The sequence below is a fragment of the Enterobacter cloacae complex sp. 309I3 genome, assembly GCF_050031595.1.
Lineage (GTDB): Bacteria > Pseudomonadota > Gammaproteobacteria > Enterobacterales > Enterobacteriaceae > Enterobacter > Enterobacter cloacae.
On sequence record NZ_JBLGWI010000001.1, the window covers coordinates 402,401 to 515,596 of the forward strand.

111 protein-coding genes and 4 tRNA genes (2 of these 115 only partly in view) are annotated in these 113,196 nt (G+C 55.0%); 66 read left to right on the plus strand and 49 right to left on the minus strand.

The annotated features are described in order from the left end of the window. The 6 genes in view from ACQG22_RS01880 to ACQG22_RS01905 are tightly spaced (at most 1 nt apart) and all read left to right on the plus strand, a layout consistent with a single transcriptional unit that may run on beyond the window. On the plus strand, positions 1 to 1,326 hold the 3' portion of the coding sequence (locus tag ACQG22_RS01880; protein ID WP_369706801.1) for an ABC transporter permease. It extends 606 nt beyond the left edge of the window; only the last 1,326 of its 1,932 coding nucleotides appear in the window; its start codon lies beyond the left edge, outside the window; it ends in the stop codon at positions 1,324 to 1,326. Continuing rightward, a complete protein-coding gene (locus tag ACQG22_RS01885) occupies positions 1,323 to 2,705 on the plus strand; it encodes a TolC family protein (protein ID WP_336340381.1) in 1,383 nt (460 codons plus the stop codon). The genes ACQG22_RS01880 and ACQG22_RS01885 overlap by 4 nt, the downstream gene beginning before the upstream one ends. Then, complete coding sequence (locus tag ACQG22_RS01890; protein WP_262812762.1) at positions 2,683 to 3,936, plus strand: beta-ketoacyl-[acyl-carrier-protein] synthase family protein; 1,254 nt, start codon at positions 2,683 to 2,685, stop codon at positions 3,934 to 3,936. Before ACQG22_RS01885 ends, ACQG22_RS01890 begins: the two co-directional genes overlap by 23 nt. Then, entirely contained in the window at positions 3,933 to 4,736 is an 804-nt protein-coding gene (locus ACQG22_RS01895; protein ID WP_013095135.1) for a MaoC/PaaZ C-terminal domain-containing protein, read from the plus strand. Before ACQG22_RS01890 ends, ACQG22_RS01895 begins: the two co-directional genes overlap by 4 nt. Further along, positions 4,723 to 4,974 (plus strand): acyl carrier protein, encoded by a 252-nt coding sequence (locus ACQG22_RS01900; protein WP_013095136.1) that lies wholly within the window; start codon positions 4,723 to 4,725, stop codon positions 4,972 to 4,974. Before ACQG22_RS01895 ends, ACQG22_RS01900 begins: the two co-directional genes overlap by 14 nt. Position 4,975: 1 nt before the next feature. Then, positions 4,976 to 5,713, plus strand: a complete 738-nt coding sequence (locus ACQG22_RS01905; RefSeq protein ID WP_028028078.1) for an SDR family oxidoreductase — start codon at positions 4,976 to 4,978, stop codon at positions 5,711 to 5,713. 36 nt (positions 5,714 to 5,749) lie between these two features. Here ACQG22_RS01905 and ACQG22_RS01910 read toward each other — a convergent pair whose 3' ends face one another. Genes ACQG22_RS01910 through ACQG22_RS01920 form a run of 3 tightly spaced genes read right to left on the minus strand, consistent with a single transcriptional unit; the run spans position 5,750 to position 8,162 of the window. Beyond that, on the minus strand, positions 5,750 to 6,922 hold the full coding sequence (locus tag ACQG22_RS01910; protein WP_369706800.1) for an HD domain-containing protein: 1,173 nt from the start codon (positions 6,920 to 6,922) through the stop codon (positions 5,750 to 5,752). Positions 6,923 to 6,973: 51 nt separating this feature from the next. Continuing rightward, positions 6,974 to 7,441 (minus strand): hypothetical protein, encoded by a 468-nt coding sequence (locus ACQG22_RS01915; RefSeq protein ID WP_369706799.1) that lies wholly within the window; start codon positions 7,439 to 7,441, stop codon positions 6,974 to 6,976. Continuing rightward, on the minus strand, positions 7,434 to 8,162 hold the full coding sequence (locus ACQG22_RS01920) for a winged helix-turn-helix domain-containing protein (protein ID WP_014830350.1): 729 nt from the start codon (positions 8,160 to 8,162) through the stop codon (positions 7,434 to 7,436). Before ACQG22_RS01920 ends, ACQG22_RS01915 begins: the two co-directional genes overlap by 8 nt. Before the next feature lie 168 nt (positions 8,163 to 8,330). Between ACQG22_RS01920 and ACQG22_RS01925 the strand changes: the two genes are divergently transcribed. Beyond that, complete coding sequence (locus tag ACQG22_RS01925) at positions 8,331 to 8,651, plus strand: FaeA/PapI family transcriptional regulator (RefSeq protein WP_014830351.1); 321 nt, start codon at positions 8,331 to 8,333, stop codon at positions 8,649 to 8,651. A 365-nt stretch (positions 8,652 to 9,016) separates the two neighbouring features. On the opposite strand, the gene ACQG22_RS01930 is transcribed toward ACQG22_RS01925, so the two are convergent. From ACQG22_RS01930 to aspA, 6 genes are all read right to left on the minus strand, one after another. Further along, a tRNA-Phe gene (locus ACQG22_RS01930) sits at positions 9,017 to 9,092 on the minus strand. Positions 9,093 to 9,211: 119 nt separating this feature from the next. Continuing rightward, a complete protein-coding gene (locus tag ACQG22_RS01935) occupies positions 9,212 to 9,787 on the minus strand; it encodes a transcriptional regulator (protein WP_013095254.1) in 576 nt (191 codons plus the stop codon). Positions 9,788 to 9,835: 48 nt separating this feature from the next. Further along, entirely contained in the window at positions 9,836 to 11,536 is a 1,701-nt protein-coding gene (locus ACQG22_RS01940) for a protein-disulfide reductase DsbD (RefSeq protein ID WP_369706798.1), read from the minus strand. Beyond that, complete coding sequence (gene cutA, locus ACQG22_RS01945) at positions 11,512 to 11,835, minus strand: divalent cation tolerance protein CutA (protein WP_038985610.1); 324 nt, start codon at positions 11,833 to 11,835, stop codon at positions 11,512 to 11,514. Before cutA ends, ACQG22_RS01940 begins: the two co-directional genes overlap by 25 nt. Positions 11,836 to 11,948: 113 nt before the next feature. Further along, the gene (locus tag ACQG22_RS01950; protein ID WP_013095257.1) at positions 11,949 to 13,250 is read right to left on the minus strand and encodes an anaerobic C4-dicarboxylate transporter; all 1,302 of its coding nucleotides are present in this window, start codon (positions 13,248 to 13,250) and stop codon (positions 11,949 to 11,951) included. Positions 13,251 to 13,366: 116 nt separating this feature from the next. Further along, positions 13,367 to 14,803 carry an aspartate ammonia-lyase gene (aspA, locus tag ACQG22_RS01955; RefSeq protein WP_003855923.1) on the minus strand — a complete coding sequence of 479 codons (1,437 nt, stop codon included), beginning with the start codon at positions 14,801 to 14,803 and terminating at the stop codon, positions 13,367 to 13,369. 335 nt (positions 14,804 to 15,138) lie between these two features. Between aspA and ACQG22_RS01960 the strand changes: the two genes are divergently transcribed. Continuing rightward, on the plus strand, positions 15,139 to 15,603 hold the full coding sequence (locus ACQG22_RS01960; RefSeq protein ID WP_013095258.1) for an FxsA family protein: 465 nt from the start codon (positions 15,139 to 15,141) through the stop codon (positions 15,601 to 15,603). 37 nt (positions 15,604 to 15,640) lie between these two features. Here ACQG22_RS01960 and yjeH read toward each other — a convergent pair whose 3' ends face one another. Beyond that, positions 15,641 to 16,861 carry an L-methionine/branched-chain amino acid transporter gene (gene yjeH, locus ACQG22_RS01965; RefSeq protein WP_248031821.1) on the minus strand — a complete coding sequence of 407 codons (1,221 nt, stop codon included), beginning with the start codon at positions 16,859 to 16,861 and terminating at the stop codon, positions 15,641 to 15,643. 179 nt (positions 16,862 to 17,040) lie between these two features. Here yjeH and ACQG22_RS01970 point away from each other — a divergent pair, with 179 nt between their 5' ends. Both ACQG22_RS01970 and groL read left to right on the plus strand, forming a co-directional pair. Then, a complete protein-coding gene (locus ACQG22_RS01970) occupies positions 17,041 to 17,334 on the plus strand; it encodes a co-chaperone GroES (protein ID WP_003855929.1) in 294 nt (97 codons plus the stop codon). 39 nt (positions 17,335 to 17,373) lie between these two features. Next, positions 17,374 to 19,020, plus strand: a complete 1,647-nt coding sequence (groL, locus tag ACQG22_RS01975; protein ID WP_013095260.1) for a chaperonin GroEL — start codon at positions 17,374 to 17,376, stop codon at positions 19,018 to 19,020. A gap of 89 nt (positions 19,021 to 19,109) precedes the next feature. Here groL and ACQG22_RS01980 read toward each other — a convergent pair whose 3' ends face one another. Both ACQG22_RS01980 and ACQG22_RS01985 read right to left on the minus strand, forming a co-directional pair. Continuing rightward, on the minus strand, positions 19,110 to 19,571 hold the full coding sequence (locus tag ACQG22_RS01980; protein WP_369706797.1) for a YjiG family protein: 462 nt from the start codon (positions 19,569 to 19,571) through the stop codon (positions 19,110 to 19,112). After that, positions 19,552 to 20,229, minus strand: coding sequence for a nucleoside recognition domain-containing protein (locus ACQG22_RS01985; protein WP_013095262.1), 678 nt, complete (start codon positions 20,227 to 20,229; stop codon positions 19,552 to 19,554). The genes ACQG22_RS01980 and ACQG22_RS01985 overlap by 20 nt, the downstream gene beginning before the upstream one ends. Before the next feature lie 254 nt (positions 20,230 to 20,483). Between ACQG22_RS01985 and ACQG22_RS01990 the strand changes: the two genes are divergently transcribed. Further along, entirely contained in the window at positions 20,484 to 20,837 is a 354-nt protein-coding gene (locus ACQG22_RS01990; protein ID WP_013095263.1) for a DUF4156 domain-containing protein, read from the plus strand. A 47-nt stretch (positions 20,838 to 20,884) separates the two neighbouring features. Here the strand turns inward: ACQG22_RS01990 and epmB are convergent, their stop codons facing one another. Then, positions 20,885 to 21,913 (minus strand): EF-P beta-lysylation protein EpmB, encoded by a 1,029-nt coding sequence (epmB, locus tag ACQG22_RS01995; RefSeq protein WP_369706796.1) that lies wholly within the window; start codon positions 21,911 to 21,913, stop codon positions 20,885 to 20,887. 40 nt (positions 21,914 to 21,953) lie between these two features. On the opposite strand from epmB, the gene efp reads away from it, so the two are divergent. The 3 genes from efp to ecnB all read left to right on the plus strand — a co-directional run bounded on the left by efp (position 21,954) and on the right by ecnB (position 22,954). Beyond that, positions 21,954 to 22,520, plus strand: coding sequence for an elongation factor P (gene efp / locus ACQG22_RS02000; protein ID WP_014830362.1), 567 nt, complete (start codon positions 21,954 to 21,956; stop codon positions 22,518 to 22,520). A 47-nt stretch (positions 22,521 to 22,567) separates the two neighbouring features. Further along, entirely contained in the window at positions 22,568 to 22,699 is a 132-nt protein-coding gene (locus tag ACQG22_RS02005) for an entericidin A/B family lipoprotein (protein ID WP_013095266.1), read from the plus strand. 108 nt (positions 22,700 to 22,807) lie between these two features. Beyond that, complete coding sequence (gene ecnB, locus ACQG22_RS02010) at positions 22,808 to 22,954, plus strand: lipoprotein toxin entericidin B (RefSeq protein ID WP_003025482.1); 147 nt, start codon at positions 22,808 to 22,810, stop codon at positions 22,952 to 22,954. Positions 22,955 to 22,991: 37 nt separating this feature from the next. Here ecnB and ACQG22_RS02015 read toward each other — a convergent pair whose 3' ends face one another. Then, positions 22,992 to 23,591, minus strand: coding sequence for a response regulator transcription factor (locus ACQG22_RS02015; protein ID WP_045295574.1), 600 nt, complete (start codon positions 23,589 to 23,591; stop codon positions 22,992 to 22,994). 262 nt (positions 23,592 to 23,853) lie between these two features. Here ACQG22_RS02015 and sugE point away from each other — a divergent pair, with 262 nt between their 5' ends. Then, the gene (gene sugE / locus ACQG22_RS02020; protein WP_013095268.1) at positions 23,854 to 24,171 is read left to right on the plus strand and encodes a quaternary ammonium compound efflux SMR transporter SugE; all 318 of its coding nucleotides are present in this window, start codon (positions 23,854 to 23,856) and stop codon (positions 24,169 to 24,171) included. Here sugE and ACQG22_RS02025 read toward each other — a convergent pair. Together ACQG22_RS02025 and blaCMH are read right to left on the minus strand one after the other, a co-directional pair. Then, positions 24,168 to 24,698 (minus strand): lipocalin family protein, encoded by a 531-nt coding sequence (locus ACQG22_RS02025; protein ID WP_013095269.1) that lies wholly within the window; start codon positions 24,696 to 24,698, stop codon positions 24,168 to 24,170. The two genes, sugE and ACQG22_RS02025, sit on opposite strands and share 4 nt — an antisense overlap. A gap of 158 nt (positions 24,699 to 24,856) precedes the next feature. Further along, positions 24,857 to 26,002 (minus strand): CMH family class C beta-lactamase, encoded by a 1,146-nt coding sequence (blaCMH, locus tag ACQG22_RS02030; protein WP_369706795.1) that lies wholly within the window; start codon positions 26,000 to 26,002, stop codon positions 24,857 to 24,859. Between the two features lie 132 nt (positions 26,003 to 26,134). Between blaCMH and ampR the strand changes: the two genes are divergently transcribed. After that, on the plus strand, positions 26,135 to 27,010 hold the full coding sequence (gene ampR / locus ACQG22_RS02035; protein WP_163281814.1) for a LysR family transcriptional regulator AmpR: 876 nt from the start codon (positions 26,135 to 26,137) through the stop codon (positions 27,008 to 27,010). A gap of 29 nt (positions 27,011 to 27,039) precedes the next feature. Here the strand turns inward: ampR and frdD are convergent, their stop codons facing one another. Genes frdD through frdA form a run of 4 tightly spaced genes read right to left on the minus strand, consistent with a single transcriptional unit; the run spans position 27,040 to position 30,333 of the window. After that, a complete protein-coding gene (gene frdD / locus ACQG22_RS02040) occupies positions 27,040 to 27,399 on the minus strand; it encodes a fumarate reductase subunit FrdD (protein ID WP_013095272.1) in 360 nt (119 codons plus the stop codon). Between the two features lie 10 nt (positions 27,400 to 27,409). Then, positions 27,410 to 27,805 (minus strand): fumarate reductase subunit FrdC, encoded by a 396-nt coding sequence (gene frdC, locus ACQG22_RS02045; protein WP_013095273.1) that lies wholly within the window; start codon positions 27,803 to 27,805, stop codon positions 27,410 to 27,412. A gap of 10 nt (positions 27,806 to 27,815) precedes the next feature. Next, on the minus strand, positions 27,816 to 28,550 hold the full coding sequence (gene frdB / locus ACQG22_RS02050; RefSeq protein ID WP_013095274.1) for a fumarate reductase iron-sulfur protein: 735 nt from the start codon (positions 28,548 to 28,550) through the stop codon (positions 27,816 to 27,818). Then, entirely contained in the window at positions 28,543 to 30,333 is a 1,791-nt protein-coding gene (gene frdA / locus ACQG22_RS02055; RefSeq protein ID WP_013095275.1) for a fumarate reductase (quinol) flavoprotein subunit, read from the minus strand. The genes frdB and frdA overlap by 8 nt, the downstream gene beginning before the upstream one ends. Before the next feature lie 309 nt (positions 30,334 to 30,642). On the opposite strand from frdA, the gene epmA reads away from it, so the two are divergent. After that, a complete protein-coding gene (gene epmA, locus ACQG22_RS02060; protein WP_014830371.1) occupies positions 30,643 to 31,620 on the plus strand; it encodes an elongation factor P--(R)-beta-lysine ligase in 978 nt (325 codons plus the stop codon). A 43-nt stretch (positions 31,621 to 31,663) separates the two neighbouring features. Here epmA and mscM read toward each other — a convergent pair whose 3' ends face one another. From mscM to rsgA, 3 genes are all read right to left on the minus strand, one after another. Next, positions 31,664 to 34,987 carry a miniconductance mechanosensitive channel MscM gene (gene mscM / locus ACQG22_RS02065; protein WP_029883866.1) on the minus strand — a complete coding sequence of 1,108 codons (3,324 nt, stop codon included), beginning with the start codon at positions 34,985 to 34,987 and terminating at the stop codon, positions 31,664 to 31,666. A gap of 19 nt (positions 34,988 to 35,006) precedes the next feature. After that, entirely contained in the window at positions 35,007 to 35,975 is a 969-nt protein-coding gene (asd, locus tag ACQG22_RS02070; RefSeq protein ID WP_038984051.1) for an archaetidylserine decarboxylase, read from the minus strand. A gap of 96 nt (positions 35,976 to 36,071) precedes the next feature. Then, positions 36,072 to 37,124 carry a small ribosomal subunit biogenesis GTPase RsgA gene (gene rsgA, locus ACQG22_RS02075; RefSeq protein WP_013095279.1) on the minus strand — a complete coding sequence of 351 codons (1,053 nt, stop codon included), beginning with the start codon at positions 37,122 to 37,124 and terminating at the stop codon, positions 36,072 to 36,074. 107 nt (positions 37,125 to 37,231) lie between these two features. On the opposite strand from rsgA, the gene orn reads away from it, so the two are divergent. From orn to ACQG22_RS02095, 4 genes are all read left to right on the plus strand, one after another. After that, positions 37,232 to 37,777: an oligoribonuclease gene (gene orn / locus ACQG22_RS02080; RefSeq protein ID WP_013095280.1), complete on the plus strand. Its 546-nt coding sequence runs from the start codon at positions 37,232 to 37,234 to the stop codon at positions 37,775 to 37,777. Positions 37,778 to 37,973: 196 nt separating this feature from the next. After that, positions 37,974 to 38,049, plus strand: a tRNA-Gly gene (locus tag ACQG22_RS02085). A gap of 45 nt (positions 38,050 to 38,094) precedes the next feature. Further along, positions 38,095 to 38,170: transfer RNA gene (locus ACQG22_RS02090), tRNA-Gly, on the plus strand. A gap of 45 nt (positions 38,171 to 38,215) precedes the next feature. Continuing rightward, positions 38,216 to 38,291, plus strand: a tRNA-Gly gene (locus ACQG22_RS02095). A 270-nt stretch (positions 38,292 to 38,561) separates the two neighbouring features. On the opposite strand, the gene queG is transcribed toward ACQG22_RS02095, so the two are convergent. Further along, the gene (gene queG / locus ACQG22_RS02100; RefSeq protein WP_013095281.1) at positions 38,562 to 39,701 is read right to left on the minus strand and encodes a tRNA epoxyqueuosine(34) reductase QueG; all 1,140 of its coding nucleotides are present in this window, start codon (positions 39,699 to 39,701) and stop codon (positions 38,562 to 38,564) included. Between queG and nnr the strand changes: the two genes are divergently transcribed. The 14 genes from nnr (at position 39,700) to rlmB (ending at position 55,476) form a co-directional block, all read left to right on the plus strand. Further along, entirely contained in the window at positions 39,700 to 41,223 is a 1,524-nt protein-coding gene (gene nnr / locus ACQG22_RS02105) for a bifunctional ADP-dependent NAD(P)H-hydrate dehydratase/NAD(P)H-hydrate epimerase (RefSeq protein WP_095453754.1), read from the plus strand. The two genes, queG and nnr, sit on opposite strands and share 2 nt — an antisense overlap. Further along, positions 41,216 to 41,677 (plus strand): tRNA (adenosine(37)-N6)-threonylcarbamoyltransferase complex ATPase subunit type 1 TsaE, encoded by a 462-nt coding sequence (tsaE, locus tag ACQG22_RS02110; protein WP_013095283.1) that lies wholly within the window; start codon positions 41,216 to 41,218, stop codon positions 41,675 to 41,677. Before nnr ends, tsaE begins: the two co-directional genes overlap by 8 nt. A 16-nt stretch (positions 41,678 to 41,693) precedes the next feature. Beyond that, complete coding sequence (amiB, locus tag ACQG22_RS02115; protein ID WP_023619489.1) at positions 41,694 to 43,031, plus strand: N-acetylmuramoyl-L-alanine amidase AmiB; 1,338 nt, start codon at positions 41,694 to 41,696, stop codon at positions 43,029 to 43,031. Between the two features lie 9 nt (positions 43,032 to 43,040). Beyond that, positions 43,041 to 44,885: a DNA mismatch repair endonuclease MutL gene (mutL, locus tag ACQG22_RS02120; protein WP_369706794.1), complete on the plus strand. Its 1,845-nt coding sequence runs from the start codon at positions 43,041 to 43,043 to the stop codon at positions 44,883 to 44,885. Next, entirely contained in the window at positions 44,878 to 45,828 is a 951-nt protein-coding gene (miaA, locus tag ACQG22_RS02125; protein ID WP_020688973.1) for a tRNA (adenosine(37)-N6)-dimethylallyltransferase MiaA, read from the plus strand. The genes mutL and miaA overlap by 8 nt, the downstream gene beginning before the upstream one ends. 85 nt (positions 45,829 to 45,913) lie before the next feature. After that, the gene (gene hfq / locus ACQG22_RS02130; protein ID WP_013095287.1) at positions 45,914 to 46,225 is read left to right on the plus strand and encodes an RNA chaperone Hfq; all 312 of its coding nucleotides are present in this window, start codon (positions 45,914 to 45,916) and stop codon (positions 46,223 to 46,225) included. A gap of 74 nt (positions 46,226 to 46,299) precedes the next feature. Continuing rightward, a complete protein-coding gene (hflX, locus tag ACQG22_RS02135) occupies positions 46,300 to 47,580 on the plus strand; it encodes a ribosome rescue GTPase HflX (protein ID WP_013095288.1) in 1,281 nt (426 codons plus the stop codon). 56 nt (positions 47,581 to 47,636) lie between these two features. Continuing rightward, the gene (hflK, locus tag ACQG22_RS02140; RefSeq protein ID WP_013095289.1) at positions 47,637 to 48,896 is read left to right on the plus strand and encodes an FtsH protease activity modulator HflK; all 1,260 of its coding nucleotides are present in this window, start codon (positions 47,637 to 47,639) and stop codon (positions 48,894 to 48,896) included. Positions 48,897 to 48,898: 2 nt separating this feature from the next. Continuing rightward, the gene (gene hflC / locus ACQG22_RS02145; RefSeq protein WP_013095290.1) at positions 48,899 to 49,903 is read left to right on the plus strand and encodes a protease modulator HflC; all 1,005 of its coding nucleotides are present in this window, start codon (positions 48,899 to 48,901) and stop codon (positions 49,901 to 49,903) included. 71 nt (positions 49,904 to 49,974) lie between these two features. Continuing rightward, positions 49,975 to 50,172, plus strand: a complete 198-nt coding sequence (locus ACQG22_RS02150; protein WP_013095291.1) for a DUF2065 domain-containing protein — start codon at positions 49,975 to 49,977, stop codon at positions 50,170 to 50,172. Between the two features lie 104 nt (positions 50,173 to 50,276). Continuing rightward, positions 50,277 to 51,575: an adenylosuccinate synthase gene (locus ACQG22_RS02155; protein ID WP_006178975.1), complete on the plus strand. Its 1,299-nt coding sequence runs from the start codon at positions 50,277 to 50,279 to the stop codon at positions 51,573 to 51,575. Between the two features lie 193 nt (positions 51,576 to 51,768). Beyond that, the gene (nsrR, locus tag ACQG22_RS02160) at positions 51,769 to 52,194 is read left to right on the plus strand and encodes a nitric oxide-sensing transcriptional repressor NsrR (protein WP_014830384.1); all 426 of its coding nucleotides are present in this window, start codon (positions 51,769 to 51,771) and stop codon (positions 52,192 to 52,194) included. Positions 52,195 to 52,232: 38 nt separating this feature from the next. Then, a complete protein-coding gene (rnr, locus tag ACQG22_RS02165; RefSeq protein WP_013095293.1) occupies positions 52,233 to 54,674 on the plus strand; it encodes a ribonuclease R in 2,442 nt (813 codons plus the stop codon). 67 nt (positions 54,675 to 54,741) lie between these two features. Further along, complete coding sequence (rlmB, locus tag ACQG22_RS02170) at positions 54,742 to 55,476, plus strand: 23S rRNA (guanosine(2251)-2'-O)-methyltransferase RlmB (RefSeq protein ID WP_013095294.1); 735 nt, start codon at positions 54,742 to 54,744, stop codon at positions 55,474 to 55,476. A gap of 78 nt (positions 55,477 to 55,554) precedes the next feature. Here the strand turns inward: rlmB and ACQG22_RS02175 are convergent, their stop codons facing one another. Continuing rightward, complete coding sequence (locus ACQG22_RS02175) at positions 55,555 to 56,829, minus strand: MFS transporter (protein WP_369706793.1); 1,275 nt, start codon at positions 56,827 to 56,829, stop codon at positions 55,555 to 55,557. 193 nt (positions 56,830 to 57,022) lie between these two features. On the opposite strand from ACQG22_RS02175, the gene ACQG22_RS02180 reads away from it, so the two are divergent. Continuing rightward, positions 57,023 to 58,645, plus strand: coding sequence for an isovaleryl-CoA dehydrogenase (locus ACQG22_RS02180; RefSeq protein WP_148790399.1), 1,623 nt, complete (start codon positions 57,023 to 57,025; stop codon positions 58,643 to 58,645). On the opposite strand, the gene ACQG22_RS02185 is transcribed toward ACQG22_RS02180, so the two are convergent. The 3 genes from ACQG22_RS02185 to bsmA all read right to left on the minus strand — a co-directional run bounded on the left by ACQG22_RS02185 (position 58,642) and on the right by bsmA (position 61,497). Next, the gene (locus ACQG22_RS02185) at positions 58,642 to 60,573 is read right to left on the minus strand and encodes a methyl-accepting chemotaxis protein (RefSeq protein ID WP_369706792.1); all 1,932 of its coding nucleotides are present in this window, start codon (positions 60,571 to 60,573) and stop codon (positions 58,642 to 58,644) included. The genes ACQG22_RS02180 and ACQG22_RS02185 overlap by 4 nt on opposite strands. A 170-nt stretch (positions 60,574 to 60,743) precedes the next feature. Continuing rightward, positions 60,744 to 61,031: a DUF1471 family protease activator YjfN gene (yjfN, locus tag ACQG22_RS02190; protein WP_013095298.1), complete on the minus strand. Its 288-nt coding sequence runs from the start codon at positions 61,029 to 61,031 to the stop codon at positions 60,744 to 60,746. Positions 61,032 to 61,167: 136 nt separating this feature from the next. Further along, positions 61,168 to 61,497: a biofilm peroxide resistance protein BsmA gene (gene bsmA, locus ACQG22_RS02195; protein ID WP_071830088.1), complete on the minus strand. Its 330-nt coding sequence runs from the start codon at positions 61,495 to 61,497 to the stop codon at positions 61,168 to 61,170. A gap of 137 nt (positions 61,498 to 61,634) precedes the next feature. Here bsmA and yjfP point away from each other — a divergent pair, with 137 nt between their 5' ends. Continuing rightward, on the plus strand, positions 61,635 to 62,357 hold the full coding sequence (gene yjfP, locus ACQG22_RS02200) for an esterase (protein ID WP_102751789.1): 723 nt from the start codon (positions 61,635 to 61,637) through the stop codon (positions 62,355 to 62,357). On the opposite strand, the gene ulaR is transcribed toward yjfP, so the two are convergent. Together ulaR and ulaG are read right to left on the minus strand one after the other, a co-directional pair. After that, positions 62,354 to 63,109 (minus strand): HTH-type transcriptional regulator UlaR, encoded by a 756-nt coding sequence (gene ulaR, locus ACQG22_RS02205; RefSeq protein ID WP_013095301.1) that lies wholly within the window; start codon positions 63,107 to 63,109, stop codon positions 62,354 to 62,356. The two genes, yjfP and ulaR, sit on opposite strands and share 4 nt — an antisense overlap. Before the next feature lie 110 nt (positions 63,110 to 63,219). Beyond that, the gene (gene ulaG / locus ACQG22_RS02210; RefSeq protein WP_010427455.1) at positions 63,220 to 64,284 is read right to left on the minus strand and encodes an L-ascorbate 6-phosphate lactonase; all 1,065 of its coding nucleotides are present in this window, start codon (positions 64,282 to 64,284) and stop codon (positions 63,220 to 63,222) included. A gap of 359 nt (positions 64,285 to 64,643) precedes the next feature. Between ulaG and ulaA the strand changes: the two genes are divergently transcribed. The 6 genes from ulaA to ACQG22_RS02240 are packed head-to-tail and all read left to right on the plus strand — an operon-like array spanning position 64,644 to position 69,052. Beyond that, a complete protein-coding gene (gene ulaA, locus ACQG22_RS02215; RefSeq protein WP_013095302.1) occupies positions 64,644 to 66,044 on the plus strand; it encodes a PTS ascorbate transporter subunit IIC in 1,401 nt (466 codons plus the stop codon). 12 nt (positions 66,045 to 66,056) lie between these two features. Then, on the plus strand, positions 66,057 to 66,362 hold the full coding sequence (ulaB, locus tag ACQG22_RS02220; RefSeq protein ID WP_004109091.1) for a PTS ascorbate transporter subunit IIB: 306 nt from the start codon (positions 66,057 to 66,059) through the stop codon (positions 66,360 to 66,362). A 9-nt stretch (positions 66,363 to 66,371) separates the two neighbouring features. Beyond that, positions 66,372 to 66,839, plus strand: a complete 468-nt coding sequence (ulaC, locus tag ACQG22_RS02225; protein WP_013095304.1) for a PTS ascorbate transporter subunit IIA — start codon at positions 66,372 to 66,374, stop codon at positions 66,837 to 66,839. 13 nt (positions 66,840 to 66,852) lie between these two features. Further along, the gene (gene ulaD, locus ACQG22_RS02230) at positions 66,853 to 67,503 is read left to right on the plus strand and encodes a 3-keto-L-gulonate-6-phosphate decarboxylase UlaD (protein WP_013095305.1); all 651 of its coding nucleotides are present in this window, start codon (positions 66,853 to 66,855) and stop codon (positions 67,501 to 67,503) included. A gap of 9 nt (positions 67,504 to 67,512) precedes the next feature. Then, positions 67,513 to 68,373: an L-ribulose-5-phosphate 3-epimerase gene (locus ACQG22_RS02235; protein ID WP_013095306.1), complete on the plus strand. Its 861-nt coding sequence runs from the start codon at positions 67,513 to 67,515 to the stop codon at positions 68,371 to 68,373. Then, the gene (locus ACQG22_RS02240) at positions 68,366 to 69,052 is read left to right on the plus strand and encodes an L-ribulose-5-phosphate 4-epimerase (RefSeq protein ID WP_062729371.1); all 687 of its coding nucleotides are present in this window, start codon (positions 68,366 to 68,368) and stop codon (positions 69,050 to 69,052) included. Before ACQG22_RS02235 ends, ACQG22_RS02240 begins: the two co-directional genes overlap by 8 nt. Positions 69,053 to 69,192: 140 nt before the next feature. Here ACQG22_RS02240 and yjfY read toward each other — a convergent pair whose 3' ends face one another. Beyond that, on the minus strand, positions 69,193 to 69,468 hold the full coding sequence (gene yjfY / locus ACQG22_RS02245) for a DUF1471 family protein YjfY (protein WP_013095308.1): 276 nt from the start codon (positions 69,466 to 69,468) through the stop codon (positions 69,193 to 69,195). 343 nt (positions 69,469 to 69,811) lie between these two features. Between yjfY and rpsF the strand changes: the two genes are divergently transcribed. From rpsF to ACQG22_RS02270, 5 genes are all read left to right on the plus strand, one after another. After that, on the plus strand, positions 69,812 to 70,207 hold the full coding sequence (gene rpsF / locus ACQG22_RS02250) for a 30S ribosomal protein S6 (RefSeq protein WP_003856034.1): 396 nt from the start codon (positions 69,812 to 69,814) through the stop codon (positions 70,205 to 70,207). Positions 70,208 to 70,213: 6 nt separating this feature from the next. Continuing rightward, the gene (gene priB, locus ACQG22_RS02255; RefSeq protein WP_008502895.1) at positions 70,214 to 70,528 is read left to right on the plus strand and encodes a primosomal replication protein N; all 315 of its coding nucleotides are present in this window, start codon (positions 70,214 to 70,216) and stop codon (positions 70,526 to 70,528) included. Positions 70,529 to 70,532: 4 nt separating this feature from the next. After that, entirely contained in the window at positions 70,533 to 70,760 is a 228-nt protein-coding gene (gene rpsR, locus ACQG22_RS02260; RefSeq protein ID WP_000135199.1) for a 30S ribosomal protein S18, read from the plus strand. A gap of 41 nt (positions 70,761 to 70,801) precedes the next feature. After that, positions 70,802 to 71,251 carry a 50S ribosomal protein L9 gene (rplI, locus tag ACQG22_RS02265; protein WP_008502894.1) on the plus strand — a complete coding sequence of 150 codons (450 nt, stop codon included), beginning with the start codon at positions 70,802 to 70,804 and terminating at the stop codon, positions 71,249 to 71,251. Between the two features lie 151 nt (positions 71,252 to 71,402). After that, a complete protein-coding gene (locus tag ACQG22_RS02270; protein ID WP_102751787.1) occupies positions 71,403 to 72,332 on the plus strand; it encodes a DMT family transporter in 930 nt (309 codons plus the stop codon). Positions 72,333 to 72,378: 46 nt separating this feature from the next. Here ACQG22_RS02270 and ACQG22_RS02275 read toward each other — a convergent pair whose 3' ends face one another. Continuing rightward, positions 72,379 to 73,023 (minus strand): LysM-like peptidoglycan-binding domain-containing protein, encoded by a 645-nt coding sequence (locus tag ACQG22_RS02275; RefSeq protein WP_369706791.1) that lies wholly within the window; start codon positions 73,021 to 73,023, stop codon positions 72,379 to 72,381. A 233-nt stretch (positions 73,024 to 73,256) separates the two neighbouring features. On the opposite strand from ACQG22_RS02275, the gene fklB reads away from it, so the two are divergent. After that, positions 73,257 to 73,877 (plus strand): FKBP-type peptidyl-prolyl cis-trans isomerase, encoded by a 621-nt coding sequence (gene fklB / locus ACQG22_RS02280; RefSeq protein WP_008502892.1) that lies wholly within the window; start codon positions 73,257 to 73,259, stop codon positions 73,875 to 73,877. 311 nt (positions 73,878 to 74,188) lie between these two features. Continuing rightward, positions 74,189 to 75,598 (plus strand): D-serine/D-alanine/glycine transporter, encoded by a 1,410-nt coding sequence (cycA, locus tag ACQG22_RS02285; protein ID WP_023619712.1) that lies wholly within the window; start codon positions 74,189 to 74,191, stop codon positions 75,596 to 75,598. 512 nt (positions 75,599 to 76,110) lie between these two features. Here cycA and ACQG22_RS02290 read toward each other — a convergent pair. Together ACQG22_RS02290 and ytfE are read right to left on the minus strand one after the other, a co-directional pair. Then, on the minus strand, positions 76,111 to 77,286 hold the full coding sequence (locus ACQG22_RS02290) for an IS4 family transposase (RefSeq protein WP_038418736.1): 1,176 nt from the start codon (positions 77,284 to 77,286) through the stop codon (positions 76,111 to 76,113). Positions 77,287 to 77,414: 128 nt separating this feature from the next. Further along, positions 77,415 to 78,077 carry an iron-sulfur cluster repair protein YtfE gene (gene ytfE, locus ACQG22_RS02295; protein WP_320702426.1) on the minus strand — a complete coding sequence of 221 codons (663 nt, stop codon included), beginning with the start codon at positions 78,075 to 78,077 and terminating at the stop codon, positions 77,415 to 77,417. A gap of 244 nt (positions 78,078 to 78,321) precedes the next feature. Between ytfE and ACQG22_RS02300 the strand changes: the two genes are divergently transcribed. Next, a complete protein-coding gene (locus tag ACQG22_RS02300) occupies positions 78,322 to 79,971 on the plus strand; it encodes a methyl-accepting chemotaxis protein (RefSeq protein ID WP_129327033.1) in 1,650 nt (549 codons plus the stop codon). A 62-nt stretch (positions 79,972 to 80,033) separates the two neighbouring features. On the opposite strand, the gene ACQG22_RS02305 is transcribed toward ACQG22_RS02300, so the two are convergent. The 3 genes from ACQG22_RS02305 to ACQG22_RS02315 all read right to left on the minus strand — a co-directional run bounded on the left by ACQG22_RS02305 (position 80,034) and on the right by ACQG22_RS02315 (position 82,829). Then, positions 80,034 to 80,999 (minus strand): DMT family transporter, encoded by a 966-nt coding sequence (locus ACQG22_RS02305; RefSeq protein WP_023619710.1) that lies wholly within the window; start codon positions 80,997 to 80,999, stop codon positions 80,034 to 80,036. Positions 81,000 to 81,074: 75 nt separating this feature from the next. Then, on the minus strand, positions 81,075 to 81,899 hold the full coding sequence (locus ACQG22_RS02310; protein ID WP_013095315.1) for an AraC family transcriptional regulator: 825 nt from the start codon (positions 81,897 to 81,899) through the stop codon (positions 81,075 to 81,077). Between the two features lie 81 nt (positions 81,900 to 81,980). Continuing rightward, positions 81,981 to 82,829 carry an SDR family oxidoreductase gene (locus tag ACQG22_RS02315; protein ID WP_047352276.1) on the minus strand — a complete coding sequence of 283 codons (849 nt, stop codon included), beginning with the start codon at positions 82,827 to 82,829 and terminating at the stop codon, positions 81,981 to 81,983. A gap of 89 nt (positions 82,830 to 82,918) precedes the next feature. On the opposite strand from ACQG22_RS02315, the gene ACQG22_RS02320 reads away from it, so the two are divergent. After that, complete coding sequence (locus tag ACQG22_RS02320) at positions 82,919 to 83,299, plus strand: winged helix-turn-helix transcriptional regulator (protein WP_028027891.1); 381 nt, start codon at positions 82,919 to 82,921, stop codon at positions 83,297 to 83,299. Positions 83,300 to 83,397: 98 nt separating this feature from the next. Here the strand turns inward: ACQG22_RS02320 and ACQG22_RS02325 are convergent, their stop codons facing one another. Further along, positions 83,398 to 85,341, minus strand: coding sequence for a bifunctional 2',3'-cyclic-nucleotide 2'-phosphodiesterase/3'-nucleotidase (locus ACQG22_RS02325; RefSeq protein WP_369706914.1), 1,944 nt, complete (start codon positions 85,339 to 85,341; stop codon positions 83,398 to 83,400). Between the two features lie 190 nt (positions 85,342 to 85,531). Here ACQG22_RS02325 and cysQ point away from each other — a divergent pair, with 190 nt between their 5' ends. Then, the gene (gene cysQ, locus ACQG22_RS02330; protein WP_013095322.1) at positions 85,532 to 86,272 is read left to right on the plus strand and encodes a 3'(2'),5'-bisphosphate nucleotidase CysQ; all 741 of its coding nucleotides are present in this window, start codon (positions 85,532 to 85,534) and stop codon (positions 86,270 to 86,272) included. On the opposite strand, the gene ACQG22_RS02335 is transcribed toward cysQ, so the two are convergent. Continuing rightward, a complete protein-coding gene (locus ACQG22_RS02335; protein ID WP_013095323.1) occupies positions 86,266 to 86,823 on the minus strand; it encodes a YtfJ family protein in 558 nt (185 codons plus the stop codon). The genes cysQ and ACQG22_RS02335 overlap by 7 nt on opposite strands. Positions 86,824 to 87,147: 324 nt before the next feature. On the opposite strand from ACQG22_RS02335, the gene ACQG22_RS02340 reads away from it, so the two are divergent. From ACQG22_RS02340 to ACQG22_RS02355, 4 genes are all read left to right on the plus strand, one after another. Further along, positions 87,148 to 87,354 carry a DUF1107 domain-containing protein gene (locus tag ACQG22_RS02340; RefSeq protein ID WP_008501430.1) on the plus strand — a complete coding sequence of 69 codons (207 nt, stop codon included), beginning with the start codon at positions 87,148 to 87,150 and terminating at the stop codon, positions 87,352 to 87,354. Between the two features lie 263 nt (positions 87,355 to 87,617). Beyond that, positions 87,618 to 88,103 carry an Hcp family type VI secretion system effector gene (locus ACQG22_RS02345; protein ID WP_038418543.1) on the plus strand — a complete coding sequence of 162 codons (486 nt, stop codon included), beginning with the start codon at positions 87,618 to 87,620 and terminating at the stop codon, positions 88,101 to 88,103. 1 nt (position 88,104) lies between these two features. Then, the gene (locus ACQG22_RS02350) at positions 88,105 to 88,521 is read left to right on the plus strand and encodes a polymorphic toxin type 44 domain-containing protein (RefSeq protein ID WP_071885244.1); all 417 of its coding nucleotides are present in this window, start codon (positions 88,105 to 88,107) and stop codon (positions 88,519 to 88,521) included. After that, entirely contained in the window at positions 88,499 to 88,906 is a 408-nt protein-coding gene (locus ACQG22_RS02355) for a hypothetical protein (RefSeq protein ID WP_057072645.1), read from the plus strand. Before ACQG22_RS02350 ends, ACQG22_RS02355 begins: the two co-directional genes overlap by 23 nt. A 76-nt stretch (positions 88,907 to 88,982) precedes the next feature. Here the strand turns inward: ACQG22_RS02355 and ACQG22_RS02360 are convergent, their stop codons facing one another. From ACQG22_RS02360 to ACQG22_RS02385, 6 genes are all read right to left on the minus strand, one after another. Continuing rightward, positions 88,983 to 90,320, minus strand: a complete 1,338-nt coding sequence (locus tag ACQG22_RS02360; protein WP_013095324.1) for a hemolysin family protein — start codon at positions 90,318 to 90,320, stop codon at positions 88,983 to 88,985. 197 nt (positions 90,321 to 90,517) lie between these two features. Next, entirely contained in the window at positions 90,518 to 92,065 is a 1,548-nt protein-coding gene (locus tag ACQG22_RS02365; protein ID WP_058680816.1) for an MFS transporter, read from the minus strand. An 82-nt stretch (positions 92,066 to 92,147) separates the two neighbouring features. Beyond that, entirely contained in the window at positions 92,148 to 93,167 is a 1,020-nt protein-coding gene (locus ACQG22_RS02370; RefSeq protein WP_251998463.1) for a Gfo/Idh/MocA family protein, read from the minus strand. A gap of 12 nt (positions 93,168 to 93,179) precedes the next feature. Further along, complete coding sequence (locus tag ACQG22_RS02375) at positions 93,180 to 94,247, minus strand: Gfo/Idh/MocA family protein (protein WP_013095328.1); 1,068 nt, start codon at positions 94,245 to 94,247, stop codon at positions 93,180 to 93,182. Continuing rightward, positions 94,244 to 95,428, minus strand: coding sequence for a Gfo/Idh/MocA family protein (locus tag ACQG22_RS02380; RefSeq protein ID WP_251998464.1), 1,185 nt, complete (start codon positions 95,426 to 95,428; stop codon positions 94,244 to 94,246). The genes ACQG22_RS02375 and ACQG22_RS02380 overlap by 4 nt, the downstream gene beginning before the upstream one ends. Before the next feature lie 16 nt (positions 95,429 to 95,444). Further along, positions 95,445 to 96,596 carry a Gfo/Idh/MocA family protein gene (locus ACQG22_RS02385; RefSeq protein ID WP_013095330.1) on the minus strand — a complete coding sequence of 384 codons (1,152 nt, stop codon included), beginning with the start codon at positions 96,594 to 96,596 and terminating at the stop codon, positions 95,445 to 95,447. A 192-nt stretch (positions 96,597 to 96,788) separates the two neighbouring features. Between ACQG22_RS02385 and ACQG22_RS02390 the strand changes: the two genes are divergently transcribed. Further along, positions 96,789 to 97,847, plus strand: a complete 1,059-nt coding sequence (locus tag ACQG22_RS02390; protein ID WP_029882373.1) for a LacI family DNA-binding transcriptional regulator — start codon at positions 96,789 to 96,791, stop codon at positions 97,845 to 97,847. Here the strand turns inward: ACQG22_RS02390 and msrA are convergent, their stop codons facing one another. Beyond that, positions 97,848 to 98,489 (minus strand): peptide-methionine (S)-S-oxide reductase MsrA, encoded by a 642-nt coding sequence (msrA, locus tag ACQG22_RS02395; protein WP_014830428.1) that lies wholly within the window; start codon positions 98,487 to 98,489, stop codon positions 97,848 to 97,850. Between the two features lie 225 nt (positions 98,490 to 98,714). Between msrA and tamA the strand changes: the two genes are divergently transcribed. Genes tamA through ACQG22_RS02410 form a run of 3 tightly spaced genes read left to right on the plus strand, consistent with a single transcriptional unit; the run spans position 98,715 to position 104,568 of the window. Next, positions 98,715 to 100,448, plus strand: coding sequence for an autotransporter assembly complex protein TamA (gene tamA, locus ACQG22_RS02400; protein ID WP_013095333.1), 1,734 nt, complete (start codon positions 98,715 to 98,717; stop codon positions 100,446 to 100,448). Next, positions 100,445 to 104,221, plus strand: coding sequence for an autotransporter assembly complex protein TamB (gene tamB, locus ACQG22_RS02405; RefSeq protein ID WP_040020477.1), 3,777 nt, complete (start codon positions 100,445 to 100,447; stop codon positions 104,219 to 104,221). Before tamA ends, tamB begins: the two co-directional genes overlap by 4 nt. Before the next feature lie 2 nt (positions 104,222 to 104,223). Then, a complete protein-coding gene (locus ACQG22_RS02410; protein WP_028027890.1) occupies positions 104,224 to 104,568 on the plus strand; it encodes a gamma-glutamylcyclotransferase family protein in 345 nt (114 codons plus the stop codon). Between the two features lie 128 nt (positions 104,569 to 104,696). Here ACQG22_RS02410 and ppa read toward each other — a convergent pair whose 3' ends face one another. After that, the gene (ppa, locus tag ACQG22_RS02415) at positions 104,697 to 105,227 is read right to left on the minus strand and encodes an inorganic diphosphatase (RefSeq protein WP_008501423.1); all 531 of its coding nucleotides are present in this window, start codon (positions 105,225 to 105,227) and stop codon (positions 104,697 to 104,699) included. Between the two features lie 309 nt (positions 105,228 to 105,536). On the opposite strand from ppa, the gene ytfQ reads away from it, so the two are divergent. The 5 genes from ytfQ to ACQG22_RS02440 all read left to right on the plus strand — a co-directional run bounded on the left by ytfQ (position 105,537) and on the right by ACQG22_RS02440 (position 111,816). Further along, a complete protein-coding gene (ytfQ, locus tag ACQG22_RS02420; protein ID WP_014882271.1) occupies positions 105,537 to 106,493 on the plus strand; it encodes a galactofuranose ABC transporter substrate-binding protein YtfQ in 957 nt (318 codons plus the stop codon). Between the two features lie 131 nt (positions 106,494 to 106,624). Beyond that, entirely contained in the window at positions 106,625 to 108,127 is a 1,503-nt protein-coding gene (gene ytfR / locus ACQG22_RS02425) for a galactofuranose ABC transporter, ATP-binding protein YtfR (protein WP_058683225.1), read from the plus strand. A gap of 10 nt (positions 108,128 to 108,137) precedes the next feature. After that, a complete protein-coding gene (ytfT, locus tag ACQG22_RS02430; RefSeq protein ID WP_161799150.1) occupies positions 108,138 to 109,163 on the plus strand; it encodes a galactofuranose ABC transporter, ATP-binding protein YtfT in 1,026 nt (341 codons plus the stop codon). Beyond that, positions 109,150 to 110,151 (plus strand): galactofuranose ABC transporter, permease protein YjfF, encoded by a 1,002-nt coding sequence (gene yjfF, locus ACQG22_RS02435; protein WP_040020470.1) that lies wholly within the window; start codon positions 109,150 to 109,152, stop codon positions 110,149 to 110,151. The genes ytfT and yjfF overlap by 14 nt, the downstream gene beginning before the upstream one ends. Positions 110,152 to 110,244: 93 nt before the next feature. Then, a complete protein-coding gene (locus tag ACQG22_RS02440) occupies positions 110,245 to 111,816 on the plus strand; it encodes a methyl-accepting chemotaxis protein (RefSeq protein WP_349391563.1) in 1,572 nt (523 codons plus the stop codon). On the opposite strand, the gene ACQG22_RS02445 is transcribed toward ACQG22_RS02440, so the two are convergent. After that, positions 111,788 to 112,147: a LysR family transcriptional regulator gene (locus ACQG22_RS02445; RefSeq protein ID WP_336340394.1), complete on the minus strand. Its 360-nt coding sequence runs from the start codon at positions 112,145 to 112,147 to the stop codon at positions 111,788 to 111,790. The genes ACQG22_RS02440 and ACQG22_RS02445 overlap by 29 nt on opposite strands. 145 nt (positions 112,148 to 112,292) lie before the next feature. Then, on the minus strand, positions 112,293 to 113,196 hold the 3' portion of the coding sequence (fbp, locus tag ACQG22_RS02450; protein WP_013095345.1) for a class 1 fructose-bisphosphatase. The gene runs 95 nt beyond the window's last position; the window shows 904 of its 999 coding nt (coding positions 96-999); its start codon lies off the right edge, out of view; the stop codon is at positions 112,293 to 112,295.

Below are 113,196 nucleotides of genomic sequence, written 5' to 3' on the forward strand. Positions count from 1 at the left end.
GACCGCGATATCGCCCGACAGGCGCAGCGCATAATTGAGATTAGCGACGGGCGAATCATCAGCGATGTACGGCACGCTGAGGTTCATCTCTCAACGCTGCTGCCGGAGCAGGACAACGGCCGAGCGTCGCTGGTGAGCCGTTTTCGCGAGTCGGTTCGTATGGCCTGGCGTGCACTGCTTGGGCACCGTATGCGTGCGTTTCTTTCCATGCTGGGGATCATCATTGGCATCGCGTCGGTGGTGTCGTCAATGGCGGTAGGGGAAGGCGCGCGGCGGGCGATCGTGGATGAGATAGGCAAGCTGGGAAATACGACGCTTGAGATCCGCCCGGGCACCGGATGGGGCAACGCGCGTCCGGACATGGCGCGCGCGCTGTCGATGGAAGACGTGCGCAGTTTGCAGGCGCTGCCGTGGGTGATGGGCGTCTCGCCGGTCGTCAGCAGCACTGCACTCGCGGTCCGCAAAGGTCTGGATTCCTCGATGATGCTGTCAGGGGTATCACAGGACTTTTTCACCCTGCAAGGGCTGCGCGTTGTTCAGGGTAATGGCTTCACGGCGCGCGATGTTGCGGAAGGTGAACCGGTTATGATCCTGGATGAAACCGGGCGAGATACGCTGTTCCCCGGTGGGGAAAATCCGCTCGGTACACTTGTGCAGATTGCCGGTGCGCCGTGGCGCGTGATCGGCGTGGCCACTCGACCCGGGCCGAAAGTGGTGGGGGGCTTCATGGCGGCGTGGGTTCCGCATACTGCTTTGCAGCAGCGGCTGACGGGGCAAATACCGCTGGAGTCGCTGGTGCTGCGTTTTCAGCCGCCGCTGACATCACAGGAGGCCGCGCAGCGCGTGGAGCGCCACCTGCTGCGGGAACACGGACGAAAAGATTTCTTTATACAAACCGACGATCGGCTGGCGAATGCCATGCAAAAAACGTCGGACTCCATGTCGCTTCTGATTACAGCGATCGCGGCTATCTCGCTGCTGGTGGGCGGCGTGGGTGTGATGAATATCATGCTGGTGTCGGTGACGGAGCGGACGCATGAAATCGGCATTCGATTATCCGTGGGGGCTCGACCCGCAGACATCATGAACCAGTTTCTCATTGAGGCGGTGATGATCTGCGTGCTCGGTGGCCTGGTGGGGGTGTCAGGCGCCTGGCTGGCAGGGCATATTTTTGCCTTCGTGACGGACGCCTTTTCAATGGTGTTTACCGTATTCCCGGTGCTGATGGCCTGCGGTTTTTCTGCTGCGATCGGCCTCACGTTTGGTTATTTCCCGGCGCGCAGCGCGGCTCGCCTTTCCCCTACGGAGGCTCTGGCTCGCGAATGACACGATACCTCTTTTTAGCCGTACTGCTACTCCTGGCGGGTTGCCGCGCGATGACCCGCAGCGACTACCAGCGCCCGCTGCTGTCATTGCCCACACAGTGGCCCACGATGGCGGAAAAGGGGACGGAAAACGGCTGGCGTTTTAGCGATCCCCGCCTGTCTCGGGTGATTGAACAGGTACTGGAAAGCAATAACGATCTTGCAGCGGCAGCCCTCACGCTGCAGCAAGCACGCGTTGCGGCAGGACTCACCAGCACTAACATCTCCCCCGACGTCAGAGTGAGTGGAGCCGCCAGTAACAGTAAAAATGTGCGTCGGGGGGCACCTCCACAGGAGAACTACAGCGGCAGTGTTGCCATCGCCTGGGAGCTGGACCTGTGGGGAAAACTGGCGCGCACCCGTGAGCAAAGCGAATGGCAGGCCAGGGCAAGCGAGCAGGATTACCGTGCAACCGTTCTCTCAACGATGGGCCTCACCGCTCAGCTTTACTGGCGTATCGCCTTGTATAACCAGCAGATCCGCCATCAGCGTGACGGTCTGACTGTCTCTGAACAGACCGTGCAACAGGTGTCCTCATGGTTTAACGCCGGAAAGGTGGGGCAACTTGATGTTCTGCAAGCACAGCAGGCGCTGCTGGCGCGGCAAAATCAGCTCAGAACGTTGGTTCAGCAGCGCCAGAACACACGCAGTGCGCTGGCACTGATGCTTAACAGGCCGGCGGAACAACATGCCGATGAATTGCGCGAGCTGGACGTGTATCAGCAGGTGCCTGTGGCACAAAAAACGCCGCTACGGGTGATCGCTCAGCGGCCAGATATTCAGGCTGCTGAGTCGCGCCTGCGCGCCGCGCTTGCGGGTTACGACGCGGCTCGCCTGCAGTTCTACCCCACACTTTCGCTTGATGCGTCTCTGAATGCCGGGAGCCAGGTTTTCAGCCAGTGGTTCCGCGATCCTATCCGTACGACAGGGGGCGCGCTGGCCTTGCCGTTTATCCAGTGGAACACCCGTCAGCTCACCGTCGCGCAGGCGGATTTAGCGATAAAACAGGCAGCGATCGCATTTCGTTCTACCGCCTATACCGCACTCGCTGAAGTGGATGAGGCTATGGAAAACCGGCTGAGTGCAGATGAGCAACGCAGCCGACTCCATCAGTCGCTGGCGCTTAGCCAGCGGCGATTATCCCTTACGGAAAGCCGTTATCGCGCAGGTGCGGTGGATTTCCAGACGCTGCTCAACGCGCAGGACGATCTGCTGAACACAGAGAACGCCCTCGCGCAAACCCAGTACGACTACCTTTACGCCACGCTGCAGCTCTGGCTGGCACAAGGGGGCGACACGCAAAACAGGATGATAAAAGATGAAGCTGAAAAATGGAGATAATCGGGTGGTTGTTACCGGCTATGGGGCCGTTACCCCCCTTGGCGTGACGGCTAGTGAGAGCTGGCAGGCGATCATGGACTATCGGCTGGGCTATCGCTACGTCGATTACACGGCGCGGAATATCAAAACCCATTTTCTCGGGCTGGTGGACAACGAACCCAGCCTGATTGGGGTTCCTGCCGCCGTCAGACGCCGTCTGCCGCGTTTTGCCCGGCTCACGTTTGGCGCGGCGCGTCAGGCCATGGCGATGGCTTTTGGCGGCCAGCCACCGCAGGAGTTCTATAGCCCGCTAGACTGCGGCGCGATCATGGGGACCGGCTGGGGAGGGCTGGACGAAAGCTACGATGCGCAGAGCGATTTTTCGGCAACGGGCTTCGCCTCGCCGTTTAACTGTTTTTATTCGATGCCTAGCGTCACCACTGCCGCCTGTAGCCAGTTCTGGGGGCTCAACGGCTTCCAGAACACCGTGGTAGCGGCCTGTGCGACGGGAACCATCGCCATTGGCGAAGCCTACGAGGTGATCCGCACCGGCAGAGCGCAGATGATGCTGGCGGGGGCCGGGGAGTCGCTGACCAGTCCCTGCGCGATCTGGAATATCGACGTATTAGGGGCGTTAAGTAAAGAAACGCAGGATCCGCAGCGCGCCAGCTGTCCTTTCAGTGCCCACCGTAATGGGTTCGTGCTGTCGGAGGGGGCGGCGGTACTGTGTCTGGAGTCGCGCGAGGGGGCGCTTGCGCGCGGCGCGACCATTCTTGGCGAAATTACGGGTTACGCCAATTTCTCTGACGCCTGGGATTTTACCTCGCCCGCTGAAGACTGCCTTGCGCGCGTGCAAACCATCATCTCCGCGCTGCGGCAGGCCGGACTTGAACCCGAGCACCTGGACTATATTAACGCTCATGGTACTTCGACACCGCTCAATGACATCAACGAAACGCAATCGCTAAAAATGGCGCTGGGGGAGGCGGTCTGGACTGTTCCCATTTCCAGCACGAAGTCTTACTCCGGGCACTTAATTTCAGCCGCAGGCGCGTTCGAGAGCATCGTCTGCCTGCAGGCCATTGCCAACGGCATTATCCCCGCGACGACCAATTTTCAGCATGCGGATGAGTGCTGTGATCTGGATTATGTCGTTGAAGGGCATCGTCACGCCACTATCCGCCGTACGCTCAACCTGAGCTTTGGGTTTGGTGGCGCAAACGCGGCGTTGATTCTGGAGAAACATTCATGATGACGCTGCGTTACAGCCAACAGGATGCGCGGCTATGGGCTGCATTTTCAGGGGATTACAACCCCGTGCATTTTGATAAAGCCTGGGTGAAATCGCAGGGTGGAAGCCGGCTCAGCGTGCACGGTATGCGCGCCCTGCTGGATGTCAAACGGTTCATCAGTCCGGAAGTTCGCCGCTCATCCTTTCTGAAGTGTACCGTGCGGTTGCGCAGGCCGCTGTGGCGGGATACCACTTATCTTCTGATGTGCGATCCCAACAAGCCTGTTTCAGCCTCCGTGTACGATCTTACCGCTCAAACGGTCTGCCTTTCATGTGCTATCGCGCCGGTTAACCTTTTTGCTGTGGCAGAAGCAGAAAGTCAGCGAGAACTCGGCGCATCAACCATTGCCGCGCTACATCAGACGTTTTTGCCCCTGCTTCCCCACGCACAGCAGTGGCATTTTCTTGATGCCCTGCTGTTTCGCCATCTTCTTCAGGATACCGCGCTGTTACATCAGAAAGACATCGCACCGCTGATACCGTCTGGTCATACGCTGGAGGCGTTGTTTACCCGCTATCCCGTTGTCCAGACCCATCAGGAGGTTGTTTTTGACAGCCATCTGCTCGCGCCCTGGCAGACGGTGCCTTTACCGGAACCGCTTGAGATAGAGACATTACCCGCCACGGTGGTTGGCGATCTTAGATATGGCGCAGTGGTGCGAATTGCTGCGCAAACCCGTTATCAACAACACTACATCAGCAGTGCCGTGACGCTGAAAGTTGGCCCGCTGACAAAAGGAAATGCAAATGAACTCGTATGAAATCATCTACAGCAAAATCAGCGAAATGATTGCTGATGCAAAAGATCTGCCGCTGGAGGCGCTGACACCGGACACGACGCTGCCGCAGCTGGAACTTGACAGCCTCGATTATGTTGAACTGATGGTACTGGCGAAACGCGAGTTTAACGTGACGCTTACGGCCGAAATGTTTATGAAAAAGCCGCATATGACCCTTCGCGATTTGAGTCTGTACATCGACCAGGAAATGGCTGGCTGAGATGACAAAGAGATGGATGTTGATCACCGGCGGCAGCAGAGGAATCGGACAGGCTTTGGTGAGCCACCTTCTGCCCGAGTGGAACATTGTGTTTACCGGCCGCAATGAGGCCGGAATTGGCCGTACGCTGGCGCAGGCGCAAGGTCTGCGCACGGCAACCTGGGTAAAAGGTTACCGCTGCGATGGCCGCGATGAGGCGGATGTCCAACGGCTGGCGACGTCGCTACTTGATGAGTTTGGCGCACCAGCGGCCATTGTACACAACGCCGGAATGACCCGTGACGCACTGCATATTCATCAAACGGCACGCGACTGGCAGGATGTGCTAACGAACAACCTGGTTGCGCTCGTGAACTGGAACCGAACGCTTTTACCCGCCATGATGATGCAGGGAAGCGGAGCCGTGGTATTGATGTCGTCCGTAACGGCAATAAAGGGCAATAGCGGCCAAACGGCCTATGCAGCCAGTAAGGCCGCAATGATTGGCCTGACGCGTTCGCTGGCGCAGGAGATGGGACGCTTTGGCATTCGGGTTAACTGTCTGGCGCCGGGACTGATTGAAGGTGAAATGGTTGAGGCTATCCCTGAAGCCCGCCTGAAAGCCATGCGGCAGAGCATTCCCTTACGCCGTCTGGGGCAAACGCAGGACGTGGCGCACGCTGTTGCCTTTCTGGCCGGAGAAGGAAGCCGCTATCTCACCGGGCAAACGCTGGTGCTGGACGGAGGGCTGTCAGCCTGAGTTAAGGCAGCCGCGAGAAGGGCGACTTCCCGCGGCTCATGACAGGGTCAGTTGATTAATTCGCTGTACCAGAGCGCGTCGTTCTTTGACCGACTCATGGAATATCTGTAATAAAATCGCACTGTGTTGCTGCACGATACCCGCCAGCGCGGGGGCGATTTCCGCCGTTTCACCTACCCGGGCCTTAAATTCGGACGATAGCGTGACCCCCTGAAGTAACGAGGCCAGCCAAATGCTGGCTTTGATAATCGTCACTTCCGGCGGATAAGCGGATTTTGCATCTACGGATTTCTGAAGCTGACACCATCCTGCTATGTCTCTTATTGCCTCAATAGGATAGAGCTCATCCCAAACTGCTTTTCCCTCATCGGTCTGTGCCGGTGTGGCGCACAGGGCCAGGCTTGGGAGATTATGCAATAGCCCTCCGATTTCAATCTTTAAACACTGCACGGGAGGAATACCCATTTCTCTGGCAAGGTATCCCGATATTCGCCCGACCACCAGAGAGTGCTGAACCCCATGTTGACTGAATCCATCTATAATAAGCGCCAGCATACCGGCGATATCGCGAAAGTTGTGTAATGAGAGGGTGTCGTTATGAATGCGGGGGATTTCTTTAATATAATCGTCAAACTCTGTTGATTGAATTCTTAGCCAAAAATGATCCCTGCTTGCGACCCTTTGGAAGGCATGGATATAGTCAGGTTGAAACAGGTCGTTCTCACCGCTGACAATAATTTTTATAATTTCTTCTTGTGCGGTGATGACATCGCTGGCCCGGTAGTGAGAGATTAATACATCCAGACGATCGGCCAGATAAATGATATGGCTTTCTTTCGGGGTTTTAATGCCATTAACACACGCCCCCCGACCATTATTCCAGTGGGTATGATGATATCGCACAATGGCGTTCAGCGGATTCAGTAAAGGGACACTGGCCAGCAATTCCGCTCCCACAGCGGCGTGGTTATTGAGTTCATTATCGTAATAGCTCATAGGCTGGAGGCGAGACTCTTCATTCAGTCCTCCAATATCATGAAGCAGGGCCGCCAGCAGGGTTTTCCGACATTGCGCTGGCGTAAACTGCGACTCTCGTGCCAGGAGCCAGGCAATATACGCCGTTCTGACATGATGCAAGTTAAGCCGAGGGTTGATCATGTCTATTATTTTTGAGATGCAAGCCAGTGATTCTATTAAGTTTATATTCATGATATTGAAAATTTAACTTACGCTGTGCTTCGTTAAAGAAAACCACACAAATTATTTTCGTTTGCAACCATACTGCGGAAATGTGTGGTTACCAAAGAGTAATGTATTATTATTGAATTTATTGAGGTAAATTATTTTGTCGTCTGGACCTTTGCCAAATAATAAATTTATGGCGACAGTGTCATCAATATTATCTGTGCTGTCGCGCAGGGTGCGGACACTCGTGACTTGATATAAATGCGCGCTGGGGTTGAATTTTTTGAATTTTATCTTGAGCGTTCGCGAAATCAGTTTGTTTTTATTGTCATGAGAGAGTAACCCATCGATATTCATGAGGATATGATCGTTCGCCATGTTGATAAAAATCAGCCCTTCAGCATGGACACTTTTGCCGTTAATGTTTTGTACGACAGAAAATTGCGATTCGCAGGAGAAAACAGCGGGGCTGGTAAATGAATACATCCCCCCCGCCAGGAAGAGAGCGAGGCAGAGCAACAGGAAAAAGACGCGCTTAGACATTGTTTTTTTCTCTGTAATAAAAACTTTCGCAGTTACCGTTATCACACTCAACGAGTAGCAATTGTATAATGTTACCTAAGGTTCCATTTATCTGCTTCTTGTAAAGGTACAGTTCTTTTGGCTGCGAACAGTCGAATGGTTGTGTTGTAAAATGAAAGCTATTTTTTACATCCCATAGCGACAGTGCGGGGGATGTAAAAATGATGCATTGGTCATCAACTATTTTATGTACGTTATTCCCTGAATCGACGGTGTGAGGCCTTATTACTAAAAGGATTGACACAATACCTAGCGCGATTATTCGGGCTATCCTTTCAAACACCGAAGGAGGAGGGGGGTTGCGCGTGGCTTCTGAGGCTTTTTCTTCCAGGAACGGGGTTCGATACTCGCGGTCGTTATGGATGATGACATCATCTGCAATCTTAAAACCAATGCGGGGAACGGTAGTGATAATCTCTTTTTCCACGCCCAGGTCGTTCAGATTTCTGCGTAACGTTGAGATATATTGATTGAGGTTACTATTTGATGCTCTGGCGCCGTACTGATCAAACACGGAATGAAAAATTTCACTTCTGGACAGGATATCGCCGCGGTGATTGAGTAATTCTGCTAATAGACGCGTCGATGTCTGAGATAATTCAACGCAATCCCCGGTAAGCACATTAAGGAGAGATGCATCCTCCGTATCAAAAGTGATAAATCCCTCAATATCGTACCTCATATCCCTCTCCTCCCTAAGCCCTACTTTTCTCTCACATACCGACTGTTTTTGATAAAACAGTATGAAAGCCAGATAAAAACCCTGTTTTTACTTTCATTTGAAGCTAATGTTGCTGGTTGACTCAAGGGATTTCATACTGCTAACTCCTTCAAAACTCAGGAGTCGACAATGAAACTCTCACTGTGTTCATACAACCCGGAGGCTGTACATCCAGGCTACAACGCACCTCACGACAATCTGCAGATGTTAGCGGCGGAAATGGGAATAAGTGGTCTGGCGATGATCAGAGGCCCGGAACAAATGTTGATTCTCAATTTACTTAAAGATCATAGCACGCAGGGACTGTCCACGAGGGAGCTTGCCAATCTGTGCGGTATTTCAATTTATAAAGTTAGACACTTACTTCTTCCGCTGGAAAAATATGGCCAGGTTATACGGGATAAAATGCAAAAGCATCATCAGTGGTTTTTGTCAAAGGATGCGACATAATTATGTTTGCATTCTAACAAGGGGTATTTTTATTTGCAACAATGGCACGGAAGTCAAATAGATATATCTAAGACTTTTGAAAAATACTAATTATAATCTCGCAGGACGTTAAGAAAATTCCCAATAAATGTATTAACGTTCCTGTATTAATACTTATGAATTCATGTTTTTTGATTCAAAATAATATTGTTGTATTGCAGCTAAATGCCCTGCTTTACGTTCGAGTGAATCATGCACCGAGGGGCTATGGAGAGTAGATGAGGAAGCGTGAATAGTTTGACGTTGAAAGTCATCTGAGGGGAATGCCCCCGGTGTTTTGGCGCTGAAAAGCAAAAACCCAGCCATAGGCTGGGTTCTTTAAATAGTGGTGCCCGGACTCGGAATCGAACCAAGGACACGGGGATTTTCAATCCCCTGCTCTACCGACTGAGCTATCCGGGCAACGGAGCGCATTAAACCGCAATCCCGCCCGATCGTCAACACTATTTCTGGAAAAGCTGTTCAACTGCTTAAGTTTGCGGCAATGCGCTGACTTCTGAAGCAAACAGGTCAAATTACGCTTACGTCAACGCGCCGCCCATGCGGCACTGGGCAAAGCGCAGGATGTCCTCTGCCAGGCGGTGAGCGGTATCCACATCGGCCTGGCTACGGTTTACCAGCATACGGCTCAGGCAGCCTTCCAGCACCAGTTCCATCTGCTTTGCTACCATTGCCGGATCATCCACTTCAAGCGTTGTCAGCAGCTCGTGGGTGAAGTCGTGCGCCGCCCGTTTTTGCTGATCCGCCAGCTGATGGATCGGATGGCCTGGATCGGGGTAGTAGGTGCAGGCGGCGATAAACAGACAACCCGGATAGCGGTTGTTACTTACACATTCCGTCAGCGCGGTATAGCGTGCCAGCAGCTTCTGTTCGGCGGTCAGCTCTTCATTCAACATCAGCTGCCTGCGCCAGATATCAACCTGCTGGCTGAGGTAGCGCAGGGCATCATAAAGCAGCGCCTCTTTATCGGGCCAGAAGCGCGTAAGCTCATCCAGAGGGTAATCGATACGGTCGGCTACCATCTCAAGCGTGGTGCTGGCGATCCCTTGAATCTCAAGTAATTGCAGGGCTTGTCCCAGTACGTCTTCGCGTTGCACGGTTCTCTCCTCCGTTATTCCCAACGGTTGTCCCGTTTAAAGTGTTGTTTACGGTTGGCGATCGCGCAAATGCGCGCTGAAAGCCGCCGCGTCCATAAACCCGGTCACACGCTGCCCTGGCTGTTCTTCACCCTGTTGATTGAAGAACAGAATGGTCGGCAGCCCGAGCACGTTAAGTTGCTTCAGCAGGGCTTTATCCTGCGCATTGTTGGCGGTCACGTTTGCCTGAAGCAGAACGGTCCCGTTTAGCGCACCTTGCACCTGCGGGTCGCTAAAGGTGTACTTTTCAAACTCTTTGCAGGCAACGCACCAGTCTGCGTAGAGATCGAGCATCACCGGTTTGCCGCGCGCCTGCGCCAGAGCCTGGTTAAGATCATCCACGTTCTTAATCTGGATGAAATTCAGATGCGCCTGGTTCTGAGCCACTGGCGTGCCAAATGCCCAATCCTGAAGTGGACGCACGCTCACCAGCGCAGCGGCGAGCAGGACGATTTGTACCAGACGCATCCACGCGCTTTTTGCCCCCAGACTGACGATAAACGCCCAGGAGAAGAACGCTACGCCGAGCATCGCCCACAGGCGCATCCCCCAGACGTCACCGACAATACGCTCCAGCAGGAAGACCGGCAGCGCCAGAATGACAAAGCCAAACGCGGTTTTCACCGTCTCCATCCACGGCCCGCTCTTCGGCAGCAGGCGGTTGCCAAATACCGTGACCAGGATCAGCGGCAGACCCATCCCAAGCGCGTAAAGGTACAACGTACCGCCGCCAAGCCACATATTACCGCTCTGGGCGATATAGAGCAGAATCGCGCTAAGCGGAGCAGTGGTGCAGGGCGAACAAATCAGCCCGGCGATAGCTCCCATCGCAAACACGCCACCCGCTGACCCCCCCTGTTGGCGGTTGCTGAGCAGCGTTAAGCGGGTTTGCAGGTAAGACGGCAATTGCAGGGTGAACAGGCCAAACATCGACAATGCCAGCAGGATAAACACCACCGACAGGCCGATAAGGACATAAGGGTGCTGAAGAGCCGCCTGGAACTGTAAGCCTGCCGCCGCAACCACGAGGCCGAGTGCCGTATAGGTTAACGCCATTCCCTGCACGTAAATAAAGGCAAGCAGTAGCGCGCGGGCGGTGCTAAGACGCTGTTTTCCGCCCAGCACGATCCCGGAGATCAACGGGTACATCGGCAGTACGCATGGCGTGAAGGCGATGCCGATACCAATCAGCAAGGCCCAGAGCGCGGAGAAAGGGAGGTCTGACGCAGGCTCACCTTCACGCTTGACCTCTGCAGGAAGAGGAGCAACGTTGGCGGCAGACGCTTTAACTTCACTAAGCGGAACGACCCTGGTTTCTGGGGGATAGCAGAAGCCTGCATCGGCACAGCCCTGGTAAGTGACGGTGAGCGTAGCGCCTTTGTCTGCCTGTTGCACCGTTACGGGCACGCTTAAGTGCTGGCGATAAATCTCGCTTTTGCCGTAAAACTCATCCTCGTGCCATTCTCCCGCAGGCAGTTGCAGCGCGCCCACGCTTGCCTGAGCGGGTGTGATACTGACCTGCTTACGATACAGGTAATAGCCCTCTTTCACCTGCCAGGTGAGGTTGAGGTCATGCTGGTTTTGCTGGAAATCGAAAACAAATGCCTGCTCGGCAGGAATAAAGTTCGAACGGCCGGGCGCGTCAAACAACCCGGCAAAGACTGACGTGCTGCACAGCAGCAGGATCAGCGTAAGGAAACGTTGAGCCATGAGAGATAATCGTTATCACCGTGGAGCACTGGCAATACCAGCAGTTCCGGAGTTTGGTAAGGATGATGAGATTTGAGGCAGTCAAGAAGCGCCTGCTGGTTTGCCAGGTTGGTTTTGAGCAACATCTGGACTTCATACTCCTGCTCCAGTTTGCCTTCCCAGTAATAGAGGGAGGTCGCTCCGGGGAGGAGGGTTACACAGGCAGCCAGTTTTTCGGCCAATACTTTGGCGGCGAGATCCTGGGCGGAAGCTTCATCAGGGGCGGTACACAATACGACAACAGCATCAGGCGTGTTCACAAGTCGACCTCCTCATCACGAAAGTGGTCACTATATCACGCAAGGCGATTGGTCATTAATGAAACGGGCCGCAGAGCGGCCCGATTTTAACTATTTTTACAACCCGAAACGGTTTACAGCACGACGCCGCCGATGATAAAGCCGAGGATCACGCACAGCGTAATCGCGACCACACCCGGGATCAGGAACGCATGGTTAAACACATACTTACCGATGCGGGTTGAACCAGTGTCATCCATTTCAACCGCCGCCAGCAGGGTTGGATAAGTGGGCAGAACGAACAGGGCAGAAACGGCAGCAAACGAGGCAATGGCCGTCAGTGGCGTTACGCCCAGCATCAGAGCCGCAGGCATCAGCGCCTTGGTCGTGGCAGCCTGAGAATAAAGCAGGGTAGCGGCAAAGAACAGTACCACCGCCAGCAGCCATGGGTAGTTGTGCAGCAGGTCACCCGCAACGGTCTGGATATCGCTGATGTGCGCTTTTACGAAGGTATCACCGAGCCATGCCACACCCAGCACGCACACGCAGGCGCTCATACCGGATTTAAAGGTGCTGGCATTCAGCACTTCGCTGGTATCGATTTTACAGGTGATGCTGATCAGGGTTGCGATGGTCAGCATGAATACCACAATCGCTTCGTTACGCGGCAGAACCGGGTTCTGGATGAGGCCTACTGTGTCACTGATGGCCGTCGCGTAGAACATCACCGCCACGATACCGATCAGGAACAGCACCACGGAGCGTTTCGCATGCGGCTTCAGTTTGAAGACCTGGCTACCGCGCAAGCTCACTTCGCCCTTGGCCAGACGTTCCTGATAAACCGGATCGTCTTTCAGTTCAGCGCCGAGGAAGTTACACAGCACGGCGGTGATCATGACTGCAATCAACGTTACCGGAATGCAGATTGCCAGCAGCGTCAGATAGCTCACACCCATGGGTTCCAGGATACCGGCGAAGAACACCACTGCTGCGGAGATAGGCGAGGCGGTAATCGCAATCTGGGAGGCCACCACCGCAATAGAGAGCGGGCGAGATGGACGGATACCCTGTTCTTTCGCCACTTCGGTAATCACCGGCAGCGTGGAAAAGGCAGTGTGACCGGTACCGGCGAGAATGGTCATGAACCAGGTCACCAGCGGGGCAAGGAAGGTAATGTATTTAGGATGACGGCGCAGCATACGCTCCGCCAGACTCACCAGGTAGTCCATACCGCCAGCCACCTGCATGGCGGCGATAGCGGCAATAACTGCCATGATGATTTCGATAACGTCAAACGGGATTGCGCCGGGTTTAATCTGAAAGATAAGGGTAAGAACGAGCACCCCGAGACCGCCGGCAAAACCGATGCCGATACCCCCGAGTCTTGCTCCCAAATAAATCGCCAACAGGACGATGACGAGTTCTGCTCCAAACATAAGGACCTGCCTTGCTTATTAACAAGTTGATATTGAATTGTTGTATTTTGGTAACGCCTAAAAAGAAAAAAGGCACGTCACAAGTGACGTGCCTTTCGGAAGCTTAGCCTGAACGGTTACTGTTCGCTTTCATCGGTGTATCGTTTCGCTTTATATGCCGGGTGCATCAGGTTCTGGGCGGAGAAGATATCGTCCAGCTCGGCTTCGGTCAACAGTCCGCGCTCCAGGACGACTTCACGCACGCTCTTACCGGTTTCGGCGCAAATCTTACCGACGATGTCGCCGTTATGGTGGCCGATGAACGGGTTAAGGTAGGTGACGATCCCGATGGAGTTGTACACGTAACCTTCGCAGACTTCTTTATTCGCGGTAATGCCGTTGATGCATTTTTCCAGCAGGTTATAGCAGGCGTTAGTCAGGATGTGGATAGATTCGAACATCGCCTGGCCAATCACGGGCTCCATGACGTTCAGCTGCAGCTGACCGGCTTCAGAGGCCATGGTTACGGTCGTATCGTTACCAATAACCTTGAAGCAAACCTGGTTCACCACTTCTGGCACTACCGGGTTCACTTTCGCTGGCATGATGGACGAACCGGCCTGCAGTTCTGGCAGGTTGATTTCGTTCAGGCCAGCGCGTGGGCCGGAAGAGAGCAGGCGCAGGTCATTACAGATTTTGGACAGTTTCACCGCCAGACGTTTCAGGGCGCTGTGTACCATGACGTAGGCGCCGCAGTCGGAGGTGGCTTCAATCAGATCTTCTGCAGGTACGACCGGCAGGTTAGAGACTTCAGCCAGTTTCTGAACCGCCAGTTGCTGATAGCCGTCCGGCGTGTTCAGACGTGTACCGATGGCGGTGGCGCCCAGGTTCACTTCCAGCAGCAGCTCGGAGGTGCGCAGCAGGTTTTTGGTTTCTTCATTCAGCAGCACGTTAAACGCGTGGAATTCCTGACCGAGGGTCATTGGTACCGCGTCCTGCAGCTGGGTACGCCCCATTTTCAGAATGTCCTGGAACTCAACCGCTTTGCGCTGGAAACCGTCGCCCAGCTGGTTGATGGCGTCGACCAGTTTCACAACGGAGGCATAAACCGCGATGCGGAAGCCGGTTGGGTAGGCGTCGTTAGTGGACTGACATTTGTTGACGTGATCGTTCGGGTTAAGGTACTGGTATTCACCTTTCTGGTGGCCCATCAGCTCCAGGCCGATATTTGCCAGTACTTCGTTGGTGTTCATGTTGACGGAGGTGCCCGCGCCGCCCTGATAGACGTCAACCGGGAACTGGTCCATGCATTTGCCGTTGTTCAGCACTTCATCGCAGGCCGCGATAATCGCATTTGCCGCGCTTTTAGGAATGGTTTGCAGCTCTTTGTTTGCCAGCGCTGCCGCTTTCTTCACCATCACCATGCCACGGACAAACTCAGGAATGTCGCTGATTTTGCTGTTGCTGATGTAGAAGTTTTCAATCGCTCTCAGAGTGTGGACACCGTAGTAGGCATCCGCTGGAACTTCCCTGGTACCCAACAAGTCTTCTTCGATACGAATGTTGTTTAACATGTGAACCTTCTTTTCAAGCTGCCGATGGATTGTACTAAACACACAGTATTTATGTGGTTTTGAATATTTTCTGACCGACGATTATTCCCTCAATCGGCCAATTGCTCGAGATCATATGCTGATGATAGCGAATTGCCGTAAGCTGGATCACTTATTATCGACCCGATTCCATGATAATTATTAATCTGTGAAATGGGTCACCGCTTTAATATTTCCAAAAAAAATATCCGTGCAAACCGATTGAATTTTAGCTAACCGTCCTCATCTCTTACAGACGCGTGTCGCGAACACATTCAGACAGGGGCCAAAAGGCACCTGCCACACAGGAGACGCCAGTGCGCTGGATACCGTTTATTGCTTTCTTTCTCTATGTTTACATTGAGATTTCAATTTTTATCCAGGTCGCCCATGTGCTGGGCGTCCTGCTGACGCTGATTCTGGTGATTTTCACCTCCGTCATCGGCATGTCGCTGGTGCGTAATCAGGGTTTCAAAAATTTCCTGTTAATGCAGCAGAAGATGGCCGCAGGCGAGAGCCCGGCGGCCGAGATGATCAAAAGCGTATCGCTGATTATTGCCGGTCTGCTGCTGATCCTGCCGGGCTTCTTCACCGACTTCCTCGGTCTGCTGCTGCTGTTGCCGCCGGTGCAAAAACACCTGACCATGAAGCTGCTGCCGCATCTGCGCTTTAGCCGGATGCCGGGCGGCGGGTTCAGCACCGGCCCGGGTGATACGTTTGAAGGGGAATACCAGCGTAAGGATGACCAACACGACCGTTTGGATCATAAAGACGATCGGTAATGTCTTTGCCCGGTGACGCTTCGCTTACCGGGCGCGACTAAAGCGCCACCCACAGCCCTGCCAGCATGACGACGGCGTACATACTCTTCCATCCCACCATCATCAGCAACAGCAGGCAAAGCACTCCCCCGACAACGGCCAGTGCTTTATAGCGACCCTTCAACAGACGACAACCCGCCAGCATGCACAGCAGATAGATCATAATAAATATGCCGTTGGCATAGATGATTAGCGCATCCAGATTGATCTTAAGCGCGTAAATGCACAACGTGCTCACAACGCAACTTCCCAGCACGAGATTCAGCGCATTCAACGGCAGCTGACGCTTAGACAACTGCGCAAGACGGCTCTGCGGTTTATTGCGCGCCTGAGACCACACCAGCCGCGCAAAGCTCTGGATGTAAATATTGAGGCTGGCAAAACAGGCCAGATAGCCAATCACACAGGCCACCCACAGCGCTTTTACGCCGAACAGCTGCACCACGATACCCGGCAGCGAAGCGGCGGCTGCTTTATCTGCGCCAAAAGCGTCGAAGTGCAGCACCAGCACAGTACAGGCCCAGTAAACCGTGCCTGCGACCAACAGGCCAATCATCAGGGCTCGCGGAAAATCGCGCTCGGGATGCTTAAACTCCGACGCCAGATGGGCGAACGCTTCCAGACCGACAAAACACCAGAACATGACTGACAGGGCAGCGAAGAGCTGCGCATGATCGATATCGGTGATGGTCGGGAAGGGGATCTCCTCGACGCGAATATCTCCCGCCCACCAGATAGCGGCGATGAGCGCGACAATCAGCACCGCGACGATCGTCTGCAGGTTAGCGCTGGAACTGGCCCCGCGTGAGCCCACCCACCAGACGATAGCCAGCGTACCCAGCTCAGCCAGCAGCAGTGCTTCGTCATGCCAGCCGAAGAGCGCTTGCCCAAAGCCGGTTGCGATATGTAGCGCCGCAGGCAGACCAACCGGAATGACGGAAAGGAACAGCCAGCCGGTGACGCGCTCCAGTCGTGGGCCAAACGCCATGCCGACAAAGTGCGCCACGCCGCCCGCGCTGGGAAAATGCCTTCCCAGAATGGCGAACACGATCGCAACCGGGAACACCAGCACAATCAGCACCGGCCACGCCCACAGGCTGTTATTTCCGGCAACCAGCGCCGCCAGTGCGGGCACCGCAAACACTCCTGTTCCTAACAAGGAGGTTGAGAGCAGGCCGACCCCCTGCGCCAGCCCCAACTCCTGTTTGAGTCCACTCATTGACATCGTCCCGCCACCATTCAAAGAGAGCCGATGGTAACACTTTCGCAAATTTTTTTTTCGACTCCCCCTTGAAGGGGTAAAAAGCTATCCCCATCTCTCAGGGCACTAGCCGGAAAACCGTGTGCGGCCCGGCGTCATCCATAACTGATAATGACTTTCTCAAAGGAGAGCTATCAATGAGTATTCGTCCGTTACATGATCGTGTGATCGTCAAACGTAAAGAAGTTGAAACCAAGTCTGCTGGCGGCATCGTTCTGACGGGTTCTGCAGCAGCAAAATCAACGCGTGGCGAAATCATCGCTGTCGGTAAGGGCCGCATCCTGGAAAACGGAACTGTGCAGCCACTGGACGTTAAAGTTGGTGACATCGTCATTTTCAACGATGGCTACGGCGTGAAATCCGAGAAGATCGACAATGAAGAAGTGTTGATCATGTCCGAGAGCGACATTCTGGCAATTGTTGAAGCGTAATTAACGCACGAAACTGTACGAATTTGAGGAAATAAGAACATGGCAGCTAAAGACGTAAAATTCGGTAACGACGCTCGTGTAAAAATGCTCCGCGGCGTAAACGTACTGGCAGACGCAGTGAAAGTCACCCTGGGCCCGAAAGGCCGTAACGTAGTGCTGGATAAATCCTTCGGCGCGCCAACCATCACCAAAGATGGTGTTTCCGTTGCACGTGAAATCGAGCTGGAAGACAAGTTCGAAAACATGGGCGCGCAGATGGTGAAAGAAGTGGCCTCTAAAGCGAACGACGCTGCGGGCGACGGTACCACCACCGCGACCGTACTGGCGCAGGCAATCATCACTGAAGGTCTGAAAGCCGTTGCTGCGGGCATGAACCCAATGGATCTGAAACGTGGTATCGACAAAGCTGTCGCGTCCGCTGTTGAAGAACTGAAAGCGCTGTCTGTACCATGCTCTGACTCTAAAGCGATTGCTCAGGTAGGTACCATCTCCGCTAACTCCGACGAAACCGTAGGTAAACTGATCGCTGAAGCGATGGACAAAGTCGGTAAAGAAGGCGTGATCACCGTTGAAGACGGTACCGGTCTGGAAGACGAACTGGACGTGGTTGAAGGTATGCAGTTCGACCGCGGTTACCTGTCCCCATACTTCATCAACAAGCCAGAAACTGGCGCTGTTGAGCTGGAAAGCCCATTCATCCTGCTGGCTGATAAGAAAGTTTCCAACATCCGCGAAATGCTGCCAGTGCTGGAAGCCGTTGCGAAAGCAGGCAAGCCACTGGTTATCATCGCTGAAGACGTTGAAGGCGAAGCGCTGGCGACCCTGGTGGTTAACACCATGCGTGGCATCGTGAAAGTGGCTGCGGTTAAAGCACCTGGCTTCGGCGACCGTCGTAAAGCTATGCTGCAGGACATCGCTACCCTGACCGGTGGTACCGTAATCTCTGAAGAGATCGGTATGGAGCTGGAAAAAGCGACCCTGGAAGACCTGGGCCAGGCGAAACGTGTTGTGATCAACAAAGACACCACCACCATCATCGATGGCGTAGGTGAAGAGTCCGCTATTCAGGGCCGTGTTGCTCAGATCCGTAAGCAAATTGAAGAAGCAACGTCTGATTACGACCGTGAAAAACTGCAGGAGCGCGTAGCGAAACTGGCAGGCGGCGTTGCGGTAATCAAAGTCGGTGCGGCTACCGAAGTTGAAATGAAAGAGAAAAAAGCACGCGTTGACGATGCCCTGCACGCGACCCGTGCTGCGGTAGAAGAAGGCGTGGTTGCTGGTGGTGGTGTTGCGCTGGTGCGTGTTGCCGCCAAACTGGCTGGCCTGTCCGGTCAGAACGAAGACCAGAACGTGGGTATCAAAGTTGCGCTGCGCGCGATGGAAGCGCCTCTGCGTCAGATCGTTTCCAACGCCGGTGAAGAGCCATCTGTTGTTACCAACAACGTGAAAGCGGGCGAAGGTAACTACGGTTACAACGCGGCAACTGAAGAATACGGCAACATGATCGACTTCGGTATCCTGGATCCAACTAAAGTGACCCGTTCTGCTCTGCAGTATGCGGCATCTGTAGCTGGCCTGATGATCACTACCGAGTGCATGGTGACCGACCTGCCTAAAGGCGACGCACCTGACTTAGGTGCTGCTGGTGGTATGGGCGGCATGGGTGGTATGGGCGGCATGATGTAATTGCCCCCTTCGCCCGGCAGCCATCAGGCGTTGGGCGTATCTACCTCTTAATAAAAAACCCCGGGCATCGCTGTCCGGGGTTTTTTGTTTTAGAACAGCAGTTGCATGACCCACATAGAGAGCAGAGCGTTAATTACGCAGACGCCAATAATATGCGGATAGTATTTAGGGTTTACCCCTGCCGTACCGAGACAGCGGCCGGTATTTTGCACCGGATTACCCATCAGATAGATAGCCGGAAGCAGTACGGTGGCGTCATGCCCGCTGAGCGACCCTGCCACCACCAGGCTTGCGCAGACGCCCACGCCACCGCCCATGCTCATCACCGACGCCAGCAACACGGTGGCGGCTTCTCCGGGCAGCCCCCACAGCGCCATAATCGGCTCGCAAACGCAGCCAACGATATCCAGCAATCCTGTTACCTTCAGCGCCTGGATGATCACAAAGGCCATTACGACGTTTGGCAGCAGGCTGGTGGTGGCGATGGTAAAGCCACGGCGAGCGCCGTCGATAAAGAGATCCATCAGGTTTTTACGCACTTCGGCGGTCATCTTCTCTCTCCTTGATCTGACGGGTTTCCATGTGCGCAATCCATGCTCTAAGAAAATTGGCACCTATAAATTTAAAGACAAGAATCACTGCCAGCGGGGTGATAACCGGCACGGTGATGCTGGTGAACAGCGCCGCGCCGGACGAGAAGTAATTGGTGATAATTGCGCTACCGCTGGTCTGAAAGGTGGCGAAAATCGCTCGTTCCCTGTCGCTGATAACGCCTTCATCGGCGAGCTCTTTGGTCATACCTGCAGCCGCATCGGTGTTTTGCAAATTGGCGATAAGCGCCAGAGAACAAATGCCTGGAATGCCCAGCAACGGTTTCAAAACGGGCGTCATCAATTGCTGTGCCGCCCGCAGCCCGCCCAGCCCTTCGGTCACTGAAATGATGCCCAGCGACAAAATAACAGACGGTGCAAGTTCCAGCGCAAACAGAAAGCCATCTTTTGCGCCGGTACCGCCTGTGCCGCGAAAAGAGACGCTTGCGGCGCCTTCGCCGTTAACCTGACCAAATGTGCCGTTCAGCACGGTGAAATCAAAGACTCGCCACCATTCGGTGGCTTTGGCGAAAAAGCCAGAAAAGAAAATGATGGTTAGAAAGAAAGCGAGATACCCTACCCACGTCACTTTCCCCTGATTCGGGGATACTTCACTCATGTTGCCTCCTGTTTTTATGTTTCCCTGTCACCACACGCGCAAAAAATAAGCCGGTGGCCTGTCACTAAAAACGAAAAAGCACAAAAAAACGATATCCGTGGGGTGATTATCAGAATTCATTTAGGGGAGGCGAAGGCACCATTCGTGCTTGATATCTCGCAGAAACGCACGGAGGTTTTTCTTTTGGTCATCTTTTTAGTATAAGGTTTACACACGGACAACTACTGTCCAGCTTATTGAAAACGAGGAATAACATGCGCGTAAAAGTCTGTGCAGGGATTGTAGGAGCAGCATTGCTGCTGGCGGGTTGTAGCTCCAGCAATGAGCTGACTGCAGCGGGTCAGGGCGTTCGCTTTGTGGAAGATAAGCCGGGTAACGAGTGCCAGTTTTTAGGCACGGCAACCGGTGAGCAAAGCAACTGGATGTCGGGTCAGCACGGCGAAGAGGGTGGCTCTATGCGTGGCGCGGCCAATGCCTTGCGTAACCAGGCCGCGGCGATGGGTGGCAACGTGATTTACGGGGTAAGCAGCCCGACGCAGGGAATGTTATCCAGCTTCGTGCCAACCGCCAGCCAGATGAATGGCCAGGTCTATAAGTGCCCGAACTGATTGCCTTTTTCCCTCTCCCACCGGGAGAGGGTTAGGCTGAGGGGAAACTAGCTCTGTCTTAGTTGCAAATCCAGCGGCGTCTTGCTCGGTTCACCGCCAATCTCACGCGCCAGCTTCGGCACCATATAGCCTGACACCAGCGTTAACAGTTCACGCACGATCTGCCGGGCTTCTTCATCCGTCACCATGAAATGGGCCGCACCCTGAACGCGATCCAGCACGTGCAGGTAATAGGGCATCACTCCCGCATCAAACAGCGCATTGCTGAGGTCCGCCAGCACGCGGGCATTATCATTTACGCCGCGCAGCAGCACGCTCTGGTTCAGAAGCGTCACGCCTGCCTTGCGTAAACGCACCATTGCCGCACGAAATGCATCATCAATTTCATTGGCGTGATTGATATGGTTCACCAGCAGCACCTGCAGGCGGGACTGCTCAAGGCGTGAGACCAGTCCGTCAGTGATACGTGCCGGAATAACAATCGGCAGACGGCTGTGTATGCGCAGGCGCTTAATATGCGGAATGGCTTCAAGCTGGGTCAGCAGCCAGTCCAGCTCATGATCTTTCGCCATCAGCGGATCGCCACCGGAAAAAATGATCTCATCCAGCTCAGAATGGGCGGCGATATAGTCCAGCGCAACCTGCCAGTTGCGTTTATTGCCCTGATTTTCGGCATACGGGAAGTGTCGACGGAAGCAATAACGGCAATTTACCGCACAGCCACCTTTCACCAGCAGCAGCGCACGGTTCAGATACTTGTGCAGCAAACCGGGTACCACGCTGTTCTGCTCTTCCAGCGGATCGGTGCTATAGCCCGGTGCCGTAATGAACTCTTCCTGTGCGGTAAGCGTCTGTTTTAATAATGGATCGCCAGGATTGCCTTTCTCCATACGGGCAACAAACGCGCGGGGAACGCGCAGGGCAAAAAGCCGCTTCGCCTCCCGGCCGGCCAGCAAATCGGTATGCTGTTCAAGCTCAAGAAGACGCAGTAATTCATCAGGACTGGTGATTACATCGGCAAGTTGCGATAACCAATCTTCTCTGGACGGGGTGTTTAGGGTTACAATATGCGCCATTTTGTGGCTAAGCTACCAGTTAACAAATTTAGAGGGCCTTATGGCAACGTACTATAGCAACGATTTTCGTGCTGGTCTTAAAATCATGTTGGACGGCGAACCGTATGCGGTTGAAGCCAGCGAATTCGTTAAACCAGGTAAAGGCCAGGCATTTGCACGCGTTAAGCTGCGCCGCCTGCTGACCGGTACCCGTGTCGAAAAAACCTTCAAGTCTACTGACTCCGCTGAAGGCGCTGATGTTGTCGATATGAACCTGACTTACCTGTACAACGACGGTGAGTTCTGGCACTTCATGAACAACGAAACGTTCGAACAGCTGTCTGCTGACGCTAAAGCCATTGGCGATAGCGACAAATGGCTGCTGGATCAGGCTGAGTGCATCGTGACCCTGTGGAACGGCCAGCCTATCGCGGTTACCCCACCGAACTTCGTTGAACTGGAAATCGTTGAAACTGACCCAGGTCTGAAAGGTGACACCGCCGGTACAGGTGGTAAGCCAGCGAAACTGTCTACCGGTGCCGTGGTTAAAGTGCCACTGTTCGTACAGACTGGCGAAGTTATCAAAGTGGATACCCGCTCCGGCGAATACGTATCTCGCGTGAAGTAAGTGTTAAGGCGCAGCGTTGCTGCGCCTGATTTTTGCAGGCAGGGATGATGAAACGCACCGTTAAAATTCTGCTTCTGTTAGCGCTGTCCAGCGCGTTGCTTTCCGGCTGTAATACCACACGTGGAATGGGGGAGGATATCCAGGATCTCGGCCATATCATTTCTCACGCCGCCAGCTAATCCCGTCTAATTTTCCTAAAAATGCTTCCTTTTCCGTCAACTGGCGGGATCTTGTCTATTCTTAAGTTGCTATACACAAAACAACTCTGGCTATAAAAGGAAGATATTATGGTTAAGAAGACAATTGCAGCGATCTTTTCAGTTCTGGTACTTTCTTCAGTGTTAACGGCCTGTAATACCACGCGCGGCGTTGGTCAGGACATTTCTGAAGGCGGTAGTGCAATCTCCGGCGCGGCAACAAAAGCTCAGCAGTAATTTAAAAACGGTACGGGCCCGGACGGGTTTCGTACCGTCAGTTTTCTGATTCCTGCAGAGATAAAAACGGGGAAAAGCGCGTATCCATATGCAATTTCATGCGGATATTTCGCTTATAGGTATAGACCGTTTTTCCATTGATACTCAGGTGAGTGGCAATCTTCTGATTGCTTGCGCCATCCATCCACAGCGTCAACACCTTCTCCTCCTGGCGAGTTAACAGGGGGGCTGCGACCGCAGGGATCTCAACGCTTGCGCGAGTCGTCAGGGCGTCGTTGATGACCGTCGCCAGCGTCTCCAGTCCGGCATTTTTGGTAAGCGAAGCCCATATCGGAAATTGGGACAGAAAGCCTGCCATCTCTTTATCTTCCCCCGACTGCAGCAAAATGAAAGGCACTTTTTCACTGGCGTTCAGCAGGGAAGAAAGCTGCTGGAAATGGTGAATGTCCTGCATAAAGCCGTGCAGATCGGCGATAACCACCGATGGATCCCACTGCAGAATATGCTCTCTGGCGAGGATGAGATTATTCAGCCCGGTCACGACGAAGTGCCCGGGAAACAAACCGGAATGATTGAGCCATGCTTCAAACCCCGCGCGGGTGAAGTGACATCGGTCAATCAAAAGAATTTTGAACATAATAGATTCGCAGTCGGCTAGTGGTTTGGCTTCCTGCCATCAGAAAGCACATCATGATAGAGAAGTCGGATGAGTGATAAATGCCTGAACTACGCGCCATACTGAGGCTATTTCTTGCCTTAACAGGTTCAGCACAAAGGGATTGAAAAAAAATCGTTCGTTAACCAAAATAAGTGACCTAATCTATGCCTTACGGGACGACCCGTAAGCGTTTCGTTCACCGGGGACGGCCCCAACTTGCAGTTAAGTTAAGGAGCCTGAAATGTCCTGGATTATTCTTGTTATCGCCGGTCTGCTCGAAGTGGTTTGGGCAATTGGTCTGAAGTACACCCACGGATTTACCCGCCTGACACCCAGCGTGATTACCGTTACCGCCATGATTGTGAGTATTGTGCTGCTCTCCTGGGCGATGCGCTCTTTGCCGGTGGGGACGGCCTATGCTGTCTGGACGGGCATTGGTGCAGTGGGCGCGGCGATTACCGGGATTTTGCTGCTGGGAGAGTCGGCGAGTCTGGCGCGTATCGCCAGCCTCGCGTTGATTGTGTGCGGTATTATTGGGCTGAAACTCAGCGCCCACTAATGCGGTTGTTCTACCCAGATGAGTTTTGACACATCAAACCCTTGCCGGGTCGCAACGTCCAGCATCTGCTGTTTCATCTCTGACGAAATGGTCGGCGTGCGGGAGAGTATCCATAAATAGTCGCGATCCGGCCCGCAGACCAGCGCATGGCGGTACTCTCTGTCGAGGGCGATGACATTGTACCCGCCATAGAACGGGCCAAAGAACGAGACTTTTAGCGCGGCCCGGCGCGGGTCGCCGGTAAAGTACGCTTTTCCCGTCGACTGTTGCCACATCTGCCGATCCGGATTGTATCCACGGTTGATCACCTGAATACCCCCGTCGTCCATCGAACTGTAATGTGCTGTGACTTTCTCTAACCCCCGCTCAAACCGATGGTCGAGCCGGGCGATTTCATACCAGGTTCCGAGGAAACGTTGAGCGTCGAAATTACTTACAACAGTGACGCCGGAGGGAGGGGTAGGGGAACTGCAGGCAACCACTAAAAACGCGGCTGTCACCGCGGCGATAACAGGCAGAATGCGCATAGGAGTTTCCTTACTGTTTTTTGTTAAGTGTAGATGACAGCAGGGAAATTGCGAAAGATTGTGCAGCGTGTTTCGCCGGGTGGCGCTGCGCTTACCCGGCCTACACAACGCGTAAATTTTGTAGGCCGGGTAAGGCGAAGCCACCACCCGGCAAAGGTTTACTGTAGCGTCTCGAGAATACGGTAAGCCGTTTCCACCCGTACCGGGTTCGGATAGCTTTTATTTGCGAGCATCACAATACCGATCTGCTTTTCAGGAATAAACGCCACGTAGCTGCCAAACCCACCCGTAGAGCCCGTTTTATGCACCCAGGAGGCTTTTACTGGCGGAGCCGGAGGATTCACTTCTGCGACCGGCAACGGCGCCAGTGCGACCTTATTGTCGCTGCCATCCACCACGGTTTTGGCGTCGACCGGCCAGTTGAGCATCTCCCAGCCTAACCCTTGATACATGGCACCCACGCGCCAGTAGCGAGACTGCGCCAGCGCAATACCCTGCTGCAGAGTGGACTGCGGGAGTGTCTCAGGTGCCATATTGGCCATCACCCAGCTCGCCATATCTTTGACGTTAGATTTCACGCCATAGGCTTCTGCATCCAGCATACCAGGCGAAACGTGGACCGCTTTTCCCTCACGATAACCCCATGCGTAGTGCGACTCTTCAGCGTGTGGAACGTTTATCCACGTATGGTTGAGTTTCAGGGGCTTAAAGACCCGCTCCGCCATGGCCTGCTCGAAGCGCATGCCGGACGGTTTAACGGCCAGTGAGCCAAATAAACCGATGCTGGTGTTGGCGTACAGACGCGTGGTACCCGGGGCCCACTTTGGCTGCCAGGACTGGTAGAAACGCAGCAGAGAGGCGTTATCGGTGACATCATCCGGTACCTGCAACGGCAATCCGCCTGCGGTATAGGTTGCCAGGTCGAGCAGGCGAATGCCTTGCCACTGCTTGCCCGTCAATTCAGGCCAATATTTCGTGACCGGGTCGGCCAGCGAAATCTCTTTGCGGGCAATGGCATCGCCACCCAGCACGCCGGTGAAGGTTTTGCTGACGGAGCCCAGCTCAAATAAGGTTTGCGGCGTGACGGGCTTATTCGCCGCGACGTCTGCTTTACCGAAAGTAAAATAGTGTGGCTGGCCCTGATAAATGACGGCTACGGCCATACCGGGTATGGCCTGCGCCTTCATCAGGGGCGTAACGGTACGTTCCACGACGTCAGCCAGCTGTTTTTCTGACATCGGCGCGGCAAAAGCAGAGCAAGCAACGCTGAGCAGCAGGGCGCAGCTTAGGGATTTTTTCATCATCAGTTATCTTCCGTAATAGCGAATCAAGGGGATGTCCGGGCCCGTCAGACGTTCGTAGTCTGGGTGATTTGACTGAGGCTGACAAACGGTTAAATTTAGCATTAGCTGTTAATTTTTCTAACGGAAGGAACCATGACACGCAGCTATCTCCCTCTTAATTCGCTTCGGGCGTTCGAAGCCGCCGCCAGGCATCTCAGTTTTACTCATGCCGCGATTGAGCTGAATGTGACCCATTCCGCGATTAGCCAGCACGTGAAGGCGCTGGAGCAACACCTTAACTGCCAGCTGTTTGTCCGCGTTTCGCGCGGGTTGATGTTAACCACCGAAGGCGAGAATCTGCTGCCGGTGCTGAATGACTCCTTCGATCGTATCGCAGGCATGCTGGATCGCTTTGCTAACCATCGGGCGCAGGAGAAGCTGAAAATTGGCGTGGTGGGGACCTTTGCCACTGGGGTGTTATTCTCACAGCTGGATGATTTCCGTCGCAGTTATCCGCATATCGATCTTCAGCTTTCGACGCACAACAATCGCGTCGATCCGGCAGCGGAAGGGCTTGATTACACCATTCGCTACGGTGGGGGAGCGTGGCACGGCACGGAGGCGACGTTCCTCTGTTCAGCGCTGCTGGCACCACTTTGCACGCCTGACATTGCAGCCGCGCTGCACACCCCTGCCGATATCCTGAAGTTTACCCTGCTGCGCTCTTACCGGCGCGACGAGTGGACAGCCTGGATGCAGGCCGCCGGAGAAAACCCGCCTTCACCCACGCATCGGGTGATGGTGTTTGATTCGTCGGTCACTATGCTGGAGGCCGCACAGGCAGGCACAGGCATTGCTATCGCTCCTGTCGATATGTTTACCCATCTGCTGAACAGCGAGCGCATTGTGCAGCCGTTTACGACGCAGATTGATCTTGGCAGTTACTGGCTAACGCGGCTGCAGTCACGCGCCCAAACCCCGGCAATGCGTGAATTTGCTCAGTGGCTGGTGGGGAAGATGCAGAAATAACAGGCCCGCCGGAGGGCGGGCCTGGTGTGTCAGATAGTGACTACGGCAATCAGTGTGACCACGGTCAGGATGGTTGCCAGACCGTAGAACACCCATTTACCGCTTGGTACGTGGATCTTCAGATCATGCATCGCATGATGGATACGGTGCAGGCCACACCACAGCGGCAGAACAATCATCAGGAAGATGAATACACGACCAATAAAGCTACCTGCAAATGCCAGGACGCGCTCATAGCTCAGCGCATCACCGGGGAACAGACCCAGCGGCAGCATAATGCCGACCAGCAGGATAATGACAGGCGCAATGATGGCACTCCACATGCCGCCTGCGCCAAAGAGGCCCCAGAAGACCGGCTCGTCTGAACGTTTTGGATTTGGATTGATCACAATAGTCTCCTTACCAGAACAGTGCGACAAACAGAATGACCACAGAGACCACTGCCGTCACTGCCCAAAGCCCTTTAATGACCGGCTCTGGCCCCATTTTCTCGCCTTTTACGATAATATTCGCCGCTTTTGGCGCCAGTTCAAACCAGGTTTTGGTATGAAGCAGGGCGGCTGCGAGCACAATCAGGTTCAGGATCACGATGATCGGGTTTTGCAGGAACCCGACAAAACTGGCCCAGGTTTCAGGACCATGTTTGAGGGCAAAGACGCCATACATCAGTTCAAGGCTGAACCAGACCGCAGGCACCGCAGTGCCTTCACGCAGCATATAGAAGCGATAAAACGGCAGTTTCTTCCACCAGGTGGACGGCATCGGCCGCACGTAGGCTTTGCGTTTAGTCGTCATCATGCACTCCTTAGCGTGGTTTCAGGGTGGCAATAAGAAAGTCTTTCGAGCTTTCCACTTTACCCTGCTGAATAGCGGCGGCCGGGTCGACGTGCTTCGGACAGACTTCGGAGCAGTAGCCCACAAAAGTACAACTCCAGACGCCGTTCTGGCTGTTAAGCTGCGGCATACGTTCTTTTTTACCGTGGTCGCGGCTATCCTCGTTGTAGCGGTGCGCCAGTGTGATCGCCGCCGGGCCGATGAACTCAGGGTTCAGGCCAAACTGTGGACACGCGGCGTAGCAAAGACCGCAGTTGATGCACCCGGAGAACTGATGGTATTTCGCCATCTGGGCGGGTGTCTGGGTATTCGGTCCCTGATCCGGCGTGCGCGGGTTGCCAATGATGTACGGCTTAATGGCTTCCAGGCTTTCGATAAAGTGGGTCATATCGACCACCAGATCGCGCTCAATCGGGAAGTTGCCCAGCGCTTCAACCTTGATGCCTTTGGTGTAATCACGCAGGAAGGTTTTACAGGCCAGTTTCGGTACTTTGTTCACCATCATGCCGCAGGAGCCGCAGATGGCCATGCGGCAGGACCAGCGGTAGCTCAGGTCCGGTGCCAGGTTATCCTTGATATAGCCGAGCGCATCCAGCAGAGAGGTTTGCTCGTCATAGGGCACTTCATAGAAAGCGCTGTGTGGCGCGGTGTCCACTTCCGGGTTGTAGCGCACCACTTCAACTTTCAGTGTTTGCATCTCAGCCATTCGCCTTCTCCTTCTTCTCGGCGGCTTCTGCTTCTGCGCCGTAAACGCGTTTAGCCGGTGGCAGCGTTGTGATCTTCACGTCGCTGTAGTCCAGACGAGTGGTGCCATCCGCGTCGCGCCAGGCGAGGGTGTGTTTCAGGAAATTGACGTCGTCACGCTCGGTGCAGCCCTCATCAAGACGCTGATGTGCCCCGCGTGACTCTTTGCGTGCCAGCGCAGAGTGCGCCATACATTCCGCGACGTTCAGGCCGTGACCGAGCTCGATGGTATAAAGCAGGTCGGTGTTGAACACGCTGGAGGTGTCGGTGATGCGCACGCGTTTGAAACGCTCCTGCAGTTCCGCCAGCTTATCGACAGTTTTCTGCATCAGCTCTGGTGTACGGTAGATACCGCAGCCCTCTTCCATCGACATGCCCATTTCGTCGCGGATTTTCGACCAGTTTTCGTTGCCTTCCTGGTTGACCAGATCCTTCAGCCGTTTCTCGACATCAGCGACCTGCGCGTCCAGTGCTGCGCCGTTGGCTTCGCCCGCCGTTGCGGCACGCTCCATCGCGCGTTCGCCCGCCATGCGGCCAAAGACAACCAGCTCCGCCAGCGAGTTTGACCCGAGACGGTTGGCACCGTGCAGGCCGACAGAGGAGCATTCGCCGACGGCGAACAACCCTTTGATGCGCGTTTCACACTGCTGGTCGGTTTCGATCCCACCCATGGTGTAGTGCGCTGTTGGGCGTACCGGAATCGGCTCTTTCACCGGGTCGACACCCACGTAGGCTTTTGCCAGCTCGCAAATGAACGGCAGACGTTCCAGCAGTTTCTTCTCGCCGAGGTGACGCAGATCGAGGTAGACCACATCGCCACGCGGCGTGGAGATCGTGTTGCCTTTGCGCCACTCATGCCAGAAGGCCTGAGACACTTTGTCGCGCGGGCCGAGCTCCATGTATTTGTTTTTCGGCTCACCGAGCGGCGTTTCCGGGCCCATGCCGTAATCCTGCAGATAACGGTACCCATTCTTGTTGACCAGAATACCGCCTTCGCCGCGGCAACCTTCCGTCATCAGAATGCCGGAACCCGGCAGGCCGGTAGGGTGATACTGGACAAATTCCATATCGCGCAGCGGTACGCCGTGGCTGAGCGCCATGCCCATACCGTCACCGGTGACGATGCCGCCGTTGGTGTTGTAGCGATAAACCCGGCCCGCGCCGCCCGTTGCCATCACTACCGCGTTAGCGCGGATCTGCACGAGCGTGCCTTCCATCATGTTCATCGCCACCAGACCACGCGCGTGACCGTCATCGACCAGAATATCGAGGACAAAATGTTCGTCAAAACGCTGGATTTGTGGGAACTGAAGGGAGGTCTGGAACAGGGTGTGCAGCATGTGGAAGCCGGTCTTATCGGCGGCAAACCAGGTGCGTTCAATTTTCATTCCGCCGAAGCGACGAACGTTGACGCTGCCGTCCGGACGGCGGCTCCACGGGCAGCCCCACTGTTCAAGCTGGGTCATCTCCGTTGGACAGTGGTGTACAAAGTAGTCAACGACATCCTGTTCGCAAAGCCAGTCGCCCCCTGCAACCGTGTCGTGGAAATGGTATTCGAAGCTGTCATGATCCTGCGCAACGGCGGCGGATCCTCCTTCTGCGGCAACCGTGTGGCTGCGCATCGGATAGACTTTTGAAATCAGTGCGATTTTAGCGTTGGGATTAGCCTGTGCTGCAGCAATCGCAGCACGTAATCCCGCTCCGCCAGCGCCTATTACGGCAAGATCGGCTTGAAAAGTTTGCACGACATTCCTCCAGATTTTTGTTATTTCGCAACGCGATAAACTAAAGGTAGCCCACCTGTCCGCAAGGACGATTGCGAAAGCGTTTCCACTGCTCCTTTATGGGTAAAGAAGTATAACCGCGCGAACGGCAGGGAAATTTGACGTGTTCGATTTTTTTGCTGTTCTGTGCGGTGATTTATCATCGTGAATGATGAATTCCGTCACGTGATAGTTGCCCTAAATGAAATGCGATTTTTATTGCGCAAAATTTGTCTCTGTCCGTGCTAACGAGTAGACTTCGTGCCCTTGTCTGAAATCGGAGAATTACCCATGAGCGAAACGGCCACCTGGCAGCCGAGCGCATCCATCCCCAATCTGCTGAAACGCGCTGCAATTATGGCGGAGATCCGCCGCTTCTTTGCCGACCGCGGAGTCCTTGAGGTGGAAACGCCGTGCATGAGTCAGGCTACGGTAACGGATATTCATCTGGTGCCGTTTGAAACCCGTTTTGTTGGCCCCGGCCATTCACAGGGCATGAACCTCTGGCTGATGACCAGCCCGGAATACCACATGAAACGCCTGCTGGCGGCAGGGTGTGGCCCGGTGTATCAGTTGTGCCGCAGCTTCCGTAATGAAGAGATGGGGCGTCACCATAATCCGGAATTCACCATGCTGGAGTGGTACCGTCCGCATTACGATATGTACCGCCTGATGAACGAGGTAGACGATCTGCTGCAGCAGGTTCTCGACTGCTCAGAAGCGGAAACGCTCTCTTATCAGCAGGCTTTCCAGCGTTATCTGGAAATTGATCCACTGTCAGCGGACAAAACCCAGCTGCGCGAAGTTGCGGCAAAACTGGATCTGAGCAACGTGGCGGATACTGAAGAAGATCGTGACACGCTGCTGCAACTGCTCTTCACCTTTGGGGTTGAACCGCAGATTGGCAAAGATCGTCCGACTTTCGTCTACCACTTCCCGGCAAGCCAGGCTTCTCTGGCGCAGATCAGCACTGAAGATCACCGCGTGGCGGAGCGTTTTGAGGTCTATTACAAGGGCATTGAGCTGGCGAATGGCTTCCACGAACTGACCGACGCCCGCGAACAGCAGCAGCGTTTTGAGCAGGATAACCGCAAGCGCGCCGCGCGCGGTCTGCCGCAGCAGCCTATTGATACTAACCTGCTGGAGGCCCTGAAAGCGGGTCTGCCGGATTGTTCTGGCGTGGCGTTGGGTGTGGATCGTCTGGTGATGCTGGCGCTGGGCGCGGAACAGCTGGGTGATGTGATTGCTTTTACCGTCGATCGAGCCTGACGGCAGTACCCCCTCTCCCATGGGAGAGGGGGTACTGGCTGGCTTACAAACTCCCCGCCGGGCGTTTACGCGCCGCAGAGGTTAATGTTTTTCCTGTCTTAAGTCCGTCCAGGCTTTCCAGACGCATCTGGAACGGTGGGAACGGCATATCAATACCGTGCTCACGGAAGCCAGCCAGAATCAGCTGGTGGATCTCATGGCGTAGCGGCATACGGTGCCCCATTTCGGCGGCGTAAATACGCAATTCGAAAATCTGGATACCCTGCTGGAGATCGACCAGGAACACTTCCGGCGCCGGGTTATCAAGGACCAGCGTGCAGCGTTCGGCGGCGGTGTAGAGGATCTGTGTGACCTCTTCACTATTGGCATCCGAGGGCGCCGGTACCGTCAGTACCACACGCGTGACGGAGTCTGACAGCGACCAGTTGATAAACTGCTCGGTGATAAACGCCTTGTTGGGCACGATGATCTCTTTGCGATCCCAGTCGCTGATCGTGGTGGCGCGGGTGTTGATTTTGGTGATGCTGCCTGTCAGATCGCGGATCGTCACCGTATCGCCAATACGAATCGGTTTTTCAAACAGGATAATCAGGCCGGACACAAAGTTAGCGAAAATCTCCTGCATGCCAAAGCCCAGACCAAACGTCAGCGCGGCAACCAGCCACTGCAATTTAGACCACTCAATACCAATCATAGAGAACCCCACCATCCCGCCAAAGAGCAGAATCAGGTATTTGGTGATGGTGGTAATGGCATAGCCCGTACCAGGAGTTAAATCCAGGTGCTGCAACAGCGCCAGCTCCAGCAGTGCCGGGAAATTACGCACCAGCTGCGTGGTGATGATCAACACCAGAATGGCAATCAGCACCGCACCTAAGGTTATGGGCTCCAGGCTCTCCACACCCTGCACCGTGGACGTCACATCCCACAGCGAGATGTTCTCCAGGAAACCAAACGCGGAGTGGATTTCTGACCACAGGAAGATCACCGACAGCAGCGCAATCAGCATCAGGATGGAGCGTACCAGACGCAGAGACTGGGTGCTGATAGCGTCGAGATCCAGCTCAACCTCGTCCGCATCTATCGTGCCTTCGGTGCTGTTGACGTGGTTTGGCTCATCCTCGCCTCGCGCACGCTGGGCGAGGATCTCTGCCCGACGGTGCTTGGCGCGGTCAAACGCCAGACGGCGTCGCTGGATCAACATCCCCCGGCGGATGACGTGATAGATCACCAGCAGCAGGAACCAGATGGCAACGGAGGTTTCCAGTCGCGCCAGCAGTGCCTGCGAGGTCGCCAGGTAACCCACCGCTGCTGCCAGCATGGCAACCAGGGGGGCGCACAGCAGCAGGTTCCAGAGCATGCGGTTAAACATGTTGTCGCCGCTGCCGGTTTTATCCAGATAGAGCGGTATACCAGCCCGTTTCAGGCTGAGCGTGACGATGGCCAGCGCACCGCATATCAACATAAAGCAGAGACGGCCCAGCGATCCCGAAAACTCCCGGTCATTGAGATTATCAAACATGATCAGTGCCATAATCAGCGGCACAATCAGCCCGATGCTCATCAGGTAGTAACGCATGGCGCGCGCCACGCGGTTACGCGGCCAGCCAAAGTGAGCAATGAACAGACCATTCGGTCGCGCAAACGTGGCGCAAATCATCACTACCCACAGCAGGGGGACGGTAGCGGTCACGCCATCGCCAATGGCGACCGCGAGCGGGTAGGGCCAGGCCTCCCGCAGTCCATAACCGAGCGTCATCCACAGGACCGGCAGCGGCGAGGCGACAAGTATTGACCAGAACACGGTACGCAGCGTCAGCCAGAAGTGATCCTGCGTAACCTTACCCACCCGGGCGCTGGAGCGTTCCAGGAAGCGGGTGAAGTGTCTGCGTGAGTAAATGCTAAAGCCCACCAGAATCAACGCGCCCAGAAGAGGGAAAATGGTCTCTTTGCTGGTGAGCATCATCACGCTGGCTTTTCCAAGCTGGCTAAAGGTATCCAGCGAGATCAAACGGCGCAGATCCTGAACGATCTCGATTGGCCATGAGAAGGTCATTGGGCGCACGTCAGAGGTCCAGAAGAGATAACGGTGCGTTGCCTCGTTCACCTCTTTCAGCGCATCTTCCAGCTGACTGTTGGAGACCTTCAGCTTGGTCAGCTCCAGAATCAGCGTATCCCCGCCCTGTAACAGGGAGTTCAGCAGCTCGCGCTGGGTCCGCAACTGGGCTTCCAGAATACGGTTTTGCTCGCTGGTGAGAGGCTGCCCATCGGCCTGACGGATCTGGCGGATTTGCGGCTGTTTATTGAGAAGGTCTTCATAGTGCAGGCGTTGAACACGCAGCTGCGCCATCTCGGTATCCAGCTGCTGCGGTTTTGGCATCTCCGGCAGGCGTGAAACCTGGGCGCGTAATGCCTCTCCCAGCAGGTTGGACGAGCCCAGCCACTGAGACTGCTCGCGCAGGGTGTTGAGCGCCTGGCGAACCTGAAGGGTTTGATTGGTGGCCTGACGTTGCTGGGACGCCACCAGATCCATACGCTGCGCCTGCTGATTCAGTGCAGCAGAGAGTTCACGGTTAACCTTAAACTGGTCAACGATGCCCGCTGGCAGGTTATCGCTGTTTTCTGCCAGCAGCTCGGTGCTTTCCAGCGCGCGCTCAGCTTCACGCTGGCGCTGGCTGTTAAGTTGATTACGTAAAGCCTGCAGGTAAGCATCGAGCTGTTCGCTCTGCTTTTGCGCCAGTTCGGAGCGCATCCGCGACAGCTCCTGGCGGTTGTTTGCCGAGAGCTGCGCCAGCTCCAGTTCATCGACCAGTGCTTTAAGTCTGGCTGATTCAGCCTGAAGCGACAGATTTTGCGCCTGGTTCTGCGGTGTGTTACCCGTTTGGGTACCGATACGGCGCTCAACCTCGTTGAGCTGACGGCGGGCATCGGTTTGCTGTTGCGGAAGCTGGCTCAGCGAGTCGGCGATTTCACGTGCGCGTTCCTGCTCCTGCTGTGCCAGACGGCTCTTTTCCAGAAGCTGACTGCTAACCTGCAGGATCTCCTGATTCAACGCGTCAGAGGTCATGCCAGCAGGCACATCGCGCGGTTCATCGCGCAGATTGCTCAACTGATTGCGTAGCGTTTGCGAGAGTTTGGGGAAGTTGTCGATAACCTGCTGATATTGCTGAGCGCGCTCGAGGGAGCCTTTCCGCTCCTCAAGCGCATTCAGTGCAGACTGGAGCGACTCCACGGTCTCTGGCTGAGCGGGTTTTGCCGCTTTCGCCTGCTCCAGTTCCTGGGTTATCTGTTTTGCGTCGGGGGCTGTCGCTGCGTACGCCCCCATGCTGAGGCACCAGGCCATCAGTAGTACGATAATCGGGCGCACGTCAGCGTTCCTTCTGTTGTTAGCCTTCGTCTTTTTTGTCGTCAACCAGCGGGCTGGCGTCAAGTTCGGCCTTGATCTCTTCTTCCGGGAGCGGTGCAGGCTCTGCGTCCGGCGTCACGAAAGGTTCAGTCGAGACCGCCAGCGGCTGGCCGAGTTTGGTGACCGACAGGCTCTGGAGCTGTTCAACCAGTTTCACTTTGCCAGGGGCAAAGAGGTTGATAACCGTGGAACCCAGCTTGAAGCGACCCATCTCCTGGCCTTTCAGCAGAGCGACCGCGCCTTCTTCTTCACCGGCAGGCCAGGTCCAGCGTTTGATCACGCCTTCACGTGGCGGGGTGATGGTTCCAGCCCAGACCGTTTCGATGCTGCCGACAATCGTTGCACCCACCAGAATCTGCGCCATTGGGCCAAATTCAGTATCAAACAGGCAGATGACGCGTTCGTTACGCGCGAACAGGTTGGGAACGTTTTGCGCGGTCAGGTGGTTCACGGAGAACAGATCGCCCGGCACGTAGATCATTTCACGCAGGATCCCGTTGCACGGCATGTGCACGCGGTGATAGTCACGCGGAGAGAGATAGGTGGTGGCGAAGGTACCGTTGCGGAACAGATCCGCCATCAGGTAGTTGCCCGCCAGCAGCGCTTCCAGGCTGTAGTTGTGGCCTTTTGCCTGCAGGATTTTGTCGTCTTCGATGTTACCCAACTGGCTAATCACGCCATCTGCAGGCATGACCAGCACGTTAGGATCGGTATCAACCGGGCGGACTTCGTCACGCAGTGGGCGCACGAAGAATTCGTTGAAGGTGCGATAGCTGGCGGTATCTGGCTTCTGCGCCTCTTTCATGTCGACCTTGTAATATTTTACGAAAAGGTCGATGACCAGTTTGGTCAGCCAGCCCGCTCGTTTGCTCGCGCCCCAGCCCGCCAGGCGAGTGAGCCACAGTTTTGGCAGAATGTATTGAAGCGAAAGTTTAAATGCGTTTAACAAGGTAGCCTCCAGGCCATTTTTTGTCGTTCCTGATCCGGCTGTAATCAGCCGGAACCTGAAAAAAGGGGACGATTTTAGCGATGCTTAGCTTAGTTGTCAGTTATCAGAATCAGAAAAGTTTTTACGCGTTTTTACCTGATCCATGCTCTCAAGAATGCGGTGGTAGTTATCAAAGCGGGTCTCCGCAATCTCACCTTTCTCGACCGCTTCGCGGATGGCACAGCCCGGGTCGTTATCGTGTTTGCAATCCCGGTATTTGCAAGCCCCTAAATAATCATGGAATTCGACAAATCCGTTGAAGATTTGTTCCGGTTCAAGGTGCCACAAACCGAATTCGCGCACGCCCGGAGAGTCAATCACATCGCCGCCATGCGGGAAGTGGTAGAGACGAGAAGCGGTAGTGGTGTGCTGGCCCAGGCCCGAGACATCAGAGACATCGTTAGTCAGAATTTCTTGCTGGAGACCGAGAAGATTATTCAGCAGGCTGGATTTCCCCACGCCGGACTGACCCGCAAAGATACTGATGCGCCCGGTCAGCGCTTCTTCTAAGGGTTTCAGGCCATCTTTGGTGTAGCTGGAGACCATCAGCACGCGATATCCGATCTTGCGGTAGATATCCATCTGCTCATTCACGAAGTCCATACCTTCATCATCCAGCAGATCGATCTTGTTCAGAACAATGATTGGCTCAACCTGTAACGTTTCGCAGGCAACAAGGTAGCGGTCGATAATATTGAGCGACAGCTCGGGCAAAATCGCCGAGACGATGACGATCTGGTTGATATTGGCGGCAATGGGTTTTACCCCGTCGTAGAAATCGGGACGGGTAAGTACCGACGTGCGCTCGTGAACCGCTTCAACGATACCTTTGACCGTTACGCCTTCCGCCGCCTCTTTACCTGGACGCCAGACAACGCGATCGCCGGTAACCAGCGAACGAATAGTCCGTCGAATGTTGCAACGGTGGATCTCACCGTCGGCGGATTCCACGTCGGCATGCATACCGAAACGGCTGATGACGACGCCTTCCGTCGGTTCACCAAACAGGTTGTCGTCGTAATCGACCTTCTCCGAAGTGGTTTTAAGGCGGCGCTGGTGATTGGCATTCACGCGGCGCTGCTGCCCTTTGGAGAGTTTATTTTTACTCAATCGCGCTGGCTCCTGGTCGCCCGTAAGGGGCAAAACCTCTATGATACACTCTAATTAATACTAGTTAACCTGCTACAGCCGGTTATGCGAGAAGGGTGGAAAATAACATGAGCGCGGATGAAAACAACCTGATTTGGATCGATCTTGAAATGACCGGGCTGGATCCCGAGCGCGATCGCATTATTGAGATTGCCACGCTGGTCACCGATGCAAACCTGAATATTCTGGCGGAAGGGCCAACCATTGCGGTGCACCAGTCCGACGATCAGCTGGCGTTGATGGATGAGTGGAACGTGCGTACCCACACCGGCAGCGGGCTGGTTGAACGGGTGAAGGCGAGCACGATGGGCGACCGCGAGGCGGAGCTGGCGACGCTTGAGTTTCTGAAACAGTGGGTCCCGGCGGGCAAATCCCCTATCTGTGGTAATAGCATTGGCCAGGATCGTCGTTTCCTGTTTAAGTACATGCCGGAGCTGGAATCTTACTTCCACTACCGTTATCTGGACGTGAGCACCCTTAAAGAGCTGGCGCGCCGCTGGAAACCCGAAATCCTCGATGGCTTTAAAAAGCAGGGTACGCATCAGGCGATGGACGATATCCGTGAGTCCGTCGCGGAGCTGGCGTACTATCGCGAAAACTTTATTAAGCTGTGATTTTGAGACCTGGCGCCTTGCGTGGCCGGGTTTTTGTCGTTAAATTGTTCAGCTTGCCGATTAAATAAGCACTTGAACTGATTTTCGAAAAAATCGCGTTGAGGGGGGTTGCAGCTAAAAGGATTTCTCGTATAATGCGCCTCCCGTAACGACAGAGAAATACGCGTTACGACAGCAACAAAAGCAGTACAAATTTGCGGGAATAGCTCAGTTGGTAGAGCACGACCTTGCCAAGGTCGGGGTCGCGAGTTCGAGTCTCGTTTCCCGCTCCAAAATTTGAAAAGTATCGCAAGATACGCCAGCACCAGAACACCCAAGCGGGAATAGCTCAGTTGGTAGAGCACGACCTTGCCAAGGTCGGGGTCGCGAGTTCGAGTCTCGTTTCCCGCTCCAAAATTTGAAAGTATCGCAAGATACGCACAGCTTCAGAACACCCAAGCGGGAATAGCTCAGTTGGTAGAGCACGACCTTGCCAAGGTCGGGGTCGCGAGTTCGAGTCTCGTTTCCCGCTCCAAATTCTTCTTGATATCAAAAATATCCACAGCGGTAAGATTCGTTGGGGACGTTTTCTATTACTTCCGAAATACTCTTGTAAACAGAGTTATCCACAGATTTTGGGTATGACCGAAACCGTGTGAAAAGTTAGCAGGGTGAATAGTATCTCTGTAACTTGCTGTATATGCTTGAGAAAATTTGATTTCAAAATGTTATTGAGATCACTTGACCTCATCTCCAGCCCTGATGCTGCTTGAGTTTGTAATTTTATTCACAGGCTGTGAATAGTTCACGCATCCCGCGGAAGCCCTTTTTCTATCACCCTCACCAGGCGTTGTTTTTGCGGTGGTTGCACCTCAACCACGCAGGCATTTCGCTTCTCGATTTGCTGCGCAATCGCCCATTCTATGTGTTCATCGAGAAGTGGGTGCTCACCTCTACGGCTCTCAAGCGCCCGGATATTCGCTTCATCCCACGGGGCATTCCCCAGCGCAACGGCGACATTACGCAGCCAGCGCAGATGGCCAATACGGCGAATGGCCGAACCTTCCGTCACTTTCAGGAACCAGGCTTCACTCCAGGCGAACAGTTCAATGAGCTGTGGCGCATGCAGCGCCTTACGCGGGCTAAAATCCTCTTCGTCCGTGAGCTGCGAATAGCGGTTCCACGGGCAAATTAACTGGCAGTCGTCGCAGCCGTAGATGCGATTGCCAATAAGTGGTCGGAATTCTTCAGGGATCGCCCCTTCCAGTTCGATGGTGAGGTAAGAGATGCAGCGTCGGGCATCCACCGTATAGGGCTCAACGATAGCGCCGGTTGGGCAGATAGTCATACAGGCCACGCAGCGCCCACAACCTTCTTCTACCGGGCCGTCTACCGGCAGCGGTAAATCAATCAGCAGTTCACCAAGGAAAAAGAACGATCCGGCGTCGCGGCTCAGAATAAGTGAGTGCTTACCAGTCCAGCCAAGCCCGGCTTTTTCAGCGATAGGGCGCTCAAGAACAGGCGCGGAGTCGACAAACGGTCTAAAATTCAGCGAAACACAGTGCTGCTGAATAGTTTCGCCGAGTTTTTTTAGTCGGTTACGCAGAAGCTTATGGTAATCACGCCCCAGGGCATACCGGCTAACGTAACCGAGAGAGGGATTTTTTAACGTACGCGCAAAAGCCGCGTTGGCGGGAAGATAATTCATGCGTACGCTGATAACGCGTAACGTACCCGGCAACAGCTCGTGTGGACGGGCCCGCATCATGCCATGACGCGCCATCCACTCCATTTCGCCGTGGTATTGTTTATCCAGCCAGGCCTGCAGTTTTGGCTCGCTGGCGGAGAGATCGGTGTCGGTGATCCCCACCTTCTGGAAGCCCAGTTCAGCACCCCACTGTTTTATTTTTTGCGCTAACTGATTGAGATCGAGGGGCTGTGACATGACGGACCATACTGTGAAGAAAAACCCCGCAAGTATACCACATTCCATCTGGCATGCGGATGACCTCAGACGCGCCGAAAAAGAGGCCGCGGACAGTCTTGGCATTACCCTTTATGAACTCATGCAACGGGCGGGCGAGGCGGCATTCAACATTGCCCGCAGTGCGTATCCGCAATCCGGCCACTGGCTCATTTTATGCGGACACGGCAATAACGGCGGCGATGGTTACGTTGTCGCCCGGCTGGCGGTCGCGGCAGGTCTCCGCGTTACGTTACTGGCGCTGGAGAGCGATAAGCCGCTGCCGGAAGAAGCCAGCGCCGCGCGGGAAGCCTGGCTGAATGCAGGCGGAGTGATTCATGCATCCGATATCGTCTGGCCAGAGGATGTTGATCTGATTGTTGATGGTCTGCTGGGCACCGGGTTACGTAGTGCGCCCCGTGATAACGTAGCCGCTCTGATTGCGCGCGCCAATGCCCATACCGCGCCGGTGGTGGCACTGGATATTCCCTCTGGTCTGTTGGCGGAAACCGGTGCGACGCCAGGAGCGGTGATCCAGGCCGCGCATACCGTCACGTTTATTGCCCTGAAGCCCGGGTTACTCACCGGGAAAGCGAGGGATGTGGTGGGCTCGTTGCACCATAACGCCCTGGGGCTGGAGAGCTGGCTTGCCGGGCAGGAGACACACCTTTCCCGCTTTGATGCTACTCAACTTAGCCACTGGCTGCCGCCGCGTCGGCCAACGTCGCACAAGGGCGACCACGGCAGGCTGGTCATCATTGGCGGCGATCATGGCACGGCCGGCGCTATCCGGATGACGGGGGAAGCTGCGTTGCGTAGCGGTGCGGGGCTGGTCCGGGTGCTGACGCGCAGTGAAAATATCCCGCCCATTATTACGGCCCGACCAGAGCTGATGGTGCATGAGCTTACGCCGCAGACCCTTGAAGAGAGTCTTGAGTGGGCGGATGTGGTGGTGATTGGCCCGGGACTCGGGCAACAGGCCTGGGGTAAGCAGGCGCTGCAAAAGGTCGAGAATTTTCGTAAACCGATGCTCTGGGATGCCGATGCGCTGAACCTTCTGGCAATCAACCCGGATAAGCGTCACAATCGCATCCTGACGCCACACCCCGGCGAAGCCGCGCGGCTGCTTAACTGCAGCGTAGCAGAAATTGAAAGCGATCGCTTACTTTCTGCTCGCCGTCTGGTAAAACGTTACGGAGGTGTTGCCGTTCTCAAAGGGGCGGGAACCGTCATCGCAAGCGATGAGGCACTGGGCATTATTGATGCCGGAAATGCGGGCATGGCGAGTGGCGGAATGGGCGATGTGCTTTCAGGCATCATCGGCGCATTGCTCGGGCAGAAACTTCCCCTTTATGATGCAGCCTGTGCCGGCTGCGTGGCTCACGGTGCGGCGGCTGACAGCCTGGCTGCACGGTATGGCACACGCGGTATGCTGGCCACCGATCTTTTTTGCACGCTGCGGCGTGTTGTTAACCCGGATGTGATTGACGTAGAAAATGACTAATCGAGCGATTCCTTTACCTGATGAACAAGCCACTTTAGAACTCGGCAAGCGCGTGGCGCAGGCCTGTCAGGGGGCGACTGTCATTTATCTTTATGGTGATTTAGGTGCGGGTAAAACCACCTTCAGCCGGGGTTTTTTGCAGGCGTTAGGCCATAACGGGAATGTGAAAAGCCCAACCTACACACTGGTAGAACCGTACACTCTTGAAAATCTCATGGTGTATCACTTCGATTTATACCGACTTGCGGATCCTGAGGAGCTGGAATTTATGGGGATCCGTGATTATTTTGCCAATGATGCCATCTGCCTGGTGGAGTGGCCGCAACAAGGTGCGGGTGTGTTGCCTGACCCGGATGTCGAAATTCACTTAGATTACCAGGCACAAGGGCGTGAGGCGCGCATCAGTGCTGTTTCCTCATCAGGCAGTTCCTTACTGGCGCGTTTAGCCGGTTGAGCGTAGGGATGACGGGATGATAAATCGCGTTAAAGGTTGGTTATTGGCTGCCACAGTGCTGCTGTGCGCGCAGGCTGGTGCGGCAAGCCTCTCGGATATTCAGGTGTCGAACGGGGAGAGTCAGGCCCGGATCACGTTCAGTTTTATGGGCGACCCTGAATATGCTTTTTCTCAACCAGACAGCCGCAGCGTGGCGCTGGATATCAAACAGACGGGTGTGATCCAGGGGTTGCCCTTGCAGTTCAGCGGTAACAACCTGGTCAAAAGTATTCGTTCCGGCACGCCAAAAGACAGTCAGTCATTGCGCCTGGTGGTCGATCTGACCGAAAAGGGTAAAACGCGGGCGGTGAAGCAGCAAAACGGCGCGAATTATACGGTGGTCTTTACCATCAATGCCGATGCGCCTCCGCCACCGCCACCGCCGCCGGTTGTGGCGAAACGGGTGGAAGAGCCGGTTTATACCCCGCGCCCGTCTGAACCTGCGCGTAATCCGTTTAAAACCGACAACGATCGCATCACCGGCGTCACCAGCAGTAATACCGTGACGCGCCCGGCGGCCAGCGCGCGTCGTGTGGTCAGCGGTGATAAAGTGATTATCGCCATTGATGCCGGTCATGGCGGGCAGGATCCTGGTGCAATTGGTCCAGGTGGTACGCGCGAGAAAAACGTGACCATCGCCATTGCCCGTAAGCTACGGACGCTGTTGAACGATGACCCGATGTTTAAAGGCGTATTGACCCGTGACGGCGATTATTTTATCTCCGTGATGGGACGCTCAGACGTGGCGCGTAAACAAAATGCTAACTTCCTGGTCTCCATTCATGCGGATGCCGCACCAAACCGTAACGCCACGGGGGCATCGGTGTGGGTGCTGTCAAACCGTCGGGCGAACAGTGAAATGGCTAACTGGCTTGAAGAGCATGAGAAGCAGTCCGAACTGTTGGGTGGTGCGGGCGATGTGCTGGCCAACAGCCAGTCTGACCCGTATCTCAGCCAGGCGGTGCTCGATTTACAGTTCGGTCATTCTCAGCGCGTCGGGTATGATGTCGCCACCAACGTATTGAATCAGCTGCAAGGCATCGGGGCATTGCATAAACGCCGTCCGGAGCATGCGAGCCTTGGGGTTCTGCGTTCGCCGGACATTCCATCGATCCTCGTGGAAACGGGCTTTATCAGTAATAACAGCGAAGAGCGTTTGCTGGGCAGCGACAGCTATCAGCAGCAAATTGCCGAAGCGATTTATAACGGTCTGCGTAAATATTTTGAGGCTCATCCGCTGCAGTCTGCGCCGCAGGGCGGTGCAGCCCAGACGGCCAGCGCCGTGCTACCGGGTGAGATGACCGCGACCAACTAAGGAGAATTCATGCCGATTCAGGTTCTACCGCCGCAGCTTGCGAACCAAATCGCCGCCGGTGAGGTGGTGGAGCGCCCTGCGTCGGTGGTGAAGGAGCTGGTCGAAAACAGTCTTGATGCGGGAGCCACCCGCATCGATATTGATATCGAACGTGGTGGTGCAAAGCTGATTCGCATTCGGGACAACGGGTGCGGTATCAAAAAAGAGGAGCTGGCGCTGGCGCTGGCGCGTCACGCGACCAGTAAAATCGCCTCTCTGGACGACCTGGAAGCGATCATCAGCCTCGGGTTTCGCGGCGAGGCGCTGGCCAGTATCAGCTCGGTTTCCCGTTTATCGCTAACCTCCCGTACGGCCGAACAGCAGGAAGCCTGGCAGGCCTATGCCGAAGGGCGCGATATGGACGTCACGATTAAACCTGCGGCGCATCCTGTTGGCACGACGCTCGAAGTATTGGATCTCTTCTACAACACTCCCGCCCGCCGTAAGTTTATGCGCACCGAGAAGACCGAATTCGGTCATATCGATGAGATTATCCGCCGTATCGCGCTGGCGCGTTTCGATGTCACCATCAACCTCAGCCACAACGGCAAGGTGATGCGCCAGTACCGCGCAGTAGCGGAGGGCGGGCAGAAAGAGCGTCGTCTGGGGGCAATCTGCGGTACGCCGTTTCTGGAACAGGCGCTGGCCATTGAATGGCAGCACGGTGATTTGGCCTTACGCGGTTGGGTTGCCGACCCGAACGCCAGCAGCGCCGCCTTCGCGGAGATCCAGTATTGCTACGTAAACGGCCGCATGATGCGCGACCGTCTGATCAACCACGCCATTCGTCAGGCCTGTGAAGATAAGCTCGGCGCGGATCAGCAGCCTGCGTTTGTGCTTTATCTGGAAATCGACCCGCATCAGGTTGATGTTAACGTCCATCCTGCCAAGCATGAAGTTCGGTTCCATCAGTCGCGGCTGGTGCACGATTTCATCTATCAGGGCGTGCTGAGCGTTTTGCAGCAGCAGGTTGAACCCACGCTGCCGCTGGAAAAAGAAGAGCCCGCTCCGCGTCCAATACCGGAAAACCGTGTTGCGGCGGGGCGTAACCATTTTGCCGAGCCCGCTGTCGCGCGTGAACCGGAAGCGCCACGTTTCTCGTCGGCAGGAAGCGCGCCGCGACCCACCGGTGCGAACTATCCCAACGCTCAGCCCGGCTATCAAAAGCAGCAGGGGGCGTTGTACCGTAAACTGCTCGAAACCCCCGCAGTCACGCGTAAAGAGCACAGTGAGGTACAAGCGCCTTCGCTGGAAGGGCATAGTCAGAGCTTTGGCCGGGTACTGACGATTGTTGCGCCGGATATGGCGTTACTCGAACGCGAGGGCAAGCTCATGCTCCTGGCCCTGCCGGTTGCTGAACGCTGGCTAAAACAGGTGCAACTGACCCCAGGAGAAAACGCGGCTTGTGCGCAACCGCTTTTGATCCCGGTTCGACTAAAAATATCCACTGAAGAAACAAGGGTACTGCAGCGCGCAGAGGCCCAACTGGCGCAGATGGGGATTGAAATGGTACTGGAATCACAGCATGTGACAATTCGCGCAGTGCCTTTACCCTTACGCCAACAAAATTTACAAAACTTGATTCCTGAACTGATAGGCTACCTGGCGCAACAAACAATGTTTGATGCCGCCAACACCGCGCAGTGGATCGCCCGCCATTTGGCCAGCGAACATACGCCGTGGAGTATGGCGCAGGCGATTAGCGTGCTGGCAGAGGTGGAACGCCTTTGCCCGCATCTGGTGAAAGCACCGCCGGGTGGATTATTACAACCTGTTGATTTACAAACGGCGATGACTGCCCTTAAAGATGATTGATGTCAGTAAGGCGAGCCTGCCTAAGGCGATTTTTTTGATGGGCCCTACGGCCTCCGGCAAAACGGCGTTAGCCATTGAGCTACGTAAAGTTTTGCCCGTAGAGTTGATTAGTGTCGATTCTGCCCTCATCTACCGAGGAATGGACATTGGCACGGCGAAGCCCGACGCAGCCGAACTGCGCGCGGCTCCGCATCGTTTGCTGGACATTCTCGACCCGGCGCAGGCCTACTCCGCAGCGGATTTTCGCCGCGATGCCTTAGCCGAGATGGCCGAGATAACGGCGGCGGGACGTATACCGCTGTTGGTTGGCGGCACCATGCTCTATTTCAAGGCGTTGCTGGAGGGGCTCTCTCCTCTGCCATCGGCGGACCCTGAAATAAGAGCAAAAATTGAACAGCAGGCGGCAGAGCAGGGATGGGACGTTTTGCATCAGCAACTGGCAGAGATTGACCCGGTTGCCGCAGCACGGATCCATCCAAATGATCCGCAAAGGCTTTCCCGGGCACTGGAAGTTTTTTTCATTTCGGGTAAAACTTTAACGGAACTGACGCAAACGTCAGGAGACGCTCTGCCGTATCAGGTGCATCAGTTCGCTATCGCCCCGGCGAGCCGTGAACTGCTCCATCAACGAATTGAGCAGCGTTTTCATCAGATGTTGGCTTCAGATTTTGAAGCAGAAGTGCGGGCGTTATTTGCCCGTGGAGATTTGCATACGGACATGCCTTCCGTTCGTTGTGTGGGATACCGCCAGATGTGGTCATATCTTGAAGGCGAGATTTCATATGATGAAATGGTTTATAGAGGTGTTTGCGCCACGAGACAGTTAGCGAAGCGCCAGATCACCTGGTTGCGCGGTTGGGAAGGGGTTCACTGGTTAGACAGCGAAAAACCGCAACAGGCGCTAAACGAAGTGATTGAGGTTATTGGTGATATCGCTCACTGAATGTGTACAATTGAGACGTATCGTGCGCAATTTTTCAGAATCGCAAGGTTCTAAGTACAAAACAAGCATATAAGGAAAAGATAGAATGGCTAAGGGGCAATCTTTACAAGATCCGTTCCTGAACGCATTGCGTCGGGAACGTGTTCCAGTTTCTATTTATTTGGTGAATGGTATTAAGCTGCAAGGTCAGATTGAGTCTTTCGATCAGTTCGTGATCCTGTTGAAAAACACGGTCAGCCAGATGGTCTACAAGCACGCTATTTCTACTGTTGTTCCGTCCCGTCCGGTATCTCATCACAGCAATAACGCTGGCGGCGGCACTGGTAGTAACTACCATCATGGCAGCAACGCGCAGGGTTCTTCTGCTCCTGCGCAGGACAGCGACGAGACCGAATAAGGTTTCGCACTGTTATCCACACGGGGAGCCAGGGATCCTGCGTTCCCCGCTGATATTTTTAGAGGGTTTTACGCTTGTTTGACCGTTATGATGCCGGTGAGCAGGCGGTGCTGGTACACATCTATTTTTCGCAAGACAAAGATATGGAAGACCTCCAGGAGTTTGAATCTCTGGTCTCTTCCGCCGGTGTCGAAGCAATGCAGGTGATTACCGGTAGCCGTAAAGCGCCGCACCCAAAGTATTTTGTTGGTGAAGGTAAAGCAGTAGAAATTGCGGATGCCGTAAAAGCAACCGGTGCGTCAGTCGTGTTGTTTGATCATGCGCTGTCTCCGGCTCAGGAGCGTAACCTGGAAGCGCTTTGCGAATGCCGTGTTATCGATCGCACGGGGTTGATTTTAGATATTTTTGCTCAGCGTGCACGTACCCACGAGGGTAAGCTGCAGGTTGAGCTGGCGCAGTTGCGCCATCTGGCCACGCGTCTTGTACGTGGCTGGACCCACCTTGAACGACAAAAAGGCGGGATTGGTTTGCGCGGTCCGGGTGAAACCCAGCTCGAAACCGACCGCCGTTTGCTGCGCGGCCGTATTACTCAGATCCTCTCTCGTCTGGAAAGAGTCGAGAAACAGCGTGAGCAGGGACGTCGGGCGCGTACGAAAGCCGACATCCCGACGGTGTCGCTGGTGGGGTATACCAACGCCGGTAAATCCACCTTGTTTAACCAGATTACCGAGGCCCAGGTCTATGCCGCAGACCAGCTGTTTGCGACCCTGGACCCGACGTTGCGTCGTATCGACGTGGCGGATGTGGGTGAAACCGTGCTGGCGGATACCGTAGGGTTTATTCGCCACCTTCCGCATGATCTGGTGGCCGCGTTTAAAGCCACCCTGCAGGAGACGCGTCAGGCGACCCTGCTGCTGCACGTGATTGATGCTGCAGATGTCCGCGTGCAGGAAAACATCGACGCGGTGAATGTGGTGCTCGAAGAGATCGAGGCCCACGAGATCCCAACGCTGTTGGTGATGAACAAGATCGACATGCTGGATGATTTTGAGCCGCGTATCGATCGTGATGAAGAGAACAAACCAATTCGGGTCTGGCTTTCCGCCCAGACCGGTATTGGCGTGCCACTGCTTTTCCAGGCTTTGACAGAACGTCTTTCCGGTGAGGTAGCCCAGCACACGCTGCGACTGCCACCACAGGAAGGCAGGCTGCGCAGCCGGTTTTATCAGCTTCAGGCGATAGAAAAAGAGTGGATGGAGGATGACGGCAGCGTGGGGATGCAGGTGCGTATGCCGATCGTTGACTGGCGTCGCCTCTGTAAACAAGAACCTGCGCTGGTCGACTATATCGTCTGATCGGAAAGGGGATGCCTGAATAATTCGCCCTTGCATAACAAATATGGAGCATATACATGGCGTGGAATCAGCCCGGTAATAACGGACAGGACCGCGACCCGTGGGGAAGCAGCAATAATCAAGGCGGCAACTCTGGGGGAAATGGCAACAAAGGTGGTCGCGATCAGGGGCCGCCGGATCTGGATGATATCTTCCGCAAGCTAAGCAAGAAGCTTGGTGGGCTTGGTGGAGGAAAAGGGTCTGGCTCGGGTGGCAATTCTACCCAGGGCCCGCGCCCGCAAATGGGTGGTCGCATCGTGGGCATTGTGGCCGCTGCCGTGGTCATCATCTGGGCAGCCAGCGGGTTCTACACCATTAAAGAAGCCGAGCGCGGCGTGGTCACCCGTTTTGGTAAGTTCAGCCATCTGGTTGAGCCGGGCCTGAACTGGAAACCGACCTTCATTGACGACGTCACTGCAGTGAACGTGGAGTCGGTGCGTGAGCTGGCCGCTTCCGGCGTGATGCTGACCTCTGATGAGAACGTAGTGCGCGTTGAGATGAACGTGCAATATCGTGTTACGGATCCAGAACGTTATCTGTTTAGCGTGACCAGTGCCGATGACAGCCTGCGTCAGGCGACCGACAGCGCCCTGCGTGGCGTGATCGGTAAATACACCATGGACCGCATTCTGACTGAAGGTCGTACCGTTATTCGTAGCGATACCCAGCGTGAGCTGGAAGAGACCATTCGTCCGTACAACATGGGTATCACCCTGCTGGACGTCAACTTCCAGGCTGCTCGTCCGCCGGAAGAGGTGAAAGCCGCGTTTGATGACGCGATTGCCGCGCGTGAGAACGAACAGCAGTACATCCGTGAAGCGGAAGCGTACGCCAACGAAGTTCAGCCACGTGCTAACGGTCAGGCGCAGCGTATTCTTGAAGAAGCACGCGCGTATAAGACCCAGACCATCCTGGAAGCGCAGGGTGAAGTGGCACGTTTCGCGAAAATCCTGCCGGAATATAAAGCGGCTCCGGAAATTACCCGCGAGCGTCTTTATATCGAAACCATGGAAAAAGTGCTGAGCCATACACGTAAAGTGCTGGTTAACGACAGCAAAGGTGGAAACCTGATGGTACTGCCGCTGGATCAGATGCTGAAAGGCGGTTCTGCACCGGCAGCAAAAGACAACAGCGGTGCGAATAACCTGCTGCGTCTGCCACCTGCATCGTCCGGTAGCTCCAGCGCAACAACCACGCCTTCTTCGAACGATGGTGACATTATGGACCAACGCCGTGCTAACGCGCAGCGTAACGACTACCAGCGTCAGGGGGAATAAGGATGCGTAAGTCAGTTATTGCGATCATCGTCATCGTACTGGTCGTACTTTATACCTCTATCTTTGTGGTGAAAGAGGGCGAGCGCGGGATTAAGTTCCAGTTCAGCAGCGTCGTCCGTGACAGTGACAAGCGTCCGGTGATTTATGAGCCGGGTCTGCACTTCAAGGTTCCTTTTATCCAGTCAGTGAAGACGCTTGATGCGCGTATCCAGACCATGGATAACCAGGCCGACCGTTTCGTGACCAAAGAGAAGAAAGACCTGATCGTTGACTCCTATATCAAGTGGCGTATCAGTGATTTCAGCCGTTACTTCCTGGCAACGGGCGGCGGTGATGTTTCTCAGGCGGAAGTGCTGTTGAAACGTAAATTCTCTGACCGTCTGCGTTCTGAAATTGGTCGTCTGGATGTGAAAGACATCGTGACCGACTCTCGTGGTCGTCTGACGCTGGAAGTGCGCGATGCGCTGAACTCCGGCACTGCGGGTACGGAAGACGAAGTTGAAACGCCAGCAGCGGACGATGCAATTGCTAAAGCGGCGGAACGTGTTCAGGCTGAAACCAATGGTAAAGTGCCTGTAATCAACCCGAACAGTATGGCTGCGCTGGGTATCGAAGTGGTGGATGTGCGTATTAAGCAGATCAACCTGCCGGCGGAAGTGTCTGAGGCGATCTACAACCGTATGCGCGCCGAGCGTGAAGCGGTAGCCCGTCGTCACCGTTCACAGGGTCAGGAAGAAGCGGAAAAACTGCGTGCAGCCGCGGACTACGAAGTGACCAAGACGCTGGCGGAATCTGAGCGTCAGGGCCGTATCCTGCGTGGTGAAGGTGATGCGGAAGCCGCGAAACTGTTCGCCGATGCGTTTAGCCAGGATCCAGACTTCTACGCCTTTATCCGTAGCCTGCGCGCTTACGAGAATAGCTTCCAGAGCAACCAGGATGTGATGGTGCTCAGCCCGGACAGCGATTTCTTCCGTTATATGAAGACGCCGACTAACGCAACGCGATAAACTCAGTCTCGTTTGAGTATTCAAACCACCGCTCTTAACGGAGCGGTGGTTTTCTTTTATAAGGATTAAAAATGAATTCAACGATCTGGCTGGCACTGGCGCTGGTTTTAGTCCTGGAAGGTCTGGGCCCGATGCTCTATCCGCGCGCCTGGCGTCGCATGATCGCCACCCTGAGCCAGTTGCCGGATAATATTTTGCGCCGATTCGGCGGCGGTCTTGTGGTTGCTGGCATTGTTATCTACTACATGTTGAGGAAAACGATTGGCTGATCAAAAAGTGATCGGTTTTGGCATATTTTGGGGTCAAAAAGTGCTGTATATCTGAAAAAGCGATGGTAGAATCCATTTTTAAGCAAACGGTGATTTTGAAAAAAATGGGTAACAACGTCGTCGTACTGGGCACCCAATGGGGTGACGAAGGTAAAGGGAAGATTGTTGATCTTCTGACTGAACGGGCTAAATATGTTGTACGCTACCAGGGCGGTCACAACGCAGGCCATACTCTCGTAATCAACGGTGAAAAAACCGTCCTCCATCTTATTCCATCAGGCATTCTCCGCGAAAACGTCACCAGCATCATCGGTAACGGCGTAGTGCTGTCTCCGGCTGCGCTGATGAAAGAGATGAAAGGTCTGGAAGACCGTGGTATCCCGGTTCGCGAGCGTCTGCTGCTCTCCGAAGCCTGCCCGCTGATCCTTGATTATCACGTGGCACTGGACGTTGCGCGTGAAAAAGCGCGTGGCGCGAAAGCGATCGGCACCACCGGTCGTGGTATCGGCCCGGCTTATGAAGACAAAGTGGCTCGTCGCGGTCTGCGCGTGGGCGACCTGTTCGATAAAGCAACCTTCGCTGAAAAACTGAAAGAAGTGATGGAATATCACAACTTCCAGCTGGTGAACTTCTACAAAGCAGACGCTGTTGACTACCAGAAAGTGCTGGATGATGTCATGGCGATTGCAGACATTCTGACCGGCATGGTAGTTGATGTGTCCGATCTGCTGGACCAGGCGCGCAAGCGTGGCGATTTCGTCATGTTCGAAGGTGCGCAGGGTACGCTGCTGGATATCGACCACGGTACCTATCCGTACGTAACCTCCTCTAACACCACCGCAGGTGGCGTGGCGACCGGCTCTGGCCTGGGTCCACGTTATGTGGATTACGTTCTGGGCATTATCAAAGCGTACTCCACTCGCGTGGGTGCGGGTCCATTCCCGACCGAGCTGTTTGATGAAACCGGCGAGTTCCTGTGCAAGCAAGGTAACGAGTTTGGCGCGACCACCGGTCGTCGTCGTCGTACCGGCTGGCTGGATGCAGTGGCTGTGCGTCGTGCAGTGCAGATCAACTCCCTGTCTGGCTTCTGCCTGACCAAATTGGACGTCCTGGACGGCCTGAAAGAGGTGAAAATCTGCGTCGGCTACCGCATGCCGGATGGCCGTGAAGTGACCACCACTCCGCTGGCTGCTGATGACTGGGAAGGTATCGAGCCAATCTACGAAACCATGCCAGGCTGGTCTGAGACCACTTTCGGTGTGAAAGAGCGTAGCGGCCTGCCACAGGCAGCGCTGGATTACATCAAGCGCATTGAAGAACTGACCGAAGTGCCGATCGACATTATCTCTACCGGCCCGGATCGTACTGAAACGATGATCCTGCGCGACCCGTTCGACGCATAATCTTCGTGACTGCTGGCCTGCGGGAAAACCCGTAGGCCGGATAAGCGTAGCGCCATCCGGCGACCGCTCCTGGATATCCGCTTTTTCGCCCCGTCTGTCAAATAAATTAGCCCCTAACTATCTGGCTGGTTTATCATCATTAATGAATATCTCTGCGGTTTTACCGCGTTTTCCCTTTTTTCCTGAGGTTGATGTGCAGTTAACAAGTTTCACCGATTACGGCTTACGCGCGCTAATTTACATGGCGTCGTTACCCGATGGGAAAATGACCAGTATCTCTGAAGTGACAGAGGTCTACGGCGTGTCCCGTAATCATATGGTCAAAATAATCAATCAACTTAGTCGTGCCGGATACGTTGCTGCCGTCCGCGGGAAAAATGGTGGGATCCGTCTTGGTAAACCGGCGCAAAGTATTCGTATTGGGGATGTGGTGCGTGAACTGGAGCCTTTGTCTCTGGTGAACTGCAGCAGCGAGTTCTGCCACATTACACCCGCTTGTCGCCTGAAACAGGCGCTTTCTCTGGCCGTGCAAAGTTTTCTTAAGGAACTGGATAACTACACGCTGGCCGATTTGGTTGAAGAGAATCAACCGCTTTATAAATTATTGCTGGTGGAATGAAGAAAATTTCCACCGGAGCTGACAACGGAGGAACCGATATGTCACATGATCCTTTCCAGGAACGCGAAGCTGAAAAATACGCGAATCCTATCCCCAGCCGCGAGTTCATCATTGAACACTTAACAAAACGCGAAAAACCCGCCAATCGTGAAGAACTTGCTGTTGAATTAAACATTGAAGGTGAAGAGCAAACTGAAGCCCTTCGCCGCCGCCTGCGCGCCATGGAGCGCGACGGGCAACTGGTCTTTACCCGCCGCCAGTGCTATGCGCTGCCAGAACGCCTCGACCTGTTGAAAGGGACCGTCATTGGTCACCGCGACGGTTACGGTTTTTTGCGCGTAGAGGGCCGCAAAGACGACCTCTACCTCTCATCCGAACAGATGAAGATGTGTATTCACGGCGACCAGATCCTGGCGCAGCCGCTGGGTGCCGATCGTAAAGGCCGTCGCGAAGCACGCGTGGTTCGCGTGCTGGTGCCAAAAACCAGCCAGATCGTTGGCCGCTACTTTACCGATGCCGGTGTAGGCTTTGTGGTACCGGATGACAGCCGTCTGAGCTTCGATATCCTGATCCCGCCTGAAGAGGTGATGGGCGCGCGCATGGGCTTTGTGGTAGTAGTGGAGCTTACCCAACGTCCAACGCGTCGCACCAAAGCGGTAGGTAAAATCGTCGAAGTGCTGGGCGATAACATGGGTACCGGCATGGCTGTTGATATGGCCCTGCGTACGCATGAGATCCCTTACATCTGGCCAAAAGCGGTTGAAGAGCAGATTGTGGGTCTGAAGGAAGAGGTGCCGGAAGAGTCCAAAGCGGGACGCGTGGATCTCCGCAGTTTGCCGCTGGTCACCATTGATGGTGAAGATGCCCGCGACTTCGATGACGCCGTATACTGCGAGAAAAAACGTGGCGGCGGCTGGCGTCTGTGGGTTGCTATCGCCGACGTGAGCTATTACGTTCGTCCCCACACGCCGCTCGATAACGAAGCGCGCAGCCGTGGTACGTCGGTTTACTTCCCGTCTCAGGTGGTACCGATGCTGCCGGAAGTGCTTTCCAACGGCCTCTGTTCCCTGAACCCGCAGGTTGATCGCCTGTGTATGGTTTGCGAGATGACCATCTCCAGTAAAGGTCGCTTAACCGGTTATAAATTCTACGAAGCGGTAATGAGCTCCCATGCGCGTCTGACCTACACCAAGGTCTGGCATATGCTGCAGGGCGATCAGGATCTGCGTGAACAGTATGCGCCGCTGGTGAAGCACATCGAAGAGTTGCATAACCTCTACAAAACGCTGGATCAGGCGCGTGAAGAGCGTGGCGGGATCTCGTTTGAGAGCGAAGAGGCGAAGTTCATTTTCAACGCTGAACGCCGCATTGAGCGTATTGAACAGACCCAGCGTAACGATGCGCATAAGCTGATCGAAGAGTGTATGATCCTGGCGAACATCTCGGCGGCCCGTTTTGTCGAGAAAGCTAAAGAGCCGGCGCTGTTCCGTATCCACGATAAACCGTCGACGGAAGCCATTACTGCGTTCCGCTCCGTACTGGCTGAACTCGGTCTGGAGCTGCCTGGCGGTAACAAGCCAGAGCCGCGCGATTATGCTGAGCTGCTGGAATCCATTGGCGATCGTCCGGATGCAGAAATGCTGCAGACCATGCTGCTGCGCTCCATGAAGCAGGCGATTTACGACCCGGAAAACCGGGGTCACTTCGGTCTGGCGCTGCAGTCTTACGCGCACTTTACATCGCCGATCCGCCGTTATCCGGACCTGTCTTTGCACCGTGCGATCAAGTATCTGCTGGCGCAGGAGCAGGGCCATAAAGGTAACACGACTGAAACCGGCGGGTACCACTATTCAATGGAAGAGATGCTGCAGCTTGGCCAGCATTGTTCCATGACCGAACGCCGTGCCGATGAAGCGACGCGCGAAGTCTCTGACTGGCTGAAATGCGACTTTATGCTGGATCAGGTCGGTAACATTTTCAAAGGTGTTATCGCTAGCGTGACCGGGTTTGGTTTCTTTGTTCGCCTTGACGAGCTGTTTATCGACGGTCTGGTGCATGTCTCCAGCCTCGATAACGACTATTACCGTTTCGACCAGGTTGGACAGCGCCTGATTGGTGAATCGGGTGGACAGACCTATCGCCTTGGCGATCGGGTGGAGGTCAAAGTCGAAGCCGTCAACATGGACGAGCGTAAGATTGACTTCAGTCTGATCTCCAGCGAGCGCGCGCCACGTAACGTAGGTAAAACCGCGCGTGAGAAGGCGAAAAAAGGCGGTAACGGCAACGCGAGCGGCAAACGTCGTCAGGCGGGTAAGAAAGTGAACTTCGAGCCAGACAGCGCCTTCCGCGGTGAGAAAAAGCAGAAGCCAAAAGCGGCGAAGAAAGAGGCTCGCAAGGCGAAAAAGCCGTCCGCGAAAACACAAAAAATTGCTGCTGCGACCAAAGCGAAGCGCGCAGCGAAGAAACAGCAGGCGGAGTAAATTCTCCCCTCACCCTGACCCTCTCCCCACTGGGGAGAGGGGGAAATACCTATTATGAGAATCATCAATGAGTGAAATGATTTACGGCATCCACGCGGTGCAGGCCCTGCTGGAGCGCGCACCGGAGCGTTTTCAGGAAGTGTTCATTCTGAAAGGGCGTGAAGACAAACGTCTGATGCCGCTGATCCACGCACTGGAAGCACAGGGCGTGGTGATCCAGCTGGCCAACCGCCAGTTCCTGGATGAGAAAAGTGAAGGCGCGGTTCACCAGGGGATTATTGCCCGCGTGAAGCCAGGCCGTCAGTATCAGGAAAACGATCTGCCGGATCTGATCGCCGCACTGGATAACCCGTTCTTCCTGATCCTTGATGGCGTGACCGATCCGCACAACCTCGGCGCGTGCCTGCGCAGCGCCGATGCGGCGGGCGTGCACGCGGTGATCGTACCGAAAGATCGTTCTGCACAACTGAACGCAACGGCGAAGAAAGTGGCCTGCGGTGCAGCGGAAAACGTTCCGCTGATCCGCGTCACCAACCTGGCGCGCACCATGCGTATGCTGCAGGAAGAGAATATCTGGATCGTCGGTACCGCCGGTGAAGCGGATCATACTCTGTATCAGAGCAAAATGACCGGCCGTCTGGCGCTGGTAATGGGTGCGGAAGGTGAAGGCATGCGTCGCCTGACGCGTGAGCACTGCGACGAGCTGATCAGCATCCCTATGGCGGGCAGCGTGTCGTCTCTGAACGTTTCTGTTGCAACGGGTATTTGCCTGTTTGAAGCGGTACGTCAGCGCGGCGAATAAACAGCAAGGCCGTCCTGTGGACGGCCTTTTGTGTTTTATCTCTCTCCCGGTGGGTGAGGGCACCAGACGGTGACAGCCTTACTCCTCTAACGTCCGCAAATGGTCATCCTTCCTGAGCGTCATCAGCGCCACAATACTCACCACCGCCGTCGCCATGACGTAATATGCCGGAATGTCGAGGTTTCCCGTCTCCTTAATCAACCCGGTAATAATAAGCCCCGCACACCCCGAGAAAATGGCATTCGACAAGGAATACGCCAGACCAAGCCCGGTATAGCGTACACGCGTCGGGAACATCTCTGAGAGCATTGCCGGCCCTGGACCTGCCAGCATGCCCACCAGACCGCCAGCTATCAATACCACGATCGCTTTTACCGCGAGGGTACTGGACTCCGCCTGCAGAATTTTCAGCAGCGGCAGGGCGAGGATCAGCAGTAACGCGGTGGCGATAATCATCACCGTGCGGCGGCCAATCCTGTCGCTCAGGATCCCCGACGGAATAATGGTGAGTGCAAAGCCGACGTTCGAAATCACGGCTATCAACAGTGCCTGGTTAAATCCGGTGTGCAGTGCCGATTGCAGATAGGTCGGCATAATCACCAGATAGGTATAACCCGCCGCCGACCAGACCATCACCCGGCCAATTCCCATCACGATCGCTTTAATTGTGGCGACGGTACTGGCCTGCGCGATCAGCGGTTTTTCCTGCTGCTGCACGAAGCTCGGCGTCTCTTCCATACTCACCCGCAACCAGAGCGCCACCACCCCCATAGGCAGGGCCAGGAAAAATGGGATACGCCAGCCCCAGTCATGCAGGGCTTCCGGTGTCAGTAAGGCAGAAAGCAAGGCGACAATACCCGCGCCCGCTAATAGCCCCAGCGCCACCGTGAACGATTGCCATGCGCCATACAGACCACGTTTACCGCGTGGTGCAAATTCCGTCATCAAGGAAACCGCACCACCGTACTCACCCCCCGCGAACAATCCCTGCAGGATGCGCAGCAACGTAACGATCAGCGGCGCAGCGATACCGATGCTGGCATAGACTGGCACAACACCGATGGCGGCGGTGGCGAGCGTCATCAGCACCAGCACAATAATCAGCGTCGGTTTGCGGCCAATCCGGTCGCCGATGCGGCCAAACACCACCGCCCCCAGCGGACGGAAGAAGAAAGCGATGGCAAACGAGGCGAAGGTGAGGATCAGGCTGGTCAGCCCCGACTCGCCTTCAAGCTGGAAGAAGTTTTTCGCAATCACGGTGGCCAGAAAGCCGTAGACCGCAAACTCATACCACTCGATGAAATTACCAATGGAGCCTGCAATTAACGCACGCTTATGCGCATTCGGTTGCATAACTTTCCTCACTGAAAGGGGTAAGAATAAATTATTCAATAAAAGTGAAGTGATGAAATAGTTTATTCTTATGTTCTGTGAGCTATTTCACGAATGATATCAGCGGGATCGCTACCGTGTGACCTTACTCCCATGCAGCGTGCACAGGGTCTGTCCATACTTATCTTCATTGCCACTGAAGGAGGGAGACAGCATGCACTGGCAAACACATACCGTTTTTAACCAACCCGCACCGCTTTCGAACAGCAACCTTTTTCTCTCTGATTGTGCCCTGCGTGACGCGGTGGCCCGCGAAGGCGCGGAGTGGGATAGCGAGTTGCTGGCCAGTATAGGCCAGCAGTTAGGTACGGCGGAGTCGCTGGAGCTTGGCAGGCTGGCGAACGTCAATCCGCCGGAGTTACTTCGCTATGACCCCACCGGTGAGCGGCTGGATGATGTCCGTTTTCACCCCGCCTGGCATCTTCTGATGCAGGGGCTGTGCGCTAACCGGGTGCATAACCTGGCGTGGGAAGAGGAGGCGCGTAAAGGCTCCTTTGTCGCTCGCGCCGCGCGCTTCGTGTTGCATGCTCAGGTTGAGGCCGGAACGCTGTGCCCCGTGACCATGACGTTTGCCGCCACGCCGCTGCTGCAACAGGCGCTCCCTGAACCTTTCCAGAACTGGCTCACGCCGCTACTGAGCGATCGTTATGATCCTCACCTTGCCCCCGGAGCCCAAAAGCGCGGCCTGCTGATCGGCATGGGGATGACGGAAAAACAGGGCGGCTCGGACGTGCTCAGCAACACTACTAAAGCAGAAAAGTGCAGCGACGGCAGCTACCGGATGGTGGGTCATAAATGGTTTTTCTCTGTGCCACAAAGCGATGCGCATCTGGTGCTGGCGCAGGCGAAAGGCGGGTTGTCCTGCTTTTTTGTTCCTCGCTTTTTGCCTGACGGGCAGCGCAACGCCGTGCGCCTGGAGCGGCTGAAAGACAAGCTCGGCAACCGCTCTAACGCCAGCAGTGAAGCGGAGTTTCTGGATGCGTCCGGCTGGCTGTTAGGGGAAGAGGGGGAAGGGGTACGACAGATCCTTCGCATGGGCGGGTTAACGCGTTTTGACTGCGCTCTGGGCAGCCATGGGTTGATGCGTCGGGCATTATCCGTGGCGCTGTACCACGCCCATCAGCGGCAGACGTTCGGAAAAAACCTCATCGATCAGCCGCTGATGCGCGACGTCCTGAGCCGCATGGCGCTGGTGCTGGAGGGGCAAACGGCGCTGCTGTTTCGTCTTGCCCGGGCGTGGGATAAACGCGCCGATCCGCAGGAGGCGGCCTGGGCGCGGCTTTTCACACCAGCCGCGAAATTCAGCGTCTGCAAAGCGGGTATCCCGTTCGTGGCAGAGGCGATGGAGGTGTTGGGCGGCATCGGGTACTGCGAGGAGAGTGAACTCCCCCGTCTGTATCGCGAGATGCCGGTGAATAGCATCTGGGAAGGCTCAGGGAACATCATGTGTCTGGATGTTCTGCGCGTTCTGGCGAAGCAGCCGGGTATGTTCGATCTGCTGGCAGAGGATTTTGCGCAGGTGAAAGGTCAGGACAGACACTTCGATCGCAGCTGGCGGCAGTTGCAGCAAAAACTGCGTAAACCGCAGGAGGCGCAGGGGCGGGAGATTGCGCATCAGCTATTCCTGCTGGGCGCCGGAAGCCAGATGCTGCGGCACGCCTCTCCGCCCGTCGCACAGGCGTGGTGCCGCATGATGCTGGATACCCGTGGCGGCACGCTGATGACAGAGCAGGTTCAAAGCGATCTTCTGCTACGCGCCACGGGCAGGGTAGGCTAGTTTTTAAGCTGGAACAGGCTCACCAGTTGAGTGAGGTGCGACCCTTTCTCGCGCAGTGATTGTGCGGTTTGCTCGCTGCGCGAGACGCGATCGGCGTTGATGTGGGAGGCCTCACCAATATGGGTCATGGCCAGATTTACCTGACGGATCCCCGCCGACTGTTCGCGGGATGCATGGTTAATCTCGGTCACCAGTTGGTTGATGTTATCGATGTGCGCGATGATGGCATCCATCGCCAGACGCGTCTGCTCTGAGAGCGCATGGCCTTCACTCACCTTGTTCAGCGTGTCGCCAATCAGCTGCTCAATCTCTTTCACCGCATTAGCGCTGCGTGCCGCCAGGGCGCGCACTTCCTGCGCGACCACAGCAAACCCTTTTCCGTGTTCGCCGGCGCGTGCTGCTTCAACCGCTGCATTAAGCGCCAGAATGTTAGTCTGGAAAGCAATCGACTCAATCACGCGCGTGATGTCCTCGATGCGCTTTGAGGCGTCGCGAATATCGTCCATGGTGGAGACTGCGTTCGTCACCGTCTCGCCCCCCTGATGCACCGCGCGTGAGGTTTCCCCCACCAGCTGCTGCGTCTGTTCCATATTGGCCGCGTTTTGCTGCACGGTTGCGGCGAGTTGTTCCATACTCGCGGAGGTCTCTTCAACGCTACTGGCCTGTTTGTTGATCTGCTCTGAGATCTCACCGGTATCAGAGGCCAGGGCGTTAGTGCCCAGATGGATCTCACCTGCGGCCTCGCGTACCTGCAGGACAATCTTTTGCAGACCGCCGCCGATCCCGTTGATGGCGTCGATAAGCTGGCCAACCTCATCCTGGCGGGTAACGGACAGGCTGGCACGCAGATCGCCTGCCGCATATTGTCGGGCAAGGTGAATGACGTTACGCAGCGGACGCGTCAGCATGCGACGAATGATGATGACAAACAGCGCGGCAAACAGGACTGACAGCGCCACGCCTGCCAGCAGGAAGCGATCCCGCATCGTGGTGACGCTTGAGAGCAGCGCCGATTTATCCACTTCCCCCACAATGGTCCAGTTCCAGCCCGGCAGCGGCGTATAGGCCATTTTCAGTATGCGACCATCCTCACTTGCGCGTTCCAGCGTGCCCGGGGTATTGCTCAGCAACTGCTGCTGGGTGGCGCTGTCCCACTCAGGAAGCTGGCCTTCCCGGTTCGAGTGGAAAAGGAACTGTCCGCGCGTTTTACCGTTGCTGCGATCCAGCACGAAGAAGTGTCCGCTGTCACCTAAACGACGATTGAGGATTTTTTCGCGCATCACGTTCCAGGAGTGGGTGATATCCACACCAACAAAAATGATCCCAATGACCTGGCCTTCTGCGTTTTTGAACGGCTGATACTGGGTGATATAGCGCTTGCCGAACAGCAACGCCAGACCGCGATAGACCTCGCCTTTGGTGACGGCCGCATAGGCCGGGCTGGCAGTGTCCAGAATGGTACCCATTGCCCGATCGCCGTTCTCTTTGCGCAGGGAGGTGGCGACACGGACAAAGTCATTACCGCTGCGCACAAACAGGGTCGAGATTGCCCCTGTACGCGCCAGGAAGTCGTCAGAAAGTGCATTGTTTTCATGCAGGCCTGTTTCACCCCCTTTCAGAAGGGGAACGCTAAGCCCGTTAATGGTCTGGAGTTGACTGCTGTCGACGCTCAAAGGCTGCGGTAAAAAGGTGGTGAACAGCCGGGTATAGCTCTCGACCTCTTCGCTCAGACTGGTGTTAAACATCTGTACCATATCAACCATACCGGTGGACTGGTTATGCAGGTCTTCTACCGCAAGGGCTTCAAGCTGCTGGCTGGCTTTATGGCTGAGCAGAAAAGTGAAAAGCATAAACAGCGTGGCGACACTCACGCCGGTAAGAAGCGATAGCTTTGCGCCCAGACCCGCACGGCGAAAAAAGGTGATCATAAATTGCTCATTATTGAAAAGGTATGGCTTTTCAACGGCAGGACAGAGCTAACATTTACTTAAATAATGTAACAAAATGTTATCAAATTGTTTTTAATGGGGTTGAAAGAAGATAAAAAATTTGCAAAAACGAAAAGCCACTAAAAATAAGTGGCTTTTATCGGAGGTGATTAGACGTAGAGAATAGCCTGTACGCGCCAATGATCGCTGCGATTATCTTCCTGCATCTGAATAATTCGATACCAGGAAGCGCCCTGTTCATCGGCTTTTAGTGCCACGACACGTTCAACATCTTGCGGGCTCCCCGAAATGTTATTGACGGAGATCTGGCCAATTTCATTAAGGCCAGTGACGCAATCAGCACTGGCGAATTCTGCTGACTGTGCAGTCGTGCTCACAAGGCCTACTGAGAGCAACAGAGAGGTCAAAGCAAGAGTTCGTTTCATTGTCAGCTCCATTTCACATTTCTCCGGTATCCGCCGGGCACTCCTTCGCAAATAAACTCACTTCCATTGTCGCGGGCATGGAGTTTATTGTGGACAGGAAAATGTCTATGGACGCAAAGCAGTGTAAATGTCGTTCAAATGAAGATCGTTATTTACGGTACAAAATAGCCTGTGAATACCACTGTCCCGTAATGATGGTTTCATCGATCATAATGATGACGTAATAATCTGCTTTGGCGGCGGCAGCTTGCGCCTTTATTGACTCCTCTGCGTCATCCGGGGATCCGCGAACCAGCGCGGAGACGGTACCCATTCGTTGTAATCCTTCCGTCTGATTACGACGAATCTCCTGCGGATGGTCGGCGACCGGGGGAGCGGGTTGCGGTGTCCCCTGTAGTGCACTACAGCCACTGAGCAGAACCAGCAACAATAAAGTAGCAAACCTGCGCATAACCATATCTCGTTTCCTGATAGCCATAGTGTAGTTGTCTGCGAATTTAGTTTTGGGGGAATGTTCCCGAAGTGTTATCTGGTACGTATATTTCGAATGAAAATATCGTGAAAGCGTAATCCAGTTCTCAACATTATGAATCATTCATCAGCACAGGGTCGACAATGATTGAAATTGAAACTCGCCGCCTCGGCAATCATGAAATATTACACGCTATCCCTGCGGGAAAAAGTGCACACCCGCTGCCTGTTGTGGTTTTTTATCATGGCTTTACTTCATCGAAGCTGGTTTACAGCTACTTTGCGGTGGCGCTGGCGCAGGCCGGTTTTCGGGTAGTAATGCCGGATGCGCCCGATCACGGTGCACGTTTTACGGGTGATGAACAGGTGCGACTTGGGCAGTTCTGGCAGATTTTGCACGGTAGCCTGAGCGAATTTGCCGGGCTGCGCGATGCGCTTTACCAGGCGGGGCTGGTGGCGAATCAACGGCTGTCGGTGGCCGGCGCATCGATGGGGGGAATGACGGCGCTCGGGATCATGGCTCGTCACCCTGAGGTGACCTCCGTGGCGTGCCTGATGGGCTCGGGCTATTTTACGTCATTGTCAAAAACGCTGTTTCCACCGCAAGACGCGACGGAGATTGATGCGTTGCTGGCCGAATGGGAAGTGACCCGGGCGTTACCGCGTCTGGCCGATCGCCCGTTGCTGTTGTGGCATGGTGACGCGGATGATGTGGTGCCCCCTGGCGAAACCTTCCGTCTCCAGCAGGCACTACAGCGCGAAGGGCTGGACGGCAACCTGACCTGCCTGTGGGAAGCGGGCGTTCGCCACCGTATCACGCCAGCGGCGCTGGACGCGACGGTGGACTTTTTCCGCCAGCATCTTTAAACGCGCAGAATTTTGACGCCCTGATCTTCCAGCTTCTGCAGGATCTCTGGATTGGCATGTTTGCCGGTGATCACCATGTCAATCTGTTCGGCGCGGCTGAACAACATACCAGCTCGCTCGCCGACTTTACTGCTGTCGACCAGTACGACGAGCTTGCCCACGACGTTAAGCATATTTTGCTCTGCCATCGCGGTTAACATGTCGGTTTTGTAGAGCCCGTCCGCGGTCAGGCCTTTGCCGCTGGTAAACATCCAGTGTCCGGCATAGAGGCTGTTTTCGCTATCCTGGGGACTAAGGGTAATGGACTGGCTCTTATTATACTGGCCGCCCATGATCACCACGCTTTCATGTTCCTGATCGATAAGATAGTTAGCCAGCGGCAGATAGTTGGTGATGATTTGCACCGGTTTACCGCACATCTCGCGGCCCAGCAGAAATGCCGTGGAGCCGCAGTTGATCACCACGCTCTCACCCGGGTTGACCAGCTGTGATGCGGCTCTGGCAATGCGCACTTTTTCATCGTGGTTTTGCGCCTGATGGATGTTCATCGGCGTCCAGCGGGGGCGCTGCTGGCTGATGGCTTCCGCGCCGTTACGGACTTTTTTCAGCTTACCGCTCTCATCCAGCTTGTTGATATCGCGTCGTGCCGTCGCGGGGGAAATCCCTAAACGTTCGATCACTTTCTCGACGGTGATAAACCCTGTTTGCGCCAGGAGTTCCAGTAATATTTGATGCCGTTGCGCTTCCGTCATGAGCTATTCCGATAAGAATTGATTTGAAAAGATGATATTTGAAATAGCGTGAAATTACTAAAATAAATATGAAATCGCCAGACGCAAGGTCTGGCGATGGGGTTTCACAATCAGAGGAATGACTTGAACGGCAGGTCTGGCTCAATGGTGAAGCAATCATCGAAACCGCGTGGGTAGTGATACTCGAGATTGTCTTTGTCCAGCGGCCAGGTGAACTTGCCGCCAACCTGCCAGATAAATGGCTTGAAGCCATACTTCAGACGGTCTTTTTTCATCTCCCACAATACGCGGATTTCCTGCGGATCGGCCTGGAAGTTTGACCAGATATCGTGGTGGAAAGGAATCACCACTTTGGTGTTCAGTGCTTCTGCCATGCGCAGCATATCGGCGCTGGTCATTTTGTCGGTGATGCCGCGTGGGTTCTCGCCGTAGGAGCCCAGCGCCACGTCAATCTGATGCTCGTTACCATGCTTCGCATAGTAGTTGGAGTAGTGAGAATCACCGCTGTGGTACAGGGAACCGCCAGGGGTTTTAAACAGATAGTTCACTGCTCGCTCATCCATGCCGTCTGGCAGGACGCCTGCGGCTTTCTGGTCAGCAGGCAGGGTGATCAGCGCGGTGCGGTCAAAGGCGTCCAGCGCATGGATTTCAATGTCTTTAATTTTCACCACGTCGCCTGGCTTCATGACGATGCAGCGCTCTTTCGGCACGCCCCAGCCAATCCAGAGATCCACGCAGGTCTGCGGTCCGATAAACGGCACGTCGTCCGCGCAGTTTTGCATCACCGCTGCCGCCACGTTTACATCGATGTGATCGTTATGATCGTGGGTGGAAAGGACGGCGTCGATCTGGCGAATGGCAAAAGGATCAAGAACAAACGGTGTGGTGCGCAGGTTCGGCTGCAATTTTTCTACACCTGCCATGCGCTGCATCTGATGACCTTTTTTCATCAGCGGATTGCCGTGGCTCTGTTTGCCGGTACCGCACCAGAAATCAACGCAAATATTGGCGCCACCCTCGGATTTCAGCCAGATGCCGGTGCAACCCAGCCACCACATTGCAAACGTACCAGGAGCAACCTGTTCCTGCTCAATCTCTTCATTCAGCCAGCTGCCCCATTCCGGGAAGGTGCTCAGAATCCATGATTCACGGGTGATGGTGTTCACTTTACTCATCGTTTTGACTCCTGGTTTAATCAAAAATAATCATTTGGTGATTTGTTGTGATTAATGCTGGCACTCTTTGAATCGGTTTGCAACGAGTAAATTGAGGAAATTTATCTTCGCCATGTCACAGATAATCCATTTCTACGTTGTTAGAATATCCGCTATCAATGATTAATTGTATGAATTATAAGAAATAATTTATGCGTGGGAATCGGTAGTGAAAATCATTACTAACACCATGGAAATAATTTGCGTGATACGTCACAAATAATCAAATGCAATCTTGTGGTGATTATTTGTGATTAATAGAGTGATGGCACCAACCGAACAGGGATTACCCCCTCGTGTTCTCATTTCTGGAGAGAGTTATGGAGATCCTCTACAACGTCTTTACCGTGTTCTTTAATCAGGTAATGACTAACGCCCCGCTTTTGCTGGGTATCGTGACGTGCCTGGGCTACATCCTTCTGCGCAAAAGCGTCAGCGTCATCATCAAAGGCACAATCAAAACCATCATCGGTTTCATGCTGTTGCAGGCGGGTTCAGGCATTCTGACCAGCACCTTTAAGCCTGTGGTTGCGAAGATGTCGGAGGTGTATGGCATCAACGGCGCCATCTCTGACACCTACGCGTCGATGATGGCCACCATTGACCGCATGGGAGATGCCTACAGTTGGGTGGGGTACGCGGTACTGCTCGCGCTGGCGTTGAACATCATTTACGTTCTGCTGCGCCGCATTACCGGCATCCGCACCATCATGCTGACTGGCCACATTATGTTCCAGCAGGCCGGGCTGATTGCGGTGTCTCTCTATATCTTCGGCTACCCCATGTGGACCACGATTATCTGCACCGCCGTGCTGGTATCGCTCTACTGGGGTATCACCTCCAACATGATGTACAAGCCGACGCAGGAGGTCACCGACGGCTGCGGTTTCTCCATCGGCCATCAGCAGCAATTCGCCGCCTGGCTCGCTTACAAGGTCGCACCGTACCTGGGTAAAAAAGAGGACAGCGTGGAAGATCTCAAGCTGCCGGGCTGGCTGAATATCTTCCACGACAACATCGTTTCAACCGCCATTGTGATGACCATCTTCTTCGGCGCCATTCTGCTCTCCTTCGGGATTGATGTGGTGCAGGCGATGGCGGGGAAAACGCACTGGACGGTTTATATCCTGCAGACCGGTTTCTCCTTCGCGGTAGCCATTTTCATCATTACCCAGGGCGTCCGTATGTTTGTTGCCGAACTGTCTGAAGCCTTTAATGGGATCTCCCAACGCCTGATTCCTGGTGCGGTGCTGGCCATTGACTGTGCGGCTATCTACAGCTTTGCGCCAAACGCGGTGGTCTGGGGCTTCATGTGGGGCACCATCGGCCAGTTGATTGCGGTAGGCATTCTGGTCGGCTGTGGCTCATCCATTCTGATTATTCCTGGCTTTATCCCAATGTTCTTCTCCAACGCCACCATTGGCGTCTTTGCTAACCACTTTGGCGGCTGGCGCGCGGCGCTCAAGATCTGTCTGGTGATGGGCATGGTGGAGATCTTCGGTTGCGTGTGGGCGGTCAAGCTCACCGGCATGAGCGCCTGGATGGGCATGGCGGACTGGTCAATCCTGGCACCGCCAATGATGCAGGGCTTTGCGTCCGTCGGGCTGGTCTTTATGGCCGTCATCATCCTGATTGCTCTGGCTTATATGTTCTTCGCTGGCCGTTCTCTGCGAGCTGAAGAAGATGCGGAAAAACAAACAGCAGAAGTTTCTGCTCACTAAGGAGTTTCGATTATGACCGTACGTATCCTGGCTGTGTGTGGCAATGGGCAAGGTAGCTCCATGATCATGAAGATGAAAGTGGACCAGTTTTTAACCCAGTCAAACATTGACCACACGGTGAACAGCTGCGCGGTGGGTGAATACAAAAGTGAACTGAACGGCGCCGATATCATCATCGCGTCTACCCATATCGCCGGTGAAATTAGCGTTTCTGGCAACAAGTATGTCGTGGGGGTACGCAATATGCTCTCCCCTGCGGATTTCGGCCCAAAACTGCTGGAAGTGATCAAAGCGCACTTCCCCCAGGACGTGAAGTAAGGACGCCACATGAAACTACGTGATTCGCTGGCAGAGAATAACTCCATCCTTTTACAGGCCGAGGCCAGCACCTGGCAGGAGGCGGTCAAGCTGAGCGTGGACCTGCTGGTTAAGGCTGATGTTGTCGAGCCGCGGTATTACCAGGCCATTCTTGATGGTGTGGCGCAGCATGGTCCTTATTTTGTCATCGCGCCAGGCCTTGCAATGCCGCACGGTCGCCCGGAAGAGGGCGTGAAGAAAACCGGCTTCGCGCTGGTAACGCTGAAAACGCCTTTGGTGTTTAACCATGAAGATAACGACCCGGTCGACATCCTGATCACCATGGCGGCCGTCGATGCCAATACCCATCAGGAGGTTGGCATCATGCAGATCGTTAACCTGTTTGATGACGAAGCGAATTTTGATCGTTTACGCGCCTGCCGCACTGAGCAGGAAGTGCTGGATTTAATTGATAACGCCACAGCGGCGGCAGTTTAAGAAGGAATTGAAAATGTCATTACCAATGTTGCAGGTTGCGCTGGATAACCAGACTCTGTCCGATGCGTATGAAACCACCCGCTTGATTGCGGAAGAGGTGGATATTATCGAAGTTGGCACCATTCTGTGCGTAGGCGAAGGCGTGCGCGCCGTTCGCGATCTGAAAGCGCTCTACCCGCATAAAATCGTGCTGGCCGATGCCAAGATTGCCGATGCAGGCAAAATTCTCTCCCGCATGTGTTTTGAAGCCAATGCCGACTGGGTCACTGTGATCTGCTGTGCAGATATCAACACCGCGAAAGGCGCGCTGGATGTGGCGAAAGAGTTCAACGGCGATGTGCAGATTGAACTGACCGGTTTCTGGACCTGGGAACAGGCCCAGGCGTGGCGCGATGCTGGCATTCAGCAGGTCGTTTATCACCGCAGCCGTGATGCGCAGGCCGCCGGCGTGGCGTGGGGAGACGCGGATATCAGCGCCATTAAACGTCTTGCTGACATGGGCTTTAAAGTGACCGTTACCGGTGGCCTGGCACTGGAAGATCTGCCGCTGTTTAAAGGTATCCCTATTCACGTCTTTATCGCGGGTCGCAGCATTCGTGATGCCGCGTCTCCGGTGGAAGCGGCACGTCAGTTCAAACGTTCAATCGCTCAGCTTTGGGGCTAAGGAGCGGGTATGTTGTCTAAACAGGTCCCGCTTGGCATCTATGAAAAGGCACTCCCTGCGGGGGAGTGCTGGCTGGAGCGGCTGAAACTGGCGAAACAGTTGGGCTTCGATTTTGTCGAAATGTCCGTGGATGAGACCGATGAACGTCTTTCTCGCCTCGACTGGAGCCAGGAGCAGCGTCTGGCGCTGGTGAGTGCGGTCGCCGAAACGGGCGTACGCGTGCCGTCCATGTGCCTCAGTGCCCACCGTCGTTTTCCGCTTGGCAGTGAAGATGATACGGTGCGCGCGCAGGGGCTGGAGATCATGCGTAAAGCCATTCGTTTTGCGCAGGATGTGGGTATTCGCGTGATACAGCTTGCCGGGTATGACGTTTACTATCAGGAAGCCAATGACGAAACGCGTCGTCGTTTTCGTGATGGTCTGAAAGAGAGCGTTGAAATGGCTAGCCGCGCGCAGGTGACGCTGGCGATGGAGATCATGGACTATCCGTTAATGAACTCGATCAGCAAGGCGCTGGGCTACGCGCATTACCTGAACAATCCGTGGTTCCAGCTCTATCCTGATATCGGCAACCTGTCGGCGTGGGATAACGACGTACAAATGGAACTGCTGGCGGGGATGGGCCATATCGTCGCGGTTCATGTCAAAGATACACGTCCTGGGGTATTCAAAAACGTTCCGTTCGGCACCGGGGTGGTGGATTTCGAACGATGCTTCCAGACGCTCAAACAGGCGGGGTATTGCGGACCTTACCTGATTGAGATGTGGAGCGAAACGTCAGATGACCCGGCAGGTGAAGTGGCTAACGCTCGCGACTGGGTACGGGAACGTATGGCACGGGCCGGCTTACTGGAGGCTGAATATGCTTAAGCTTAAGCAGCAGGTCTTTGACGCTAATATGGATCTCCCGCGCTATGGGCTGGTGACCTTCACCTGGGGAAACGTCAGTGCTATCGACCGAGAGCAGGGACTCGTGGTGATTAAGCCTAGCGGCGTGGCATATGACGCCATGAGCCCTGACGATATGGTGGTGGTTGATCTTAAGGGTAACGTTGTCGACGGCAAATGGCGCCCTTCTTCAGATACAGCCACCCATCTGGCGCTCTACCGGCGTTACCCTTCTCTGGGCGGCGTAGTGCATACGCACTCTACGCATGCCACAGCCTGGGCACAGGCGGGGCGGGCCATTCCGGCTCTGGGAACCACGCATGCGGACTACTTCTTTGGTGACATTCCGTGCACGCGGGCACTCACGCAGACCGAAGTGGAAGGCGAGTACGAGCTCAACACCGGCAACGTCATTATCGAAACGCTGGGTGAGAGCGAACCGCTGCATACGCCGGGCATTGTGGTCTATCAGCACGGTCCGTTCGCCTGGGGAAAAGATGCGCATGACGCTGTCCATAACGCGGTAGTCATGGAGGAGGTGGCACGCATGGCGTGGATCGCTCGCGGCATCAACCCACAGCTTCAGGGCATTGATGATTACCTGATGAACAAGCATTTCATGCGCAAGCACGGTCCAAACGCCTATTACGGGCAGAAGTGAATAAGTGCTCTGGAATACCGAAAACAGTTGTAACCGGTGGTATTTCAGAGCCATTCATAAAAAAAAGCCCCCGGGCAGGGGGCAAGTAAAACGATGGCTATATTCTTTTTGTTGGCTTTCCTGGTGCTAGCGTCAAAGCGTTATCGGTAAATATCTGCACTGGCGTGCATGTTGCCGTTGCTGCCGGGCTCACGCATCAGAATAACGTGGTAGTAATTTGCCCCCTGAGCATCGGTTTCTTTATTAAGCGCCTGATCTGCTTCGCTCTCTGTGGCGAAATGGTGATTGATGTAAATAACGCCTAAGCTCTGCACATCATCCATGTTTCTGGCCTGTCGGCTGTCTATCTTGATGGCTGCCATCGCGTTTGCACTGAGCAAAAGCGCAGCCATTACGGCAATTGCGATTTTTTTCATGATATGCGCTCCACGACTGCGTGCTGTGAGACGGTTGTTTGCTCCCCTCCGGTATTTATATGGTCTCTGATTAAAGTGTAATCACTTATCCGGCGAGGATGCGTGACCATTTCTGATGCAGTTGTTCAAAAAAACAACGCTTCCTGATGTGGTTAATTTTAAATCACCCACTTAGACCAGCTTTGCGGTTTGTGCGAATTATTTGTGCAATCAGCTTGAGTTTCCTGGGGGGCGCAAGTATTATGACGCGTCAATTTTTCAGCCGACCTTTAACACGTTCCTTGCCTCCCCGGGCCTCGGCTGACCCAGACAGGAGGCTGAATAATCCGTAAGGAGCAATTCGATGCGTCATTACGAAATCGTTTTTATGGTCCATCCTGACCAGAGCGAACAGGTTCCGGGTATGATCGAGCGTTACTCTGCTGCCATCACTGGTGCAGAAGGTACGATCCACCGTCTGGAAGACTGGGGCCGCCGTCAGCTGGCTTACCCGATCAACAAACTGCACAAAGCACACTACGTTCTGATGAACGTTGAAGCTCCGCAGGAAGTGATCGATGAGCTGGAAACTACCTTCCGCTTCAACGATGCCGTTATCCGCAGCATGGTTATGCGTACCAAACACGCAGTTACCGAAGCATCTCCGATGGTTAAAGCGAAAGACGAGCGCCGTGAGCGTCGCGATGATTTCGCAAACGAAACCGCAGATGATTCTGATGCTGGGGATTCTGAAGAGTAATTTCTGATGACCAACCGTCTGGCGTTGTCCGGCATCGTATGCAGGGCTCCCCTTCGAAAGGTCAGTCCATCAGGAATTCCGCATTGCCAGTTCGTGCTTGAGCATCGTTCTGTGCAAGAGGAAGCCGGGTTTCACCGGCAGGCGTGGTGCCAAATGCCCGTTATCATTAGCGGACACGAAAACCAGGCCATTACTCACAGTTTAACGGTCGGTAGTGCAGTAATCGTTCAGGGGTTCATCTCTTGCCACAAGGCAAAGAACGGTCTGAGCAAAATGGTTCTGCATGCCGAGCAGATTGATTTGATAGATTCTGGAGACTAGCCATATGGCACGTTATTTCCGTCGTCGCAAGTTCTGCCGTTTCACCGCGGAAGGCGTTCAAGAGATCGACTATAAAGATATCGCAACGCTGAAAAACTACATCACCGAAAGCGGTAAGATTGTCCCAAGCCGTATCACCGGTACTCGTGCAAAATACCAGCGTCAGCTGGCTCGCGCTATCAAACGCGCTCGCTACCTGTCTCTGCTGCCGTACACTGATCGTCATCAGTAATCGGGCACGGTCCATTAATACGACTTTAAGAGGATAAGGTAATGCAAGTTATTCTGCTTGATAAAGTAGCAAACCTGGGCAGCCTGGGTGATCAGGTAAACGTTAAAGCGGGCTACGCTCGTAACTTCCTGGTTCCACAGGGCAAAGCTGTTCCTGCTACCAAGAAAAACGTAGAGTTTTTCGAAGCACGTCGTGCTGAACTGGAAGCCAAACTGGCTGACGTTCTGGCGGCTGCTAACGCTCGCGCTGAAGCAATCAACGCACTGGGCACTGTTACCATCGCTTCCAAAGCTGGCGACGAAGGTAAACTGTTCGGTTCCATCGGTACCCGCGATATCGCTGATGCAGTTTCTGCAGCAGGCGTTAAAGTGGCTAAGAGCGAAGTTCGTCTGCCGAACGGCGTTCTGCGTACCACTGGTGAGCACGAAGTTGACTTCCAGGTTCACAGCGAAGTATTCGCTAAACTGGTTGTTAACGTTGTAGCTGAGTAATTTTTTACTCTGCTCGCGTCGAAGCGCCGGCCTTGTGCCGGCGTTTTGCTTTTTAAAACCTGACGAACCTCTCTTTTAGCTTGTATGGTCGCGATTCCTGACGCATTCTCTGATAATAAAATGAAACGCAATTTTATCTTTGAGATTTGCCATGGAAACCGCTCTGTCTACGCCTGTCTTTGCCCGTCGCAATGTGGCCTACGCCTGCGCCACACTCTGCTGTCTGCTCTGGGGTAGCTCTTACCCGGCCATTAAAAGTGGCTATGAACTCTTTCAGATCGCAACCGATGATATCCCGTCAAAAGTCGTCTTTGCCGGATACCGTTTTCTGTTTGCCGGAGCACTGCTGCTGCTGTTTGCGCTGGCACAGCGTAAACCCATCGCCAGGCTCACGCCCACGCAGTTTGGCCAGCTTACGATCCTGGGACTGACGCAGACCACCATTCAGTACACCTTCTTTTATATCGGGCTGGCATACACCACGGGCGTTAATGGCTCGATCATGAACGCCACCGGCACCTTCTTCAGCGTACTGCTGGCGCATTTTATCTACCACAACGACAAGCTCAGCTATAACAAAACGCTGGGCTGTATTCTGGGGTTTGCCGGGGTGATGCTGGTGAATTTCCACAGTGGTATTCGTGATTTCCGCTTTGTCTGGAATGGTGACGGGTTTGTGGTGCTGGCGGCGTTCATCCTCTCCGCCGCCACGCTTTACGGCAAACGGATTTCCCAGACGGTTGATCCCACAGTGATGACCGGCTGGCAGCTAGGCATTGGTGGTCTTGCGCTGGTGGTAGGGGGATATGCAACGGGCGGGACGCTGGAGGTGCATAGCCTTACCGCGGTGGCGGTATTAGGGTATCTGACGTTGCTCTCATCCGTCGCCTTCGCCCTGTGGAGCGCGCTACTGAAAGTGAACCGCGTCAGTATGATTGCCCCGTTCAACTTTGTGATTCCCGTCGCCGGGACGGTACTGTCCGCTATTTTCCTCGGCGAAAACATCCTTGAGATTAAATACGCGATTGCGCTGGTGCTGGTCTGCTCGGGGATCTGGTGGGTGAATAAACGGAGTGCCTGAGAACAAAAGTGCCGGGTGGCGGCTTCGCCTTACCCGGCCTACGCCATTACCGTGCTCTGATAAAACTGCCGTCTGGCTGGCGGGTAAACAGCACCTGTTGGCCATTACCCGTATCAATCGTTAGCCCGGTGACCACGCCGCTGGCATTCTGGCGGATCTGCACCATCTGGCCGTTCTGCAGGTTACTGAGCGGCTTACCCGCGCCTTCTACCTGGGCCATCGCATAGACATCGGTTGGCGGCAGGTTATGGTCGCGGAACAGCTGGGCAAGCGTTTTGCCCGCCTCCACGCGGTAGGAACGCCATTGCTGCTCAATGCCGGTTGGCTGCTGCGTCTGGGGTTTAGACGGGGCTGCGGCCTGCTCCTGCGGCTGTTCTTCCTGAATAGGCTCTGGCTCAACCGGTGCAACCTGTCCCGGATCGTTAGACGGCGTCACAAGCTGTGTCTGCATGGGTTGCGTGTCAGGCTGCGGGCGCGTTTGCGACTGAAGATCCAGTTGCGCATTGCGGGTGACCGGTGCGGTGTCGACATTATCGCCGCCAGAAGGGAGCAGGAAACCGACGATCACCAGCAGCGCGCCTATGATAATCCCTCTGCGATGCAGAGGAGGTAGCGGGTCCATAATGCGAAAATTGTCCGGCGCATGCCAGATTTTCGCCAGGGTAGGTTTCAGTTCAAATCGCCCGGGCATGGCTCTCCTCCTGCTCCGCGTCTTTTTTATCCTGTGCTCCGAAGTATAGTTCGCTAACTGCCTGAACGGCGTAGCAAACCCGACATCCGTGACATCCATTCGGGATTAATCCTGGTTACCTCTATTGTTTCTGTTTCGTCGCAGTTTGTCACCTTAACTTCAGACAAAGTTTTACCCATAAGGGCATGGCTGCTATGCTGCCCGCTACTTTAAATGTGATGGAAGGAAAACCCATGACCACCCCGACTTTTGACACTATCGAAGCGCAGGCAAGTTACGGTATCGGCTTGCAGGTAGGACAGCAACTGAGCGAATCCGGCCTGGAAGGTCTGTTACCAGAAGCGCTGGTGGCGGGTATCGCTGACGCGCTGGAAGGCAAACAGCCAGCCGTTCCGGTTGATGTTGTGCACCGTGCGCTGCGTGAAATCCACGAACGTGCGGACGCTGTGCGTCGCGCGCGCTTCGAAGAGATGGCGGCAGAAGGTGTGAAATATCTGGAAGAGAACCGTGAGCGTGAAGGCGTGAACAGCACCGAGTCTGGCCTGCAGTTCCGCGTGATCAACCAGGGCGACGGCGCTATCCCGGCACGCACTGACCACGTTCGCGTGCACTACACCGGTAAACTGATCGACGGTACCGTGTTCGACAGCTCTGTTGCACGCGGCGAACCGGCTGAATTCCCGGTTAACGGCGTTATCGCAGGCTGGATTGAGGCTCTGACCCTGATGCCAGTCGGCTCCAAATGGGAACTGACTATCCCACACAACCTGGCGTACGGTGAGCGTGGCGCTGGCGCGTCCATCCCACCATTCAGCACCCTGGTGTTTGAAGTCGAGCTGCTGGAAATCCTGTAATCGGCTTTTCTTATTTCCTCTCTCCGTCCGGGGAGAGGAAAATAGTGTTAAAACCTATAGTTACGACGGAATCAATATTTTATCTTGCAAACGAAACTGTTGCGTGTATTTTTGTGAGCTGTTTCGCGCTGTATGAGTGATATGACACTCACTTCCAACATATTATTAACATAATATCTAAATCATAGTATTCATCCCGCCGATTCTTACCTAATATCGATAAACCCTTACAAAGGGACCGTCATTTATTTGACGTTTTTAAAGGCCAGAAGAGCCTTAACAACACAGACAGGCATAAACAGGAAAATTACATGGTAGATCAGGTCAAAGTCGCCGCGACAGAAGAGGCGACGTCTGAACAGTCGCTACGGCGCAATCTCACAAACCGTCATATTCAGCTTATCGCCATCGGGGGTGCCATCGGTACCGGGCTGTTTATGGGCTCAGGCAAAACCATCAGTCTTGCCGGGCCGTCGATCATTTTTGTTTATATGATCATCGGTTTTATGCTCTTTTTTGTGATGCGTGCAATGGGTGAATTGCTGCTCTCCAACCTCGAATACAAATCTTTCAGCGATTTTGCTTCCGACCTGCTCGGTCCCTGGGCGGGTTATTTCACCGGCTGGACCTACTGGTTCTGCTGGGTCGTAACCGGCATGGCGGATGTCGTCGCCATTACTGCCTATGCGCAGTTCTGGTTCCCGGGGCTGTCGGACTGGGTCGCCTCGCTGGCGGTGATTATTCTGCTGCTGAGCCTCAACCTCGCCACCGTTAAGATGTTCGGTGAGATGGAGTTCTGGTTCGCGATGATCAAGATTGTCGCTATTGTGGCGCTGATTGTGGTGGGCCTGGTAATGGTGCTGACGCACTTCCAGTCGCCAACCGGCGTGCAGGCTTCGTTTACCCATCTGTGGAATGACGGCGGCTGGTTCCCGAAAGGCATCAGCGGCTTCTTTGCCGGCTTCCAGATTGCGGTATTTGCCTTTGTGGGGATTGAACTTGTCGGAACCACCGCTGCGGAAACCAAAGACCCGGAAAAATCCCTGCCGCGTGCAATCAACTCCATTCCGGTTCGTATCATCATGTTCTACGTCTTTGCGTTGATCATTATTATGTCCGTGACGCCGTGGAGCTCGGTTGTGCCAAGCAAGAGCCCATTTGTTGAACTGTTCGTGCTGGTGGGACTGCCTGCCGCAGCGAGCCTGATTAACTTCGTGGTGCTGACATCTGCAGCGTCATCGGCGAACAGCGGTGTGTTCTCAACCAGCCGCATGCTGTTTGGCCTGGCGCAGGAAGGCGTTGCGCCGAGCGCGTTCGCGAAGCTCTCTAAGCGTGCTGTTCCGGCGAAAGGGCTGACGTTCTCCTGCATGTGCCTGTTGGGTGGGGTGGTAATGCTCTACGTGAACCCGAGCGTTATCGGTGCGTTCACCATGATCACCACCGTTTCGGCGATCCTGTTTATGTTCGTCTGGACGATCATCCTTTGTTCGTACCTGGTGTATCGTAAACAGCGTCCGCATCTGCATGAGAAATCGATCTATAAGATGCCGCTGGGCAAGCTGATGTGCTGGGTGTGCATGGCGTTCTTCGCGTTCGTTCTGGTTCTGCTGACGCTGGAAGATGACACCCGTCAGGCGCTGATCGTCACGCCGCTGTGGTTCATCGCCCTGGGATTGGGCTGGCTGTTCATTGGTAAGAAACGAATGGCAGGCGTAAGGTAAAAGCAAAACGGCAACTTCGGTTGCCGTTTTTAGTTTTTGCACCCTCTCCCCGTGGGTTGAGGGATCCCCATAAAATAATGCCTGCACGGAGGACCCCCTCTCCCTTGAGGGAGAGGGCTGGGGTGAGGGGGAACATATGGCTGTAGAGGTCATTCCGTTCACTTTATGTTCCTTGCTACTCTGTAACGGCATGACTTGTGAACGTGCCAGGGCGGCTCAATCGCCACCGCCCTGGCGACCCGGGCTCCCGGCGGTAAATCGCCGCTTCGCGGTGCCCTCGGCTTATTCCTTCCGGCTTATCGGGGACGGGCGGATGTAACGTCCCTGTAAAGCCGCCCTCTCGGCGCATCCATGCGCCTCGCCCCGGCCTGCAGGAAACGCCTCTGCGATTTACAGTCGGACCAGGGCTTCGTTGTAAGTCATTCATTTTCCTGAAAAAACATTCATCGCTTCCGGTAAAAAATTACAGGGGATCCCTCTCCCTGTGGGCTGAGGGATCCCCAGTAATATGGTCATGCCACCATGACCATATTACTGTACTCTTTTCCCAGCTTTTTCATCTCGTTAACTATATTCAGCCGTCTCACTTTCCCGGGCTCATGCCGGATGACTTCTTCTGCCAGACTCAGGTATGACAGAACCCGTCTGTGCCTGATGCTGCTTGCCTGATAGTGCCAGTGTAAACACTGCCTTTCTGCCCTGTAACCTGCCAGCCACATCACCAGGCTTGCCATTGCCGCGACCATATTCAGCACTTCCAGTCGCCCTTTTCCCTGACTCCGGCTCAGCCTCAGACCGAACCCGAAGCGTGGACTTTTGTCGTCCCGGAAGTTTTGTTCTATCTGCATTCTGCGGCTGTACAGGGCCATTATCTGGTGCGGCTCCAGTCCCTCTGCATTACTGAACAGCAGCCAGGGCTCCCGCGCGCTACTGCGGTGTTCCCGCTGTGTTTTCGGCATCCCCCCTTTTCCCTGACGCCCTGCGTCAGGGCGCTTATGCAGATAGAACCGGCCGTAACAGGGCGTTCGTGGTTTACGGGACAGGACACCGTAACCCACGCAGACCGGTTGTCCGGTAGCCTCAAGCTCACTGATTTTCATCCACTTTTTATCTCCGTCCAGCCGGAAGCTGATGCAGCCCCTGACCCTGCCGGTGAAGCTCCAGCCCAGCTGGCTGACATGCCGGAACCAGTCTGTCCGGAAGCCTGCATCCGTAATGATGGTGACGGCTTTATCTTTCGGGATGGCATCATGCAGGCGGTCAAGGAAGCGGCACTGTACATCACTGTTCTGCGCCAGCTCTGCGGGGACAACCTCACTCATAAGCGGCAGTGAGCGACCATTACAGACCAGGCTTGCCCGCAGAAGATACCAGTTCCTGTCATGCCAGCCTGTCCAGTCGACAGCAATCACACAGAAGGGCATCAGGGAGGTGATGGTATGTGTGAGCAGGTGCTGAATACGGGGAATATCCCGGTGAAGGGCGGTATTACCCAGGGCACGGTCAACACGTTTAATTTTATTTTTGACGTGCGCCCTGCCGGGAAGAGTGCGACCAAGGCTGGTCAGGGTCAGATCCGCACCGTGCGTGAGGGCAACGGCCATGGAAACAAGGACATTAATCCGGAAGCTGTGAACGTCCGGTAAAGACGCGGAGAAAAATTTCTGGCAGACTGTCTGTAAAGGCACGATGAGGTCTCTTCTGATTTGTTAGCGCAACCAGTAGATCACACTTCATCGTGCTTTTCATTTTTCTGGGGAACCCTCAGCCCCGTGGGAGAGGGCCGGGGTGAGGGCATCAGGCTTCAGTGGCCTTTTTATTCACCCGCCAATGCACGCGGGAACAGAACGTTATTCTCAAGACTGATGTGTTCCATCAGGTCATCGATCATCTCGTTAATGCCGTTGTACATCGCTTTCCATGTGGTGCAGGCTTCTGGCGGCGGCGTGACGTTATTGGTCGTGTGTTTGATGACTTCCAGCAGTTCACCCGCGTCGTCATGTTCGCTTTCCATCACGCTAATTGGCCCCATCGCCTGGCTGCCCATTCCCTGTTTAATCATCGGGAAGAGGATCTGCTCTTCTTTCATCATGTGGCTGGTGAGTTCTTCATGCAGCATGGTCAGGTATTTCGCCAGGCCGCGCGGCACGGAAGGCTTGTCGGCATGAACGCGCTCCACTTTGGTGGCCTGCAGGATCAGCTCCGGCAGTTGTTCGCGGTGGCGATCGTGGTAACGCACGATAATGTGGTCGATGATTTCGGCAAGCGGGGCCGTGCGCCACTCTTTGTCGATGGGTTGCTCTGCCAGCAGAGCCAGCTCCGCTTCAATAACCTCTACATCCAGCTCTTTGCGCGAGGCCGCACGTGCCAGGGTTTGCTTACCGCCGCAGCAGTAATCCATGCCGTATTTACGAAACAGCGCAGAAGCGCGAGGGATGGAGAGCGCCAGCTCGCCGAGTGGTTGGTCGCGAAAGGCCATAGCAGTTACCTCATCATCAAGAATATAAGATGCATATTAAATGCATCTTTAAGGCGGCGCTATAACCCTTTAGAGGCAAGGGTGAAAATGAGATGTAAGTCACAAAAAATTAGCGTGTTTAACTCACTGAATGAATGCAGAAAATAACTTTAGAAACTTTTTTAACGTGGAGAAACAGTAAACAACCCGCCGCGCCTGCCGATATACCCACGTCAGACAAACCTGCATATTACAAAGGCAACGCATGTTTAAACGTATAAAAGTCATTACCCTTTTGATTTCGGTGCTGCTTGTGCTCGGCATCATGCAACTCGTTTCCGCCGGTATCTTTATCAACGCGCTGAATAACGATAAAGACAATTTCACCGTGTCGCAGCTATCCAGCAAGAACGTGGCGGAGTTTACCGATGCATGGATCAGCCTGAACCAGGCGCGCGTCACCCTGAACCGCGGCATGCTGCGTCTGCAAAGCAGCATGGCCTCGCAGATTAACGGCGGACAGCTCAATGAGCTGGTAAACACGGCGAAAAACCTGCTGGCCAATGCCCAGTCTCATTACGACAAATACTATGCTTTGCCGAATACCCCAGGGCTGGATCCCAACCTGGCAAATCGCCTGGAAGAGCAGTACCGCAATTACTCCGCGACGCTGACCCAAATGAACGTTTTGCTCTCTCAGGGCAATCTGGAAGAGATGTTCAAGCAGAATGCAGAGCAGAAACAGACCGCGATGCAAAACGTTTACCGGGAATGGCGTGAAGCCCAGGCCGTGCTTACGGATAAAGGGATTAAAGATAACGAAAGTGATTACAAGCGTATCCTGTGGATCCTCTCTGCGGTTATGCTGCTGGTGATTATCGTGATTATCTCCAGCTGGATTGCCATGCGCCGCGTGCTGCTGTTGCCGCTGCAGGATGTGATAAGCCATATCCGCGCCATTGCCGCCGGTGATTTAACCCAGCCGATCCATGCAGAGGGTAAAAACGAGATGGCCGTACTGGCGCAAAACGTCCAGGAGATGCAAACCGCGCTGGCAAACACCGTGGGCGTGGTTCGTGAAGGTGCGGATACCATTTACACCGGTGCGGGGGAAATCTCTGCGGGCAGTAACGATCTCTCTTCCCGTACCGAGCAGCAGGCTGCCTCGCTGGAAGAGACGGCTGCCAGCATGGAGCAGCTGACGGCAACGGTGAAACAAAACGCCGACAATGCCCGTCAGGCTTCCCGTCTGGCGCTTGATGCCTCTTCAACGGCGAAGAAGGGCGGTAACGTTGTAGAAGGCGTGGTGCGCACAATGGACGAAATCGCCACCAGTTCCAGCAAAATTGCGCAAATTACCAATGTCATTGACGGCATTGCCTTCCAGACGAACATCCTGGCTCTTAACGCGGCAGTTGAAGCGGCGCGCGCAGGTGAGCAGGGGCGAGGCTTTGCGGTGGTAGCCGGAGAAGTGCGTACGCTCGCTCAGCGCAGCGCCCAGGCGGCGAAAGAGATCAAAGCGCTGATTGATGACTCTGGTGAGCGGGTTAACGCAGGCTCGCAGCTGGTGAACGAAGCCGGGGCCACCATGGCGGAGATTGTGAACGCCGTGACTCGCGTCACCGACATTATGGGTGAAATTGCCTCTGCGTCTGATGAACAGAGCCGCGGGATCGACCAGGTGGGCCAGGCGGTGGCAGAGATGGATCGTGTTACCCAACAGAACGCCTCGCTGGTGGAAGAGTCTGCGGCCGCAGCGGCCGCGCTGGAAGACCAGGCGGCACGCCTGAACGACGCGGTGGCAGTGTTTAAAATTGTCCGCAGCCAGGCAGTGAAGGCGGCTCCGGCGAAAACCTATGCGCCAAAAGCGCAGCCCGTCGCTTCTGCGTCTGAAGCCAACTGGGAAACGTTTTAAAAGCTTGCCCGGTGGCGGCTACGCCTGACCGGGCCTACGTTTTTGCAGGCCCTGCAAACGCCTCACATCTCCGACGCCGGAACGACCATCGGTTTTTCCGGCTTAGCTCTTACCGCCATCACTACCCCCATCACCAGCAGCACTATTCCACAGGCCGTTAACAGCGGCGGTACGCTCTGGCGCATCAGGAAGGTGTACAGCAGCCCGGCCAGCGTTTCGAAGACAATCAGCGGCCCTAAGATCACCGTTGGCAGTTTCTGGCTGGCGATATTCCAGCACAGTGCGCCCACCCAGGAACAGAGCACAGCGATAGCGATCATCAGCCCGACAAAGACCCACGGCCGCGGCCCGAAAGGGAGGGCGAAGTCCGGTTGTTGCTGCGCAGACCAGAGGCACGCCCCGGCATAGCCCACCAGCGAGACCGGCAGCGTCACCAGCGCCTGTGCCGTTGCCCACATCATCGGATGTTTATCCGGGTTCTCCCGCAACCATCGCGCATTACGCAGGGCATACCAGGCCCAGCAGGCGACCGAAATAAACGCTAAACCGATCCCCGAACCGTAACGCCAGACGCTGAAATCAGCGAGCCCGTGGCGAAGCTCGGCAATATTCACACAGACCAGCCCGACGCCCGTGCAGATCAGCGCGGGTACCATTTTTGACCATGCCAGTTTGCCATCGCGCTGGCTGTACAGCAGGTTCGCAAAGACGGGGATAACGACAGGCAGCGTGCCGATAATCATGGTCGATACCGGCGCGCCGGTACGCTGAATGGCGCTCGCCAGGCAGACGTAATAGATAAGGTTGCCCATCATGGTCAGCGCCAGCGCGGTCATCCAGTCCTGGCGGTTGAGCTGGCGTAAACGCGTACGACCGAGCCAGGCCAGCGGCAGGGCAATCAGCCCCAGCGCCAGATAGCGTCCGGTTGACTGCAGGGCCGCCGGATACTCGGGCACAATCAGCGGGCCGACAAAAATCAGCCCCCACATCAGCCCTGCCAGCAGGGCATACAACACGCCACTAATCATTATTCCATCCACATCAATTGACTTTGTACTCAGTGTAGAAGGGGGGATTGCGCGCGTATTGTATGAGATTGCGCATCAGCGCCCGATAACTTGTTTCTGGTAGCGGACGGGCGTAATCCCGTAGCGGCGGGTAAACGCGCGGGTTAAATGCGACTGGTCGGTCAGCCCGGTCGCGGCGGCCACTTCGGCGGCGGGCATACCGTGCGTAAGGAAGCCTTTGGCGCGCCACAGGCGAATAGCCATCAGCATCTGGTGCGGCGTGACGTGGAAATGGGCTTTAAACTGGCGCTGAAAATGGTATGGGCTGAGAGAAACCACGTTGGCCAACTCGTCCAGCGTCACGGCGTGCATGTAGTTGTCGTGCAGATATTCGCGTACCCGTTCGAACCGGTGCGCGCCTTCCTTAATTATTGGGGCGTGATGGGCCAACGGCTGGAAGGTCTCAATCAGATCTAGCAGCAGTCCTTTTTGCGCAAGCGGGTCCTGGGTATGCCACAGGCCGTAGATCAGCTGGCCGATTTGCTGCGAACGCAGCGGGTCGTGGCGGGTCACGTCGCTGAACCACCAGTGGCGCAGGCCAGTCACCTCTTCCAGTAAAGCGGGTTCGATGTAAACCATCCGGTAGCGCCAGCCGCCCTCGGTGGCCGATTCACCGGTGTGGATCTCGTCCGGGTTCATGGTGACAACGGATTTTTCAGCGGCCAGGTGCTGAGTACCGCGATAGCGAAAGCGCTCGGCACCGGTTTCGATGGTGCCGATGCCGAAGGCTTCGTGCGTGTGAGGCTCAAAGGCGTAGTCAGCGATATGCGCGTGATAAAGTTCCAGACCCGGCAACTGCGCCAGATGGCGAAAGCGCGCGCTGTCTCTCTCATCGCTAAATTGTTCCGGTACGCCTTGCACGGTGAGCCTCCTCGTGGGTCATCGCTTCATTATCAGAGATGACCCGAGGGGATGCCACAAAAAATAACCAATCCGTAACAATTACAGGATGGCCTTGACGCTCTCCGCCAGAGAGGTCGTTGCTCGCCCAATCAGTTTGCTCAGCGTATGGCTATCGTCAAAGAGCCCGCCTTTAGATGCGCCCACATCAGAGTCCGCCAGCATATCCGCCAGCCCGGCAGGCAGGCCGACACTCTTCAGCGCAGCGGCGAAATCCGCTTCGCTCATGTTCTGATAAACCACCGGTTTACCGCTCTGCTTGCTCAGTTCAGCCGCCAGTTCGCTCAGCGTCCACGCGCTGTCGCCTGCCAGTTCATAGACCTTGCCAGCGTGGCCCTCTTCCGAAACCACTTTTGCCGCCGCCGCCGCGTAATCCGCACGGGTGGCTGAGGCGATTTTGCCTTCACCTGCGGCACCAATAAACACGCCGTGTTCCAGCGCAGGCGGCGCGCTCGCCAGGTAGTTTTCGGTATACCAGCCGTTGCGCAGCAGGGCATAAGGAATGCCGGATGTTGCCAGCGCTTTTTCCGTAGCAACGTGCTCAACGTGCAGGCCCAGCGGTGAGTTATCCGCATGCAGCAGGCTGGTGTAGGCGATAAATGTTACGCCAGCTGCTTTGGCAGCGTTGATGACGTTCTGGTGCTGCGTGGCGCGCTGACCCACTTCGCTGGATGAGATCAGCAGCAGTTTCTCCACACCCTTCAGCGCCGTGGTCAACGCGGCCTGGTCGGTGTAATCGCCCTGATGAACCACAATACCCTGCTGGCTCAGGGCTTCCGCTTTCGCCGGGTTACGCACAATGGCGACAATCTGGTTTGCCGGGACGGTTTTTAACAGCTGTTCGATAACGAGGCGGCCAAGCTGGCCGGTAGCGCCGGTAATCGCGATCATGATCAATCTCCTTCGTGTTTGTCTGGTGTTGTGGCACACTAGCACCATAACTAACTTTTAGTAAGTACGTACAAAAAGGTAAGTATTAAATGACGATACCGACACTCAGCGAACAAATGCGCGATGGTAATCTCTTCGCGGAGCAGTGCCCGTCCAGAGAGGTGCTCAAACATGTCACCAGCCGCTGGGGAGTTCTGATCCTGGTGGCGCTACGTGAGGGAACGCATCGCTTCAGCGATCTGCGCCGTAAAATGGGCGGCGTGAGCGAGAAGATGCTGGCCCAGTCGCTGCAGGCACTGGAGCATGACGGTTTTGTCGATCGCGTTTCGTATCCTGTTGTACCGCCGCACGTTGAGTATAGCCTGACGCCGCTTGGCGTAGAGGTGAGCGAGAAAGTGGCCGCGCTGGCGGACTGGATAGAGGTGAATACGCCAAAAGTAATGGCGAACCGGGATGAGCGGGCAGCGTAATAGCCGGGAATGTGCGGTCTGGTGCCCTCAATCTAACCCTCTCCCACAGGGAGAGGGAATAAACACTAAAAACGGCAACGTGCGTTGCCGTTTTGCTTTTACTTACTTAAATCCACCTGATAAATGGCGAACCCGATATCATCCGTCGCAACCTTCTTCATCGGATACTGTGCCTTCTCCTTAATAAACGCCGCAGCCTTATCCGACGGAGATGTTTCAATGCGAATATCCAGTGGGGTATCGCTGTGGATCGGGGCCAGACGCCAGTTGTTATCGACCGCCGGATGAATTTCTCCCGCCTTTTTCGACTCTGCGCTGATCCAGGCGGCCAGCACTGAGCGGTTCTCATCCGGGGATGCAAAGGCAATGTGGCTATCGCCGGTGCCGGCAAATTTGCCGCCATACGCGCGATAGTTATTGGTCACCACCAGGAAGGTGGCCGCCGGATCGACAGGCTTGCCCTTGAAGGTCAGGTTTTTGATGCGCTCTGCCTGCGGGTTAATGGCCTGGCACTCACCGTCATATTTCGCCGGCTGGGTGACATCAATCTGATAATCCACCCCGTCGATAACGTCGAAGTTATAGGTGCGGAACCCGTCCCAGTTAATCAACGACTGCGGCTTGCTGCTCTTCGGATCGATCTGGTTAAACTGCCCGGCGGAGCATTCCAGCCACTCTTTCACCTCTTTACCCGTTGCTTTAACCACGACCAGCGTGTTCGGGTAGAGATAGAGATCGGCGGCGTTACGGAACGTCAGCTGGCCTTTTTCCACTTCAACATAGCTGGCCGGGTCATTTTTACGTCCGCCCACTTTGAACGGTGCGGCGGCGGAAAGCACCGGCAGGTTGGCTAAGTCCGGATCGCCCTGAACAAAATGTTCGGCATAGGCTTTCTGCGCCATGTTGACCACCTGAACGGTTGGGTCATCCTGTATCAGCGCCAGATAGCTGTACATGTTGTCGGCGGATTTGCCGATCGGCTTACTGACGAACTCGCGGGTGGCGTCGTGGTCATGTTTGAGCACGTCGAGGAGTTTTTGGTCTTCAGCCGCCAGTGATTTTTTGGCGGCAGCATCGTAAATGCGGCGCGCTTCGGCTTTGGATCCGGTCACCTTCCAGCTGCCGCTGTCGTTATTAAGTACCAGATCCACCACGCCAAGATGATCGCCCCACATGCCGGGCATTACCGCCGGCACGCCGTTGAGCGTTCCCTTGTCGATATCTGCCCCTTTGATGCTGGCAAAATCCTTACCCGGGAAGACCGCATGAGCGTGGCCGAAGAGGATCGCGTCCACGCCCGGCACTTCGCTCAGGTAGTAAACCGAGTTTTCCGCCATCACCTGATACGGATCGGCAGAGAGGCCCGAGTGGGCGACAACGACCACAACATCCGCCCCTTTTTCACGCATCTCCGGTACGTATTGACGCGCCGTTTCGGTGATGTCGTTAACGGTGACTTTGCCGGTGAGATTGGCTTTATCCCAGGTCATGATCTGGGGTGGTACAAAGCCGATGTAGCCAATTTTCAGCGTCTGCTTTTTACCGTCCTGATCAACAACCTCGGTCTCTTTAATCAGATAAGGGGTGAAAAGCGGCTTTTTGGTCTTAACGTCGATGATATTGGCGTTAACGTACGGGAATTTTGCGCCTGCCAGCGCATCGTGCAGGTATTTAAGACCATAGTTGAATTCGTGGTTACCGAGGTTGCCGACGGTATAATCCAGGGTGTTCATCGCTTTATACACCGGGTGGATCTCGCCTTTTTTCAGCCCCTTTGCCGCCATGTAGTCACCCAGCGGACTCCCCTGAATCAAATCACCGTTGTCGACCAGCACGCTATTTTTTACTTCATTGCGGGCGGCATTGATCAAACTTGCCGTGCGTACCAGTCCGAATTTTTCCGTAGGGGTATCTTTGTAGTAATCGAAGTCCATCATATTGCTGTGCAGGTCGGTGGTTTCCAGAATACGGAGATCGACCGTCGCCGCCTGTACGCTCGCTGCAATCAGCGTCGCCAGGAGCGTTGCGCTAAACTTAATCATCAGAGGCGTCCTTTTTTCGATCCAGGCCACAAAAGAATATGTATCTATCGTTTGTTGCTTACAGAAGTGTGAATCCTGCCAGAAAAAAGGGCGATGAAACCGGAATTGCTTCACAGATAGCGGAATTGTTCACATTACGATATAAATAAAACAAAGAGTTATACCCACTGCGTTAACGAAGAGGTGGAGAATGTTAGATAAAATTTGTCAGCTCGCACGGGATGCGGGCGATGCCATCATGCAGGTGTATGATGGCGCACAACCGATGAACGTTGTCAGCAAGGCGGATGATTCCCCGGTCACGGCGGCGGATATCGCGGCGCATGGCGTGATCATGAAAGGGCTACAGGCACTCACGCCAGAGATCCCCGTGCTTTCCGAAGAAGCGCCGCAGAGCTGGGATGAGCGTCAGCACTGGCAGCGTTACTGGCTGGTCGATCCTCTGGACGGCACCAAAGAGTTTATCAAGCGTAACGGTGAATTCACCGTGAATATCGCCCTGATCGACAAGGGCAAAGCGGTGCTTGGGGTGGTCTACGCGCCGGTGATGAAAGTGATGTACAGCGCCGCGGAAGGCAAGGCCTGGAAGGAAGAGTGTGGTGTCCGCAAGCCGATCCAGGTGCGCGATGCGCGCCCTCCGCTGGTGGTCATCAGCCGCTCGCACAGCGACAGCGAGTTGGAGGAGTATCTGCAACAGCTGGGTGAACATCAGACGACCTCGATTGGCTCCTCGCTGAAATTCTGTCTGGTGGCGGAGGGGCAGGCGCAGCTCTATCCCCGTTTCGGGCCGACGAACATCTGGGACACGGCAGCCGGCCACGCGGTAGCCGCGGCCGCGGGTGCGCATGTTCATGACTGGCAGGGCAAGCCGCTGGACTACACCCCGCGCGAATCATTCCTCAATCCAGGCTTCCGGGTCTCTCTTTACTGAGCCAGCAGCTTGTGCAGCAGATCAACCACCTGCTGCACCTCTTCCTGGGTTAACGCCCCGTCTTTTACCCACTGCACCTGGCCGTTTTTATCCAGCACGATAATCGCGGAACTCTCTTCCTCAAGCTGCCAGGCTTTTCGCGTCACGCCGTTGCTGTCGACAATAAACTGCGACCACGGGTAGAGCTTTTTGTTGCTCTCAAGGCTTGAGCGCACAAACATCCCGGAGCCAGGGATGGCATCGTCGGTGTTCACAATGGTGGTGGTCTGATAGCGGTCATGCGGGAATTTTGCGGCCTTGATCGCTTCCACCAGGTTTGCGTTTTTCTCTTTTGCAGATGTACGACCGGCAATATGTTGTACAACTCTCACTTTGCCCGCCAGTTGCGCGCTATTCCACGGTTTGTAGCTAAACTTATCATTGTCGAGAATCAATTCTCCCCGGTCAGCAATGCCGACTGGCGGTACGCGTTGTCCTTTTTCAATGTTGTGGGCACTCGCCCACAGGGGCAGGAGCAGGCATGCGGCTGCAAGAATGTTACGTAGGGTCATGGTGTTTCCTTATTGTATGCAGGTGATCCGACCACTTGGTCTTACGCTTTTAATCATAAGTGCGATCAATGGGCTTTTCCCGCAATCCCGATGCCAGTTTGCGGGCGAACGCACATATCCATAAAAAAACGACGGCTTATACTGCCTGTAGTCACAGTTTGAAAAGATTATTCTGAATAATTGTAATCAAACGGTAAATAAACTTATGCACACTGGGTAACTACGTAGTTCTGGTCTATAGTCATTGGGCAACAAAATTTGCGCTCAGAACAGTCGGGCCGATTGTGGCGCCGCAAGAGCGTATGATTCGCAGGAGATACAAGAATGAAAATTTTCCAACGCTACAACCCGCTTCAGGTGGCGAAGTACGTGAAGATCCTGTTCCGTGGACGGTTGTATATCAAGGATGTTGGCGCTTTTGAGTTTGATAAGGGCAAGATCCTTGTCCCAAAAGTGAAGGACAAACAGCACTTGTCTGTGATGTCCGAAGTCAACCGTCAGGTTATGCGTCTGCAAACTGAGATGGCTTAACCTACGTGCTATGCAGTAGTTAAAAAAACGGCTCCCGATGGGAGCCGTTGATGTTTGTGGGGGGAAGTATAACTCTGACTCTGTTGTATCGGTGAATTTCTGGTTGCCACTTTCCAGAGGAAGTATGAGTTTGTGTAGTTATTCTTAAACTCTCTTTCAGTGCTCTCGTTTTGATATAAAACAATAAAAAATTGATTCTCTATTGGCCTTATTGAATAACGAATAAAGAATGCTCATCTCATTAACGAAAAGGAGTTTTAAGGATGGCTATTCCTGCTTATTTGTGGCTGAAGGATGATGGTGGTGCGTTAATAAAAGGTGCTGTTGACGTACAAGATAGAGAGTCAAGTATAGAGATCAATGGGTTTTCACATAATGTATCTATTCCAACAGATCCATTGACAGGAAAAATTACCGGAACAAGGAAGCACTCAAGTATCCTCTTTATGAAAGAATTTGATTGTTCATCTCCCTATCTGTTCAAGGCGGTTTGTACCGGCCAAACGTTAATAAGCGCAGAGTTTAAATGGTATCGTATTAACGATGCGGGTCAGGAAGTTGAGTATAACAACATGTTTCTTGAAAACGTAAAAATTGTCGGAGTTTCTCCTGTCATGCATGATACGAAAGATGCTTCGAAAGAGAAACATAATCACCTTGAATGTGTTGAGATGCGATATGAAAAAATAACATGGAAACACTGTGATGGGAATTTGCTCTTTTCCGATAGCTGGAACGAAAGGGCATAACATGAGACGTCCAGCAATCGCTGTTAAGCCTCAACCTCCTTATGATATTTCTTCATTTTCTCCACCTGGCGTTTCATTATCAAACAACATGATGATTGCGCGGTTCCATCATGGCCCGTCAGCGCTGACCTACTTATGGTTTTATAAGCAAGTAAAAGGGCATGGCCCTTGGGATTATAAAAACATATTAGGTAGGCAATACGAAAATTTTGGAAATTTTCATTTCGGAGCGGTAGGCATTGCCGCCGGAATTGAACCCGAGATATTATTGCGGGCAGCCGGACTTGCTCAAATTCTTGCAGGGACCAGCGACCCTAGTTTTAAAAATTATCAAGGGCCGGATTCACATGGGGATGATCCAACCGATCAGACATGGATTAGAGCAGGAATAGACTATGCTCAACGCTCTGGTTTTTAAAAATAAGTGGCTATATATAATCGTCGTGATTATTTTGTTAGGGTGTGGCATATGGCGTGTAGTTGATGAATTTCTTTACCTTGAACAAGATATTATACGCCGAGAGAAAGTTGGTGAGTTGTCAACTTTAATTATTACTGAAAGTAATGCTGGAGCAACCACTCCATATGTATACCAATATTACCTATACTCTGCGAAAAAATCGGATGCGGATTTTTTAAATGATCTAAGAAGTGGCTATGAACCTTTCCTGGTGACTACCGCCTCAGATGTGTATGTAAAAATTGAAGATAATTCTATCCATCTTAAGGTTAGTGGTGATATCTTTAAATTTAAGAACGTTGCAGGCTATAGTTTTATATATATGGATTCATCACCGTTCTAAATTTTTTTATCAATGTCAGATACGTACTGCATATGAGTGAAAAAAGAAAGGGCAGTTAATCACAGCCCTTTTGTTATCACGCCGACACCTTCTCTTCCGCATCCGGCAGTTTCGGCACCAGCACGGTCGGTTTGTTATCGATACGCGTCACCAGCAACTGGTCGATGCGGTAGTTATCAATATCCACCACTTCAAACTTGTAGCCGGAGAACTTCACCGAGTCGGTGCGCTTCGGGATTTTACGCAGCATAAACATCATAAAGCCGCCGATGGTCTCGTAGTTGCCTGACTGCGGGAACTCGTCGATATCCAGCACGCGCATCACGTCGTCGATTGGCGTTGCGCCGTCAATCAGCCATGAGTTCTCATCACGCGCCACAATCTGCTCTTCCAGACCCTGGCCGACCAGGTCACCCATCAGCGTGGTCATGACGTCGTTGAGGGTAATGATACCCACCACCAGCGCGTATTCGTTCATGATAACGGCGAAGTCTTCACCGGCGGTTTTGAAACTTTCCAGCGCTTCAGAGAGCGTCAACGTGTCCGGTACAATCAGGGTATTGCGGATCTGCACGCCGCTGTTGAGCGCCAGGCTTTGGTTCGCCAGCACGCGGTTCAGCAGATCTTTGGAATCCACATAGCCGATGATGTGGTCGATATCTTCATTACAGACCAGGAATTTAGAGTGCGGGTGCTCCGCGACTTTATTCTTCAGGCTCTGCTCGTCTTCATGCAGATCGAACCAAATCACGCTTTCACGGCCCGTCATGGAAGAGGGCACGGTACGGGATTCCAGCTCGAACACATTTTCGATCAGCTCATGCTCTTGCTTGCGCAGCACTCCGGCCAGCGCACCGGCTTCTACCACGGCGTAGATGTCGTCGGAGGTGATGTCATCTTTACGCACCATCGGCAGTTTAAAGATGCGGAAGATGACGTTCGCCAGGCCGTTGAAGAACCACACCAGCGGACGGAACACGAACAGGCAGAAGCGCATCGGGTTGATGATACGCAAAGCCACAGCTTCTGGCGCAATCATACCGATGCGTTTCGGGGTCAGGTCAGCGAACAGGATGAACATCCCGGTGACCAGCGAGAAGGAGAGAATAAAGCTCATCTGCTCGGCAAGTTCGGCGGACATGTACTGCACGAACAGGCTGTAAAAGGCCGGAGAAAACGCTGCATCCCCCACGATACCGCCGAGAATAGCGACCGCGTTCAGGCCAATTTGTACCACGGTGAAGAACGTTCCAGGATTTTCCTGCATCTTCAGGATACGGGAAGCATTGATGTTGCCTTCGTCGGCAAGCAGCTTAAGTTTGATTTTACGGGACGCGGCCAGCGAGATCTCGGATATCGAGAAAAATGCGCTGACGGCTATCAGACAAAGTATTACTAAAATACTGTTTAACATAGTTTATCCGGCTTCTCGCCAGATCCTCGGAAGGGAAGTTGATACCATTTGTGTGGAAACACATTGAACGTCAGCTCGTAGCGTTGAGCTGATTATTTCAGCGGGTAGTATAGCGTAAAGAGATGTAAACCTGCCAGAGGTCACATTTTGAGGCGAAAAGAGGCCGGGCAGGCGGCGAACCGGCCCGGCGAGACGCGCTATTTTGCGGCCGATAACCCGACGTTGTTCACTGCACGACGGGCAGCATCGCCTCCCCACACCTGATCGTACTCATAGCCTGTGAGCTGTTTTATCACCACGCGGGTATTGGCATCGCAGTCGCGGTAATCACCGCCCAGCTTACGGCGGGCAATCTCCTTGAGAAGCAGCTTATGCGTGTCGCGGGTGAGCTTGAATTTATAGGTAGTGAAGAAGCTCACCGCCAGCAGGGCTGCCGTCGCGAAGATCATCAGGCCTATAATCGCCCCCAGCGCGCTTTCAGGCTGTGCGCCGCCGCCCTTCACAAAGCCGGACTCCTGCAGGACCAGGCCAATAATCATGATGGCGATCGCCACGGTGCTTTTGCGGGTCAGGACCATCACCCCGGCAAAAATCCCTTCGCGGCGCTGCTGCGTCACCATCTCGTCAATATCAGGAATGAAGCTGTAGATATTCCACGGTATGTAATAGAGGCCTGCTCGGGTGGCGCCCAGCAGGATAAAGACCGCCGTGAACAGCAGCGTGGGCACCTGGGTTTTGGTCAGGTAAACCGTAAACAGGAACACCAGCACGAAGAATATCCCGCCGTAAGAGAGGCGCAAAGCGGCAGAAGGGGAGACATTCAGCCTGTTCAGCAACAGCATAAATCCATATGTGCCAGGTACCGAGGCGAAAGCCGCAATGCTCAGCCAGCCGGAGACGGCTGCCGCGTCCTGGCTCAGACAATACACGACATAATAGGTAAAGACCGAACCGAATACGTCCATCGCCGTAAATGAAAAGATATAAATAATAATATGCAGGCGGAACGCGCGAATACGGAAAGAGGAAAAGAGATCCAGCACCAGATATTTCAGGTGATTAATTAATCCGCTGCTGCGCTGTTTATCCACTTTAAACGTGGATGGCTGTTGCACATCTTTCGCTTCCCAGGTGGTATACCAGGTAATAAATACCGCAATACAGAATACGCAGGAGAATATCAGCCCGGTAAGAGTATAGGTAAACGGATTATCTTTCCCCGTGAACTGCATAATGACGCCGGGAACGGAAACCGCAAGAAAGCCGCCGAGCTGAGAGCAGATCATGCGCACGCCGGAGAGACGGCTGCGCTCTTCATACCGGTTAGTCATTTCAGCGGCCAGGGTTTCCCAGGGCACCAGCACCATCGCCGACAAGAGCTCAATAGAGAGGTAAGTGCCCAGGTAATACCAGTAACCCATGTCCGTAAGCCACAGCAGGGCATACAGAAACATTAAGGGCGAACTGAGTAATAAAAAGAAGCGGCGACGGCCAAATTTACGCCCGAGCCAGGTATCACCGAAATTATCCGTGATATAACCCATAATCGGGCTTAATAACGCATCAATGACGCGAGCAATAGCAAATATCGAACCCGCTTCGACGACAGAGAGCCCGCAATAGGTGGTGTAAAAAAATAAAAGCCAAGTGCCGATAATGGCGAAAGCGCCTCCGCCAAACAGATCGGTTATACCGTAGCCGAGCGCCACGCCATAACCCACTCTACGTTCAGTTGGTTTGACCATAATAATATCCAGTGTAGGGTAATGATTAACCCGATCTGTCGGGTCGTTTTTTATTTACTGCTGGAATACAAATTACGTTCTATTAATTGATTTCTATCCATTGCCTTAATTGAGATGATCGATAAATAGCCTCCACAAGGGTGAGTGATTTCCCGGCTTCACGGATATCGGTGTAATCCGTGTAACCGGGGTGAGTGATAGCCTGATAAAAACGGCGGATCGCCTGCTGGTGGCCCAGCCCCCAGTAGCTTTTGACCGAACCGTCCGGGGAGTCGTCGCAGGTGAGCCTGACGCGCTCACCCGGCGTCACGCGCCAGAGCGTGTTGTCGTTCAGCAGCAGCGAGCCCTGCTCGCAGTGGATCTCCATCAGAAGCGGGGAATCAGTGGTATTGCAGTTGCTGGCGTAAAACAGGCCGCGCGCGCCGTTAGCAAAGTGCAGCGTGGCCATCGCGCTGTCTTCACCTTCCGTCACGTCCGCCAGTTCACCGCTATCCACCACGCCTTTCACACGCGTCACGCCGCCGGCAAACCACTGCATCAGGTCGAGGGTATGAATGGCCTGGTTGATCAGCAGGCTGCCTCCTTCCGTAGCCAGTCGCCCACGCCACGAACTTTGGGTGTAGTACGCGCCCGAGCGTGACCACGTCAGCACCGCTTTGATACTGAGCATTTTTCCCAGCTCGCCTTCGTCCAGCGCCTGGCGAATGCGCAGGCTGGTGGGGTTGAGCCGGTTCTGATAACACACGCCGAGCAGACCCGTAGCCTGGTCAGCGGCGCGGGTGATATCCACCAGTTCGCTGCTGTTCATGCCCACCGGTTTTTCGCAGAAAACATGCTTTCCGGCGGCGAGGGCCGCCAGAATCATGCTTTTATGCTCAAAGTGCGGCGTGCAGATATGGACCACGTCGATGGCATCATCCAGCAGCATCTCCCGGTAATCCTGGTAGAAGCGGCACTGATAGCCCAATGCCAGCTTCAGCCCTTTGATGCTGTCGATATCTGCCAGCGCACGCAGCGCAACGTTGGGGAGCTGGCGCAGCGCATTCACGTGGCAACCGTGAATCGCTCCGGCGCCGATCACCGCCGTGTTCAGGAGCTTCATTGTCGCCTCCCGTTATGCCGTTGCGTTGGCCAGCATCTGTGCCTTCACGCAGAGCTCCGCCGCCTTAAAGGCGTGAGCCTGGGTCATGGCATGTTCAGTACGATGCAAACAATCGAGGATCAGTTCGCCAAAGAACGGGAATCCGACCTGGCCGGCGACCGGATAACGGAACTCCCCCTCGTTATTGACGAGATACACCACGTCCTGTTCACCACGGGTGAGATCGACATATTTGCGGATCTCGATATAGCCTTCGGTGCCCAGCAGCGTCAGGCGGCCATCGCCCCAGGTCGAGAGCCCGTCAGGGGTAAACCAGTCGCAGCGGAAATAGCCGCTGGCGCCGTTTTCCCCTTTCAGCATGGCATCGCCAAAATCTTCGAAGGCGGGGTACTGGGGGTGTTTAACGTTCCGTACCTGGCTTGCCACCACGGTGGCGTCACTGTTGCCGGTATAAAACAGGAACTGCTCAATCTGATGGCTGCCGATATCGCACAGAATGCCGCCGAAGTAGCGCCGATCGTAGAACCAGTCCGGGCGGCCGGTCCCTTCCCGGTGCGGGCCCGTCCCCAGCGTTTGTACGACGCGGCCAATGGCCCCTTGCTGCACCAGTTGTCCGGCAAAGACCGCGCTCTCAACATGCAGGCGTTCGCTGTAATACACGGCGTATTTCCGGCCCGTTTTTTCCACCATGGCTTTGGCATCCGCCAGTTGTTCAAGGGTGGTAAGGGGGGCTTTATCGGTGAAGTAGTCTTTGCCTGCGGCCATCGCTTTTAGCCCCAGCGCACAGCGCTCGGCGGGAATGGCGGCACCAGCTACCAGACGCACCTCATCGTCGGCGAGTATGACATCCAGGGAGTCTGCAACCCTGGCCTGCGGATACTGCTGAATGAATTTATCCACTTTTGCCGGATCGGGGTCGTAGACCCATTTCAGCGTGGCGCCCGCTTCAATCAGGCCGTTACTCATGCCGTAGATATGGCCGTGGTCGAGCGCGGCAGCGGCAAAGACAAACTCTCCTTCCCTGACAACGGGCTGAGGTTTACCCACTGGCGCGTAGTTCATGCCGTCATTTTTGTTCATGGTGTTACTCCTTCATCCAGATCTTTGCCCAGGGGAATCGCACCGACTTCGCTGAAGTTGGCGACGCTTGCGGATTTTTCATAAAAACGGGGGGCGAGGGCGTTGGTCCCGCCGGTACGGTAAAACGGATCGTCGCGTTGAATCGGCAGCGAAACCACGCAGCGGGTGATGGCGGATTTATAGATCGCGGTTATCAGCTCCAGCGAGCGTTTGCCCTGCAGACCATCCACTAACGGCGCCGTGCCGTGCTCAATGGCATACAGCAGGTCGTTAATCTGCCCGGTGTGCAGCGTCCATTCGAGCTTCGGCGTCTCGTGAAAAATGGCGTTAAGCTGCGCTTCCCGCTCCAGGTCCCGATCATTCTGGGGGAAGCCGTTATCAGCGCTGACGCTGGCAAAGGCCTGCCACGGTGCAGAGATGCGCGCCTTTTCACCCTGGATAATGATTTTCTGATCTTCGCCGTGGTGCACGACCGAGGCGGTTAGCTGAGTGAGTGCGCCGCTGGGGTATTTAAATATTGCCGCGCTGAGATCTTCGACTTCAGCGTTGTCGTGCGCCACGTTGGTCATCATAGCCACCACTTCAGACGGGAAGCCCAGCATCCACTGAATGGCGTCGATGTGGTGAACCGCGTGGTTAAGGGTGCAGCCGCCGCCCTCTTTTTCCCAGGTGCCGCGCCACCACAGGTCGTAGTAGCAGTGTCCGCGCCACCAGAACGAGTCCACCTGGGCATGGCACACCTTGCCAGCAAGGCCCGAATCCAGCGCCGCTTTTAAACGCCAGAAGGCATCGGTAAAGCGGTTTTGAGCGATGATGGCGAGCAATTTACCGCTGGCCTGTTGCGCGGCGATCATGGCGTCGCACTCCTCCAGCGAGGCGGCCATCGGTTTTTCGCACAGCACATGGCAACCCGCATTGAGGGCATTAATGCTTATCTCTGCATGAACGTAGGGCGGCGTGCAGACGTCGACGATATCGATATCTGGCTCTGACGCCAGCATCTGCTCGTGGCTTTCATACACGCGTGCGTCTGTCAGGTTGTAGCGTGCTTTTTTCTCGTGGGCTTTTTCCGGGTAGATATCGACCAGCGCGACGATCCGGCAGCGTTGGCCAAACTGCAAATAACCCTGAATATGGTTATGCGAGATATTTCCTGTTCCCACGATAGCGACATTTAACATCGTTTCTTCTCCTGAGTTACCAGGTGCCGGAGGCATCCAGCGTGACGCTGGCGGTCTCTTTAGCCACTGAGGTGCTGATACGCTGTTGAAGCAAGCGCAGATACTGTTTCTCGTTGAGCGGGAGGTCGACCCAGTCGTCGGTCCAGGTGGAGAGGTGCATGGCGTTGGAGAGTGTTAATCCGTGGATCCCTTCCAGCCCCGGGGCAATGAGTGGCTCGCCGCGCAGGATGGCGCCGCAGAAATTGGCGGTAATGACGTGGTGTTCGCTGCATTCCGGGCCGACGGGAAGCGTGACCTCCCAGCATTCCGGTTCACCAAAGCCGTTTTGCCAGCGGGCGTTGAAGGCGGTTTCAGATTCCCGCAGCCGCCAGTAGCGCAGTTTCCCTTCTTCGACGACCACCTTGCCGCGATCGCCGACGATCTCCAGCCGGTTGGTCCCCGGCGTTTCAGCCACGGTCGTGATAAATACGCCCGTCGCACCGTTGGCGTATTCGGCGTAGGCGGTGACCTCATCTTCCACTTCAATGTCGCGATGCTTACCAAACTGGCAAAACGCGCGCAGACGGATCGGCATACCAACCAGCCACTGCCAGAGATCGAGCTGATGCGGGTCCTGATTGAGCAGTACGCCGCCGCCTTCTCCTTTCCAGGTGGCGCGCCAGCCGCCGGAGTTGTAGTAGCTCTGCGAGCGATACCAGTTGGTAATGATCCAGTTGGAGCGGCGGATCTCACCCAGCTCGCCGCTGTCGATCAGATCTTTCACCTTCTGGTAGAGCGGATTCGGGCGCTGGTTGTACATGATGCCGAACACCACATCGCAGGTCCGGGCACAGGCGTTCATCTCCTGCACCTGCGCCGTATATACGCCGGCCGGTTTTTCGCAGAGCGTGTGGATGCCGTGGCGCATTGCCAGCATCGACAGACGCGGATGCTCGTAGTGCGGCGTTGCGACAATCACCGCGTCGATAAGCCCGCTCTGAAGCATCTCCTGCGCATCGCTGAAAAGGGGGAGGGAGCCGACCAGCTGGCGAATGGCCGGATGCTTTTCCGGTGCATTATCACAAACCGCCGCCAGGCATGCGTCACTGACCGTACCCGCCAGTAAATAACGCGCGTGGACCGTACCGATATTACCTATTCCGATAATGCCAAAACGTACCTTCTCCATGTCACACCTTAATTTCAGTTGAAATGAGGGATGACCGGAAAATAGGAAAGGGGAGCCGCAGCGACAATGTGTTTTTGTGAGAATACTCGCAAGCTGTTTAAGTAATCTCCAGGGTCTCTGAAATTTGGTTTTAAAATCAAAGCGCTGTTTCTGCAAATATTTGCAAAAACTGATTGAGAGCGAGGTCACACTATGCCGGGCAGGTTAAAAATGGAGGAGATTGCGACCCTGACGGGGTATTCCGTCAGCACGGTTTCGCGGGTATTAAGCGGCAAGTCTTATGCCAGCGATAAAGCCCGTGACGCGATCGTTCGCACCGCGCGCGAATTAGGTGTTCTGGAGGCAATGGCAAGCGGAAGGCTGTTAATTAACGGTATCGCTGTCTTTGCCCCGGAAAGAACTTTTCAGGGGCGTGGAGACATTTTTTATCTGGAAGTGACCAAAGGCATTGCTGAAGCGTGCGCCCCGCATAACGTGTGGGTCAGTTGCTGCGGATTAGAAGAGCAGCACGCCGACGTGAAATTGTTTATGGAAAAGGCCAGCCATAAGAATATCAACGCAATAATAATTATTGGGACTGATGATTCCACCATCTTTAAACTGGCGAGCACGCTGAATAAGCCCTGCGTATTGATTAACTCCGTTGATCGGGATCGGGTGCTGGACGCCGTATCACCCGATCACCGGGCGATTGGTTTCACCGCCATGCAGTACCTTTTTGAGCAGGGGCACCGCCGTGTGCTCACGCTCACCTGCCTGCGGCGTGAGACGCTGTATGCGCGTCTGGACGGCATTAAAGAGGCGTACCGCCATTTTCACGTGGCCTTTGATCCCCAGCGTGATTTGCTGGTGACGGAGTGGTTTACGGCAGAGGAGGCCGAGCGGGCGCTGGATGCATGGCTGTTAAGTCATGACAGATCGCAGTGGCCAGAGGTGATTTTCCCGAACAGTACCAGCATGACGGAGGGAGTGATCAGGGCGTTAACGCGCCACGGGCTGCGCATTCCGGAAGACATTTCGCTCATTACGACCGATTTTGCATGGAATTTAGCGCACCGTCTGGAAAAACCGATCACAGGCGTCACGGTGCCCTGCCGTGAGCTGGGGATTGAGGCCGTACACCTGCTGCAAACGCGGCTCAACCGACCTCAGGCGCCGGTCTATAACCTGCTGTTGCAGGGCAAAGTCATGGATTACGGCTCAGTCAGTAATGCCACGCGCCACGCGGCTCGCGTGGCGCTGGATCAGTAATCAGGCAAGCTGCGGCGGCAGGCACACGCCGATGCCACCAATTCCGCAGTAGCCGTACGGATTTTTGTGCAGATACTGCTGGTGGTCGTCCTCGGCATAGTAGAACGGTTTCGCGGTGGTGATTTCCGTTGTCACCTCGCGCGTATCACCTGCGTCGCGCATGGCCTGCTGGAAACGCTCCTTACTGGCGAGTGCGGCGGCTTCCTGCTCAGGCGTGAGCGGATAAATCGCCGAACGATACTGGGTGCCATGGTCATTACCCTGACGCATACCCTGCGCCGGGTCGTGGTTTTCCCAGAACACCTGCAGCAGCTGTTCATAGCTGATGACGGACGGGTCGTATACCACGCGTACGGCTTCAGCATGGCCGGTCTCGCCGGAGCAGACTTCGCGGTAGGTGGGGTTTGGCGTATATCCGCCCGTGTAGCCCGCCGCGGTGCTGTAGACGCCAGGCAACTGCCAGTAGAGGCGTTCCACGCCCCAGAAGCAGCCCATGGCAAACAGGGCGATTTCCATGCCTTCAGGTACGTTGGTCATTGAATGGCCATTCACGGCGTGTAAGGTTGCGACTGGCATAGGGGTGTTGCGTCCCGGTAATGCATCTGCTTGTGAAACCAGATGCTTTTTGTCGAATAAACTCACGATGGGGCCTCCCGGGGTGCGATGTTTCGGTTAAGGTTGTCACGAAGCGTTTAATTGAACACAATAAATGCGCTGAATGAGTCTAGATTTAATCATAAGAAATATTTGGGTGTTACACCCTTTTTCAACCCGAGAATTGGGTTTTTTGGCCAACAGGCCGTATTTTGCCGCGGAGCGGCACTTCATTTGCTTCCAGGGTGGAAACAGGGATATTCAGGAGAGAACGTGACAAAAATCCGCCAGTTATGTTTGGTCAGTGTCTTGCTGACAAGCGGGGTTGCCAGCGCGGCGAATGTCCGTTTGCAGGTTGAGGGGTTATCCGGGGCGCTGGAAAAAAACGTGCGTGCACAGCTGTCGACGATTGAAAGTGACGAAGTGACGCCGGACCGGCGTTTTCGTGCACGCGTGGATGACGCGATACGCGAAGGGCTAAAAGCCCTGGGATATTACGAACCCACCATCGATTTCGATCTCCGCCCACCGCCAAAAAAGGGGCGGCAGGTGCTTATTGCCCGCGTCTCGCCGGGTGAGCCGGTGCTGATAGGCGGCACCAATGTGGTGTTACGCGGCGGCGCGCGTACCGATCGTGATTATCTGGATCTGCTCAGTACGCGGCCTAAAATCGGTACCGTACTGAATCACGGTGATTACGACAGTTTCAAAAAATCGCTGACGAGCGTCTCCTTACGCAAGGGCTACTTCGACAGCCAGTTCAATAAAAGCCAGCTGGGCATTGCGCTGGGCAGACGCCAGGCTTTCTGGGATATCGACTATGACAGCGGCGAACGCTACCGCTTTGGCGACGTGACGTTCGAAGGCTCGCAAATTCGTGAAGAGTACCTGCAAAACCTCGTGCCGTTCAAAAAGGGTGACTACTACCATTCACGCGATCTGGCCGAGCTGAACCGCCGCCTGTCGGCAACCGGGTGGTTTAATTCGGTGGTCGTTGCGCCGGAGTTTGAAAAGGCCCGCAAAACCAAGGTATTACCGCTGCACGGTGTGGTGTCGCCACGCACCGAAAACACCATTGAGACCGGGGCTGGCTATTCAACGGACGTGGGGCCGCGCGTGAGGGCGACCTGGAAAAAGCCGTGGATGAACTCGTACGGCCATAGCCTGACCACCAGTGCCAGTATCTCAGCCCCGGAGCAACAGCTCGACTTCAGCTACAAAATTCCGCTGCTGAAGAACCCGCTTGAGCAGTATTACCTAGTCCAGGGGGGCTTTAAGCGTACCGATCTGAACGATACCGAGTCGGATTCCACCACGCTTGCCGTATCCCGATTCTGGGATCTCTCCAGCGGCTGGCAGCGCGCCATTAACCTGCGCTGGAGTCTTGACCACTTTACCCAGGCCAACGTCACCAACACCACCATGCTGCTCTATCCGGGGGTAATGATCAGCCGTACCCGCTCACGCGGCGGCCTGATGCCGACCTGGGGCGATTCCCAGCGTTACTCTATCGATTACTCCAACACCATGTGGGGTTCCGATGTGGATTTCTCGGTAATTCAGGCGCAAAACGTCTGGATCCGCACGCTGTATGACAAACACCGCTTTGTGATGCGCGGTAACCTCGGCTGGATTGAAACCGGCGACTTCGACAAAGTCCCGCCTGACCTGCGCTTCTTCGCCGGGGGCGACCGCAGTATCCGCGGCTACAAATACAAATCCATCGCGCCTAAAGATGATGACGGCAAGCTGATCGGGGCCTCCAAGCTGGCGACCGGCTCGCTGGAGTACCAGTACAACGTCAGCGGAAAATGGTGGGGCGCCATGTTTGTGGACGGCGGCGAAGCGGTGAGCGATATCCGCCGCAGTGATTTCAAAACCGGCGCGGGCGTAGGCGTGCGCTGGCAGTCGCCCGTCGGGCCCATCAAGCTCGACTTCGCTGTGCCGGTGGGTGACAAAGAAGAACACGGTTTACAGTTTTACATCGGTCTGGGGCCTGAATTATGAGTTTATGGAAGAAGATAAGCCTCGGAGTACTGATTTTTATCGTGCTGCTGCTCGGTACGGTGGCGTTTCTGGTGGGCACGACAACCGGCCTGCATCTGCTGTTTAACGCGGCGAACCGCTGGGTACCCGGGCTGGAAATCGGCCAGGTGACGGGCGGCTGGCGCGATCTACGTCTGAAGAATATTCGCTACGAGCAGCCTGGCGTTGCGGTCAACGCGGGCGAGTTTCACCTTGCCGTCAGGCTGGGTTGCCTGCGGGACAGTAAGCTCTGCGTCAACGACCTGTCGCTAAAAGATGTGAACGTGGCGATTGATTCGGAGAAAATGCCGAAATCAGCGCCGGTTGAAGAAGAGGACAGCGGCCCGCTGAATCTCTCGACGCCGTACCCGATTGCGCTTTATCGGGTGGCGCTGGACAACGTCAATGTCAAAATCGATGACACCACCGTATCGGTGATGGATTTCACCTCCGGCCTGCGCTGGCAGGAGAAAAACCTCACCCTGACGCCAACCACCCTGCAGGGATTGCTGATCGCGCTGCCGAAGGTGGCGGACGTGGCGCAAGAGGAGATCGTCGAGCCGAAGATCCAGAACCCACAGCCGGAAGAGAAACCGCTGGGTGAAACGCTGAAAGATCTGTTCTCGAAGCCCGTCCTGCCGGAGATGACGGACGTGCACCTGCCGCTGAACCTGAATATCGAAGCGTTCAAGGGCGAGCAGTTGCGTCTGACTGGCGACACCGATCTCACGGTCTATAACATGTTGCTGAAGGTCAGCAGCATCGACGGCAACATGAAGCTCGACGCGCTGGATATCGACACCAACCAGGGCTCTGTCAATGCCTCGGGTCATGCCCTGCTGCGTGACAACTGGCCGGTGGATATTACCCTGAACAGCGCGCTCAACATCGACCCGCTGAAAGGCGAAAAAGTGAAGGTCAAGGTGGGCGGCGCGCTACGCGACAAGCTGGATGTTGGGGTGAATCTCTCCGGCCCGGTGGACATGGTTCTGCGGGCGCAAACCCAGCTGGCGGAAGCCGGACTGCCACTTAACCTTGAGGTGGTCAGCAAGCAGCTGTACTGGCCGTTCACCGGCGAAAAACAGTTCCAGGCCGATGACCTGAAGCTGAAGCTGAGCGGCAAGATGACCGATTACACGCTGTCGTTCCGTACCGCCGTGAAGGGCCAGGACGTGCCACCCGCCACGATCACGCTGGATGCAAAAGGGAATGAACAGCAGGTTAATCTCGACAAACTGACCGTTGCGGCGCTGGAAGGCAAAACCGAGCTGACCGCGCTGCTCGACTGGCAGCAGGCGATCAGCTGGCGCGGTGAGCTGAAGCTCTCGGGGATTAACACGGCGAAAGAGGTGCCGGACTGGCCGTCAAAACTGGACGGTCTTATCAAAACCCGCGGCAGCCTGTACGGCGGCACGTGGCAGATGGATGTCCCGGAAATCAAGCTCACCGGTAACGTGAAGCAGAACAAGGTTAACGTAGAAGGTTCGCTCAAAGGGAATAGCTACCTGCAGTGGGTGATCCCGGGGCTGCACGTGGCGCTGGGGCGCAACACGGCGGATATCAAAGGCGAGCTGGGGGTGAAAGATCTGAACCTCGACGCCACTATCGATGCGCCGAATCTGGATAACGCCCTTCCGGGGCTTGGCGGCACGGCGAAGGGGCTGCTTAAGGTGCGCGGCACGGTGGATGCACCGCAGTTGCTGGCGGATATCACGGCCAGTAACCTGCGCTGGCAGGAGCTGTCCATCGCCCGTGTGCGCGTTGATGGGGATGTGAAATCCACCGATCAGATCGGCGGTAACCTGAACCTGCGCGTGGAGCGCATTTCTCAGCCGGACGTGAACATTAATCTGGTGACCCTGGACGCCAAAGGCAACGAGAAGCAGCACGACCTCCAGCTGCGCGTGCAGGGCGAGCCGGTTTCCGGGCAGCTTCACCTGACGGGGAGCTTCGACCGCAAGGCGGAGCGCTGGAAAGGGACGCTCGACAATACCCGTTTCAACACCCCGGTAGGGCCATTGGTGCTGTCACGCGCTATTGCCCTGGACTACCGCAATGCCGAACAAAAGATCAGCATTGGCCCACACTGCTGGACCAACCCGAATGCGGAGCTGTGTGTGCCGCAGACCATCGACGCGGGAGCGGAAGGGCGCGCGCAGATCACCCTCAATCGTTTTGATCTGGCGATGTTAAAACCGTTCATGCCGGATACCACTCAGGCGAGCGGCGTCTTTAGCGGGAAGGCTGATGTGGCCTGGGACACCACCAAAGAGGGGCTGCCACAGGGCAGCGTGACGCTTTCTGGCCGCAACGTGAAGGTGACACAGGATGTCAACAACGCGCCGCTGCCGGTGGCGTTTGATACCCTGAACCTGAGCGCCGATCTGCACAACAACCGGGCCGAGCTGGGGTGGCTTATCCGCCTGACCAATAATGGCCAGTTCGACGGTAAGGTGCAGATTACCGACCCACAAGGGCGACGTAATCTGGGCGGTAACGTCTCTATTCGCAACTTCAACCTGGCGATGGTTAACCCGATTTTCTCGCGCGGTGAAAAAGCGGCGGGGATGCTCAACGCGAACCTGCGGCTGGCGGGTAACGCGCAAAGCCCGCAGCTGTTCGGTCAGATGCAGCTAAACGGTGTGGATATCGACGGCAACTTTATGCCGTTCGATATGCAGCCAAGCCAGATTACGATGAACTTCAACGGGATGAGCTCAACGCTGAACGGCTCGGTGCTGACCCAGCAGGGGCAAATCAACCTCAGCGGTGACGCCGACTGGAGCCAGCTTGATAACTGGCGCGCCCGTATCGCCGCGAAAGGCAGCAAGGTGAGGATCACCGTACCGCCGATGGTACGCCTGGATGTCTCGCCGGATATCGTCTTTGAAGCAACGCCGAGCCTCTTTACCCTCGACGGGAACGTGGACGTGCCGTGGGCGCGCATCGTGGTTCACGAGGTGCCGGAAAGCGCGGTGGGCGTCTCCAGTGATGAAGTGATGCTCGACGATAACCTCAAGCCGATTAATCAGCAAAGCGCGGGCATTCCGATCAACAGCAATCTTACCGTGCATGTGGGGAATAACGTTCGTCTGAACGCGTTTGGGCTGAAGGCACGCCTGACGGGTGACCTGAAAGTGGCGCAGGACAGACAGGGGCTTGGCCTCAACGGGCAGATCAACATTCCTGAAGGGCGCTTCCATGCTTATGGTCAGGATTTGATAGTGCGTAAAGGTGAACTGCTGTTCTCTGGTCCGCCGGATCAGCCGCTGCTCAACATTGAAGCGATTCGTAACCCGGAAGCGACAGAAAACGACGTGATTGCGGGCGTGCGCGTCACCGGTTCGGCCGACGAACCGAAGGCGGAGATCTTCTCCGACCCGGCGATGTCCCAGCAGGAAGCACTCTCTTACCTGCTGCGTGGTCAGGGCCTGGATAGCGGCCAAAGCGACAGTGCAGCGATGACCTCAATGTTAGTGGGTCTGGGGGTTGCACAAAGTGGTCAGGTTGTGGGTAAAATCGGTGAGACGTTCGGCGTAAGCAATCTGGCGCTGGACACCCAGGGCGTGGGTGACTCCTCGCAGGTGGTGGTCAGCGGCTATGTATTGCCGGGTCTGCAGGTAAAATATGGCGTGGGGATCTTTGACTCGCTGGCAACTCTCACGTTACGCTATCGCCTGATGCCTAAGCTATATCTGGAAGCAGTGTCCGGCGTAGACCAGGCACTTGATCTGCTCTATCAGTTTGAGTTTTAGCAATGCGAATATTTGTCTACGGCAGTTTACGAACCAAGCAAGGCAACAGTCACTGGATGACCAATGCCCTGTTGCTTGGGAATTACAATATCGAAAACTACCAGTTGTACAGCCTGGGCCACTATCCAGGCGCGGTTCCCGGCGAAGGAACAGTACACGGTGAAGTTTATCGTATTGATAACGCGACACTTGCCGAACTTGATGCCTTGCGCACCAGGGGCGGTGAATACGCGCGCCAGTTGATCCAGACGCCGTACGGAAGTGCGTGGATGTACGTCTACCAGCGTCCGGTCGAAGGGTTAACGCGGATTGTAAGCGGTAACTGGTTAGACAGAGACCAGTACTGAAAAAACAACGCCACCGTGAGGTGGCGTTGTTTTTTGTGCCTCTTGTCGGGGGCGTAGCGCACCCGGGAGAAACACTCCAGCCACAAAAAAGCCCCGACCAGCGGGGCTTTATCGATGTGCGGTAAGAATTACTTCTTAGCAGCGCGTTCGAAAGAGGCGATGATTTCTGCTTTCGCCGCTTCTGCGTTGTCCCAGCCGTCAACTTTAACCCACTTGCCTTTTTCGAGGTCTTTGTAGTGCTCGAAGAAGTGAGTGATCTGCGCTTTCAGCAGTTCTGGCAGGTCGTTCACATCTTTGATGTGATCGTACTCTTTGCTCAGCTTGGTGTGCGGTACCGCAACCAGTTTCGCATCTTCGCCGGATTCGTCGGTCATTTTCAGCACGCCAACTGGGCGGCAGCGAATGACTGCGCCTGGCTGCAGTGGGTATGGCGTTGGAACCAGCACGTCAACCGGGTCACCGTCCAGAGACAGGGTGTGGTTGATGTAACCGTAGTTGCATGGGTAGAACATCGCGGTAGACATGAAACGGTCTACAAACAGCGCACCGCTCTCTTTGTCCACTTCGTATTTGATAGGATCTGCGTTAGCCGGGATTTCGATAACAACGTAGATGTCTTCTGGCAGTTCTTTACCCGCAGGGACGTTGAGTAAGCTCATGTCTGTGTCCTTTAAAATGGATGGTAAACAAGTGGCAGGTATTATAGCCAACTGGCGCTGAATGTCTCCGCCTGTTTTCGTCTTCTCACCGCGTTCGTCTCACTTTTCAGACCGATTCCATGACAGAAAAATCCATAAACTCAGCCGCATTTTTCATGGAGAAATGAAAGCGATTACAAACTTGTGATTAACGTTTTATTCACTTTTCTGAAGTGTGATGTAACGCAATTCGTTACATATTTCATTGGCTATAGTCATTTCGCAGAACATCTTTTAACCAACAATAACTCACCCTACGAGGACGTTCATATGTGGAAGCGCTTACTTCTTGTCACAGCAGTTTCGGCAGCCATGTCGTCTATGGCGATGGCCGCACCTTTAACCGTAGGATTTTCGCAGGTCGGCTCTGAATCAGGCTGGCGTGCGGCAGAAACCAACGTGGCGAAAAGCGAGGCCCAGAAACGCGGCATCACGCTGAAGATCGCCGATGGCCAGCAAAAACAGGAAAACCAGATTAAAGCCGTGCGTTCGTTTATTGCGCAGGGTGTGGATGCCATCTTTATTGCGCCCGTTGTGGCCACCGGCTGGGAGCCTGTCCTGAAGGAAGCGAAAGATGCTGAGATCCCGGTCTTCCTGCTCGATCGTTCCATCGATGTAAAAGACAAATCTCTCTATATGACCACCGTGACCGCCAACAACGTTCTTGAAGGGCAATTAATCGGTGACTGGCTGGTGAAACAGGTGGATGGCAAGCCGTGTAACGTCGTTGAGCTGCAAGGTACGGTCGGCGCGAGCGTGGCCATCGACCGTAAGAAGGGGTTTGCTGAGGCCATCGCCAAAGCGCCAAACATTAAAATTATCCGTTCTCAGTCCGGCGACTTTACCCGCAGTAAAGGTAAAGAGGTCATGGAGAGCTTTATCAAGGCTGAAAACAACGGCAAGAACATCTGCATGGTTTACGCCCACAACGATGACATGGTGATCGGGGCGATTCAGGCCATTAAAGAAGCGGGCCTGAAACCGGGCAAAGATATTCTCACCGGCTCTATCGACGGCGTGCCGGACATCTACAAAGCGATGATCGACGGCGAAGCCAACGCCAGCGTGGAGCTCACGCCAAACATGGCCGGTCCGGCATTCGATGCGCTGGAGAAATTCAAGAAAGACGGCACGATGCCTGAGAAGGTGACGGTCACCAAATCCACCCTCTACCTGCCGGATACCGCGAAAGAAGAGTTAGAGAAGAAGAAAAATATGGGCTACTAAGCTCAGCCCCCTCACCCTAGCCCTCTCCCCGGAGGGGAGAGGGAAAAGGGCAGTTTGGGCAGAAAATTAAAGACTGGCACGAATAGTCCCCTCTCCCCTCCGGGGAGAGGGTCAGGGTGAGGGGGAAAACCATGACCACTGAACAACACCAGGAAATCCTCCGCACAGAGGGCTTGAGTAAATTCTTCCCCGGCGTAAAAGCGCTGGATAACGTTGATTTTAGCCTGCGACGCGGCGAGATCATGGCGTTGCTGGGCGAGAACGGTGCGGGGAAATCGACGCTGATTAAAGCCCTGACCGGGGTTTATCACGCCGATCGCGGCACCATCTGGCTGGAAGGTAACGCCATATCACCCAAAAATACCGCCCATGCGCAGCAGCTGGGGATCGGGACGGTCTACCAGGAGGTGAACCTGCTGCCGAATATGTCGGTCGCGGATAACCTGTTTATTGGCCGGGAGCCACGACGCTTTGGCCTGCTGCGCCGCAAGGAGATGGAAGCGCGGGCGACAAAACTGATGGCGTCTTACGGCTTCTCTCTTGACGTACGCGAGCCGCTGAACCGTTTTTCCGTCGCCATGCAGCAGATTGTCGCCATTTGTCGCGCTATCGACCTCTCGGCAAAAGTGCTGATCCTTGATGAGCCCACCGCCAGCCTCGATACCCAGGAAGTGGAGATGCTCTTTACCCTGATGCGCCAGCTGCGCAATCAGGGCGTGAGCCTGATCTTCGTCACCCATTTCCTCGATCAGGTGTATGAGGTGAGCGATCGCATTACGGTGCTGCGCAACGGCAGTTTTGTCGGCTGCCGCGACACCCGCGAGCTGCCGCAGATTGAACTGGTCAAAATGATGCTCGGCCGCGAGCTGGAATCCAATGCGCTCCAGCGTGCCGGGCGTACGCTGCTGAGTGAGAAACCGGTCGCCGCGTTCAGTGATTTCGGCAAGAAAGGGGTCATCTCGCCGTTTAACCTGGAGGTGCGCCCCGGTGAAATTGTCGGTCTGGCGGGGCTGTTAGGCTCGGGCCGTACCGAAACCGCCGAGGTGATCTTCGGGATCAAGCCTGCAGACAGCGGCACCGCGCAGATCAAAGGTAAACCGCAAACCCTGCGCTCGCCGCATCAGGCCTCCTGTCTGGGTGTGGGCTTCTGCCCGGAAGACAGAAAAACGGATGGCATTATTGCCGCCGCCTCGGTGCGGGAAAATATCATTCTGGCCTTACAGGCGCAGCGCGGCTGGCTGCGGCCGATCCCACGGAAAGAGCAAAACGCCATAGCCGAGCGCTTTATCCGCCAGCTCGGTATCCGTACCCCGAGCGCGGAACAGCCGATAGAGTTCCTCTCCGGGGGCAATCAGCAGAAGGTACTGCTTTCCCGCTGGCTACTGACCAAACCTCAGTTCCTGATCCTCGATGAACCGACCCGCGGCATTGACGTGGGGGCACACGCCGAAATTATCCGCCTTATTGAAACCCTGTGCGCGGACGGGCTGGCGCTGCTGGTCATCTCGTCTGAACTGGAGGAGCTGGTGGGCTATGCCGATCGCGTCATCATCATGCGCGATCGCAAGCAGGTGGCAGAGATCCCGCTGGATAAACTGTCCGTTCCGGCAATCATGAATGCCATCGCGGCGTAAGGAGTGAATCGTGATGTCTCGTTCGCTTTCGCAAACTGGCGAAACAAAACGCCGCTTCAACTGGCCGACCGGCACGCCGCAAATCGCCGCGCTGCTGGTGGTGTTGCTGGTCGATAGCCTGGTCGCACCGCATTTCTTCCAGATAATCGTGCAGGATGGCCGCCTGTTCGGCAGCCCGATCGATATTTTAAACCGCGCCGCGCCGGTGGCGCTGCTCGCCATTGGTATGACGCTGGTGATCGCCACCGGCGGGATCGACCTTTCTGTTGGCGCGGTGATGGCCATTGCCGGGGCGACGGCAGCATCAATGACCGTGGCCGGGCACAGCCTGCCAGTGGTGCTGCTGGCGGCGTTGGGCACCGGCGTGCTGGCCGGACTGTGGAACGGCATTCTGGTGGCGGTGCTCAAAATCCAGCCGTTTGTTGCCACGCTGATATTGATGGTGGCCGGGCGCGGTGTCGCACAGCTCATCACCTCGGGGCAGATTGTTACCTTCAACTCGCCGAACCTGGCGTGGCTCGGGAGCGGCAAGCTGCTATTCTTCCCCACGCCGGTGATCATTGCGCTGGTGACGCTGGTGGTGTTCTGGATCTTTACCCGCAAAACGGCGCTGGGCATGTTCATTGAAGCGGTCGGGATCAACATCCGGGCGGCACGCAACGCCGGGGTCAATACGCGGCTGATGGTGATGCTCACGTACGTGTTGAGCGGCGTGTGTGCTGCCATCGCCGGGGTGATCGTCGCGGCAGATATTCGTGGGGCTGATGCCAACAACGCCGGGTTATGGCTGGAGCTGGATGCGATCCTGGCGGTGGTTATTGGCGGCGGATCGCTGATGGGCGGGCGCTTTAACCTGCTGCTCTCGGTAATTGGTGCGCTGATTATTCAGGGCATGAACACCGGGATCCTGCTTTCCGGGTTCCAGCCGGAACTCAACCAGGTGGTGAAAGCGGTGGTCGTGCTCTGCGTGCTGATCGTTCAGTCACCGCGCTTTGTCAGCATCATTAAGGGGATCCGTGGCCATGATAAAACGTAATTTACCGTTAATGATCACGCTGGGCGTGTTTGTGCTGGGCTATCTCTACTGCCTGACCCAGTTCCCGGGGTTCGCCTCGACGCGTGTGATTTGTAACATTCTGACAGATAACGCCTTTTTAGGCATCATCGCGGTTGGGATGACCTTTGTGATCCTCTCCGGGGGGATTGATCTCTCCGTCGGATCGGTGATCGCCTTTACCGGCGTGTTTCTTGCCAAAGCGATCGGTTTCTGGGGCATCTCGCCGCTGGTGGCGTTTCCGCTGGTGCTGGTGATGGGCTGTGCGTTTGGTGCCTTTATGGGGCTTCTGATTGACGCGCTCAAGCTCCCGGCCTTTATCATTACGCTTGCCGGGATGTTCTTCCTGCGCGGCGTGAGTTATCTGGTGTCTGAGGAATCGATCCCGATCAACCATCCGGTGTACGACACGCTCTCCAGCCTGGCGTGGAAAATCCCCGGCGGGGGCCGCCTGAGCGCGATGGGGCTGCTGATGCTGGGCGTGGTGGTCATTGGTATCTTCCTTGCCCATCGCACCCGGTTTGGTAATCAGGTCTACGCTATTGGCGGCAACGCGACCTCGGCCAACCTGATGGGGATCTCCACCCGTAGCACCACCATCCGCATCTATATGCTCTCCACCGGGCTGGCGACGCTGGCGGGGATTGTCTTCTCCATTTACACCCAGGCGGGTTACGCGCTGGCCGGGGTTGGCGTTGAACTGGATGCGATTGCCTCTGTGGTGATTGGCGGCACGCTGCTCAGCGGCGGGGTGGGGACGGTGCTGGGAACACTGTTTGGCGTGGCAATCCAGGGGCTGATCCAGACCTATATCAACTTTGACGGCACGCTCAGCTCCTGGTGGACGAAAATCGCCATCGGCATTTTACTGTTTATTTTTATTGCCCTGCAGCGCGGTCTGACGGTGCTCTGGGAGAACCGCCAGAGCTCGCCTGTTACCCGCGTGAACACATCAGTAACAGAGCGATAACATGCTGAATTTGCTTAAAGTCTAAACATTTTCCGGTAGCGGCCGATACTCTTTTTTTATGCCCAGAAATATCTCGCTACCGGAAATAACATCATGCTTAAAACGCTATCGATTCGTACCGGCTTGCTCTCTTTACTGGCCGTTATGACCCTTCTGCTGCTGATTGTCAGCGGCATTGGCATTTATGCCCTCACACAGAGTTCTTCGTCACTTCAGCGCATCAACCACCTTCAGGGTGAGCAGATGGTGCAGCTCAATTCTGGCTATACGCTGATCCTTCGTGCGCGCAACGAGGCGGGCCAGGCTGTCAGAATGATGGAAATTGGTCTGCTGGACGATGCCGCGAAATCGGTGAAAAGCATTAATCAGGAGATCGCCCTGGCGCAAAAAACGCTGAAAGGCGTGATCGACGCAGGCGTGGCCGATCCCCAGGGACAGCAGCTGCTGGATAAGGTGGCGGCCAGTCTGGCGGCCTATAACCAACAGGGGATCAACCCAATGCTGAAAGCGCTGAACGAACAGAGCGCAGACAGCTATTACGATCTGCTGGAGAGTAAGCTCATTCCGGTAGCAAAGCAGTTTGATAACGATATGCAGGCGTTCCAGATGTGGAGCGACGCGCGCGGGAAAGCGGAAGTCAGCGCCGTGCAGTCGAGCAAAACGCGGGTTCTGGTCCTGATCGTTGTCGCGGCGCTGCTGACGGCAGGCATCATTGTGCTGGCCTGGCTGGTGCTGCGCCACATGCTGCTCAAGCCGCTCTCGGCGTCGATTGCGCAGCTGGAAAACGTCGCCGCGGGGGATTTAACCCACACGCTGAATGCCCCGGCGAGCCAGGAGTTCAACCGTCTGAACGCCGCCATCGAAGGCATGCGCCAGTCGCTGATGCACTCGGTGCAGCGGGTCCGCGATGCCAGCTCGCAAATTGATACCGGCAGCCGCGAGCTGACGGCGGGAAACAGGGATCTTGCCGAACGCACGGAGTCCACCGCGACCTCGCTGGAGCAGACCGCCGCCAGCATGGAAGAGATCACCGCCACGGTGAAACTCAACGCGGATAACGCCGAGCAGGCGCACCAGCTGGCGAAATCTGTCTCGGATACTGCCGATCATGGCAGCGAAATGGTCTGCTATGTGATTGAGAAAATGCGCGATATCTCCGGCAGCTCGGCGCGCATTGCCGACATTCTGAGCGTTATTGACGGCATTGCCTTCCAGACCAATATTCTGGCGCTGAACGCCTCCGTGGAAGCGGCGCGTGCGGGCGAGCAGGGGCGCGGTTTTGCCGTCGTTGCGGGCGAGGTACGCAATCTTGCCAGCCGCAGCGCCGATGCGGCAAAAGAGATCCGTTCACTTATCAGCGACTCGCAGACCCACGTTAATGAGGGCAGCGAGCTGGCGCAGCAGGCGGGCGAAACGATGGATGAGATCGCAACCGAAGTGCTGCGCATGACCAAACTGATGCGCGAAATTGCTACCGCGTCTCAGGAACAGAGCCGCGGCATTGAACAGGTGAATATTGCGGTAAATCAGATGGATGAAACCGCGCAGCAGAATGCGGCGCTGGTACAGCAATCCTCTGCCGCGACGCGCTCGCTGGAAGAGCAGTCACGCCAGCTGATGGAAGCCATGTCATCATTTAAACTGACGACGCAGAGTGTCGCATAATATTCCCCGCCCCTGGTACATTCTGTACCAGGGTATTATTCTCGGACGAATTAATCGCGCTAATATTATCGTGAATATTACCGAGTAATATTTCCAGCTGGTGAGTTAAGGTTAACGCTTTTTCCGTCGGTTCAAGATATAACCCTTTACGGATAAATAGCGGTTCAGCAAAAAGCTGGCTAAAGCGCTTCAACGCCAGGCTCACGGCCGGGCGTGACATCTCCAGCCGGACAGAGGCCTTCGCCATGCTGCCGCAGCGGACCACTTCAATAAAGACAGGAATAAGATTTAAATCGATGCCGGTATTGGCACGGGAATAGTTTTTCGTCACGGGTACGCTCCAGGAAATATCTGTCAAACTGTTATGGAAATAATGCAGGAGCGAATCTGAATATTAAAGCGCGTTTTTTATAAACACTTATACGGTAAATTATATAAATGTATTGGGGAGCCAGAGCGGCTCCCCGGGAGAGGGATTACGCGTCCGGATACTCACGGATAAAACGTTCAACGTCTTCAACCATATGGTTGTTGCCGACGAAGAAGGAACGACGCTGGTGCAGACTTTCTGGCACGATATCCAGAATGCGCTCTTTACCATCGCTCGCCTTGCCGCCCGCCTGTTCCGCCAGGAACGCCATCGGGTTGCATTCATACAGCAGACGCAGCTTCCCGTCCGGGTGGCTGGCGGTGCTTGGGTAGAGGTAAATGCCGCCTTTGAGCAGGTTACGGTGGAAATCCGCAACCAGGGAACCGATATAGCGGGAGGTGTAAGGGCGTTGCGTCGCTTTATCTTCTTCCTGGCAGAATTTGATGTACTTCTTCACGCCAGTCGGGAACTTGATGTAGTTACCTTCGTTGATGGAGTAGGTGTTGCCCTTCTCCGGGAAGCGCATACGTTCCTGACACAGGCAGAACACGCCCAGCGACGGATCGTAAGTAAAGGCATGAACGCCACAGCCGGTGGTGTAGACCAGCATGGTGGAGGAGCCATACACGACATAACCGGCAGCAACCTGCTGACTGCCAGGCTGCAGGAAATCTTCTTCTGTCACCGGCGTGCCAACAGGCGTGACGCGGCGGTAGATGGAGAAAATGGTACCGACAGAAACGTTAACGTCGATGTTGGAGGAGCCGTCCAGCGGATCCATCAGAACAACGTATTTCGCGTGTTCACACCCTTCGAATACGACAATTTCATCTTCTTCTTCAGAGGCGATACCCGCAACGATGTCGCGCGCGCGCAGTGCAGCTTTCAGTTTTTCATTTGCGAACAGATCGAGTTTCTGCTGAACCTCGCCCTGAACGTTCTCGGCACCGCTGGCACCCAGGATATCGACCAGACCGGCCTTGTTGATATCACGGTGGATGATCTTAGCG

Bases quoted from the DNA above. Each gene is read 5' to 3' on its own strand.
- ACQG22_RS01885 (WP_336340381.1), top strand. From the start codon at position 1,323: ATGACACGATACCTCTTTTTAGCCGTACTGCTACTCCTGGCGGGTTGC.
- ACQG22_RS01890 (WP_262812762.1), top strand. From the start codon at position 2,683: ATGAAGCTGAAAAATGGAGATAATCGGGTGGTTGTTACCGGCTATGGG.
- ACQG22_RS01895 (WP_013095135.1), top strand. From the start codon at position 3,933: ATGATGACGCTGCGTTACAGCCAACAGGATGCGCGGCTATGGGCTGCA.
- ACQG22_RS01900 (WP_013095136.1), top strand. From the start codon at position 4,723: ATGAACTCGTATGAAATCATCTACAGCAAAATCAGCGAAATGATTGCT.
- ACQG22_RS01905 (WP_028028078.1), top strand. From the start codon at position 4,976: ATGACAAAGAGATGGATGTTGATCACCGGCGGCAGCAGAGGAATCGGA.
- ACQG22_RS01910 (WP_369706800.1), bottom strand. From the start codon at position 6,922: ATGAATATAAACTTAATAGAATCACTGGCTTGCATCTCAAAAATAATA.
- ACQG22_RS01915 (WP_369706799.1), bottom strand. From the start codon at position 7,441: ATGTCTAAGCGCGTCTTTTTCCTGTTGCTCTGCCTCGCTCTCTTCCTG.
- ACQG22_RS01920 (WP_014830350.1), bottom strand. From the start codon at position 8,162: ATGAGGTACGATATTGAGGGATTTATCACTTTTGATACGGAGGATGCA.
- ACQG22_RS01925 (WP_014830351.1), top strand. From the start codon at position 8,331: ATGAAACTCTCACTGTGTTCATACAACCCGGAGGCTGTACATCCAGGC.
- ACQG22_RS01940 (WP_369706798.1), bottom strand. From the start codon at position 11,536: ATGGCTCAACGTTTCCTTACGCTGATCCTGCTGCTGTGCAGCACGTCA.
- ACQG22_RS01950 (WP_013095257.1), bottom strand. From the start codon at position 13,250: ATGTTTGGAGCAGAACTCGTCATCGTCCTGTTGGCGATTTATTTGGGA.
- aspA (WP_003855923.1), bottom strand. From the start codon at position 14,803: ATGTTAAACAACATTCGTATCGAAGAAGACTTGTTGGGTACCAGGGAA.
- yjeH (WP_248031821.1), bottom strand. From the start codon at position 16,861: ATGAGTGGACTCAAACAGGAGTTGGGGCTGGCGCAGGGGGTCGGCCTG.
- ACQG22_RS01970 (WP_003855929.1), top strand. From the start codon at position 17,041: ATGAGTATTCGTCCGTTACATGATCGTGTGATCGTCAAACGTAAAGAA.
- groL (WP_013095260.1), top strand. From the start codon at position 17,374: ATGGCAGCTAAAGACGTAAAATTCGGTAACGACGCTCGTGTAAAAATG.
- ACQG22_RS01980 (WP_369706797.1), bottom strand. From the start codon at position 19,571: ATGACCGCCGAAGTGCGTAAAAACCTGATGGATCTCTTTATCGACGGC.
- ACQG22_RS01985 (WP_013095262.1), bottom strand. From the start codon at position 20,229: ATGAGTGAAGTATCCCCGAATCAGGGGAAAGTGACGTGGGTAGGGTAT.
- ACQG22_RS01990 (WP_013095263.1), top strand. From the start codon at position 20,484: ATGCGCGTAAAAGTCTGTGCAGGGATTGTAGGAGCAGCATTGCTGCTG.
- epmB (WP_369706796.1), bottom strand. From the start codon at position 21,913: ATGGCGCATATTGTAACCCTAAACACCCCGTCCAGAGAAGATTGGTTA.
- efp (WP_014830362.1), top strand. From the start codon at position 21,954: ATGGCAACGTACTATAGCAACGATTTTCGTGCTGGTCTTAAAATCATG.
- ACQG22_RS02005 (WP_013095266.1), top strand. From the start codon at position 22,568: ATGAAACGCACCGTTAAAATTCTGCTTCTGTTAGCGCTGTCCAGCGCG.
- ecnB (WP_003025482.1), top strand. From the start codon at position 22,808: ATGGTTAAGAAGACAATTGCAGCGATCTTTTCAGTTCTGGTACTTTCT.
- ACQG22_RS02015 (WP_045295574.1), bottom strand. From the start codon at position 23,591: ATGTTCAAAATTCTTTTGATTGACCGATGTCACTTCACCCGCGCGGGG.
- sugE (WP_013095268.1), top strand. From the start codon at position 23,854: ATGTCCTGGATTATTCTTGTTATCGCCGGTCTGCTCGAAGTGGTTTGG.
- ACQG22_RS02025 (WP_013095269.1), bottom strand. From the start codon at position 24,698: ATGCGCATTCTGCCTGTTATCGCCGCGGTGACAGCCGCGTTTTTAGTG.
- blaCMH (WP_369706795.1), bottom strand. From the start codon at position 26,002: ATGATGAAAAAATCCCTAAGCTGCGCCCTGCTGCTCAGCGTTGCTTGC.
- ampR (WP_163281814.1), top strand. From the start codon at position 26,135: ATGACACGCAGCTATCTCCCTCTTAATTCGCTTCGGGCGTTCGAAGCC.
- frdC (WP_013095273.1), bottom strand. From the start codon at position 27,805: ATGACGACTAAACGCAAAGCCTACGTGCGGCCGATGCCGTCCACCTGG.
- frdB (WP_013095274.1), bottom strand. From the start codon at position 28,550: ATGGCTGAGATGCAAACACTGAAAGTTGAAGTGGTGCGCTACAACCCG.
- epmA (WP_014830371.1), top strand. From the start codon at position 30,643: ATGAGCGAAACGGCCACCTGGCAGCCGAGCGCATCCATCCCCAATCTG.
- orn (WP_013095280.1), top strand. From the start codon at position 37,232: ATGAGCGCGGATGAAAACAACCTGATTTGGATCGATCTTGAAATGACC.
- nnr (WP_095453754.1), top strand. From the start codon at position 39,700: ATGACGGACCATACTGTGAAGAAAAACCCCGCAAGTATACCACATTCC.
- queG (WP_013095281.1), bottom strand. From the start codon at position 39,701: ATGTCACAGCCCCTCGATCTCAATCAGTTAGCGCAAAAAATAAAACAG.
- tsaE (WP_013095283.1), top strand. From the start codon at position 41,216: ATGACTAATCGAGCGATTCCTTTACCTGATGAACAAGCCACTTTAGAA.
- amiB (WP_023619489.1), top strand. From the start codon at position 41,694: ATGATAAATCGCGTTAAAGGTTGGTTATTGGCTGCCACAGTGCTGCTG.
- mutL (WP_369706794.1), top strand. From the start codon at position 43,041: ATGCCGATTCAGGTTCTACCGCCGCAGCTTGCGAACCAAATCGCCGCC.
- miaA (WP_020688973.1), top strand. From the start codon at position 44,878: ATGATTGATGTCAGTAAGGCGAGCCTGCCTAAGGCGATTTTTTTGATG.
- hfq (WP_013095287.1), top strand. From the start codon at position 45,914: ATGGCTAAGGGGCAATCTTTACAAGATCCGTTCCTGAACGCATTGCGT.
- hflK (WP_013095289.1), top strand. From the start codon at position 47,637: ATGGCGTGGAATCAGCCCGGTAATAACGGACAGGACCGCGACCCGTGG.
- hflC (WP_013095290.1), top strand. From the start codon at position 48,899: ATGCGTAAGTCAGTTATTGCGATCATCGTCATCGTACTGGTCGTACTT.
- ACQG22_RS02150 (WP_013095291.1), top strand. From the start codon at position 49,975: ATGAATTCAACGATCTGGCTGGCACTGGCGCTGGTTTTAGTCCTGGAA.
- ACQG22_RS02155 (WP_006178975.1), top strand. From the start codon at position 50,277: ATGGGTAACAACGTCGTCGTACTGGGCACCCAATGGGGTGACGAAGGT.
- rnr (WP_013095293.1), top strand. From the start codon at position 52,233: ATGTCACATGATCCTTTCCAGGAACGCGAAGCTGAAAAATACGCGAAT.
- rlmB (WP_013095294.1), top strand. From the start codon at position 54,742: ATGAGTGAAATGATTTACGGCATCCACGCGGTGCAGGCCCTGCTGGAG.
- ACQG22_RS02175 (WP_369706793.1), bottom strand. From the start codon at position 56,829: ATGCAACCGAATGCGCATAAGCGTGCGTTAATTGCAGGCTCCATTGGT.
- ACQG22_RS02180 (WP_148790399.1), top strand. From the start codon at position 57,023: ATGCACTGGCAAACACATACCGTTTTTAACCAACCCGCACCGCTTTCG.
- ACQG22_RS02185 (WP_369706792.1), bottom strand. From the start codon at position 60,573: ATGATCACCTTTTTTCGCCGTGCGGGTCTGGGCGCAAAGCTATCGCTT.
- yjfN (WP_013095298.1), bottom strand. From the start codon at position 61,031: ATGGAGCTGACAATGAAACGAACTCTTGCTTTGACCTCTCTGTTGCTC.
- bsmA (WP_071830088.1), bottom strand. From the start codon at position 61,497: ATGGCTATCAGGAAACGAGATATGGTTATGCGCAGGTTTGCTACTTTA.
- yjfP (WP_102751789.1), top strand. From the start codon at position 61,635: ATGATTGAAATTGAAACTCGCCGCCTCGGCAATCATGAAATATTACAC.
- ulaR (WP_013095301.1), bottom strand. From the start codon at position 63,109: ATGACGGAAGCGCAACGGCATCAAATATTACTGGAACTCCTGGCGCAA.
- ulaG (WP_010427455.1), bottom strand. From the start codon at position 64,284: ATGAGTAAAGTGAACACCATCACCCGTGAATCATGGATTCTGAGCACC.
- ulaA (WP_013095302.1), top strand. From the start codon at position 64,644: ATGGAGATCCTCTACAACGTCTTTACCGTGTTCTTTAATCAGGTAATG.
- ulaB (WP_004109091.1), top strand. From the start codon at position 66,057: ATGACCGTACGTATCCTGGCTGTGTGTGGCAATGGGCAAGGTAGCTCC.
- ulaC (WP_013095304.1), top strand. From the start codon at position 66,372: ATGAAACTACGTGATTCGCTGGCAGAGAATAACTCCATCCTTTTACAG.
- ulaD (WP_013095305.1), top strand. From the start codon at position 66,853: ATGTCATTACCAATGTTGCAGGTTGCGCTGGATAACCAGACTCTGTCC.
- ACQG22_RS02235 (WP_013095306.1), top strand. From the start codon at position 67,513: ATGTTGTCTAAACAGGTCCCGCTTGGCATCTATGAAAAGGCACTCCCT.
- ACQG22_RS02240 (WP_062729371.1), top strand. From the start codon at position 68,366: ATGCTTAAGCTTAAGCAGCAGGTCTTTGACGCTAATATGGATCTCCCG.
- yjfY (WP_013095308.1), bottom strand. From the start codon at position 69,468: ATGAAAAAAATCGCAATTGCCGTAATGGCTGCGCTTTTGCTCAGTGCA.
- rpsF (WP_003856034.1), top strand. From the start codon at position 69,812: ATGCGTCATTACGAAATCGTTTTTATGGTCCATCCTGACCAGAGCGAA.
- priB (WP_008502895.1), top strand. From the start codon at position 70,214: ATGACCAACCGTCTGGCGTTGTCCGGCATCGTATGCAGGGCTCCCCTT.
- rpsR (WP_000135199.1), top strand. From the start codon at position 70,533: ATGGCACGTTATTTCCGTCGTCGCAAGTTCTGCCGTTTCACCGCGGAA.
- rplI (WP_008502894.1), top strand. From the start codon at position 70,802: ATGCAAGTTATTCTGCTTGATAAAGTAGCAAACCTGGGCAGCCTGGGT.
- ACQG22_RS02270 (WP_102751787.1), top strand. From the start codon at position 71,403: ATGGAAACCGCTCTGTCTACGCCTGTCTTTGCCCGTCGCAATGTGGCC.
- ACQG22_RS02275 (WP_369706791.1), bottom strand. From the start codon at position 73,023: ATGCCCGGGCGATTTGAACTGAAACCTACCCTGGCGAAAATCTGGCAT.
- fklB (WP_008502892.1), top strand. From the start codon at position 73,257: ATGACCACCCCGACTTTTGACACTATCGAAGCGCAGGCAAGTTACGGT.
- cycA (WP_023619712.1), top strand. From the start codon at position 74,189: ATGGTAGATCAGGTCAAAGTCGCCGCGACAGAAGAGGCGACGTCTGAA.
- ytfE (WP_320702426.1), bottom strand. From the start codon at position 78,077: ATGGCCTTTCGCGACCAACCACTCGGCGAGCTGGCGCTCTCCATCCCT.
- ACQG22_RS02300 (WP_129327033.1), top strand. From the start codon at position 78,322: ATGTTTAAACGTATAAAAGTCATTACCCTTTTGATTTCGGTGCTGCTT.
- ACQG22_RS02305 (WP_023619710.1), bottom strand. From the start codon at position 80,999: ATGATTAGTGGCGTGTTGTATGCCCTGCTGGCAGGGCTGATGTGGGGG.
- ACQG22_RS02315 (WP_047352276.1), bottom strand. From the start codon at position 82,829: ATGATCGCGATTACCGGCGCTACCGGCCAGCTTGGCCGCCTCGTTATC.
- ACQG22_RS02320 (WP_028027891.1), top strand. From the start codon at position 82,919: ATGACGATACCGACACTCAGCGAACAAATGCGCGATGGTAATCTCTTC.
- ACQG22_RS02325 (WP_369706914.1), bottom strand. From the start codon at position 85,341: ATGATTAAGTTTAGCGCAACGCTCCTGGCGACGCTGATTGCAGCGAGC.
- cysQ (WP_013095322.1), top strand. From the start codon at position 85,532: ATGTTAGATAAAATTTGTCAGCTCGCACGGGATGCGGGCGATGCCATC.
- ACQG22_RS02335 (WP_013095323.1), bottom strand. From the start codon at position 86,823: ATGACCCTACGTAACATTCTTGCAGCCGCATGCCTGCTCCTGCCCCTG.
- ACQG22_RS02340 (WP_008501430.1), top strand. From the start codon at position 87,148: ATGAAAATTTTCCAACGCTACAACCCGCTTCAGGTGGCGAAGTACGTG.
- ACQG22_RS02345 (WP_038418543.1), top strand. From the start codon at position 87,618: ATGGCTATTCCTGCTTATTTGTGGCTGAAGGATGATGGTGGTGCGTTA.
- ACQG22_RS02350 (WP_071885244.1), top strand. From the start codon at position 88,105: ATGAGACGTCCAGCAATCGCTGTTAAGCCTCAACCTCCTTATGATATT.
- ACQG22_RS02355 (WP_057072645.1), top strand. From the start codon at position 88,499: ATGCTCAACGCTCTGGTTTTTAAAAATAAGTGGCTATATATAATCGTC.
- ACQG22_RS02360 (WP_013095324.1), bottom strand. From the start codon at position 90,320: ATGTTAAACAGTATTTTAGTAATACTTTGTCTGATAGCCGTCAGCGCA.
- ACQG22_RS02365 (WP_058680816.1), bottom strand. From the start codon at position 92,065: ATGGTCAAACCAACTGAACGTAGAGTGGGTTATGGCGTGGCGCTCGGC.
- ACQG22_RS02370 (WP_251998463.1), bottom strand. From the start codon at position 93,167: ATGAAGCTCCTGAACACGGCGGTGATCGGCGCCGGAGCGATTCACGGT.
- ACQG22_RS02375 (WP_013095328.1), bottom strand. From the start codon at position 94,247: ATGAACAAAAATGACGGCATGAACTACGCGCCAGTGGGTAAACCTCAG.
- ACQG22_RS02380 (WP_251998464.1), bottom strand. From the start codon at position 95,428: ATGTTAAATGTCGCTATCGTGGGAACAGGAAATATCTCGCATAACCAT.
- ACQG22_RS02385 (WP_013095330.1), bottom strand. From the start codon at position 96,596: ATGGAGAAGGTACGTTTTGGCATTATCGGAATAGGTAATATCGGTACG.
- ACQG22_RS02390 (WP_029882373.1), top strand. From the start codon at position 96,789: ATGCCGGGCAGGTTAAAAATGGAGGAGATTGCGACCCTGACGGGGTAT.
- tamB (WP_040020477.1), top strand. From the start codon at position 100,445: ATGAGTTTATGGAAGAAGATAAGCCTCGGAGTACTGATTTTTATCGTG.
- ACQG22_RS02410 (WP_028027890.1), top strand. From the start codon at position 104,224: ATGCGAATATTTGTCTACGGCAGTTTACGAACCAAGCAAGGCAACAGT.
- ppa (WP_008501423.1), bottom strand. From the start codon at position 105,227: ATGAGCTTACTCAACGTCCCTGCGGGTAAAGAACTGCCAGAAGACATC.
- ytfQ (WP_014882271.1), top strand. From the start codon at position 105,537: ATGTGGAAGCGCTTACTTCTTGTCACAGCAGTTTCGGCAGCCATGTCG.
- ytfR (WP_058683225.1), top strand. From the start codon at position 106,625: ATGACCACTGAACAACACCAGGAAATCCTCCGCACAGAGGGCTTGAGT.
- yjfF (WP_040020470.1), top strand. From the start codon at position 109,150: ATGATAAAACGTAATTTACCGTTAATGATCACGCTGGGCGTGTTTGTG.
- ACQG22_RS02440 (WP_349391563.1), top strand. From the start codon at position 110,245: ATGCTTAAAACGCTATCGATTCGTACCGGCTTGCTCTCTTTACTGGCC.